Below are 110,121 nucleotides of genomic sequence, written 5' to 3'. Positions count from 1 at the left end.
TAGAACGACAGCACGGCCGAGGTGATCTGCGCGCCGTTCGGCACGGGGCCGCCTTCAGAGTGGAAGATGGCGAACCGCAGCAATGTCGGATACAGCGCGAACTGGTCCTGGAGCTTGACCGTTGTGCCGAAGTTCAAGGTCTTGTGGTACGAGGACAGGTAGGTGTCCCAGACCTGCGACGGCACTGCGCTGCCACGCTGCAGGGTGGCGGTGCCGCCGGTGCCCACTGCCTGCACGGTGATGGCGTTGGCGGCCGTCGATGTCACCGCGCCGGCGTTGTCCCTGGCCACGGCGGTGATGGAACTCGTGCCCAGCGGCGCCGTGGTCCAGGTCAGGGTGTACGGCGCACTGCTCACGGTGCCCAGGCTGGTGCTGCCTGCGAAGAACTCGACGCTGGCGACGGTTCCATCCGGGTCGGATGCCGTGGCCGCCAGGGTGACCGGGTTGCCCACCGTGAACACCGCGCCCGCGACAGGCTGGGTCAGCGCCACCAGTGGCGGCTGGTTGCTCACCACGGCATTGACCGTGATGGACACCGTGCCCGACGTGCGCGATGCGCCGCCGTTGTCGGTGGCCACGGCAGTCAGCGCATAGGTGCCAGGCGCTGCATCCGGCCAGACGATGCCGTACCCCGGTCCGGTGGTGCTCTCCCCGATCTTCGTCCCATTCGCGAAGAACTCCACCCGGACCACTTCGCCGTCGCTGTCCGAGGCGGCGGCGCTCAGCGCAATGCTGGTGCCGACCGTGAAGCTGGCGCCCGGCGCAGGTGAACCCAGGCTCACCGACGGCGCCACGTTGCCCGAAGGCGTTCCGCTACCGGGATTGACCCAGCCACGCGGCTTGTAGATCCAGATGTTGCCTTGCACGGAGTCGGCCAGGCCCATGAAGACGTCCAGGTTGGGGATGTACTTCCACTTGCCCAGAATCCCGAGTGCCACGCCCTCGGTCGGAGCCGCTCCGGTGGGTGGCGTCTGCTTCTCCACCACCCAACCCGCTGCGCCCATGGTTGCCGGCGGCTTGATGCTCCACACCCGGGCATCGGCGCACCACAGCTTGAAGTCGCGTCGGATCGGATCGAAGTCGATGGCGCAGTCGCTCAGCTTGACCGCACCGCTGGCCACCAGCGTGGCAAATTCTCCGGTGGGATCGGTCGGTGTCACCAGCGTGTCCCGCGTGTTGGGACTGAGGGTGTTCAACGGCCAATAGATCAGCCTGTTCTGCTGGTAGGTCGACAGGAAGATCTTGCGATCGGGGTCGTAGGCACAGGTGCTCTTGCCGCCGGAACCGCCGAACCAGTACGTGCCGACCTGACGCCAGGTGTCGGTGGCCGGGTTGGACAGGTCGCCGATCTCGTACCGGTACAGCCGGTTGGCCGTGCGGGCGTACACCACATCCCGGCCGTTCTCCATCGCATACCCAGTGCATCCGTTGACGAACGACTCAACGGGGGGCTTCGATGTGGTCGATGCATTGAGCCAGGATTCGCGGTTGGACCACATGTTGCCGCCGACAACCTCTGGGTACGGCGCGACGCGCTTGACATGCGAGCCGGTGCTGCCGCCGACCTTGTCCGGGTGCGCGCGTGCCGGGTCGAAGAGATACGGGCCGGTGACGCGGGTGGTGGTTGCGGAGGCCGGTGTCAGGTAGTGCGAGCCATTCGGGTCTGCTGCACCACCCAGCACCAGCATGCGGTCCAGGATTGGCAGGAAGATCGTGTTGTCGTAGGTGTGCGCCGAGGCAGGCGCCTTGTCTGCACCGTCGATCGCGTTCCATTGGCCCTGCGGGGTCTGCACCATCTGGCTGGGCAAGGCCGCGCGCTCCCAGCGCTGCGTCGACGCGAACCAGCGGTACACATCGTTGCCACGGTAGTTGGCGTGACCGCCACCATACAGGATCAACGCCGCGCGGTTGGGATCCCAGGCAAAACTGCTCCAGGCCAGGATGATCCTCGACGGCTCGGGGTTGCCAGAACCGAACAGCGGCCGCAGATCAGCCGGGGCCCAGACATCGGCGAAGCGGTTGAGGTTGACCTTCTGCCACTCGCCCTCGGGCATGTTGGCGACGGTGGTCAGGATGTTGGTCAGGTCGGGCGGGGCGCTGGCACTGCCAGCCGCGCCGAGGGACTGCGCACTCTTGCGACCGGATGCCGGTGGTTGCCCCTTGGCTTCGCTGGCGCGGCTGGCCGACGCCTCGATCACCACCGAGAAGCTGCGGGCAACGGTGCGCCCTTGCGCGTCGCGCACGGCGATGCCGACATCGAAACTGCCCCGCGCCGTCGGTTGGCCCGTGATCACGCCCGTCGCCTTGTCCAGCGACAGGCCGGGGGGCAGCGCACCTTCGGACACCGAGAAACTCAACGGCGCACGGCCACCCGCGGTCGCGAGGTCGGCAACGTACGCTTCTCCCTTGAGCCCGATCGGCAACTGCTCGGTGGCGATGGCGGGCAGATCGCTCTCGTTGCGGCCCAACTCGCGCAGTCGCACGGCATCCACGTAAATGGCGCCGCCGCTCTGGCTGTTGAACCGGACGGCGGCGTCACCGGCCGACGCGATGTCGTAGACGCCGATGGAGATCCATTCGCCACCGTTGACGCGCTGGTCCTTGCGGACGGCGCCGGCCTGTCCGGAGGACTGCGCCACCTCGATGTCGATCTGGCCGGCATCGGTCAGGCCCTGCGGCCACCAGACCGACAACTCGTAGCGGCCGGCCCGCGGCACCTTGGCCGTCATGGTCACGGTGCCGACGCCGCGCAGCACCTTCGACGACTTGGCGAGATGGCCATCCACCGACTGGAACTCGCCCAGCCGGGCCACCTGCTTGCTGTCCGCCTGGACGGTGACCTCGCTGGTCTGGTCGGCCGACGCGGCCGTCGTGGCGGCTCCGGCCTGGGATTGGGCGGTTGCCGTGCCGTCGGACTCGCCGCCACCGCAGGCGCTCAGCAAGGTGGCGACTGCGACGACGGTTGCATGGGCGGTCGGCTTCCAGCCGCGTTGCATTGAATCGGAGGTCTTGTCGGGGTGGGATCTCATGTGCAGGAGCGGGCGGTGCCTTGGGTTGAGGCATGAAAGCAGCATTCGTACCGGTCCGCGAATCCTCAATCGCCACAGCCATTTGGGGAGACCGGCTGCGGCACTCCGCGGTTGTTTGTAAGCTTTGCCGACAACCGCTGACGTGTTGCGCTGTGAGGAACACGGTCTGCCGGGCGGATCCCGGGCAGCGCAGGCCTCGGCTTGGCTGCGCGCGACGATCGGTCGAACCGATCGGCCGCGGATGGCACCGCCGCCGCGTTGTGCCGATGGTCAGCTTCTTGTGTGAAATGTGTTTGGTCAGCGGGCGTCCATTCGCGGGGTGGACGCGGAATCGATCCGTGGCTCGCACCGACCGCTGCTCCACAATCGGGCCGAATTCGGGGCAAGCGGACGAGACCTCTGACCAGGTGCCCGTGCAGAGCAAGCCCTGTGTGCGCCATTTGCTGAAACGAGTCCTTCCATGACCGCGCCTCCCGTCATCCTTCTGGAATTCAATGAACTCAGTCCGCAGCTGCTCGACAGGTGGATCGACGCTGGAGACTTGCCCAATTTCAAGCGGCTTCGTGACTCCTCAACCATCTGCGTGACCGAGGCTGACGAGTTGGGCGCACCCAATCTCGAGCCCTGGATTCAGTGGTATTCCTTGCACACCGGCTTGCCCTTCAAGGAGCACGGTGTCTTCCGCCTGTCGGAAGGCGCCAAGCTGACTGACGCCAGCGTCTGGGACATCCTCCTCAACCATGGCATGCGGGTGATGAACTTCTCCAGCATGAATTGCCGAGGATTTGATCAGCCAGGAAGCGTCTTTCTGCCTGATCCGTGGAACGACCAACAAGCGGTTTCGCCAGGCGATCTTGCGCCGTTTGGCGTGTTCCTGAAGAAGGCGATCCAGGAGCAGAGCAACGCCAGATGGGGTGTGGCCGAGCTGGCAGGATTGACGAAATTCCTGTTGGGCCACGGCTTGCGTGCTTCGACGGTCGCTGCTGCCGTCAGTCAGGTTGTCTCCGAGAAGACCTCCAAGGTGCCGGTCAGCTGGAAGCGTGTTCATATTCTTGATCGCATCCTGCTGGATGTGTTTGCGCACTACTACGAGAGGGAGCGACCGCAGTTCGCGACGTTCTTCAGCAACAGCACGGCCCATCTGCAGCACGCTTACTGGCGATACTTGGAGCCCGCCAAGTTTTCCGAGCCAGTCTCGGACACCGACAGCGCTGCCTATGGTGACGCGGTCAAGTACGGCTACCAGGCCATGGATCTGCTGCTGGAGCGGATGTTCGAGATCGCCGGCAAGCGGGGCGCGCGCTTGATGTTCGCCACGGCGCTGAGTCAACAGGCCTACACCGCCTATGAAGGCCGGGGCGGTCGGCACTACTACCGCCCGCACGACGTGGCGTCGTTGCTCCGAAGCATGGGGGTGACCTACCAGGCGATCCAGCCGGTGATGGCGCACCAGTACATCCTGACCTTCGCCGATGCGCAGCAAAAGGCAGAGGCCATGAAGCGCATCGATGAGCCGCATGTCAACGGCAGGCAACTCTTTGACTCCAGCGACGGTCACACCCCGCAAAATCTGATCTTCGGTTCGCAGGTGTATGCCGCCCTGCCGCCTGATCAGATGTTCACGCTGCGGATGAATTCCGAACTGGTTCCTCAGCGCTTCTTTGACCACTTCTACGAGCTCGATGCCACCAAGAGTGGTGGACACCACCCCGACGGTTGTTTCTGGGTGCAGACGGGTGAACATCGCCGGCTGTCCGACAAGGTGTCGATACTGGATGTGGCGCCAACCATCCTGGGGCATTTCGGATTGACTTCCGAGGTCATGCGGGGGCGCCAGTTGCAGCTGAACTGATCGCACCGACAGGAGAGCGCGGGTGGTTGGGTACCCCGGATCGATTTGTTTGCGATCTGGTTCTTCGGGCACCATTTGCTTGACCTCGGCGTCGCACTGACTGGCATGGCGCACGTTGAGTGGCCTTGAACTGCCGCTGCCCATGAACGCAGGTGGACATTCAGGCGTGCAGATGTGCCGGCGCACAATGAATTGGAAAGGGATTTGTCAATGCAACTCTTGCCCTGGCGCGTGAAGAACTTCCTGTCGAACCAGTTCCCGCTGGCCTACCACGTCGCGGTCAACATCGGCCGGGGCGGTGGCAACAGCCCGGAACACTGGGACCGGCGGCTGGCTGAAACCTGGGATGCCGGCGTGCGGGAGTGGCCGAGCAAGACCGATTTGATCGCCGGCATGGTGGCCCCGCAGGCGGCGGTGCTGGATGTGGGCTGTGGCAATGGCGGCATCCTGCGGGGGCTGCAGGCGCGCGGCTTCACCAACCTGCATGGCTTGGAGATTTCCAGCTATGCCGTCAACCGCCTGGAGCAGGAAGGCATCCGGATGCGCCGCGGTGTCCTGCCGGCCATCGATCTGCCGGACCAGACCTTCGATGTGGTCATCGCGTCCCAGGTGCTGGAGCATCTGGTCCGGCGCGGTCTGTTTCTGCGTGAGATCCACCGCGTGCTCAAGCCGGGCGGATCGGCCCTGATCTTTGTGCCGGATGACTGCCTTGGTCCGATCGATGAGCCCGAGCACACGGTGAAGTTCAACGCGGGTTCCCTGCGCCGGCTGCTGGCCTCTGTCTTCGAGGTGCGGCAACTGCGCACCATCAAGGACGACAACCACGCCATGCCCATCCTGTTCGCGGAGATCGTCAAGGCGGCGTGATCGCCACGCAGCGGCAGCAGTCTGCGCTCTAAGCGGGCAGGCGGGCGCGCAGGGCCGCCACGGCCCGGTCGACTTCCGCGCTGATCGGGTGCGAGAACAGGCGAACGCCCAGCACGAAGCCGAGCCCGCTGCCTGTGGCCGCGGCCATCAGGATCCACAGCAACCCGGAGGCGGGCCGCGGTCCGGCGACCAGGACCAGCAAGACCGGCGCCAGGCTCGCGCAGCCGGCCACGCCGGCGCTGCGCCACAGGCCGTCCAGATAGTCAGCCCAACGGAAGTGGATCACGCCGCGTGTGCTGGTCAGCCACACCACCGTGCCCATCGCGGCCGCGACAACCATCAGGCTTCCCGTGGCCAGGATGCCGTACCACGCGCCGATGGCCGCACCCACGACTGTGAGGACGCCGGAGATGACCACCGATCGCAGCAGCACGTTCGCGGCTCCGGAGGCCAGCAGGACCTGGTAGCACAGTGCCGCAGGGGCGGTGGCTGCGAGCCAGAGCGCCAGAACCCGGGTCAGGTCGACCGCGGCATCCCACTGGTCGCCATAGAGCACGCGCATCAACGGGTAGGCCATGCAACCCACGAACGCGGAGAACGACCAGCCCACGGCCAGCATGTACGCGTTGGCGGTCAGGTAGGCGCGCGCCAGATCCCCGCCTTCCCTGTATGCCTTGGCGAACATGCTCAGCGCCACGATGTTGACGGCGTCCGAGACCATGCGCGAGAACATCGCGATCAATGTGTTGGCGCGCGCAAACAGGCCGGCCGAAGTGATCGACTGGATCTTGCCCAGCAGCAGCTCCGGCGCGCCTGCCGTGGCGGTTTCCACCAGACTGGTGGAGGTGAGCTTGGTGCCGAACGACAGCACACGCGGCAGTTCGCGGGTGCCGGGCAGCCAGGGAAACTCCCGCGGCCGGAAGCGCATGGACACCAGTGCGCCCGTGCACGTGGCCGCCAGCGATCCCCATGCCATGCTGATCGGTCCGGCCCCGTACCACGCCAGACCGACCGAGACGATGGCACCGGCCAGGCTGCTGGCGAACCGCATCACGGCCATGGCGTCGTAGCGCATGGTGCGGGTCAGCCAAGCGTAGGTGATGCTGCCGAAGGGCGTCAGCACGAAGCCCAGCGCCAGCACCCAGAAGATCGGCTGCATGCGCGGCTCGCCATAGAAGCGCGAGATCGGCCAGGCAGCCAGGGCGGTGAGAAGGCCCAGACACAGACCCGCGCCGAGTTGCACAGCCCAGACCGCGCGGATGCGGTCGTTCGTCAGATCGCGCTCCTGCACCAGGTACTGTCCGGCGCCCAGATCGCGGATCATGGTGGCAAACGACACCAGCACCATCGTGATCGAGAACAGCCCCATCTCGGTGGGCGTCAGCAGGCGCGCAAGCGCCATGGACGAGCCAATGGCCAGCACCAGACTGGCATAGCGGTCCAGGAAGGAAAAGGCGAGCGACTGGCGGATCGACACGGGTGAGGCTTGTGGTCCTGTGTATCGGACGCAATACGGGACAACAGTATCCGCGCTCGGCCATGAACGCTCCGTGTGCCGGGTGCGGGCAACTGCCGGCACGCTTGCCCAATGGTTCACGACTTCCCCGGCGTTGGGGCGGGCGCCGGCTTCAGAAGCCTGCAGGGCCGGCGCTGCTGTGGCCGACAATGGCTGCTTGGTGTGCTGTCTGCGCACGATCTGCGTCCCACCGATGAATCACTCTGTACCGGACATCGGCCTCTGCCTCGGCTCTCCCCGATTCCAAGATGCGGCCCTGCAATCACTGTCAGCCCAGCAAGGCGCGGCTGCAGCTTGGCGCCAGGCCCTGGCCGCCGATCCGCTGAAGGCACTGCCCGCTGTTGCGGGCGACTTTGCCGTCGGCTTGCGCGACGGCCGCGGCCGCACCGTGCTGGCGGTCGACCGGTTTGCCATGCAGTCGCTGTGTTACCGCGTGGTCGGCGGCGAACTGCGGTATGCAGAGCGAGCCGATGCGCTGGCCGATGGCGACACGCCCGTGGATCCCCAGGCCATCTTCGACTACCTGTACTTCCACGTCATCCCGTCGCCGCGCACCATCTTCCGCGGCATCCACCGGCTGCCTCCGGGCCATGTGGCGGTCTTCGAGGCGGGCCGGCTGGATGTCCGGCCGTACTGGGTTCCCCAGTTCACCGAGCCCGCCCGCGCCGACTACGACAGCCTGCGCGCGAGCTTCCTGCAACTGCTGCAGGACAGTGTGGCCCACCAGCTCGACGGCACGAAGGCAGCCTGCTTCCTGAGCGGCGGAACCGACAGTTCCACCGTCGCCGGCATGATCGGCCGCGTGCGGGGCGAAGCGGCCGACTGCTATTCGATCGGCTTCGAGGCCGAAGGCTACGATGAGATGGCCTTTGCGCGCATCGCTGCCAAACGCTTCGGCTGCCGCCACCACGAGTACTACGTGACGCCCGAGGACCTGGTCCAAGGCATCCCGCAGGTGGCCCGCCACTTCGACCAGCCGTTCGGCAACTCGTCCGTGCTGCCGGCCTATTTCTGCGCCAAGGTGGCCCGGGAGGACGGCGTCACCCGGCTGCTGGCCGGCGATGGCGGCGATGAACTGTTTGGCGGCAACAGCCGCTATGCCAAGCAGCGTGTCTTCTCCTGGTACGACGGTGTCCCGGGTGTGCTGCGCAACGGCCTGCTGGAGCCGGTGCTGGGGCTGCCCGGGGCGGACAAGATCGCCTTGCTGCGCAAGGGCAACAGCTATGTCGAGCAGGCCCGGGTGCCCATGCCGGACCGCTTGCAGATGTACAACCTGCTGCGCCGGTTGGGCCACGAGAACATCTTTGCCGCGGACTTCCTGGCCCGCGTCGACACCGAGGCGCCGCTGGCGCAGCAGCGCGGGGTCTGGGCCGAGGCCGGCACCGACAAGCTGGTGAATCGCATGCTGGCCTACGACTGGCGCTACACCCTGGCGGAAGCCGATCTGCCCAAGGTGCGGGGCAGCACGGCATTGGCCGGCGTCAGCGTCGGTTATCCGATGCTCGACCAGGCGCTGCTCGACTTCTCGCTGGGGCTTCCCGTGGCCTACAAGCTGAAGGGCCTGAAGCTGCGCTGGTTCTTCAAGGAAGCCCTGCGCGGCTTCCTGCCGGACGAGATCATCCACAAGAAGAAGCAGGGTTTCGGCTTGCCGTTCGGTGTCTGGGCGACCAGGCACGCCGGCCTCCGGGCGCTGGCGGCTGATTCGCTGCACAGCCTGTCGGCGCGCGGCATCATCCAGCCGGTGTTCATCCGCCAGCTGATCGACGAGCTCCTACCTGCCCATCCTGGCTACTATGGCGAGATGGTCTGGATCCTCATGATGCTGGAGCAGTGGCTGCAGCAGCATGTGCCTGGCTTCTCGATGGACTCGGCAGCGTGAGCCTGGGCCTGAACATGTTCGGCGGCACACTGGCGTCATGACGGCGATCCTGCAGCCGAAGCCATTGGCATGAGCACTGGAGACATCACCCGGCGGGCGGCGCTGGTCAGTGGCGCCCTGTTGCCGTTGGCCGGCTGCGAGCGTGAGGTGGCGCGCGCGGTGTCGCTGGTCACGGGCGCCGCGCCAGGTGACGCCGCCGCGGCCCACTGCCCGCAGCCCGAAAGCCTGCCTGCATTCAGACCGTCGACGCCGGCAGGTCTGCCGATTCCCACCGTGCCGGCGGGTCTCGTGCCGGCGCGCTACCGGTCTCGACACCACTTCCTGTTCCAGGGCTCCGGGTGGGCGGTGGATCCCGCGCGCATCGCCGGGCTGGCCGATCGCCCTGGCCATGCCGGCCCGAATGAGGCCTATGTCGATCTGTACACCGGCTGGCGCTGGGACCAGGTCGGCGGCGACTGGATCGACCGCCAGTCGGTCCGGCACGGCAGCGCCGCCTGGTCGACCGTGACGACGCAACGGGGCCCCCAACCGCAACCGGTGACCTACGCGATGGATGTCACCGAGGTGGTGCGCCGCGTCCAGTCCGAAGGCCGGTGGTGTGCGTTCAAGCTGGTCTCGCAGCCGGGCCACCGCAAGCTCGGTGGGCGCTGGGGTGATCCTGCCCAGGCGCCCAGGCTGGACGTGCGTCACGAGGACGGTACGCGGGCCGTCCTGACCCTCGTGACCACGGCGGCCTGCGTGGCGTCTGCACCGAGATCGGCCGACAGGGAGGTCCAGCTCCCGGCATTCGTGGAGTTCGAACGGCCGACCAAGCCCGTGCGATCGGCCGTCCTGCAGATCACCTGCACGCACCATGGCAGTGGCGCCGCAGAGATTGCCCTGTTCCTGATCGATCCTCCCTTGAACCAGTCCGCCGTGCGGCAAGGCGTGGCCGCATTGGTCCGCCCGCTGGACGACGGCATCCAGTCGGCGCCCGGTGTCATCGGCGCGCAGCGGCATCTGGATGGGTCGACCATCGACGACTTCGTCTTGCCAGGGATCGTCAACACCTGGGCCTCGCGCGAGTTCGACCCGGCGCTGTGGGGCGGGCCGCCGGACACGACCAAGCTCCCCCACCGCGCCCTGGGCAAGTTCATCACGGCCGCGGGTCCGCGCTGGGGCGAGTTCGTGGACTCCAGCTTTCGCGGCGATGGCTTTCTCCCGCTGGCCAGCGGCCTGGGCGCCATCCGGATGGTGATGAAGCTGGCGCCTGGCGCGCGTTGCGACGGCCAGGTCGTCGGTTACAGCGGCAGTCTGGGCGCCAACGCATCGATCTTCATGCCCGAGCCATTGTTCGGACGCGTGGACCGGATCTTCGTGCGCCACTATGTTCGGCTGGGTTTGCCGGGCGGCAAGCCTTACCTGCGGACGCCGTCCCAGCGGTACCACGTCTACAACGACCCTGGCAATGGCAACCCGAAGCGCGTGGATTGGGCAGGAAAGTGGGGCATCACGCCGAACCACACCACGACCTACGGCGGAGGATCCGGTTCGTCCGGCGGCGGCAATGGCTGGCAGTTGCGGCTGGCCTGGTCGGATTCGGATCTGATGGCCAACGGGCCGAACGAAGGCGGCATCCGCCCGGGGTTCCATCTTTATGACTTCGGACCCGTCCAGCCACGTGGCCACGACTACTCCGGCGACACCGGTGCGAAGGCCATGTTCGGCCAACTGGGCGGGCTTGGCGGCATCCTTTATGCCGGCCAGTGGTATTGCGTCGAAACCGAGTTGAAGCTGAACACGGCCATGGATGCGGCCCCTGGCTACCTGCCAGATGGCGAGTTGCGTGCCTGGGTCGATGGCCGGCTGGTCTTCGAGCGCGTCGGCATGGTGTTTCGCAGCAAGCCGCTCAAGGGTGACCTGCCACCGAAGCCGAGCGAGATGCCGCCATTGCGCGAGCTCGGCGTGCGTGGCCTCTGGCTGAACTGGTTCCACGGCGGCGTCACCCAGGACAGCGTCGAACGTGTCATGTTCTTCACCGGACTGGCCTATGGGACCCAATACATTGGCCCGATGCGACTGTCCGCGTGATGGGTGGCTTCTGCTGGCCATTGGGTTGGGCCCGGACCCTGCACCGCAGACCGGCGGCAGTGTCATGACTGGATCGACGCGTCGACCTGTCCCAGGCCGCCACTACATGTTGTCCTTCAGGCTCAGGAGCTGTCATGCGTGACATTGCGCTGACCGCATTCATTCTGGTCGGGCTGGTCTTCGCCCTGAAACGACCCTGGCTGGGTGTGGTGCTGTGGACCTGGGTCAGCCTGATGACGCCGCACCGGATGACGTTCGGGTTCGCCTACAACCTGCCCTATGCCCAGATCATCGCAGGCGTCTTCGTTCTCAGCCTCTTCGTGGCCCGCGGCAACTACGCGTTGCCCTGGCGCAGCCCCACGATCTTGTTGATCCTCTTTGTGCTGTGGATGGGCCTGACAACGGCCTTTGCCATGTTTCCAGGCGAATCGTTCGATCAGTTCTGGAAGATCATCAAGATCCAGATCTTCACCCTGGCGGCGATGGCGGTCATCCGCACCAAGGAAGAGATTTCGGCGTATGTGGCGGTCAATGCAGCGTCGATCGGGTTTTTTGGAATCAAGGGCGGTCTGTTCACGCTGGTCAGTGGCGGCGGTTCGAGGGTCTGGGGGGCCGGCGGCTTCATCGAGGGCAACAATGAAGTCGGACTGGCAATGATCATGGTCATTCCACTCATCTATTACTTCTTTCTGCAGGCCAAGCGGGCATGGCAGCGCTGGGCCTTGCTTGGTGCGATGCTGTTGACCGGTGTCTCGGTGCTGGGCACCCACTCCCGTGGCGCACTGCTCGGTCTGGCCTGCATGGGCGTGCTGCTGTGGTGGCGCGGCCCGAAGAAGCTGCATTCGGCGCTCGCCATCGCCGTCGTCGCGGGCGTCGCCATTTCCTTCATGCCGGCCTCGTTCACCGAGCGCATGGCCACCATCAAGACGTACGGCGATGACACCTCGGCCGTCAGCAGAATCTATGCGTGGCAGACCGCCATCAACGTGGCCAATGACCGGCCCTTGGGTGCTGGCTATGCGATGTATGTGCAATCGGTGACCGACCGCTACGGTGAAGGACAGGAGTTCGAGGGCCTTCTCGATGCCAAGGTCCTGCAGGCCCGGGCCGCGCACAGCATCTACTTCCAGGTGCTCGGCGAGCACGGCTGGGTTGGTCTGGCGCTGTTCCTGCTGATCTTTCTCGTGACCTGGCGGCTCGCCACGCGGCTCAGGAAGCGCGCTGCCGGGCGTGACGATCTGAAGTGGGTGGTGCAGCTGGCAGGCATGTGCCAGGTGGCGCTGGTCGGCTATGCAGCTGGCGGTGCCTTCCTCAGCCTGGCCTACTTCGATCTGCCCTACAACATCATGGTGATCGTCGTCGTCCTGGACCGCTGGGTGGCCGCCCAGGCAGCGCCTGCACCGCGCCCGCCGGGCATGCAACCGGCGGCATGACCGCCGCGGCGCGGTGGCGCCGCCGGTTCAGCAGCGCGCGCCTGCGGACCGGGTGTTGCGGAGCAGGCGAACGCCAAACCGCCACGCCTGCTGATCCCAGGGCGTGAACCGCGGCAGCTGGTGGAAATCGCTGTCGCGCGCTGACGCACCGGCCGACGTGGAAACGGCTGCCGAAAAACCGCTCTCCCTGACCATCGCCACATGCTGGGGCGCATAGTCCACGCCGGGTTTGCCGTTGGGATAGGCGAACAAGGTGACCGGGCGACCCAGCAGATCCTGCAGGTCTTCCTTGCTGCGCTGGATCTCGTGGCGCGCCTGGTCGTCCGGAATCCGGCTGAGGATCGGGTGCGTGCGGGTGTGGGCGCCGACCTGCATGCCGGCACGCAGCAGTCCGCGCACCTGGTCCGTCTGCATCATCAGGTCATCGGGCAGGGCACCCGGCGCGCAGATGTGCTGGACCCGCTGCACTTGCTGGTGGCGTTCGTCGGCGGGCAGGTACTTGGTGACGCGCAGCGTGGCCATGGCGGCCGCACGGCGTTCAGCCGCGTTGCGCAGGGGCATCGGCGCCAGGCCCACGGGCCCCAGGTCCACGCTGTCGGCCGTGCACCGGCGCAGCGACTCGATGACCGTGTCGTTCCACATGCGGCCGCCATCGAGGAAGGAGGTGGCCACGAAGAATGTGGCCGTCATCCCATGCCGCTGCAGGATGGGAACGGCCCTGGTGGCGTTGTCTGCATAGCCGTCATCGAAGGTGATGGCCATGGCGCGCGCGGGCAGCCGGTCTTCGCGCAGGGCGTCCACCGCTTCATCGAGCGGCATCACCCGGTACCAACGACGCACCCACTGCAGAACCTCGTCGAACCGCCGATCGTCCGCTTCTTCAGGAAACAGGGGGTCCTGCGCTGCCAGCACGCGGTGGAAGATCAGGATCGACAGCCGCGCGCGCGTGCCGCCTGGCGCTGCCAGTTGGGTGATGGACTTGAGGAACATCGGGATCGTGGTGGCCGGCGCGTTCAGGAGCCGGAAGCGGTGCCGGGTCGGCCACTGCGGCGCTTGGCACGGCGGTGGGCGGTGGCCTGGATCAGCAGCAGCAGCAGCAACAGCGTGCCAGCGACCGCCGTGCCCAGCAGACGCCACTTCAGATGCACCGCCTCGTCGCGCAAGCCTGCATTGCTGGGCGTGGGGAACGCCCTGATGCGTGGGTGCACGCCCTCGGCGATGGCGGCCAGTTGCTCCGCCGAGCGGGACACCGGGCTCAGCCACCGCGACGCCGTGGAGTCGTCATAGCGGTAGACCGCATTGCCCCACCACAGGTACCACTGGTCGGCACCCTTGCGGTAGTAGTCGAACAGCGCGGTCTGGTAGCGAAAGCCATCCCGGGCCGGTCCGATGCGGTGGATCGGGACATCGCGGCGACCGGCTGCGATGGCCGCACGGAACTCCAGCGCCGTCAGTGGCCGACCTTGCGCGTCGGTGGCAAAGAAGTTGTTGAACACATCCAGCATGCGCCATTGCCGGCTGGTGCGGTCCCAGATCTCGATCAGGACATGGCCGTGGCCACCATAACCGTCGAAGGAGAACGCCCATTCGCGGGCAAAGATGCCCGCGGTCGCGGCCATGGCCACGAAGGTGCTGGTGAAGTCGGCGCAATAGCCACCTCCGCCCAGGATGGTGTTGTAGGTGCCCACCAGATCGGCGCGGGCAGCGCCACCTTCACCGGCGTGCTTCACCAGATGCGTGGCGATGCGCAGTGACTTGTCCCAATCCGACGCATCGGCAGGCAGCATCAGCGCCCGGGTGGCGTTGCCCAGCGGACCCGCCGGCACCTGCGTGTCGACGGCGAAGCTGGCGGGCACTTGCTCGGGTGTCCAGTTGAAGTCTGCTTCGGTGGCCCGATCGAACAACAGGGCATTGCGCAGGCGCACTGCCTCGCTGGATGACCGCAGGTAGGGCAGCAGAGACCCCACTAGCAGCACCAGCGTCAGTGCCGTTGCCGCCATGGCGCCCCGTGACGCCCACTTCGGTGCGGCCTTGGTCATGGCGGCACCACCACACCGGCCTGCGGCTCGGCGCTGCGGCCCGACGGTGCAACCCGGCTGACCACATAGCGGTACTTTCCGGACGCCTCGGCCGGGATGGCGGGCACCCGTTCGACCCGGATGTCGACCTCTGCGCCCAGCCGTGCCCGGAAGTCGGTCTGGATGCGCCGCTCGGCGGCGGCATCGAAGGCACTGCCCGCCACCACCTGCACGACGGTCTTGTCCAGCGACACCTGCTCGATGCGGAAGCGCTCCACGCCCGGCAGATCCCGCACCGTGTAGATCAAGGCCAGGCCGTGCAGGACGGTGCCGTCACGCGCCACCACGAAGTCGGTGCTGCGGCCCTGCACTTCGGCGAGCACGGGCAGTGTTCGTCCGCAGGCGCAGCCGCTGCCGCCGAGCACGCCGACATCACCGGTGCGGTAGCGCAAGAACGGGAAGTCGCGCGTGGCCAGGTGGGTGACCACGATCTCGCCGGCTTCGCCATGGGCGCAGGGCGTGTTGTCCGGTCGCAGCGTCTCGACGATGATGTCCTCGGCGCTGATGTGCAGCTGCCCGGCCGGGCACTGGTGGGCGATGAAGCCGGCATCGCGGGCGCCGTAGCCGTTGGCCACCGGGCAGCCGAACACCCGCTCGATGGTGGACCGCTGGTGGTCGTAGAGCCGCTCCGACGTGACGAAGGCCACCCGCACGCCCAGATCCCGCATCGACACGCCCCGCTGCTCGGCATGGGCGGCAATCAGCGACAGGCTGGACGGGTACCCGAACAGCATGGCCGGCCGACGTTGCCGGATCTCGCGGACGAACCGGTCCAGGTTGGCCGGCGACATCTCGAACGCGGGCAGCAGGTGGCTGCGCAGGATCCGGTCACGCAACTGCTTGACCCGGTCCTGTGCACCCAGTTCGATCGGGCTGCCCCACACCACCAGTTCGGTGTCGCCGATGTCGACGCCCCACCAGCGCGTGGCGCGCCACTTCGCGGCCACATCATGGCTCTTGCGCGCCTTGCCCATGTGGAAGATCAGCGGCTCGCCCGACGATCCGCCGGTGTTGTACCGCGTCATCGGGCCGTGGTCGTCGGCCATCAGTGCACCGGCCTGCGCCCGCATCTCGGCCTTGCCGTGCACCGGGAGTGCACGCAAGGCATCGACGGACCGCACCTGCGCGGGGTCGAAGCCGTGGTCCTGAAAGAGCGTCCGGAAGTACGGCACATGGCGGCCGATGTCCGTCAGGAACGCGCGCAGGCGCTGCACGCGGTCGTCCTCCAGCCTGTCGGCGGGCCACCACTGGCTGGCTTCCAGCCGCTGGCGCACCGCCACCGAGTCGTGGTGCTTGAGCCGCTCGTGCAGCGGAAACAGCACATGGGCGCACAGCGTCGTGTAGGGCTTCATGCGGGCTCCCGCCGGCGAGCCGCCCGCGCCGCACGCCGGTAGGCGTCCAGCCACAACCGGCGCACGGAGGTCCAGGCATACTGCTGCGCCGCCTGCAGCCCGGCTTCGCGCAGCCGCGCCGACAGGCTGGTGTCGCCGAGCACGCGCAGCGCGGCAGCGGCCATGGCGTCGGCATCGCCGATCGGCACCAGCAGGCCGTCCTTGTCATGGGTGACCAGATCGGGAATGCCGCCTGCATCGGTGCTGACCACCGGCACGCCGCTGGCAAAGGCCTCCAGGATCGAGATCGGCATGTTGTCGACCGTGCTCGGATTGAGCACCAGGTCGGCGTCTGCATAGAGCGCCGGGATGCGGTCGTTGTCGATGCGCCCGCTGAAGCGCACCGCATCTGCCATGCCGAGTTCGGCCGCCAGCGCCTGCAGCGCCGCCAGATCCGGTCCGCTGCCGGCCACCGTCAGCCGCGCGCCAGGCATGGCGCGGCGCACGATGGAAAACGCCCGCAAGGCCGTGGGGCAGTCGTAGATCGGCTCGAGATTGCGGGTGACGATCAGATGCGGCGCACCGTTGACCTGGCGCGGTGCGGCCGGCGCAAAGCGTGACAGGTCGATGATGTTGGGGATGACCTCGGCGTCCAGCCCATGGTGGCGGAACACGCGCAACAGAAAGGCGGACGGCGTGACGCGCAGGGTGGCACCGGCGATCAGGCGCAGCACCTGGCGCGGGGCGCCGCTGAAGAACGCATCGGCATGGCCACCCCGGTAGTTCACGATGGCACTGCATCCCCGCAGGCGGGCGATGACCAGGGCCGGGGCGGCGAACAGATGCCAGGCCCAGCCCGAGTTGGCCAGGACATGCATCACCTGCGCCTGGCCGGCCGCCTGCCACAGTTGCCAGAGGTAGGGCACGAGGCGAAACGCAGCCCGCACCACTGGAATGCCACCCACCCAGGCAGGCTGGTACGGCGCGTTGTTGCGGACCAGGTTGACCGTGACGCCGTCGGCGCGCAGCAGCCGCACCAGTTGCTCGCACTGGTTGGCCATGCCACCCGAGGGTGGCGGCAGTGGGCCCACGATGCACAACCGGGGCGCCGGCAGGTCCATGCCGGACCCCTCTGCCGCGTTCAAGCCGGTGCCGACGGACGGCGCGGATCGGGCCTGCATCTCACCAGCACAGGCCCTGCACCTGCGCGGCGATGGCGGCGCGGTTCGGCAGATTCACGAGATCGAGGACCAGCTGGTCGGGCCGGCACAGCCGGGCCAGCGCGTCGTCGACACGGCCATCGATCAATCCCACCACCAGCACGTCCGATTCGGCGATCACGTCGGCCAGGTCGGCACGCAGCAGCTGCCCGATGTGCGGCAGGTGGGTCTCGACGTAGCGGCGGTTGGCCCCCAGCAGCTGCGCCAGGTGGACCTCGGGGTCGTAGACGCTCAGTTGCAGGCCCTTGCCGATCAGCCGCTCGGCCAGCGTCACCAGCGGGCTTTCGCGCAGGTCGTCGGTGCCCGTCTTGAATGACAGGCCGATGAAGCCGATCTTGCGGCGGCCGCTGGCGAGCACATGCTGGCAGGCCACATCGAGGTGGCGTTCATTGGAGGCCAGGATGGACGACAGCATCGGCAGCTCGACGTCGCGTGTCTTGGCCAGGTAGCTGGTGGCGCGCAGATCCTTGGGCAGGCAGGATCCGCCGAACGCGAAACCCGGCTTGAGGTAGGCGCGCGAGATGTTCAGCTGCGTGTCCTGGCACACCAGGTCCATCACCTCGAAGGGGTCGACGCCCAGTGCGCCGCACAGGCGCGCCGTCTCGTTGGCGAAGGTGATCTTGAGGGCGTGGAAGTTGTTGCAGCAGTACTTCATCATCTCGGCCGAACGCACCGAGGTCCGCAGGAACTTGCACGGCAGGTGGCCGAACAGGGCCTGCAGCATCGCCACCGGATGGTCGTGGTTGGCGCCGACGACCGTGAACGGCGGCTTGTCGTAGTCGCGGATCGACGATCCTTCCCGCAGGAACTCGGGCTGGAAACACAAATGGAAGCCCTCGCCGTCCTTCTTGCCGGACTCGCGCTCGATGATCGGCCGCAGCACATCCTCCACCGTGCCGGGCACCAGCGTCGAGCGGAAGACCACCACGTGCGGGGTGGTCTTGCGGGCGATGGCTCGACCCATGCTCTCGGCCAGTCGCAGCACGGCGGTCTGGTCCTGGCTTCCGTTGGCCGCGGAGGGGGTGCCCACACAGACCAGCGACAGGTCGCTGTCGGCCACCGCCTGTTCGGTGTCGGTCGTCACGCGCATCCGGCCGCCGGTGGCCACTTGCTGCATCAGCTCGACCATGCCTTCCTCGACCACCGGCGTCTTGCCTGCGGCGATGAGTTCGAGCTTGCTGGCATCGATGTCGACGCCGATCACCTGGTGGCCGTCGCGCGACAGGCAGGCCAGCGACACTGCGCCGACGTAGCCGAGACCGAAGATGCTGATGTTCATGGTGTGCGGTGGGAACGGTGAGCCGGCGTGGCGCCAGGCCCGGGCAGCATGAACGATGGCGTGCGCGTCATGCCGTTGACTTCCAAGGGCTCTGGAAGATAGCGATGGCCCGCGAATCCCACAAGGAACTGCGTCACATCGGCAACTCTAGCAGGCGTTTGTTGCGGCATTCCTGGCGCTGCCCGGGCTGCGCCGCATCATCAAGCCGACCGGGACGGCCCCGGATGGGGCGGCGAGACCGCCAGGGTGGGCGCCGAGCCCACGCCCAGCGAGAGGTGGATGAATGGCGGGCCATTGAACAACGCCAGTTGCCAGGGCCCGGCCACGATGAACAAGGCACGTGCCACCGGTGTGGCGCCGAGCCGCGCATGGGCCGCCAGCGATTCGGCGTTGAACTCGGAGATCCGGCTGAACGTCCACTGCACGCCCTCGTCGCGCATGCGTGCCTCGGCGCCCATCCACAGCAGCGCCAGCGTGCGGCCGAGGCGGTACCTCGGTTCCACATAGACGTCGAAGTCCCAGGCCGAAATGCCGGCCTCGCGCATCAGGAAGTGGCAGCGGACCTCGTCTTCCTCGTAGCGTGCGCGCTGCCACCAGACATGGCCGGCGAAGCGCCCCTTCACCTGGGCGGCCAGGCAGCGGGCACCGTTGGCGTAGCGCGCCGCGATCACCGCTTGCGGCCGCGGGAAGTCCTCTCGCCAGGGATGGCTGGCGTCCACGTCCTCGAGCACGGTGCTGCCGCTGCTGCGCACGCCCGAGGCGCTGGCCAGCCCCAGGGGTTGGGCCACGACCATGTACTTCACCAGCCGCACCCGCCCGCCCGAGGCGCGGTCCAGCAGCCTGTTCAGGATGTAGAGCAGCCCGTTGGTCAGCCCGAGCTGCCGCAGGGTCAGGCGCAGGCTGGCCCATGCGCCGGCCAGTGACCGGGCACTCACGGCCTGCCGACGCGGTTGAGCAGCGCCGCCAGTTCGGCCGTGCGCGCTGACCGGGAGGCCGCCGCCGTGGCTGCCTGGTCGGCCAGGCACCCCTGGAAGCCGCGCAGCAGCAGACCGTCCATCACGGCTGCGATCTCCTCGGTCGAATCCAGGCGTGCAACGGTGGAGAGGCCGGCGCCGCGCAGCACGCCCCAGGTGTCGCCATCAGGATCGGTCAAGGTCACGATGGGTCGGCCGGCGCGCAGGTACTCGTAGACCTTGGCCGGCACCTGCTCGTTGCAGTTGCTGGCCTGCATCACGAGCAGCGCGTCGGCGCGCAGCATCTCCGCCAGGGCGTCCGCATAGGGAACCGGGGGCAGCAGCTCGACCATGTCCTCGACGCCATGCTTCGCGGCCAAGGTGCGCAGCAGGTCATCGGCCATCGCCGCGCGGAACCGGATGCGCAGCCTGCTGCCGTCGATGCCGCGCAGGCGCAGCCGGCCCAGGGCCTCGATCAACTGGGTCGGGTCGCGTTCAGACGGGTAGACGATGCCGCTGTGCAGCAGGGTGAGGCAGCCTGGGTTCAGGGCTGTGCGGTCCTGGAGGGTCGCCTCGGCCCGCGCGAAGGTGGATTCGTCGTAACCGTTCTCCAGCACCAGCATGCGGTCTGCGCGCGCGGCATAGCGTTCCCGGTAGGTGCGGGCCGCGCTGGGCGTGGTGAAGCAGCAGGCGCTGGCGTGGGCGGCGGTGGCGGCTTCGATGCGCTGGAACGCGGCCCAGACCTTCGGATCGCTGGGATAGCCGTCCTGCGCCATCGGGTCGCGGAAGTCAGCCACCCAGGGCAGCCCGGTCCGCTGGTGCAGCGCCAGGCCGATGGCATGGCTGGTGGCCAGCGGGTAGGTGGTCCAGAGGACATCGGGGCGGTGGGTCCGCACCAGGTCGAGGCCTTGCCGGATGGCGTCCCACTTCCAGCTCATCCAGCGGTCTGGCCGCGCCAGCGCCGCCAGGTACCTGCCGCCCAAGGCGAGGTGGCGCGCCGTGTCCAGCGCCTGGGCGCGCCGGACCACCGTGCCTTCGGGCACCTCGGCCAGCAGGTCCGGGCTGGTGCGCTCGTAGGCCCTGGGATGGGCAGTGACCACCAGGGGCTGCCAGCCGTGGTCGGGCAGTTGCTGCACGAACCGCAGGGTGCGTTGGATGCCGCTGCTGCCCGCCAGCGGCGGAAAGTGGAACGCGACCATCAGAACACGCTTCATGTTCGTGCGCCATCGCTCGGGAGTGGGGAGGCCAGCCCGGACAGCCAGGCGATCGTGCGGGCTTCGACGGCCCGCTTCGCATCCGGGTCGGAGAAGGTGTGGTCGGCGTCAGCCAGGTCTTCGCGGGTCACCGCGCGGCGGGTCAACGCGCCGTTCCAGGCCGGCGACGTGTGCACGGTCTCCAGGAACTCCTTGGCGGTGTAGTCGTCTCCGCTGAGCAGCAGCAGCAGGGGGACGTCACTGTCGCGCCATGCGCGCGCCATCCGGTCCTGGAAGGACAGGGCGGCATCGCCCGCGTGTGCGCCGCTGCGCCGCGCGGCGCGCAGGTTGCCCAGCAGTCCGCGCAGCGCGTCCCAGGCCACGCCACCGGACAGCAGCTTGCGCCAGAACGCCGGCTGCCGCAGCCGCTGCAGGTAGTAGTGGCGCACATGGGTGCGGGCCAGGCTCTGCGCGGACCGGGTCCATGGGTTCAGCAGGCACATGCCGCCCACGCGCCGGTCGCGCCGCGCATGCCAGTACAGCAGCGCGGCCGAGGCCCCGTCGCACAAGCCCCACAGCACCACCTGGCGCAGGCCGGGGATCTGCGCGTACAGCAGGTCCAGTGCCAGCGCGATGTCGTCGTCGAGAGACTCGAAGCCTTGCGCCTCGCCAGCGCTGTCGCCCATGCCGCCATGGTCGAAGCGCAGCACGGCATGCCCGGCGTCGGCAATCGCACGCGCCAGGCTGACGAATTGGCGGTGGCTGCCGATGCGGTACTGCGGGCCGCCCACGATGACCAGGACGGCGGTGTCGCTGGGCTGCGCCGGGCGGCTCAGGATGCCGACCAACGGGCGATCGGGCGGGCCGAAGACGTGCGGGATGTCCTCGCTCATGCCGCACCTGCCGGGGTGGGGCCGCAGACGGCCCGGCTGGTCGCTTCCAGCAGCAGCGGCGCCAGTTCAATCTCCGTGGTCTGCCAGAAGGCGGGCCCCGGCACGGTGGCGTGCTGCACGGGCAGGCCCTGCGTGCGCAGCGCGTCGATCAACTGCAGGACGGGCGGCGGCGGACTGGCATCCGGCCGGCTGTCGGTGTCCAGCCAGACCACCCGCTGGGCGGCCAGCGGCGCTGCGAGGCGGGCCTCGCCCAAGCCCTGTGCCAAGGCGGCGCCCAGCCGATAACCTGCGACGTCGACATGGCGGCCGGCGCCGAGTTCGGCCTTGAGGTCCAGTTTCGCGCCGCCGCGCAGCATCTCCGCGGCCGTGCGGATGCGCAGGAACTGTGCAAGGTGCGCCCGGCCCTGCAGCACCGGCGACCACCACAGGTGGGCCGGCCGCTGTGGCAGGCGTGCCGCGGCCTCTGCCGCCAGCAGGCAGCCCGCACGCACCCCCCACAGCCACAACTGCGAATCCGGCCACCGCTGATGCAGCCAGCCCGCTGCGGCAACGACGTCGTCGACCCAGGCTTGCCAGGTTGCCGACGCGAACTCGCCGCTGCTGTCTCCGCAGCCCGCCAGATCCAGCACGAGGACGGCGCAGTCGGCACCCGCCAGCGCCCTGGCCTGCAGCGCCGCCATGCGGCGCACCTTGTTCAGTTCTTCGGCAAACGGCGCCACGAACAGCACCGCCGATCGGACGGTCCGGTCGGCCGGTGCGTGCAGCAGCGCGAAGCGCTTGCCGCCATCAGCAACAGGAATGAACAACGCCTGCACGACGACCCTTGGATTCGATGCACGACCTGTCGTGCGCGCGCGGCCGGGACGGGCCGAGTGACCAGCGGCGACTCAAGCGCCGAGCTTGTCCTGGACGAACGCAGCAAGAGACCCGAACGTGGCAAAGGTCTCGCCATCGATGTCGTCGTCGTCCACCACGATGCCGAAGCGCTCTTCCATCGCCGTGATCAGGGTCACCACCGCCATCGAATCGAGTTCCGGGATGGATCCGAGCAGCGGCGTCTCGGCAACGAAGCCCGACGCACGCCCACCCAGGCTCAACACCTCGTTGAGCAGGCTGGAAAGTTCCTTGGGGATGTCCATGTCGTGGTTTGCGCTGAATTCGGGGAGTGCGACAGATTCTAGGCGTCACCATCTTTCAGCGGGCCACGCTGGCGGCCTGCGGACAGGCGGTGCGTGAACTATGCCGGCAGGCCCTGGCTGACGTGCATCGGTGGCGTGCGGATGCAGAGGGGCCGCGTGCCATACTTTCCCGTTGCTGCTAAACCGCATTTGCAATGGCCTCATTCCACGCCCGCGAGTCCTCACTGTTGCCTGAGCTGGTCTGGCGCGCAGCCGACCGGGCGCCTGGCGATGTCGCCCTGGTCTTCGCCGATGTGGAATCGGACCATGCCACCCTGGCAGGTGCGGTACGCGCCTTCGCTGCGGGATTGATGGCATTGGGCCTGCAGCGCGCCGAGCGGGTCGGCATCTACCTGGAGAAGCGGCCCGAGACCGTGATCGCCAGCTTCGGCGCCCCGGCCGCGGGTGGCGTGTTCGTGCCGCTGAACCCGCTGCTCAAGGCAGAGCAGGTTGCATTCATCCTGCGTGACTGCGATGTCCGTGTGCTGGTGACGTCGCCCGACAGGCTGGCCATGCTGGCCGACGTGCTGAAGGACTGCCCGTCACTGCGCCAGGTCGTCGTGACAGGCGACGCACCAGCCGCGGCGGGTGCTGCGCATGTTGCGGTGCTGGGCTGGGCGGATCTGCTGGCCCAGCCGGACCGCGCCGGCCACCGCGTCATCGACACCGACCTCTGCGCCATCCTCTACACCAGCGGCTCCACCGGCCGTCCGAAGGGCGTGGTGCTGAGCCACCGCAACATGGTCGCCGGCGCGAAGAGCGTGGCCAGCTACCTCGACAACCGGCCAACCGACACCCTGCTGGCGGCGCTGCCGCTCAGCTTCGACGCCGGCTTCAGCCAGCTGACCACCGCCTTCCACGTCGGTGCCAGGGTGGTGTTGCTGAACTACCTGCTGCCGCGGGATGTGCTCAAGGCCATGGTCAAGCACCGGGTCACCGGACTCACGGCCGTGCCGCCGCTGTACATCCAGCTGACCCAGATGGATTGGCCGGCCGAGATCGACCAGCACCTGCGCTACTTCGCGAACACCGGCGGGCGCATGCCGCGCGAGACATTGAATGCGCTGCGGCAGCGTGCGCCGTCGGCCAAGCCCTTCCTGATGTACGGCCTGACCGAGGCGTTCCGGTCCACCTACCTGCCACCCGACGAGGTCGACCGCCGGCCCGACTCCATCGGCAAGGCCATCCCCAACGCCGAGATCCTGGTGCTGCGCGAAGACGGCACCGAGTGCGGCCCCGATGAGCCCGGCGAACTGGTGCACCGCGGCGCCCTGGTCGGCCAGGGTTACTGGAACGACGCCGAGAAGACCGCCGAGCGCTACAAGTTGCTGCCGGCCGGCGTGGGCGGGCGCGAGCCGGGCCTGCAGTTGCCCGAGTACGCGGTGTACTCGGGCGACACGGTGCGCAAGGATGCCGAAGGCTTCCTGTACTTCATCGGCCGGCGTGACGAGATGATGAAGACCTCCGGCTACCGCGTCAGCCCGACCGAGGTGGAAGAGGTGCTGTACGCCACGCGGATGCTGGGCGAGTGCGCTGCCTTCGGGGTCGACCATCCGGCGCTGGGCCAGGCCATCCAGGTGATCGCCACGCCGCCGACCGGCGCTGACACGGTCGACGTGCCGGCGCTGCTGGCCATCTGCAAGCAGTCCATGCCCGCCTACATGGTGCCCCACGGCGTGCATGTGGTGCCCGGCCCGCTGCCGCGCAATCCGAACGGCAAGATCGACCGCAAGCTGCTGGCCACGCAGTGGCTGGAGCGGCAGTGATCGCTGGCAGGTCGATCCCCGCGGTCCTGGACGACCTCGCCGCGCTGGCCCGCCGCGCCGGCCAGGTGGTGATGGCCGTCTATGCAACCGACTTCGCGGTGCGCGGCAAGGGCGACGCCTCGCCCGTGACCGCCGCCGATGAGCAGGCCGAGGCGGTCATCCTGGCCGGACTGGCGCAACTGGCGCCGGACATTCCGGTGGTGGCCGAGGAATCGGTGGCCGCCGGCCGCACGCCTGACGTGTCAGCCGGCCGGTTCTGGCTGGTCGACCCGCTGGACGGCACGCGGGAGTTCATCTCGCGCAACGGCGAGTTCACCGTCAACATTGCGCTGATCGACCAGGGCCGGCCGGTGGCCGGCGTGGTGCTGGCACCGGCCGTGGGCGGCCCTGCAGGTCGGCTGTTTGCCGGTGCGGCAGGCTCCGGCGCCTGGGTGGAGGACAGCCAGGGACGCCGACCGATCCACTGCCGAGCGGTGCCGGCCGACGGCCTGACCGTCGTGGCCAGCCGTTCGCATGGCGATGCGGCGGCGCTGGACGCCTTCCTGGCCGGCCGGCGCGTGGCCCAGCTGACCAATGCCGGCTCGTCGCTGAAGCTGTGCCTGCTGGCCGAAGGCGCGGCCGACCTGTACCCGCGCCATGGCCGCACCATGGAGTGGGACATTGCCGCCGGCCATGCCGTGCTGGCTGCTGCGGGTGGCGAGGTGTGGCGCATCGATGGCAGTGCGCCGCTGGCCTACGGCAAATCGGGTTTCGAGAATCCGCACTTCTACGCGGCGGGCCCCGGCGCGGTCACACCCTGAAGTAGTCGCGGTACCACGCGACGAAGCGGCCCACGCCGTCGTCAATCGAGGTCGCCGGCTTGAAGCCCGTCCAGGCCTCCAGGGCCGACACGTCGGCGTAGGTGGCCGGCACATCGCCCGGCTGGATGTCCATCAGCACCTTCTGGGCTGTCTTGCCGGTGTGGCGCTCGATGGCGGCGATGAAGTCCATCAGCGGTACCGGGTCGTGGTTGCCGATGTTGAACACCCGGTAGGGCGCCCAGCTGCTGGCGGTGTCGGCAGCGGCCTTGTCGTAGCTGGCATCGGGCTGGGGCGGGCGGTCCAGCGTGTGCACCACGCCGGCGGCGATGTCGTCGATGTAGGTGAAGTCGCGCACCATCTTGCCGTGGTTGAACACCTGGATCGGCTCGCCCGCCAGGATGGCGCGGGTGAACAGGAACAGCGCCATGTCCGGTCGGCCCCAGGGGCCGTAGACGGTGAAGAAGCGCAGGCCCGTCGTCGGCAGGTTGAACAGATGGCTGTAGGTGTGCGCCATCAGCTCGTTGGCCTTCTTGCTGGCCGCGTACAGGCTCACCGGGTGGTCGACGCCGTGGTGCTCGGAGAACGGCATGGCCGTGTTGCCGCCGTAGACGCTGCTGCTGGACGCGTACACCAGATGCTGGACGCCATGGTGGCGGCAGCCCTCCAGGATGTTCATGAAGCCGACGATGTTGCTGTCGATGTAGGCATGCGGGTCGACCAGCGAGTGCCGCACGCCGGCCTGCGCCGCCAGGTGCACCACGCGGTCGAACTTCTCGGCGGCGAACAGTGCCGGGATGGCGCTGCGGTTCTCCACATCGGCCTGCACGAAGCGGAAGCCGGCGTCATCGGTCAGCCGGGCCAGCCGGTCGCGCTTGAGCTGGGGGTCGTAATAGGCGTTCAGGTTGTCCAGGCCGACCACGGTGTCGCCACGGTCCAGCAGGATGCGGGCGACATGGGAGCCGATGAAGCCGGCTGCGCCGGTGAGCAGGATGTGCATGGATCGGGGCGGGAGAGAGGGGCAGCGCCAGGCCCGCGCGCGGGGCCGCATTGTTGCCGCTCGCCGCTGGTGCCAGCCAACCCGGTGCGGCGAAACCGTGGCAATCGGCACGTTGGCGGTGGAGCGGTCACGTTGGCTACACGGCTGGCAGGCAGAATCGACTGCTGTTGTCCGCAGGTGGATGGGAGCTTGCACGCATGAAGATCACTGTGATGGGTGCGGGGTATGTGGGGCTGGTCACGGGGGCCTGTCTGGCGGAGATGGGCAACCACGTGGTCTGCCTGGATGTGGACCCGCGCAAGATCGACATGCTCAAGCGCGGTGAAGTGCCCATCCGTGAGCCCGGCCTGGATGCTGCGATCGCCCGCAACGCGGCTGCTGGCCGGCTGCAGTTCACCACCGATGTCGCTGCGGCCGTGGGCCACGGGACATTGCAGTTCATCGGCGTGGGCACGCCGCCGGACGAGGACGGCTCGGCCGATCTGCAGTATGTGCTGGCCGCCGCCGAGAACATCGGCCGCCACATGACCGACTACAAGGTGGTGGTCGACAAGAGCACCGTGCCGGTGGGCACGGCCGACAAGGTGCGCGCCCGCATCGCCCAGGTGCTGGACGAGCGCGGCCTGGACCTGACCTACGCGGTGGTCAGCAATCCCGAGTTCCTGAAGGAGGGGGCGGCCGTCGACGACTTCATGCGGCCCGATCGCATCATCATCGGCTGCGACGACGAGCGTGCCAGCTTGCTGATGCGTGCCGTCTACGCACCCTTCATGCGCAACAAGGACAAGCTGGTGGTGATGGATGTGCGCAGCGCCGAGCTGACCAAGTACGCCGCCAATGCCATGCTGGCAACCCGCATCAGCTTCATGAACGAGCTGGCGATGCTGGCCGAGCGCGTGGGCGCCGACATCGAGTGGGTGCGCAGGGGCATCGGCTCAGACCAGCGCATCGGTTCGCACTTCCTGTACGCCGGCACCGGCTATGGCGGTTCCTGCTTTCCCAAGGATGTGAAGGCGCTGATCCGCACCGGCCAGGAGCAGGGCCTGCAGCTGGGCGTGCTGCAGGCGGTGCAACAGGCCAACGAACGCCAGAAGCAGGTGCTGGTGCAGCGCGTGCTGGCCCGCTTTGGCGAGGACCTCACCGGCCGCACCTTTGCCGTCTGGGGCCTGGCCTTCAAGCCCGACACCGACGACATGCGCGAGGCGCCCAGCCGGGTGTTGATCACCGAGCTCACCCGCCGTGGTGCCGCCATCCAGGCCTATGACCCGGTGGCCATGCCCGAGGCCCGCCGGGTGCTGGCCGGCACACCGCGGCTGCAGTTCGTCGAGCACCAGAGTGCCGCGCTGGAAGGTGCCGATGCGCTGCTGATCGTCACCGAGTGGAAGGAATTCCGCACGCCCGACTTCGACCAGATCAAGGCCACGCTGAGGCAGCCGCTGATCCTGGACGGGCGCAACCTGTACGAGCCGGCGCTGATGCGCGCGTTCGGTATCGACTACATCGGCGTGGGCCGTGCGGCCGCTGCGCTGTGAACCTCTGCAAAACCATGACCGACACCACCCTTTCCACCGCCGCCGAGACTGCCGCAACCGCACCCGCACCGCGCAAGCCGCCCGAGCATGCGCCGATGCAGCAGTTCGCCCAGCGTGACGGCCAGCTGGTGGTCGGCGGCGAACTGCTGACCACGCTGGCTGCCCGCGTCGGCCAGACACCGTTCTATGCCTACGACCGCGGCCTGCTGCGCCAGCGGGTGGCGCAGCTGCGCGCGGTGCTGCCGGCGGCGGTGAAGCTGCACTACGCGATGAAGGCCAACCCGATGCCGGCGGTCGTCGGCCTGATGGCCGGGCTGGTCGACGGCATCGACGTGGCCTCGGCCGGCGAGCTGAAGGTGGCGCTGGATGCCGGCGCCCACCCGGCCGAGATCAGCTTCGCCGGCCCCGGCAAGCGCGACCCGGAGCTGCGCCAGGCGGTGGCGTCGCGGGTGCTGGTCAATGTGGAGAGCCTGCGTGAGCTGGCCGTGCTGGGTGCCGCCTCGCGTGAGCTGGGTCTGCCGGCGCGGGTGGCCGTGCGCGTCAACCCCGACTTCGAGCTCAAGGGCTCGGGCATGAAGATGGGCGGCGGGCCCAAGCAGTTCGGCATCGATGTCGAGCAGTTGCCCGAGGTGTTTGCCCGCATCGCCGCCGAGGGCCTGCAGTTCGAGGGCTTCCATCTGTTCGCCGGTTCGCAGAACCTGCGGGCCGAGGCCATCTGCGAGGCGCAGACCAAGAGCTACGAGCTGGCGCTGCGGCTGGCGGCGCTGGCGCCGGCGCCGGTGCGCTTCCTCAACCTGGGCGGCGGCTTCGGCATTCCGTACTTCCCTGGCGAGCAGCCGCTGGACCTGGCACCCATCGGCGCCAACCTGGCCGCGCTGTGTGCCCGCGCCGCGCAGGACATGCCGCAGGCCGGCATCGTCATCGAGCTGGGCCGCTATTTCGTCGGCGAGGCCGGGGTGTACGTCACCCGCATCGTCGACCGCAAGGTCTCGCGCGGCCAGATTTACCTGGTGACCGACGGCGGGCTCAACCACCACCTGTCGGCATCGGGCAACTTCGGCCAGGTGGTGCGCAAGAACTACCCGGTCACCATCGGCAACAAGGCCGCGTCGGCCGAGCGGGAGGTGGCGTCGGTCGTCGGTCCGCTGTGCACGCCGCTGGACCTGCTGGCTGACCGCATGCTGCTGCCGGTGGCCGAGGTGGGTGACCTGGCGGTGGTCTACCAGTCGGGCGCCTATGGCGCCAGCAGCAGTCCGCAGAACTTCCTCGGCCATCCGCACTGCGTCGAAGTGCTGGTCTGAGCCGGGCCGGCGCCGGCCTCCCGGGTTTGCGGGCTGGCGCCGCGCCGCCGCGGTCCGCAGAATCCGTGTATCGGAATGTTTCCGACCCGCGCCGGTGTCCGTCCGGCCCCTGCCCGCCGCGCCATGCCTGCCTTGTCCCTGTTGTCTGTCCTCTGGCGTGCGCCGCTGCGTACCTGCCTCGGGTGGCTGCTGACGGCCATCTGGGCGCTGGGGGCGCAGGCGGCGGTGGTGCAGCCGTCGGTCGATCTGCTGCAGGCAGGCGGTGGCCTGCCGGTGCCGGCGGCGTCGACCCTGGAGCGGGCGCTCACTGTCGACACCAACACCAGCCAGCGCAACCTGGATCTGCTGCTGGATGCCCGCCGTGCCGGTGACAGCGCCGGCCAGGCGCCGTTGCGCACCGGCGAGATCCCGCAGAACGGGCGAGCCCTGCCTGTCGCAGAACCACGCGGCATCCTGGTGCCACTGGGCCTGCAAGGCCAGGACAGCGTGATCGCACCAGGTGCGACTGAACGCCGGGAGTGGCTGAACACGTCGCCGTCCGGCCGCGGCTCCGACATGCCGAGCCATGCCTACGCCGGCGCAGGCGCTGGCGGCGGTCAAACGGAGGGCCAGTCCGGCAGGGCCGACCGGGTGCGCACGCCAGGTGACACCGGGGAACTGGGCGAGCTGGTGACCGACACGGTGCAGTTCCTGCGCGAACACCGCTTCTGGCTGCTGGGTGGGCTGGTGTTGCTGGTCCTGTCGGCGGCCTCGCTGCAGGCCATCGCACGGCGCCGCTAGGCGCGCGGTCGCCGGGGCTTCGGGCCGGCCCGGACAGCGGGCGCCGCGCCTTGCCGCTACCATCGCCTGGAAAGTGTTTTCTCCAGGAGACCGTGCATGATTCCCTTGAAGCTCACCGTCAACGGCCAGGCCGTTGCCGCCGACGTGGCGCCGTCCACCCTGCTGATCGACCTGCTGCGCGGGCCACTGGCGCTCACCGGCACCCACGCCGGCTGCGACACCGCCCAGTGCGGCGCCTGCACCGTGCTGGTCAATGGTGAGTCGGTCAAGAGCTGCAGCCTGCTGGCCGTGCAGGCCCAGGGCGCGACCGTCACCACCGTCGAGGGCCTGGCCCAGGATGCGCAGTTGCACCCGTTGCAGCAGGCCTTCATGGACTGCCACGGCCTGCAGTGCGGCTTCTGCACCCCCGGCATGCTGATGACCAGCGCCTGCCTGCTGGCCAAGAACCCCAAGCCGACCGACGCCGAAGTGCAGCACGCGCTGGAAGGCAACCTGTGCCGCTGCACCGGGTACGTCAAGATCGTGGCCGCCGTGCAGCAAGCCGCCACCACCATGGCAGGAGCCACCGCATGAACGCACCGATGGAAGCCCGCATGTTCGGCAGCGGCAAGACCGTCCGCCGCATCGAAGACCCGGCCCTGGTCACCGGCCAGGGCCGCTACACCGACGACGAAACCCTGCCCGGGCAGACCCACCTGGTCTTCCTGCGCAGCCCGTACGCCCATGCCGACATCACCGGCATCGACACCAGCGCCGCCCTGGCCATGCCGGGCGTGGTGGCCGTCTACACCGGCGCCGACCTGGCGGCCGCCGGCGTCAAGCCGATGGCCGGCGTGCCCTTCCCCCGGCCCGACGGCAAGCCCGGCGCCACCGCGCCGCGCCGCGCCCTGGCCCACGGCCGGGTGCGCTTCGTCGGCGAGGCGGTGGCGGCGGTGGTGGCCGACAGCGTCGACCAGGCGCGCGCTGCGGCCGATGCCATCCAGGTCGACTACAACGAGCTGCCGGCCGTGGTGAATGCCTTCGATGCGATGGCGCCCGGCGCCCCGGCACTGTGTGACGACGCGCCCGACAACATCGCCGCCGGCATGGCGCACGGCAACGTGGCCGCCACGGCCGCCGCGTTTGCCGCGGCAGCGCACACCGTGTCGGTGGACGTGGACAACCAGCGCCTGGCGCCCAGCCCGATCGAGCCGCGTGCCGTGTCGGCCCGGGTGCCGGCCGACGGCCCCGACGCCGGCCGCCTGGTGGTGCGCCTGTCCAGCCAGATGCCCACTGCCGTGCGCGGCGGCTTGGCCGATGCCATCCCCGGCCTGACGCCCGAAGGCGTGCGGGTGCTGGTGGGCGACGTGGGCGGCGGCTTCGGCATGAAGACCGGCATCTACCCCGAGGACATCGCCATCGGCTATGCCGCCTGGACGCTGAAGCGCCCGGTGAAGTGGCGCGCCGACCGCATCGATGAATTCCTGGGCGCGGTGCACGGCCGCGACGTGGTCAGCCGGGCCGAACTGGCGCTGGACGCCAACGGCAAGGCGCTGGCGCTGCGCGTCAAGGGTTATGCCAACGTGGGTGCCTACGGCACCGCCACCGGCATCGCCATCCAGGTGCTGATCGGCCCCTGGGTGTCGACCAGCATCTACGACATCCCGGTCATCGACGAGCAGTTCGTCGCGGTGCTGACCAACACCACGCCCACCGGCGCCTACCGGGGTGCCGGCCGGCCCGAGGCCATCTACCTGATCGAGCGGCTGATGGACGCGGCCGCCCGCAAGCTGAAGATGGACCCGGCCGCGCTGCGCCGCCAGAACATGATCCGCCCGGAGCAGATGCCCTACACCAACCCGATGGGCCAGGTGTATGACAGCGGCGCGTTCCCGCAGATCCTCGACCAGGGCCTGGCCCTGGCCGACTGGGACGGCTTTGCCGCCCGCCGGGCGCAGAGCGAGGCCGCCGGCAAGCGGCGCGGCCGCGGCATCGCCACCTTCCTGGAATGGACCGGCGGCAATGCGCTGGTCGAATCGGTGACCGTGAACATCACCGCCGATGGCTTCATCGAGCTGGGCAGCGCCACCCAGGCCATGGGCCAGGGCATCGCCACCAGCTATGCCCAGCTGGCGGTGGATGTGTTCGGCGTGCCGATCGACCGCATCCGCGTGCTGCAGGGCGACACCGACCGGGCCAACGGCTTCGGCAGCGCCGGCTCGCGCTCGCTGTTCACCGGCGGCTCGGCCGTCAGCGCGGCATCGAAGAAGACGGTGGACGAGGCCAAGGCCCTGGCTGCCGAAGCCCTGGAAGCACCGGCTGCCGACATCGAGTACCTGGCGGGCCGCTTCAACGTGGCCGGCACCGACCTGGGCATCGGCCTGTTCGAGCTGGCCGCGCGCCAGGTGGGTGGGCGCATCACCGCCACCGACAGCGCCACCGCTGCCGGCCCCACCTGGCCCAACGGCTGCCATGTGTGCGAGGTGGAACTCGACCCCGCCACCGGCGAGGTGGCCGTGGTGGCCTATGCCTCGGTCAACGACATCGGCCGCGTGGTGAGCCCCACCATCGTCGAAGGCCAGATCGAAGGCGGCGCAGTGCAGGGCATCGGCCAGGCGCTGTGCGAGCGGGTGGCCTATGACCGCGAGACCGGCCAGCTGCAGAGCGCCAGCTTCATGGACTACGCCATGCCGCACGCCGACGGCTTCCTCGGCTTCAAGACCCAGTTCGACACCAGCATCCCGTGCAAGACCAACGCCCTGGGCGTGAAGGGCGTGGGTGAACTGGGCACCATCGGCGCCACGCCGGCGGTGGTCAACGCGGTGATCGACGCGCTGGACCACGCCGGCCTGGGCGCGGCGGCCGAGGCCATCCAGATGCCGGTGACGGCGGAACGGGTGTGGCGGGCGCTGAACCTGAAGCAGTTCGATCCGTCGCCGTACCGGGCCTGACGCGGTCTGCTCCCGAGAAGGCGCCTGCGGGCGCCTTTTTTTGTTGCCTGGACCTCAGGCGGCCCGCAGGCAGTCGACGATCTGCAGCCGCGCCGCCCGCCAGGCGGGGATGAAGCCGCCCACCACCCCCATCGCCAGCGCAAAGGCCAGCGCCTGCCCCGCGATGGTGGGCGTCAGCACGAAGCGGAAGGCCAGTTCGGCGAAGGTCTGGAAGTTGGTGGTCGACACATCCACCGCCTGCATCGCGCTGGCCGCGGCCAGGCCCAGCACACCGCCGATGGCCGACAGCAGCAGGCTCTCCACGAGGAACGCCGCCAGCACCGCACCGCGGCGAAAGCCCAGCGCCCGCAGCGTGCCGATCTCGCCGGTGCGCTGCGCCACGGCGGCGAACATGGTGATCATCGCGCCCACCACCGCGCCGATCGAGAAGATCACCGCCAGGCTCAGCCCCAGGATGTTGATGAAGGTGGCCAGTGCCTCGCTCTGCTCGGCATAGAAGCGGATCTCGGGCTTGGCCTCCAGCTTCAGCCGCGGGTCGGCGTCGATGCGCTCCTTCACGCTGTCGTACAGGCTGGCATCGGCCAGGCGGAAGACGACGATGGAGAACACCGTGCGGCGGAAGGCCTGGGCCATCTGCTCGGCGTCGCCCCAGATCTCGGAATCGAAGCCGCTGCGGCCCGAGTCGTGGCGGCCGACGATCAGCCAGTCGCGCCCGGCAAAGCGCAGGCTGGCGCCGACGTCCACGCCGGCAAAGCCGTCGGCGGTGCTGCGGCCGACCACGATCTCGCTGGTGCCGGGGCGGAACATGCGGCCCTCGACGATGCGCACGCCCGGCCGCAGCTGCAGGCCGGTCTCGGAGGTGCCGCGCACCGTCACGTTGCTCGGCTTGCCGTTGCTGCGCTTGGGCAGGTTGATCAGCACCACAGGCTCTGCACTGAGCAGCGGACGGCCCAGCGCATCGGTGGCGATGCCGGGCAGGGTGGACAGGATGGCCGCCTGGCCACGCTCGATGGCGCTGTTGATCTCGGCACCGGCACCCTGGCGCAGCACCATCACGTTGTCGGCCTGGCCGGTGGCCACCAGGGTGCTGCGGATGCCCTCGCTCATCATCAGCACGGTGGCGAAGACATAGACCACCAGCGCCATGCCGCCGGCCGTCAGCAGCGTGGTGACACGCCGCACCCACAGGTTGCGGGCGATGTAGGCCAGTGGCACTGCTTTCATCGGCGGGTCATCCGACGTGGCGCAGGCCGTTGACGATGTCGATGCGCCCCATGCGCCAGGCCGGCCAGGCCGCGGCGACGAGGCCGACGATGAGGGCAGCCACCAACTGCAGCGCCATCGTCAGCGCCGACACCTGGAAGATCGGGAACAGCGTGCCCGCCGCACTGCGGAAGGCGGCTGCCAGCGGCCAGGTCAGCAGCAGCCCGGCCACGCCGCCGATCGCGGCAATGAGCAGGCTTTCGCCCAGCAGCAGCCGCACCACGAAGCCGGGTGGAAAGCCCAGCGCCTTCAGCGTGGCGTATTCGGCAAGGCGCTCGCGGGCGGTCATGGTCATGGTGTTGGCCATCACCGCCATGATGATGACCACGATGATCAGGCTCACCGCCTGCACCGCCACCAGGATGGCCTCGCTCATCGACACGAAGCTGAGCTGGAACGCCGCCTCGGTCTCGGTCATGGTCTCGGCCAGCGAGTTGGCGAACTGCTTGTCGATGCGCTGGCCCACCGCGGCGGCGTTGTTCGGGTCGTCGATGCCGACGATGTAGACGCCCACCACGTCGCCGCGGCCCTTGAAGCGCTGGCGGATGCTCTCGTTGATGTAGGCCCAGTGCATCAGCAGCTGGCTCTCGTCGGTCTTGGCGTCGGCGCCGTCCCAGATGCCGCGCAGCGTGAAGGTCCAGGTGCCGGGGTAGATGGTGCCGCGCAGCGGGATCTGGTCGCCCACCTTCCAGCCGAACTTGTCCGCCAGCTTGCGGCCGACCAGCACGCCCTGCCGGTCGCGCAGGAAGGCGTTGCGCTCGGCGTCGGGGATCTTGTACTCGGGGTACAGCGGCAGGTAGGTGGCCGGGTCGACCGCGAACTGCGGAAAGAAGTTGCGCTCGGTGATGTACACGCCGCCGAACCAGTTCGACCAGCTGACCTGGCGCACGCCCTCCAGCCCGCGCAGGCGCTGCGCATAGTTCAGCGGCAGCGGAAAGGTCAGCGAGATGTTGCTGCGCACGATCAGCCTTGTGCTGCTGCTGCCCTCGACGCCGGCATACCAGGCGTCGACGATGGTGCGCAGCAGGCCGAAGGCGCAGATCGCCACCACCAGGCCCAGCACCGTCAGGCCGGTGCGCAGCTTGTGGCGGAAGGCGTTCTTCAGCAGCAGCTTCAGCAAAAACACGTCATGCCGGCTGGTCGTTCACCAGCACGCCCTTTTCCAGGTGGACGATGCGCCCCGCGCGGGCCGCGGCCTTGGGGTCGTGCGTCACCATCACGATGGTTTTGCCCAGCTGCTGCACCAGCGCGTCCAGCAGAGCCAGCACCTCTTCACCGGTGGTGCGGTCGAGGTCGCCGGTGGGCTCGTCGGCCACGATGAGCGCCGGGTCGGTCACCAGCGCGCGGGCGATGGCCACCCGCTGCTGCTGGCCGCCCGACAGCTCGTTGGGGTAGTGGTCGGCGCGGTCGTTCAGGCCGACCAGGTTCAGCACCTGGGCCACGCGCTGGTGGCGCTCGCGGGCCGACAGGCCGGTCAGCAGCAGCGGCAGCTCCACGTTGTCGAAGGCGCTCAGCACCGGCAGCAGGTTGTAGAACTGGAAGATGAAGCCGACGTTGGCGGCGCGCCAGTCGGCCAGCGCGCCTTCGCCCAGCCGGGCGATGTCGGTGCCGGCGATCTGAATGCGGCCGCTGCTGGGCTTGTCGATGCCGGCGATCAGGTTCAGCAGCGTGCTCTTGCCCGAGCCGCTGGGGCCCATCAGCGCGACGAATTCACCCTGCATCACGTCGAGCTCGATGTCCAGCAGCACCGGGATGGCCTGGCCGCCGCGCACATAGCCCTTGCTGAGGTGGCTGATGCGGATGAGGGGTGTCATTTGGCGGTGACCGTCACCTGCGCGCCGGCCGCCAGCTTGGCATCGGGCGCCAGCACCACCCGCTCGCCGGATTTCAGCGTGCCGCCGGTCACTTCCTGCAGGTCGCCGATCGGGCGGCCCAGGGTGACGGGCACCTGCTCCACCGTGTCGCCGCTCAGGCGAAAGACCACCGGCTTGCCATCCCGCTGCACCACCGCCTTGGGGTTCAGCGCGATCACCGGCTTCTGGTCCTCGGCGGTGGCCGGGCGCGACAGGAAGCTGACCTTGGCGCTCATCTCCGGCAGGATGCGCGGGTCCAGCGCCTCGAAGCGGATCTTGGTCATCACCGTGGCCTTGGCCCGGTCGACCGTGGGCACGATGCGCGACACATTGCCGCGCCAGCGCTGGTCGGGCAGGGCATCCAGCGTGATCTCGACCGGCTGCTCCGGCTTGATCCTGGCCACATTGCTCTCGCTGACGTCGGCCTCCACCTCCAGCGTGCGCAGGTCGGCCATGGTCACCACCGCGCCCGAGGTGCCGCTGGCGCTGGAGAACGGCGTGATCATGTCGCCCACGTTGGCGTTCTTCACCAGCACCACGCCGTCGAAGGGTGCGCGGATCTCGGTGTTGGCCTGGTTCACCTGCTGCACCCGCACCTGGGCCTGGCTTTGGGCGATGGCGGCCTGGGCGGTGGCCACCGCCGCCTGCTGGGTGGCCAGCGCCGAGCGGGCCACCGCCAGCCGCCGCACTGCCGCATCCACCGCCTGGGCCGAGATGAAGCCCTGGCCCTGCAGGGCCTGCTGGCGCTGCAGTTCCACCTCGGCATTGGCCAGCTCGGCGCGGGCCTGGCCCAGTGCCGCCTCGGCCTGGGCGCGGGCGGCCTGGGCCTGGGCCACACCGGCCTGGGTGGCGCCGATGGCCGCCTGCACATCGCTGGCGTCCAGCCGGCCGATCAGGTCACCCTGTTTCACCAGACTGCCTTCGCGCACGTTCAGCTCCACCAGCCGGCCGGTGCCTTTGCTGGCCACGGCCGCGCGGCGCTGCGCCACCACGTAACCCGAGGCGGTGAGCTCGGCGTACTGCTGCGACGGGTAGGCCGCCAGCACCGCGGTGGTCTGCACCGCCGTCTTGCGCGGCATCAGCGCCAGCGCGGCGGCGCCGGCCACCACCAGCGCTGCCAAGACCCAGGGCCAGCGCCGGCGGCGGCGCTGCAGCGGTGCGGCGCTGCGGTCGATGCGCAGCGCGGCCAGGCCGGGCGGTGCGGTGGCGGGGGATGCGGAGGCAGCGGGCGCGTCGGCCATGGAAGCAGCGGGCGGAATGCCGGATCAGGGGATCCTGAGCATGCCACGGCCGTCCGGGCGGCCTGGTGCCCAAGGTCAAGGACGCGGTGTCAGGGGCGGCGCCACAGCACCTTGCGGGCGAAACCGCTCCAGGGTGCACCGCTGCGCAGCGCGGCGGTCAGCGCCGGGCCGTCCTCGACCCAGGTGCCGCCCAGTGCGGTGATGCCGCGGTCGAACAGCGGCTGCGGCAGGCAGCCGGCACCGGGGCCGACCATGGCCACCGCCCGGGCGCCGCGGCAGTGGGCCAGCATGGCATCCAGGCTGTCGTTCAGCAGCACGGTGCTGGTCACCAGCACCTGCGGGCAGGCCTGCAGCGCGGCCGGGTCCAGCGTGACCTCGAAGCCCGGGTGGGCGCCGGCCAGGTCGGCGCGCAGTTCCACCACCGTCAGCCGGGCGCCGGTGCCGGCGATCTGCCGCACCAGCGGCGGGAAGAAGCCGACCATGCCGATGCGCTCACCCGCGGTGGGTACCAGGCCGCCGATGGAATCGGTGGCGGTGGGCGGCACGGTGCCGGCCTGGTCCAGCAGGTGGCGGCTGAGCGCATTCACCGCGGCAAAGCCCAGGGTGCGCTCGGCGCCGTGGCCGTCGCGCCACAGGCGGGCCAGGGCCAGCGCGTCGCGGCCCACCAGGCGGGCGCCGTCCAGGCCGGCCAGCGCGGCCAGGGTGTCGTCCAGCAGCACATAGCTCAGGCCGATGGCGCCGCTGTCCAACTCCACCGCGGCGAATTCGCCGGCCTTGGTGCCCGTCCAGGGCACCGGCGGCAGGTGGATGGCCCGCACGCGCGGCGCCGGGCCGGCGCCCAGGCCGGTGGTGATGGCGCCCAGCAAGGCATCGGCGACGGAGGCGGTGTTGCGCATCGCGGCATCATGCCCGCCCTGGCGGGGCCTTGAAACCGGCTGCACAGCCCCAAGCTGCCCGGCGCAGGGCGCCAGCAGGCGCCGCCCGCCCCCTTGTCGAACAACACCGAGACCGCTCCATGACCAAGCAAACCCACGCCTTCCAGGCCGAAGTCAAGCAGATCCTGCACCTCGTCACCCACTCGCTGTACAGCAACAAGGAGATCTTCCTGCGTGAGTTGGTCAGCAACGCCAGCGACGCCTGCGACAAGCTGCGCTTCGAGGCGCTGGACAACAACGCGCTGTACGAGGACCAGCCCAACCTGGAAGTGCGGGTGCTGTTCGACGCCGAGGCCAAGACCATCACCATCCGCGACAACGGCATCGGCATGAGCGCCGAGGAAGCCGCTGCCCACCTGGGTACCATTGCCAAGAGCGGCACGCGTGAATTCATGGCCAAGCTCGAAGGCGACCAGAAGAAGGACGCCAACCTGATCGGCCAGTTCGGCGTGGGCTTCTACAGCGGCTTCATCGTGGCCGACCGCATCACCGTGGAAACCCGCCGCGCCGGCGCGCCGGAAACCGAGGGCGTGCGCTGGAGCAGCGAGGGCACCGGCGAGTACGAGCTGGAGACCATCACCCGCGCCACCCGCGGCACCGATGTCATCCTGCACCTGCGCGATGAGGAAACCGAGTTCCTCAGCACCTGGAAGCTGAAGTCCATCATCAGCAAGTACTCCGACCACATCTCCCTGCCCATCCTGATGCAGAAGGAAGAGTGGGACCAGGAGACCAGCAAGCAGGTCAAGCAGGACGACTGGGAGACGGTGAACAAGGCGGCGGCGCTGTGGGCCCGCAGCAAGAGCGACATCACCGACACCGAGTACCAGGATTTCTACAAGCAGATCAGCTACGACCAGGAAGCGCCGCTGGCCTACACCCACAACCGGGTGGAAGGCCGCAGCGAGTACACCCAGCTGCTCTACATCCCGAAGAAGGCGCCGTTCGACCTGTGGAACCGCGACAAGCGCGGCGGCGTGAAGCTGTACGTCAAGCGCGTCTTCATCATGGACGACGCCGAGGCGCTGATGCCGGTGTACCTGCGTTTCGTCAAGGGCGTGATCGACTCGGCCGACCTGCCGCTGAACGTCAGCCGCGAGCTGCTGCAGGAAAGCCGCGACGTGAAGGCCATCCGCGAAGGCAGCACCAAGCGCGTGCTGGGCATGCTGGAGAGCCTGGCCGACAGCGAGAGCGCCGACGACAAGGCCAAGTACCTGGCGTTCTGGACGGAGTTCGGCGCGGTGCTGAAGGAAGGCATCGGCGAAGACTTCGCCAACCGCGAGCGCCTGGCCAAGCTGTTCCGCTTCGCCAGCACGCAGGCGGATGAAGGCGTGTCCTTCGCCGACTATGTGGCGCGCATGAAGGACTGCCAGGACAAGATCTACGTCATCGCCGCCGACAGCCTTGCCGCCGCCAAGGCCAGCCCGCAGCTGGAGATCTTCAAGAAGAAGGGCATCGAGGTGCTGCTGCTGGTCGACCGTGTCGACGAGTGGATGCTGAGCCACCTGTACGAGTTCGAAGGCAAGGAACTGCAGAGCGTGGCCAAGGGCGCGGTCGACCTCGACAAGCTGCTCGACGACGACGAGAAGAAGGCCGCCGAAGCGGTGGCCGAAGGTTTCAAGCCGACGCTGGACAAGCTGAAGGACGTGTTGAAGGACCGCGCCAAGGACGTGCGCGTGACCACCCGCCTGGTCGATTCACCCGCCTGTCTGGTGGTGGACGAGGGCGACATGAGCGGCCACCTGGCCCGCATGCTGAAGCAGGCCGGCCAGTCGGCGCCCAAGAGCCAGCCGATCCTGGAAGTGAACGCCGAGCATGCGCTGGTGAAGAAGCTGGCGACCGACGACGCCCGCTTTGACGACCTGGCCAACATCCTGTTCGACCAGGCCCTGCTGGCCGAAGGCGGCCAGCTCGATGACCCGGCGGCCTACGTCGCCCGGGTCACCAAGCTGCTGGCGGCCTGAGGCTCAGTCGGCGAGTGACAGATCGAGCGGTGGTTCCGCCATCGCTTCAGTTTGCTCCCGCAGCTGCACCGTCTGCTGGCTCCAGTAGTTCGGCGTGCCGAACCAGGGGAAGGCCGCCGGAAACGCCGGGTCGGTCCAGCGCTCGGCCAGCCAGGCGCTGTGGTGCACCATGCGCAGCGTGCGCAGCGGCTCGATCAGCGCGATCTCCCGGGCATCGAAGTCGCGGATCTGCCGGTAGCCCTGCAGCACGGTGGCCAGCTGGCCGGCCATGGCCGCGCGGCTGCCTGACAGCAGCATCCACAGGTCCTGCACCGCGGGGCCGGTGACGGCATCGTCCAGGTCGACGATGTGCGGGCCGTGGCCTGCTGCATCCTCGTCACGCCACAGGATGTTGCCCGGGTGGCAGTCGCCGTGCAGGCGGATCGGCGTGAACGGCACGGCGGCGAAGGCTGCGTCCACCAGCGCCAGCGCCTGCTCGCAGGCGGCCTGCCACGCCGGCAGCTGCGCCGGGCCGATGCAGTCCAGCGCCAGCAGCCGGGCCAGGGCCTGGTGGCCGAAGGTCTGCACGTCCAGCCGCCGTCGGTGCAGGAACGGCTGCTGCGCGCCCACCGCATGCAGCCGGGCGATGAAGCGGCCCAGCCAGCGCAGCGTGTCGGGCTGGTCCAGCTCGGGGCCATGGCCGGCGCGGCGCGGATACACCGCCAGGCGGAAGGGCTGCCCGCCCAGCGTGGCATGGGCCAGCGTGGCTTCCGCACCGGTTGGCAGCGGCAACGGCGCCACCACCGGCACCTCGGCGGCCTGCAGGTTGGCGGCGAAGGCATGCTCCTCGGCAATCTGCGCATCGCTCCAGCGGGCCGGGCGGTAGAACTTGGCCACCACCGCGCCGCCGTCCTCCAGCATCACCTGGAAGACGCGGTTCTCGTAGCTGTTGAGCTGCAGCAGCCGGCCGTCACCGCGCACGCCCACCGCATCCAGTGCATCCAGCACCGCCTGCGGCGTGAGCTGGTCGAACGGGTGGCCGCCGTCTGCGGGCGCCGCAGCGTCAGTGCTGGATCGGCTGTTGCCGGGGTGGTGCGGGGTCATCCACCACCATACCAGCCGGGGCCAGGTCGGCATCGGCCCGCGCCGGGCCTGGATCGCGCAGCTCGCCGTGGCCGGAATCCAGCTCGCGCCGCGAGCCGGACGAGAAGAAGGAATCGTGGAAGCTCATCGAGTCCTGCCACAGCGTGCTGCGCTCGCGCCGGCGCGACAGGCCGGCCGTGCCCGGCGTCGCCCCCGGCATCGATGACGTGCCCTGCGCCGGCTGCGGCCCGCGCGAGGCATTGCTGCCCATCGGCACCAGCAGCTGCAGCTCGGGGATGGACGGCAGGTGGTCGGCCGGGCAGCGCAGGTAGCGCACGCGGCAGGCCGCCAGCACCGCCTGCTTGATGCGGGTGGACCGCCCCGGCGGGCCGCCGCGGTCGTAGCTCAGGTCGATCGCGGCCAGCACCCGGCCGTTGGCGCTGCACACCGCGAAGGTGACATGGTTGGCGCCCAGCATGTCGAACCAGTAGCGCACCGCCTTCGGATCGGCCGGCTGGCAGAAGCGCACCAGCGGCAACTTGGCCAGCACGATGTGGTGGGGCAGGGCATCGCGCAGCTGGCGGTAGACGCGGCGCTCGTCGGCGGTGAACACCGGCCGCGGCAGCAGGTCCCATTCCACCGGCAAGGGTGGCGGCCCGGCCGGCCGCCGCAGGGCCTGCAACAGCCACAGCACCGCCAGCGTGGCCAGCACGGCCAGCGCGGCGGTGGCGATGAACCAGGGAAGGTACTGCTGCATGGGGCCGGCTGGCGAGGGGGTGGCGGTTGCCCGGGTCGAGGTTACAGCCCGTTGCAAAACGTGAAAAAAAGGTCAAAGCGATATTACATTGGCCACGCCCTGCACTTGGTGTCCGCAGGCACGCAACCCGGGGGGACCCCGATCTGGCCCGTGCCGGTGCTCAACGCGGCCACAGCGCCCACACCTGCAGCGGCTGCTTCATGCGGCCGGCCTGCTGCTCAGCCTGTTCGCCGACACCCCAGAAGTAGTCGATGCGCACCGCGCCCTGGATGGCGGTGCCGGTGTCCTGCGCCATCACCAGCCGGCGCAGCGGCGTGGCCGACAGCGGCTCGGTGGTGCTGATCCACAGCGGCGTGCCGTAGGGCACGGCCTGCGGATCCACCGCCACCGAGCGGCCGGCTGTCAGCGGCACGCCCTGGGCACCGCGCGGGCCGGCGCCGTCGTCGGGCAGCGGTTCTTCCCTGAAGAACACCACCCGCGGGTTGGCCCACAGCATCTGCTGCAGCCGCGCCGGACCGGCCCGCTCGCCCCACTGGCGGATGGCGGGCCAGCTGGCAGCGTCGGGGCGCAGCTCGCCCTGGTCGATCAGCCAGCGGCCCACCGAGCGGTAGGGCTGGTCGTTGTGGCCGGCGAAGGCCAGGCGCACCGTCTGCACCCGGCCGTCGGGCTCGGTGATGCGCAGCCGGCCCGAGCCCTGGATCTGCAGCACCAGCGCATCCAGCGGGCTGGGCACCCAGGCGATCACCTGGCCGCGCAGTGCGGCCTGGGCGGCCGGCAGGGTGTCGATCTGCTGGCGGGTGTACCAGGGCTTGCGCTGGGCCAGATCGGCCGGCGGGCGGTGCAGCGGCACCGCAAAGCCGGGCTGCGGCGTGCGGGTGGCGGCCACCAGCGGCTCGAAGTAGCCGGTGGCCAGGCCGTCGGCGCTGCCCTCCAGCGATTCCAGCCGGTAGGGCTGCAGCTCGCGCTGCAGGAACTGCCAGGCGAAGGTGTCGTCCGGCGGCTGGAAGGCCAACGCGCGGGCGCAGACCTCGGCCCAGCCCGGTGCCGGCCGGGCGCAGCCGGCGCGCAGGGCCGGCCACAGCTCACGCGGGCGCTCGTCGGCCAGACCGGGCAGGGCAGACCAGTCCACCGGCACCCAGCGGGCGCGCGGGCGCAGCAGGGTCGTGGCGGCGGTGGGTGGCTCGGGCAGCGCGGCCGGTGCCGCCGGGGGTGGCGCGGCAGGCGCCGGCACCGGGGCGGGCGGCAGCGGCGGCGCCACCGCGCAGCCGGCCAGCACCAGGGCCAGCAAGGCCAGCGGGGCCAAGGGGAACACGGCGGCCCGGGATAATCCTGGCATGTGGCTGTTACTTCTGGAAGCGCTGGGGGCCGGGCTGATCCTGGTCGGGATCGTCTGGTGGACGATGTTCTCCGGCCGGCGCGGCGGCGAGCGCCGCGACGATCCGCCCGACGATCCGCCGGCGCGCTGAGCCGCCGTGCTCATCGCAGCAGGCCGGCGGCCGCCAGCCGGTCGCGGGCGCGGTCGGCGCTGCCGCGCGGCACCCGGCCAGTGAGCGCCAGGGCCGCGCCGCTGGCGGCCATGCCGGCAAACAGGCGGCGCACCGCATCGGCGTCCACCGCGTCCATGCGGGCCAGCCAGTCGGCGCGGTCGCGCAGCCGGCCCAGCAGCAGGGCATCGAGCGCAGCCTCTTCCAGCCGGCGGCCGGTTCGTTCCAGCCCGCGCAGGCGGCGCACGCGGATCTGGTTCCTGGCGCGTTCCAGGTCCTGCGCCGTGATCCGTTCGGCCTGCTCGGCCAGCAGCGCGCCCAGCGCCGTCAGCGCCTCGTCCAGCTGGGCCGGGCTGGTGCTGGCCTCGATGATGAACTGGCCGCCGCTGTCGATCAGGTCGGCCGAGCAGGCGGCGTAGTAGACCAGGCCGCGCTGCTCGCGCAGCTGGTCCATCAGCGGCGAGCTCATGCCCTCGCCCAGCAGGGCGGCGGCCAGCGCGGCGGTGGGGTCGTCGGCCTGCATGGCCGGCACCGGGAAGCCCAGCACCAGGTGGGTCTGGCTGCTGCCGGCCATGGCGCGCTGCTTGATGCCGCCGTGCCAGGCCGGTGCGGTCAGCCGGTTGGGCTGGCCGGCGGGCATGCTGCCGAAGGCGGCTTCGGCCTCGCGCAGCAGCGTGTCCGCATCCAGCGGCCCGGCCACCGCCACCACCAGGTTGGCGCCGGTGTAGTGCTGCGCCACGTGGTCGACCAGATCGGCGCGGCGGAAGCGCTCGATGTTGGCGCGGGTGCCGATCACCGGCTGGGCCAGCGCATGCGTGCCCCAGGCGGCGCGGTCGAACAGCTTGAAGGCGGTGGACATCGGATCGTCCTCGTCTTCGGTGAACTCGTGCAGCAGCACCGAGCGCTCGCGTTCGAACTCGGCTTCTGGGAAGGTGGCATGGCGCACGATGTCGGCCAGCATGCGCAGCAGCCGCGGCGCATGGTCGGCCAGGCCGCGCATGTGGAAGGCGGTGTGGTCCTTGTCGGTGTGGGCATTGACCTCGGCGCCCAGGCGCTCGGCATCCAGGTTGATCTGCCGTGCATCCCGCGTGGCCGTGCCCTTGAAGGCCATGTGCTCGATGACATGGCCGATGCCGTTGCGGCGGCTGCGTTCATGCCCGCTGCCGCAGCGCACGAAGATGCTGGCGCTGCAGGTCTGCAGCTGCGGCAGGTCGAGCAGCACCACCTGCACGCCGTTGGCCAGGGTGTGCAGGCTGGCGGTTCCGGCGCTCATGCCGTGCGGTCCGGCAGCAGGAAACTGCGCGGCGATTGCTTCAGCCGCTGCCAGATGGCGCCGTACAGGCGCCGCCGGTCGGCCAGGGTGATGCCGCGCGAGCGCAGCGCCACCTTCAGGGCCAGCCAGAAGCTGACGCCCAGGTTCAGCGTGCCGGTGGCCACCAGGCCGCCCACGCACCACCAGAAGGCCGGCGTGGCCAGGGTCTGCCAGCCCAGCGTGCTGGCGGCCGCGGCCAGCTGGCCGGTGCCCAGGGTGACGTGGCGCACGTCCAGCGGGATGCCGACAAAGGCCAGCAGCGCCGGCACCAGGCCCAGCAGCAGGCCCAGCGAGACATTGGCCGCCAGGCCCGAGATGTTGCTGCGCCACCAGAGCGACCAGCGTTGCGCCCGGCTGGCGCCCAGCCGCGCCACGATGCCGGGGTGGTGGGCCAGCGCGCTGTCGAGCCGGTGGTAGACGAACCAGTTCTCCACCCAGCCGGCGATCAGGCTGCTGGCGAACAGCAGCACGCCGGTGAAGGCGGCGAACAGCGCGGTGGGGCCCAGCAGCGTCAGCGAATGCAGCACGTAGTGCGCATCCTTCTCGCTGACCAGCGGCGCGCCGACCAGCCACCAGGCGGCCCACTGCACCAGCAGCACCACCGGGATGACCGCCAGGATGTTGCCGGCGATGCCGGCGATCTGCGAGCGCACCAGGTGCGTCACCTCGTCGACGAAGCCGCTGATGGCCTGCGCCTCGCGCCCGGCCTGGTCGCCCGCCTCGCCGTCGGCACCACTGGCGGCGAGGTGCAGCGCGCCCAGCTTCTCGGCCATGGCCGGCGCGGTCATCGCCGGCTGCTTGGTGGCCACCGTCCAGTGCAGCAGGTGCACGATCAGGAAGCTGATGGCGTAGTTCATGCCCGCGCCGAAGCCGGCCCAGAACGGCGCCAGGCCCAGCGCCATGATCGCGAACTTGGCGAAGGTGGTGCCGCCGATGATGGCGCCGCCGCCCAGCGCGGCGCGCAGCATGGCGCGGTATTCGCTGCGGTTGCGGGTGATGTAGTGTTCGCCGGTCTCGGCATGGCGCTCGGCCACCTTGCGCGCCATCAGCGAGTACTGCCGGCCCAGCAGCGCACGCAGGCTGCGGCGCTGCCGCGCCAGCTGCACCAGGTCCACCAGCAGCTGCTGCAGCTCACGCTGCGGCTGGTCGGACAGCAGCAGGTCCAGCAGGGCCTCCAGCCGGTCGCAGCGGGCGGTCAGCTGCTCGATCTCGAAGACGATGTTCACCGAGACGCCGTGGGCCTCCAGGTGGTCGGTCACGCTGGCGGCGGCGGCGCGGCAGCGCTGCAGCAGCGCGCGCAGGTAGGTGGCATGGCGTGCGGTGGCCGGCTGGTCGCCCGCCACCAGGGCGTCGACCAGCGCCTCGCTCACCCGCACCAGTTGCTCGAACGGCCGGTCGGCCAGCAGGTCAGGCCCCATGCGCCGGCGCAGCGCCGGGGCAAAGGCGGCGGCGCGGATCGCGCTGATCAGCCAGGTGCTGGCCTGCAGCAGGGGCGCGCGCCAGTCGTCCACGCTGCCGGCGGCGGCGGTCTGGCTGTCGCCACCGCGGGCGGCGCTCAGCAGCGTGGCCAGCCGGGCCAGGGTGGTGGCGTCGATCGCGGCCAGCCAGGCGGCGTCGGCATCGTCGCGGAACAGCAGCTGGAACAGCGCCGCGCCGTCGTCGGTGTCGGGCGTGCCGGGCAGGAAGCGCAGCGCCAGGCGCTCGCCGATCTCGCCGCCGAGGTCGCGCCGGGCGGTGAAGCCGAAGTCCGCCAGCAGGGCGGCCAGATCGGTCTCGCGCCAGAAGCGGCCCAGCAGGGCCTGGATGCGCGCCCGCGGCTCGGGGTTGCGCTCCAGCATGTTCAGCAGGTGCTTCAGGCGCAGCACCGGCTTCGGGGTTTTGCCGCTGTCGGCCTCGCCCCCGGTCTGGCCGTGGCGCAGCCATTCGAGCAGGCGCACCAGCCACAGGTGGCGTTCGGGGCGGCTGGCCTTGGGGTCGGCGGCGTTGAGCAGCGCCGTCAGGTCCCAGGTGGTGGTCTTCATGCGGCAGGACGCCGCAGGTGCGCAAGCGCCCGCATCAATGCAGCGCGGCCGTGTCGGCCAGGGCGAATTCGGGCACCGGGCTGTCGAACCACTGCGCGTCTTCGGTGATGCAGACGAAGGCGCCCTGCATCGAGCCCTGCGGCGTGGCGATCTGCGCCCAGCTGGTGTATTCGAACTGCTCACCGGGCTTGAGCAGGGGCTGGTGGCCCACCACGCCCAGGCCGCGCACTTCCTGCACGCCGCCGCGGTGGTCGCTGATCCGCCAGTGGCGCGCCACCAGCTGCGCCGCCACATCCCCGGTGTTGCGGATGGTGACGGTGTAGGCGAAGCCGTAGAGCTGCTGTGCGGCGTCGGTCTGCTCGGGCAGCGGCCGCACGGCCACGGAGGAGGTGAAGCGGGGTTGGGCCATGCGGCGCATTCTAGGAAGCAAGTGAAAATCCGCGCCATCCCATCCACTGGCCTGCCATGTCCCGCACCTTCCGCATCGCCCCCAGCCTGCTCTCGGCCGACTTCGCCCGGTTGGGCGACGAGGTCAAGACCGTCGTCGCCGCCGGCGCCGACTGGATCCACTTCGACGTGATGGACAACCATTACGTGCCCAACCTCACCTTCGGCCCGATGGTCTGCCAGGCGCTGCGCCCGCATGCAGTGCGTGCCGACGGCAGCCGCGTGCCGATCGACGTGCACCTGATGGTGCAGCCGGTGGATGCGCTGGCCCAGGCCTTTGCCCAGGCGGGCGCCGACCTGATCAGCTTCCACCCCGATGCCAGCGCCCATGTCGACCGCACGCTGCAGCTGATCAAGGCTGCCGGCTGCCAGGCCGGCCTGGTGTTCAACCCGGCCACGCCGGTGGACGTGCTGGAGTGGGTGATCGACAAGGTCGACCTGGTGCTGGTGATGAGCGTGAACCCGGGCTTCGGCGGCCAGAGCTTCATCCCGTCGGCGCTGCGCAAGGTGGAGAAGCTGCGCCGCCTCATCGAGGCCTCGGGCCGCGACATCCGGCTGGAAGTGGATGGCGGCATCAAGACCGACAACATCCGCGCCGTGGCCGATGCCGGCGCCGACACCTTCGTGGCTGGCAGCGCCATCTTCGGCCAGCCCGACTACAAGGCGGTGATCGACGCGATGCGGCGGCAGCTGGCGGCCTGAGCGGCCGACCTTGCACATCTTTGGTGCGCGGCCCCGTGCACGATTTTTGCCACACGCAGCGGCATGAGCTTGCCGCCGTCCGCCACACCATCACCGATCCAGGCCTACCTGGACACCCTGCACCGTGAGTTCAGCGGCCTGACCGCTGGCGAGGTGGCCACCTACATCCCCGAGCTGGCCAAGGTGGCGCCCGACGGCTTCGGCATCGTGCTGGCCACGGTCGACGGCCAGGTCTACGAGGTCGGCGATGCCCGGCACGCCTTCTCCATCCAGTCGGTGTCCAAGCCCTTCGTCTACGGCATCGCGCTGGAGGACAACGGCCGCGCGCGGGTCGAGCAGGCCATCGGCATGGAGCCCACCGGCGACCCGTTCAATGCCATCAGCCTGGAGCCGGGCACCGGCCGGCCGCTGAACCCGATGATCAATGCCGGCGCCATCGCCGCCGCGGCGCTGGTGGCCGGCACCACCGAGGCCGCGCGGCTGGCGCGGGTGCTGGACGCGCTGTCGGCCTTTGCCGGCCGGCCGCTGGACATCGACCAGGCGATCTTCGAATCCGAGCGCGACACCGGCCACCGCAACCGCGCCATCGGCCACATGCTGCGCAACTACGGCATCGTCGATGGGGACCCCGAGCCGGCGCTGGGCCTGTACTTCCGCCAGTGTGCGGTGCGGGTGGACTGCCGCGATCTGGCGCTGATGGCCGCCACCCTGGCCAACGGCGGCGTCCATCCGGCCACCGGCCAGCGCGCCGTGCGCAGCGAGTTCATCGAGCCGATGCTGAGCCTGATGACCACCTGCGGCATGTACGACTACTCCGGTTCCTGGGTCTACAACGTCGGCCTGCCGGCCAAGAGCGGCGTGGGCGGCGGCATCATCGCGGTCTTGCCGGGGCAGCTGGGCATCGGCGTGTACTCGCCCCGGCTGGACGAGCGTGGCAACAGCGCCCGTGGCGTGGCGGTGTGCCGGCGCATCTCGGCCGACCTGGGGCTGCACTTCCTGCAGCCGCCGCGGCCGTCGGTGGCCACGGTGCGGGCGCGCTACACGCTGCAGAGCGTGCGCTCCAAGCGACGCCGCACGGCGGCCGAGGGCCGCCAGCTCGATGCCCTGGGGCCGCAGGCCGAGGTCTTCGAGCTGCAGGGCGACCTGCGCTTCGCCACGCTGGAGCCGGTGCTGCGGGCGGTGGTGGCCGGCGCGGCGCAGATCACGGTGCTGGACTTCAAGCGTGTCGGCCATGTCGACGGCGGCGCGGCGCGCATGCTGGCCGGCCTGGCCAGCCGCTGCGCGGCCCTGGGCCACCAGCTGGTGCTGAGCCGCGTGCGCCGTGGCGAACTGCTGGCCGGGCTGGACGCGATGCTGGCGCCGCAGGCCATCCCGGTGGTCAGCTTCCAGCCCGCGCTGGACGCCGCGCTGGAGTGGTGCGAGCGCCGCCTGCTCGCCCGCCCGGCCGACCGCGGCGCATTGCCGGTGGTGTTGCCGCTGGCCGACAGCCGTCTTTGCCGTGGTCTGACGGCCGACGAGGTCGGCCAGCTGCAGGCCCAGCTGCACCGCAGCCAGCATGAATCGGGTGCGCTGATCGTGCAGCGTGGCGATCCGGCCGATGCCATCTACCTGCTGGCCGCCGGCGAAGTGAGCGTGATCGTCGATCTGCCCGGCGGCGGCCACAAGCGCCTGTCGACGCTGTCGGCCGGCATGGTGTTCGGCGAATCGGCCCTGATCGCCGGCGGCCAGCGTTCGGCCGATGTGCGGGCCGACACTGCGGTGGACTGCTGGTCCCTGCGCGCCGAGGTCTTCGAGCGGCTGAAACTGGAACAGCCTCGCCTGGCCATCACCCTGCTGCACAACCTGCTGAGCAGCGCCAGCGAGACCATCGGACGGCTGACGGCGGAGGTGGCTGCGCTGGAGGGTTAGGGCCGCTTGGGGCTCGTTGCGTTCGTTTTCTTGGAGCGATCGCGCCGGGACGGGTGGGCCTGTTTTGCTCCATGTCCCCCGTCCTACACGCCGCAAGCGGCGCATAGGACTCCTCCTGCACTTCCGCAAAACAGGCCCACCCGCCCCGACGCTCCACCACCACCGAGGCCGGCGCCGCGTGCGGAAGTGGTGGTTGGACGAGGACGTGTGAACCCGCAGGTGGTCTGGGGGAGAGGTGGGAAGGGGCGGGAATGGGTCGGAACGGCTGGGATGGCCCGCAAAATCAATGACTTAGCGGGATCTGGCCCGAAAACGGGTGCAACAGTTCGCCGACACATGGTTTGAGGGATCGGCCGGCAAGGTTGGCGCATGGTTTGCGGGCCCTTCAATCTACCCTCTTCACCGGGGAGAACGGGCCGCAAGGCAGGTTGGAAGGCGCCGAAGTGTTGCGCTCCGAAGTGTTGCAGAAGTGGAGCGCGAAGTGTTGCGCCGTTCTGCAGCCCTTTCTGGCCCGCTCCTCCTATGAAGACCCGGGCCAAGCCCTGACCAGGCCGAAAAGCCGAACTGGCGCGCGAAGTGTTGCGCTGCGCAACACTTCCAGCCGGAAAGCCGACCCACCAGAACGGCCCAGGCGCCTCGATCGTCCACCCGCCGGTACCAGCGCCCCAACCAGAAGGGAAAAGGGCCTGCAGGGCCTGAAATCCGGCCGACTGCAGGCCCCGGTCGGGGCGGTGCTGGCTGATCAGGCGGCGACGGCCTCGGCGTTGACCTGCTCGTTGATGACGTGGCCGAGCAGGTAGGGCAAGCCGCGCGGAATGCCGGTGCGCAGACTGGTCGCGCGGCCGATCTTCCAGGCCATGAACCGGCTGGTGGTGCGCTCGATCGCGCCGGCCAGGTCGCCGCCTTCGCCCAGCTGGTTGAGCAGCTCGTCGGCAAAGTGCCGGCCGTGGCGGCTGTCCAGGAAGGTGGCTGCTGCCTCCGCGTCTTCGCCCGTGGCGGCGCTGATCGAGGCCACCGCCAGCGGCCAGGCGGCCGCGGCGCGGTCGGTCATCGTGCCCCAGAAGCCCCAGCCTTCGTTGCGGGTGGTGGGGGTGGCTGCTTGCGTCATGGCGGTGGTCCTGGTGGTGGGTTGCGACGCCTCCAGCGTCGCTCTGCCTGCACCAGAAGTGAAGCAGTTCTGCAGGTGCCAGACCACCCCAGTCGGAAACCATCACCAGTTGCGGATGATCAGCTCACCGGTGGCCTTGCGATCGCCCGGGTTGGCCGCCACCGTGTAGGTGATGGACACCCGCTGCATCGTTAGCCCGGCAAAGGCCTGCCGCATCTCCGGCACGTCGTTCACCGTCACCAGCGCCTTGCCCTTCATCGACCGCATCAGCTCCGCCATGCGGTCGTACTGCTGAAGGCCGAAGTCCACGCCGTAGCCCTCGGTCCCCCAGTAGGGCGGGTCCATGAAGAACATGGTGTGCGCCCGGTCGTACCGAGCCACGCACACGTCCCAGGGCTGGTGCTCGACGAACACGCCGTTCAGGCGCAGGTGCACGTCGCTCAGATCCTCCTCCAGCCGCAGCAGGTTCAGCCTGGCCGGCGCCGTGGTGGCGGTGCCGAAGGTCCTGCCCTGCACCTTGCCGCCGAAGCCCAGCTTCTGCAGGTAGAAGAACCGGGCGGCCTTCTGGATGTCGGTCAGCGTGTCGGGCTGGCTGAGCTTGGCCCACTCGTAGAGCTGGCGGCTGCTCAACGCCCACTTGAACTGCCGGACGAACTCCTCGAGGTGGTGCTGCACCACCCGGTAGAGGTTGACCAGGTCGCCGTTGATGTCGTTGAGCACCTCGACCTTGCAGCGGTGCTCTCTGAAAAAGAACAGGGCTGCCGCGCCGCAGAAGGGCTCGACGTAGCAGCTGTGCTCGTGGTCAGCGAGCAGGGGAAGAAGACGGTCTGCGAGGCGGCGCTTGCCACCTATCCACGGGATGAGAGGTTGGGCCATTGCGGTTCATCATTCGCCCTGCCGTCGCGACGGTGTCAGGGCCTTGGCTGATCCGCACTCACGCTGCGGGGAGGCGGCCGGTGCGGGTGCTCCAACACCCTCACCGGTCGCCCTGTTCTACGGTTCAGGGTTGGGCGCCGGCCTCCTGCTGATGCTGTGGCGTTGCAGCACGGTCAGCCGCTCCACCGTGAGTTGAAGAAGCGCGCGCCGGCCGACACCATCTCGGTGTTGTCGGCCTCGCTGGCCCCCAGGAATGGGCGGGCCGGGATGGTCACCTGCTGGCGCAGCAAGAACTGCGTGATGCCCTTCTCGTCGACCAGGATGAACTGGCCCTTGAGCGTCTGCGCCACGTGCAGGCCCTGCATGTTGCGCGGGCTGCCGGCGGCGCGGGCCGCTGGCGTCACCGGGATGGAGAGGAACGGACCTTTCTTGGCCCTGATGACGCCACCGAACTGATGGACCGCCGCGTACAGCACGTTGGTGCCCACCGCCACGCTGGTGTTCGTGGCCTCGGTGGTGATGCTGTTGCGCAGGCGCCGCGTCAGGCTCAGGGTCTGGCCGCCCTCGGTCTTGGCGCGGAAGCTCTTCTCCCACGCCTTGCCATCTGGCCCGGTTGTCGACCTGAACCGCAGCTGCGCGCCGGTCCTCAGCACCCGGCCGATGTTCTGCATCAGGGGCAGCATCTGCCCGCCCAGCGGCAGCGCCAGGCGCACCCGATCGAGCGCGGCCTTCACCCGCGCGTCGTCGATCTTGACTGTCACATCACCGGCCATCGCGGAACTCCTTCTGCTTCGTGGCCAGCTGCTCGCGCAGCAGCTCCACCCGGCTTGAACCCGGCGCGTAGGCCCAGCCCGGGCCCACGCCCTTGGGCACCTGCTCAACCTCACCGGTGCGGGGGTTGGTGTACTCGCGCATCTGCATGGGCGGGGCACTGTCGGGCTCGGCCTTGCCCATGCCGGCCGCCTGGTCGGCGCTGAGCTGGATCACCCCGCACCGGCAGCCCCAGTCGTTGGGCGGGTAGTGGGTCTGCCACCACGGGTCATCGGCACGCAGCACCAGGCCGTCCCAGGCGGCGTGCTCGGGGCGGGTGTTGGCGTCGTTGACCGCGTCGTACATGAGGTACGGCGCGTCGGTCTTCGTCTGCTGGATCTGCGCCCAGTGGCCGGCGGCGTAGGCCGTCTGCATGTTGGTCTCGAAGATCACGCGCAGGCGGCGCGGGCTGCCCAGCTGCACGGTGCGGGTTTCGCCGGTGACCGGGTCGGTCATGTCGGCCTTGCCCCACCAGCCGGCCTCCAGCAAGCGCGGCTTCAGCTCGTCGCGGAACTGATCCAGCGTCTGGCCACTGGCGATCGCCTTGTCGACGGCGGCGCGCACGTCCTTCAGCAGATCCACCTGCATCATCTTGGCCACGGTGAAGGCCTCGTCGTGCTGGTACTGCCAGACGTCCTGCCATGCGAAGCCGGTGGCGTATCCCTTGCCGCGGAAGAACTCCAGGGCCTTGCGTGGCTCCAGGTCGAAGCGGGCTTCAGCTGCCATTGCCCCACCTTCGATCCAGCCTGGTCCATGCGCGCAGGATGGGTGAGCGACCCTGCCGCTTCGCCTCGCGCGCAGCCTCCACGATCACCACCACCTCCAGCGTGCGCAGCAGGGCGAGCCGTGCAACATGCACGATGCAGATCCACACGCCAAGCACAGCCAGCGTCGTCGCGCCCCAGATGAAGGCAGGGAAGACCCACTGGAACGCATCGAACCAGAAGAGCAGCCAGGCTGAGTTGGTCTCGAACATCAGGCTGCCACGCCCACGGCGCGCTCGTAGTTGGCTGGCCAGCGGTCGATGTGCGGTTTGCCAGGGCGCCACACCCGCAGGTACAGCGCCCACGCGCCTGCCTCGTCTCCCAGCTCGGGCAGTCGGCGCGGGTCGGTGAACAGCAGCAGGCGGGCGGCGGCAGCGGCCAGCGCGTCATCGGTGGCCAGCGCCGACCACAGCGCGGCTGGCGTCGGCTGCACACCCCGGGCAGCGCAGACGCTGTGCATCCAGTAGCGGCTGGCGCTGTGGCGCAGCACGCCAGCGCAGCCACCGCCACGCTCGAATTGCCACAGGCCACGCGCTGGCCCCTGCCCGCCGCCGTCCACGATCTGGACCCGGGCGGTCAGGCCGCTCTCCTGCAGGCCGATGGCCAGCAGCATGATGCGGGCGGGCTCGCTGTCCATCGCGGCTGGCAGCTGGGCCAGGCCCTGATAGATGGCGGTCAATGCGCTTGCAGGGATGGTCATGCTTCACCTCTCATGGCCGCGTCGATCGCCTCGTCAGTGAACTCTGTCAGCCGGCACACGCTGGGCAGCATCAGCGGATGCTCAGGGTGGCCGCTGGCGGTGATGCGTAAGCACATCAGCGGCTTGCCAGCGCGGCGCAGCTACGGCAGCACCTCCTGCACTCTCGCTTCAGCACGCGCGTGGCCTGCTTGGGCGCCCCAGGCCAGGCAAATGGCCGCCGCGTTTGAAGCGGCCTCCGCGATCTGGGTGTCGTTGTGCGGACCTACCGGCCACCCGGCCTGCTTGAGCGCGGCCGGCTTGGGCGTTCGGAAGGCGAACAGGTTCACCACCTCGAAGGCCGGGAATCCGTGCGCATGCGCAAAGGCAATGCACCGGCGGATGGTCGGATCGTCCTTCTTGTCATCCGCAGTGCTGGGGTTGAGCATGACGAACAGCAACGGCTGACCGGCGCCCCAGCGACGGCCGAGCACATAGCGGAATCGCTTGCACTCGCTGACGATCGCAAGGCGGCCAGTGACGACGGGTTGTGTGCTCATGCTGGCCTCACCTGTGACGATGGGATCAGCCGCCCAGGACGTACTGCAGCATGGCCTTGGCCTGCGGCGCCGACATGAGGTTGGTGCCGGTGCGCCCTGGCTGGCCAGGCGTGCCGTCCGGGTACACGTCGGCCGGCACTGGCCAGGTCAGAAAGCGGCCCACCTGCTCATCGGTTGGCCCAGCCAGCCGGTTCTTGAGGGCGTAGCCCATCAACGGCCACATCTTGTTGATGGCATTCGCCCTGGCAATCTTGCGACCCATCTCGGCGTCGAAGTTCTCGGGGCTGGCACAGGCCGATTCGCCGGTAACCGTGAAGCCGTTGCGCAGGATGAGTACGCAGAAGGTCAGCAGATCCAGCTCGTCGGGGATCTCCGCAGCGCGAAGCTGCACCTTGTCGCCGAGCTGCTTGCCCTGTGCGTCGGCGACGGCCAGCACGCCAACCACTCCATCACCAGCGGTGAAGTAGTGCTCGCTGACGATGTTGGCTTCAAGGTCGGCTGGCGTGATGCGTGGAGCGGTCAGGCCCTTGGCCTGGATCTCAGTCTCGATCTGTGCGTCGTTCATCAGGTCCTCGTGCGTCGTTTCACCAGGTCGGCCAGCTTCTGGCCCCAGGTCTTCTTCGGCGCCAGCCCGCGCCCCATGACATTGGCTGCGAAGGCGGCTTGAGCGAATCGCTGCACCACCTCCGGGTCGGGCTTCGCGTCCAGCAGCGTCGTCAGCCGCTCGCGGAACTGCACCAGGTCGCCGCCGCTGGCCTCGGCCAGCGCCAGCACGTCTTCCACCGGCTTGCGCACCAGCGCCTGCCACTCGGCCGCCAGCGCTTCGGCGCCGTCGCTGATGGCCTGCTGCCGGGCCTTGTTGAATGCCCGCTGCGCGCCGGCCTTGCCCAGCGGCACGCCATCTGCAAAGGCGGCATCGGCCGGGTCAGCGGCCGGGTCCTCCGCGGTGTCGCCCATCGGCTGCACGGCGGCCGGGTCGGCACCAGGGTCGGTGCCCGGGGCGGCGCCAGGCAGCAGCATCTGCGGCATGGGCGCCGGGGCCTTCTTCACCCAGCCGTCGCCATAGGTCTCCAGCATGTAGGCCTCGGTCGGCTCCCAGCCCATCTCGGTGATGGTCTTGTCGCGCTGGGCGCGCTTGGCCAGGTCCTCGGGCTCTTCAAAGCAGTGCTCCAGCCGCGGCAGGCCGGCGCCGGGCAGGTTGTACTCGACGATCCAGCGCACCAGGCTGTCGCTCAGCGTCTCGTCGAGCTCGTCGCCATCGTCCTTGGCCACCTCCAGCCGCACATCGTTCTGCACGCCGGCCTGGTTGCTGCCCAGGCCAGCCGCGGCGGCGGTGGTGCTCATGGTCTCGCCGAGCACGGCCTTGCTGATCTGCTCGTCCATGTAGCGGACCAGCTTCTCGTAGGTGTCCACACTGCCGGTGCGGCTGGCCTCCAGCAGTTCGATCACCATGCCGTCGGGCACGATCACGCCTGCATCCTGCGCGATCGCGCTCAGCGCCTGCAGCAGCTTGGCCTGGCTGGCCTTGTCGCTGCCGTTGGGGTACTTGCCCACCGCCGTCGGGCTGCCGAACTTGTCGGCGAAGGTCAGCCAGAAAGTGATGCCGTTGCGCTTGAAGAACACCGGCCAGAACAGCATGCCGCCCAGGCCCGTGCCGTAGGGGCTGTCGTCGTCGGCCCCGCGGCGGTGCACGATGAACTTGCGCGGCGGCATGGCCTCGCCCATCACCATGTTCTCGCGCGTCAGCAGCCGCAGCTCGTCGTCGATGCCGAAGACGAAGCGCCGCGCATCGCGCGCCATCACCCGGGCCGGCAGCACGTAGCCGTCGCGCACCTCCCACAGCACCTCGGCCACCGAGTAGCCCTTGAGCGTGGCCTCCAGCAGGCGCTTGCACAGGTGGTTGAAGCGCAGGTGCTTCAGCGCCTTCTCCACCAGCTCGGCCGCCTGCTTGTCGATCGCGCTCTCGCTGGCGGGCTCCACCTTCCAGGGCCGGCTGGTCACTGCCAGCTTGCGCTTGGCCAGCACGGCGCCGGCATGGGCGTCGCGCTTGAGCTCGTCGTAGATCTTCAGGCCCTTGCCGCCGCCACGGCTCTTGAGCGTGTCGTCCTCGTTGAGCTGCAGGATGCCGCCGTAGAACACCCGGTGGATGTCCCGCTTGATGCTGGCGATCTCCTGCAGGATGGGCTGGCCGTTCTGGTCCAGGATGGTGGCCATGTGTCAGGCTCCGGTCATGCGCTGTAGAGGTAGCTGCGGCGCAGCGCGCGGGTGTCACCGTCGAGCCAGCCATCCATGCCGCTGGATGCGCGCTGCACGCCCAGCGCTTCGAACTCCATCGGCGTCACCTCGGCGCGGGTTGCCGCATCGGCCAGCAGCAGCGCCACGCCGGCATCGCCGTGGCGCTTGTTGCCGTCGGCATCCTTGGTGCGCTTGTCCGGGATGCGAGGCACGCCCCGCACCACCTCGAAGGCCCGCAGATCGCCCATCACGTCGGCATCGCGCGGCAGCTCGATGGTGCCGTCTTCGAAGGCGGCCTTGAAGGGCGCGGTGTTCTCCCGGTACCAGGTCTCGCTGAGCATCACCTGCTCGATGCGGGCGGCGCCGTAGCGCTGCATGGCCACCTCGGCCATGTACTGGCCGTTGCCGCGGGCGTCGAACTTGCCGTGCATGAAGCGCGGCAGCCGGTCGATGATGAAGAACGCCACCTGCTCTTGCTGCTTGAAGGGCACGTTGCGCAGCTCCACCATGAAGGGCACGCGCCGCACCAGCTGCTGGGTGAGCTGCACCGGCACGTCCACCGTCAGGTCACCGCTGCGGCCGAAGTCGCTGCCGAAGAAGCTCTGCAGCGCTGGATCCAACCTGGCCAGCAGCGGCGCAAGGTGCTCGTCGATCCAGTCCTGGCAGTCGGCCTTGCGGATGTGGTCAGGCAGCGTGTCGAAGCCGGGCTTGCACTCCCAGCGCAGCACCGGCAGGTCGGCCGACATGCGGCTTTCGATCAGGGCGCGGCTCAGCCAGGCCCCGCCGCTGTTGGCGGGGATGCAGTCCAGTTCCTCGGCTGCACCGGCGCCGTAGAAGGCATACACGCCGGCCACCCAGGCGTCTTCCTCCGCCTGTGTCCAGGGCTTGCCCAGGCGCAGGCACACGCGGCGATACAGGCCCTCGGCCACCGCCTGGCGGAACGGGATGTCATGCACCGTGCCCTTGCGCCGGCCGGCCTCGATGTCGACGGCCAGGACCGTGAAGGGGTTCTCCACGCCGTTGAGCGTGGAGATGACGTGCACCGCACCACCCCAGATCAGCATGGCCATCGCGGCCTTGAGCAGCTCGTCGAGCTTCTCGTGGAAGCCGGCCTCGTCGATCACGATCACGCCTTGCCGGCCGCGCAGGTTGCTGGGCCGGCTGCTCAGCGCCACGATGCGGAAGCCCGAGCCCGGGAACCGGATCGTGAAAGTCTTGATGTTCTTCTCGTCTTCCTCGTCGCCCCAGAAGCCCTCTTCGATCTCGCCCGCGGCCTTGTTGAACACCCGGGCCCACATGGCGGCGGCCTGGATGTATTCCACCGTCATGTCCTGGTTGTAGGCGATGTAGTAGACGTTCTGGCCGCCGGCCGATCGGTCGCTGGCGGCAGTCAGCACGTTGTCGGCCGCCTCGGCCCAGGTCAAGCCGGTTCGACGGCTCTTGCGCGCCACCTTGAAGGGGCTTCGATCCGCCACCCAGCGCTGCTGGTATGGCAGCAGCACGGCCGGCGCTTCAACGCCGGCCGTGTTGGGCAGATCGAGGGGGACGGTGGTCACTCGCCTTCGTCCGGGCAGTTGCCGCACTCGACGTCGTCGCCCATGTCGCACATGCAGCACTTGTCCGAGTAGCAGTGCGGGCACTCGCGCACTTCTTGCGTCTCGCCTGGCTTGTTCTTCAGGCGCTCGGCGGCAGTCGAACCGCAACCGCCGCAATCGCCGTCTGGCATGTCGGCCGCCGTCACTGCGCGATGCCCAGGATGGCGCGGCGGAGCTCTGCCGCCGAGTCGGCGGACAGCCCGCCGGTCTTGGTGAGCTTGTCGACCTGCTCGGCCGCGGCCTTGGCACGCTCCGCCACCTCGCGCATGAACTGCTGCTGCGCGATGCTGGCCCGCACCAGCGGCGCCATCGCCTTGGCGATCTTGGCGATGTCGACCGAGTCGGGGTCGATCTCGTCCATGTCGCGCAGCAGGCCGAACAGGCGCTGCTGCAGCATCTGCATGGTGGCGCGGGCCATCGCGTCGGTGTCGTCGGGCGCGGCGGCCACCAGGGCGCGGGCTTCCTGGGTGCTACGCTGCAGTTCGGCCAGGCGGCGCTCCATCGCGCTGCCGTAGCGGTGGATGCTGCTCTTGCCCACCTCGTAGCCCTGCTGCCGCAGCCAGTCCTCCAGCTCCACATAGCCCTGGAATCCGCCGCTGATTAGCCGCTGGTCCAGCTCCGCCCGCGTGGCCTCGGGCAGGGTCAGGATCTTGCTGCGCTCGCCCATTGCATGCGCCTGGGTCAGGCGATCGCCGGCCGGGCAATGCCCGGCTCACAGTCGATCGTGTACTCGACCAGGTCGACGCCCAGGCGGTTCAGCTCGCAGTGCCAGCGGCCATCGGGGCGCTTGTCGATGGTGATCAGCTGCCGGTCGTGCAGGTAGTCCAGCTCGCGGCGGATCTCCTGCTCGGTGGCGTCGTGGTAGTTGGCCTGCATCACGCTCAGCAGCACCGTGGTGCCGCAGCCGGCGGGCCGGCTCACGTTCAGCGCCACCAGCAGATACCAGCGGATGCTCTCGCGGCGCACGCGCTGCATGGTCATGGCGACGTCGGGGGTGCTCATGCTTGGTGGTCCTTCTGGGGGTTGGCCTTGGCCGCCTGGGCATAGATCTCGCGCACTGAGTTCTGCATGAGCAGCGTCGCGTGATCGATCTTGGTCATGATCGTGGCGATGGCCTGGTTGTAGTCCTCGCGCCGCACGTAGTCGCGCGGCAGCTCAGCCTTCAGGCCCATCAGGTCGCGCTCGATGCGCCGCATGTCATCGCCCTGGCCCTCGATCATTCGGCTCTGGGCCTTGATCAGGTCGGTGACGGCGGTGAACTTGTCGGCCAGGTGGTCCTGGCTGCCCTTGATGAGCAACTGCGCGATTGCCCAGAACGCGCCGATCACCGTGGCGATGATGATGAACAGCTGGTATGCCTCAAGCTGGATGGTCATTTGGTGCCGTAGCCTTTCTCGATTCGGGCCTGGCACTCCACGCAGAGGCTCACGCCTGGCAGCAGGCGCCGCCGGTCATCAGGGATGGGCTCGCCGCAATGCGCGCCCTCGCAGTACTCGGCGCTCAACACCCGCCAGCGCGCCTGGTCGGCCAGCGCGCCGGCCTGCAACGCACCCTTCAGCCGCTGTGCAGCGAGCGAGTGGCGCAGCAGCATGGCGGTCTCGTCGTTGGCGCGGTCGGCGATGTCGCTCATGCGGCAGGCCCCGGGCCGTCCTTGTCCATGCGCTGGGCCAGCAGCGCATCCTTCTCGCGGCTGCCCCGGCTGCTGCCGAACTCGAACTGGAAGGCATCGCGCAGGCAGGCGCCGGCAATGCCGGCCACGGTGCTGATGACGCCGACCACCTCGCCGGGGATCTCCTTGCGCCAGACGGTCAGCACGCCCAGGCAGGCGATCAGCACCGCCACGGCGCCGATGGCCAGCACGTTGGCGCGGGTGTCGCTCTGCTGGGCCATGCTCAGCCCCGGGCGGCGCGGCGGGCGCGCACCTTGTTGCGCCTGGCCGCAGCCTTGCGCGCGTGCTGGCGCACGCTGTCACCGGGCCGGGGGTAGCCCGGCGGGCGCCACGTACCGCGGCCGGCCCGCAGCCAGGCGGCCCGCTCGATGGCAGCCGCCTGGCGGCTGTTGCCCTGCATGTCGGCCACGCGCTTGGCCTGGATGCTCTCGCTGGCGCTGGTGGCCGATGCCCCCCTTTCGGGGGGGGTGGCCAGTGCCATCGCTGCCATCGCGCCGGTGGCCGCCAGTGCGGCTCTGAAGAGTCCGGTCCGCCGAGAGGTGTTGCGCATCATGCTGGCATGGTGGCCAGCAGCGGCGCCGCGGTCATTTCGCGGATGCGAAAAGCACAAGGCCCGCCGAAGCGGGCCCTGCGGTTCAGCCTGGCGACCGGCGGCCTACTGCTTGGCCGGCGGATCCTGCTGGGCGAACATGTCACCCTGCACGCGCGCCGCATGCTCGCGCCGCGCCACCGCGATCACCCGGTATGCCTGCTGCAGGCAGATGCCATAGCGCCGGGCCAGCGCCGCGTAGTTGTTGCCGGTGAACTCGTTCCACATCCGCTCGCGCCTGCGTCTCTGTCGCATCGTCTCGCCCTTGGCCCAGTACAGCGGGCTGCCGCCGAAGTGCTCGCGCACCGCCTCGGCGGTGGCCTCGGCCACCGCGGCGGCGCGGTCGGGCTCGATGTCGATGCCGATCAGCTGGCGCTCCACAACGGAGGCCAGCTCGCGGATCAGCTCAGGATAGTCGGGGTCTTGGGTGATGGGCGGTTCAAGCCCATCGAGCGTGGCTTGCGATGTCATGACAGAGGGTCCCTTATGCGGTTTCTGCACACCCCGGCTGGTCTTGGCCAGTGCTTGGGGGTGCACTGGGGAAGATGCCAGAAGTTGCAATTCGTTGCAGTGCGTCCGGCTCGGCCCTGCAAGGGTTTACAGCCCGCGACTGCGGGGTTGCCGTCAGCCTGTCTGCCAGCCTGCGGCGCAGGGCCTCCAGCTGGGCCCGCCGCTCGGGCGTGAGCGGCGGCGGCCTGTAGGCCAGCACCGGCTCGGCCGGCAGCGCCGGCAGGTGGTCCAGCAGCTGCTTGGGCGCCGGCCACCGGTCCACCGCGCCGGCCAGGCTGACGAAGGCCGGGTGCAGGCGCGCCGAGTCGCGCTCGGCGTCCCACCGGTGACAGCGGCACAGCACCTCGATCCACCCCTGTGCGGTGAGGGGTAGCACCTCGCCGGCCGGGCTGCCTGGCAGCGCCAGGCTGTAGAGCAGCTGCACGCCGTCGATCACGGCGTTGCGCAGCCAGCGGTCATCCTCTGCGGTGGTGGTGGCGGCGGTCATCCTTTCATGCCCTCCAGCGCCACCAGCGCCTGGCCGGCCTGGCTGCGCGGCAGGCGAGCGGTGGGCGCGGCGTTGGCCAGCGCAGCCTGCACCACCGTGCCGGCCTCGTGGCGGGCCTGGGCACTCTCCAGGCAGCGCTTCAGGTAGTTGTGGTTGCCCAGCGGCTTCCAGCCCGGCTGGGCGCGCTTCTCGTCCAGGCCGCGGGCCGCCTCCACCAGGCCGAGCACCAGCGTCTCGGCCGGCACGGGCAGCAGGCCCACCACCTCGCGCATCAGCCGCAGCGCGCGGCCCCAGCCCAGCTGCTGCTTGGCCGGGCGGAAGTAGCCGATGTAGTGCATCAGCGGCAGGCTCAGATCGGGCTGCATGCCGGCCAGCATCGCCATCACCTCGCGCCCGGCTTCGTGCTGCAGGGCGCTCTCGATGGGGAAGGTGGCGTGGCACACGGGGCAGTTCAGTTGCATCACGATGGCTCCTTCTGGGTGCACCCGTCGAGCTCGTCCATCAGGGCCTTGCGCTTCATCTCCAGCATGGCCACAGCCACTTCGGTGCAATCGACCAGGCGGATGTCTTGGCAGGTGCTGCTGATGCGACGGCGGAAGGCTTTGCCGGTGGGGAAGGTCGGCGAGTAGTACGAGTACTTCTTCTCGGCCATCTGGCGGTGCTGCTTGGCGCTGTACACCCTCTTGGCCAAGGCCAGGTCCTTCGCGCTGTACATGGCGCGCTGGTGCATGTTCAAGAAGCGGTGCTCGTTGCGGCTGGGCTCGGGGCGCAGCCATTCGCCGCGCCAGAAGCCGTCGATGAAAACCATCACCTCGAAGCGCAGCGGCTTGGTCTGCCGCACCTCGGCCACCACCTTGGTGGTGCCATCGCACAGCAGCTCAGCGCGGCCGTGCGGAAAGGACAGCGACTTCTCCACCGCCGCCCACTGATCAGGCGTGAGCTTCATGCCTGTCCTTTCAGGTTGGGGAAGACTTCCTGCGCGATGCGCTTGGCCTGGCGCCGCTGGTCGTACACCAGCGCGGCGATCAGCTTCTGCAGATCGGCGCTGGTGGCGAACTCGATCGCGTCGACCTTGAACATGCGCTTGCACATGCCGTTGGCGTAGTCCCACCCGCGGCCCGAGTCGGCGAGCAGCGCCTCCACCTTCTTGATCTGCTCGGCCTTGCTGGCCGGCGGGCGCGCTGGCCGGCCGGGATAGGTCTGCCCCGGCTTGGCCAGGCCGCGGGCCTGCATCAGCTGGCGCAGGTGGGCCACCACGCGGGCGCGGCCGGCGTGGTCCAGGTCACCAGCGCTGCGCACGCGGCCGTGGGTCCACAGCATCTGGCGGTACTCGCTCTCCGGGTTCTTGTCGCTGGTGTCCATGCCCAGCTTGCCGGCGGCGATGTGGATCTCGGCCAGGTCGTTCTTGCGGGGCCGCACCTGGCGTGCTGCGGGGAATGCCATCACGCCTCCCGCTGGGTGATCTGCCAGACCGAGCACGTCGGCCGCTGGCCCTTGGCCTGCAGGTCGCGCGCCGTCAGCGTACCCGGCTGCAGCGCCAGCGCCACGGTCAGCTTGTCGACCAGACGCTCGATCGCCATCGCCGCGCTGCTGGTGCTGCTGGCCCGCTGGCCGCCCACGGTCTGGGTGGTGTAGGCGCCGCCGATGCCGGACACCTTCACGTTGAGGGGGAATTGAACCGGCTTCATTGCTTCACTCCACCGGCCTTGGCCAGCGCCTCGATCGACGCTAGGTGCTCTCGCAAATGCCGCTTCGGGCTCTTCCAGGCCACCCATCCGGCCAGCAGCTCGAGCGCGTTGAGTAGCGCGCCGCGCACCTGGTCAACCGACACATCGGCCGGCGCGATCGCCAGGCCATCGATCGGGCCTTTCGGGTCGGCCCAATGCGTCACGTCGGTGATGAGGCCGCCGTGGGCGCAGTCAATCCAGGCGCCTCGCTCGTCATCCCAGTGCGCTGTTAACAGCGCGTCCTGGGTCGACCAGACGTTCACTGTCAACTCGGCGTCGGGCTTGCTGGCGCTGGCGTCATGCCACTGCAACAGCTCGAAGTACTTGGATGCGCTCATGAGGTGCCCCCAGCCCGCACAGGCTCGCTGCCCAGCGCGCCTTCCTGCGGAAACAGCAGCAGCTCGCTGGTCGCGAAGTCGGTGTGGATCAGCTGCTCGCGGATCAGCGCGGTGGTGCCGGCGCTGAAGACCTGGGCGGCGCCGGTGTCGTCGACCAGCACCAGCTCGCCGGTGTTCAGCACGCCCGCGCGCAGGGGCTGCTGCTGCGCCGGCTTGCTGGCCCACGCCACCAGGCCGGCCCAGGCCGAGTAGATGAAGGCGCCGCCGCTCATGCTGCAACCGCCGAGGCGGCCTCCTGCTCGAACGGTGTGATGCTGAAGTCTTCGAGCCCGGTGACGATCTCGATGCCGCTCACGCTGTCCAGCTTCACGGCCTCGGCCAGCAGCTCGGCGCGCTGCGGGTCGGCGCTGGGCGCGCCCTTGGTGGCGTTGTGGGCGGCCAGGATGGCGTCCTTGTCGATCTCCTCCTTGGTGCGCAGGTAGCGGCTCAGGCCCAGGGCCTTCAGCGTCTTCATCACCATGTCGGCCTTGGTGATCTTCACGCTGGGCGGGCGCTGGCGCCAGTTCACCTCGCCGGTGATCAGGTTGGCGAACTTCACCTTGTTGCCGTCGGTGATCTCGGCGCGGTTCGCCTCGCACCAGGTCTGCACGCCGGCCGCCAGGCGCTTGACGTCGCCGCTCAGGCGATCGAGCTCGGGCTGGTGCTTCGCGGTGATCGCCGCGATCGCGTCGTTCATGTCGGCGGTGATGCGGGTGATCTGGCGCTGCAGATCACCGATGGTGCGGATGTCGGCAGCCACCGCGTCGCGGGTCTGCGGTGCGGCGGCGGCGGCGGTCTTCAGGCGCTTGGTGGCCATGTGGGTTCTCCTGGTGATGGAAAGCGGGTCAGGCGGGGCGGCGGGCCGCGGCGGCGATCGCGCGCTCGGCCTCCGTCTGGGCGGCGGCGGCCTGGTGCAGCTGCATGGCGTCCAGGCGGCTGGCGAACTCGCGCAGGCCCCATGCGGCACCAGCCCAGCAGCACGGGTGGCGCGTCAGCAAGCTGCCGTAGGCGCTGAGCAGGGCATCGAGCAGCACGCCATGCGGGTGGCCTGTGGACTGCGCGGCGCCGATCAGGCCTTGCGCCAGGTCGGTAACCGCCTCAACGTGCCGTGGGCTGGGCTGCTCGCCCGGGGGGATGATGGGATCGGGCATGGTGGCCTTTCAGGTCTGCAGGTGGAGCTGGCCGAGCAGGTCGGGCAGCGGTTGGCGGCGCAGCTGCGCCTCGATGCGCAGGCTGTGCAGCGCCCGGCTGCGCAGGAAGGCGCAGCACGCCTCCAGCTCCCCGGCCGTCTCGGCGATGTAGTAGCCGGTGGCGGGTGTGCCGCAGATGGCGATGCCCTCCTCCCGGGCCTCGCTGATCAGCGTGCGCAACATGCGCTCGCTGGTGCAGCAGGCGGCGGCCAGCCTGGCCGCGCTGATGCCCTTGGCCGCGCCGGTGTGCTGGGCGGCCAGGCGCTGCAGCAGCAGGGCCTTGGCGGCCTCGGGTGACACGTAGGGCATGGGGATCGGGATGTCGGTCATCGGCGGCCTCGTCTCGGGGTCAGGGCTGCGACAGCGGCGGGCGGTGCGGTACCAGGGCATCGCCGCGGCGGGACAGCACGGCCTGGTGGGCCTGCGCGCCGGGGCGGATGTAGGGGCCGTCTGCAGGCGCCAGCAGGCCACCACGCAGCAGGATGGGAGCCGCGCCCGCAGCCGGCTGCGGCCTGGGCGTCAGCAGGCCCTTGGGGTCTTGCACGGGCTGCTGGGCCAGCTGCAGGGCCTGGTCGCGCACCACCACGCCGGGTGCAGCGCCGGCAGGCGGCGGCACCAGCATCTGGCTGCCGGGCAGCAAGGGCGGGCGCTGGCCAGCGCTGGGCTCGCGGGTGGCCGCTGCCCTGGCCTTGTCTAGCGCCTGCTGCCGGGCGGCCTTGGCCTCGGCGCGGGCAGCGGCGGTGGCTGCCCGGGCAGCTTCGCGCTTGGCCTTGCGGGCCTGCGCCTGGTCGGTCGCTGCCCTGGCCAGGGCAGCGCGTCGCGCGGCGACGCGCTCTTCACGCTCGGCCGCCTGAATTGCAGCGATGCGCTGCACCTTCTGGGCGGTCTGCTCGGCCAGCACGCGCAGCTCGGCCTGTGTGGGCATGCTGCGGATGGCATCCAGCCGCTCGGGCGTCAGGCCCCAGCGCTTGGGCTTGTGGCCGGGCAGTTCCACCAGGTGGCCACCGGCGATGGCGCCGTGGATGCGCGCCCCCACCGCGTTGTGGCTGCACTGGATGATGGCGCGCACGGTGATGTGGTCGACGTAGCCGCGCACCCAGGCCACGGCCACGATCTGCGGGAGAACGCTGTTGCGAGGGGCGCGCATGGCTCAGCCCTGAAGATCGGTTTGCTGGCAGGCGGCCTGGGCGCGTTGCTGCCTGTACTGGCGCCACAGGTGCCGCGTGGCGTGGCCCATGCCCTGCAGGCAGTCAGCCAGCAGTAGCCAGTTGCACACCGCGATGGCGTGCAGCGCGGTGCGCAGCGTGTGGTTGCGGGTGTAGATGACGCGGGTGTTGCTCTGGGTGCGCATGGTTCAAGCCTCCTGGGCTGGGGTGGTGGTGGCCTGGCGGCCACCGGCGTTGAAGTGCGGGCACGGGCCCGCGGCGGTGAAGCGGCCCTGGCCGCGGCAGGCGTACCAGGCGGTGGCGTGCTGCGGGTTGCCGATGCCGGTGCCGCCCTTGCCGGGCCGGCGCTCCTGCACGTCCTGGCAGACCTTGGTGGACACCTCGCCCATCACCGGGCAGGTGCACTGCGCGCCCATCAGCGCGCCGCGCACGCGGCGCTCGATGCGCTGGGTGCTGGCCGCGTAGTTGCCGCTGAGCACCTGGCTGACGGTGGTGTCACCCACGCCGATGCGGCGCGCTGCGGCGGCCTGGGTGGTGCGGGCGCACTCGGCGCGCAGTGCGCCGATCCAGTTGCCCGCTTCACCCGGCGCAGCGGCCGAGCTGGGGGCGCTGTCGCGCAGGGCGCGCAGCAGGTTGTCGGGCTTGGCCACGTAGGTGCCTTTCAAGACGCGGTTGATGGCGGCGATGGAGAAGCCGATCCGGGCGGCCACCTCCTGCTGGGTGCCTGAGCGGCATTCGTCGGCCAGGCGGGTGAGCAGCTCGGCGCGCTCGGCCGCCGGCAGCGGCGCGCTGCGGATGGGCGGGTTGCGCGGGGTCACGCGATCACCTTCGCGTTGGCCAGGCCGATGGCGCGACCGGCGGGTGTCAGGTCGCCACGCTCGTCGACCAGGTCGCGATTTCGCAGGGCCTTCAGTACCGCGGCGCGGGCACCGGTGTTCTCCGGGTCGGGCAGCGCACCCTCGGGCCGGCGGCCTGCCGCGGCCAGCGCCAGCCAGCGCACCGAGGCCGGCTTCAGCGGGGACAGCTTCGGCTCCGGCGGCGCATCAGGCGGCATCAGCACGCCACCGTCGCCCCACACGTCCTGCGTGTTCGGGTCGTACATGGTCAGGCTGCCCTTGCGGGTGATCGGCGCCACCGGACCGGTGTTGCGGCGCAGGCTGTAGGTGTCGTAGCTGCCGGGCACGCCAGACATCCGCCGTGCCACGCGCTCCACGTAGCCGCAGCGGCGCAGCCGGCCCAGGTAGTGGCGGGCGGTGCGGTGCGCCAGCAGCGGGCAGGTGGTGAGCAGCTGCGGCAGCGTGAAGCGCCGCAGGATCCGCATCGCCTGCCAGGCCTGCTGCTGGCCGGGCTGAAACTGGCTGCGCTTGACGCAGCCCTTGACGCCTGCCATGTCAGACCCCGCGTTGGCCGATGAACAGCTTGCGCGCGCCCCACTGCTCGGCGTCAATCGCGGCCCAACCGTTGGCGCGGGCCAGCTGCTCGATGCGGGCCAGGCCCACCACCATCAGGCCCACGCTGCCGCCCGCCTCCTGGTGCAGCCGCTGCAGCAGCTCGTCGTCGACCTGCACCTCGCAGGTGGCGCGGGCGATGTCGCGGGCATCGGCCAGGTCGCTGCGAAGGAACTCCACCCAGTGGCTGATGCGCCGGGCCAGCTGCGGGCGGGCGTTCAGTCGCTTCTCGATGCCCTCCATGCCCACCATCACCACCGGCACGCCGCTCAGGTCATGGATGTCGCGCAGCGTCTCGATCATGTCGCCGTCCTTCAGCAGGTAGTCGGCCTCGTCGACGAACAGCGGGCGGTTGCTCTCCTGCAGCGCGGTGACGATGTGGTCGACCATGTCGGCGTTGCGCCCCATGCCGGCGGCCTGCAGCTCGGCCATGATCTTTCGGAGCATGGTGTTGGGCGTCCAGGTGCGCATGGCGCGCACGTAGACGCCCTCGGTGCGGTTGACCAGCCAGGTGATGGCGGTGGTCTTGCCGGCGCCGGTGTAGCCGTGGACCAGGGCCATGCCCGGGATGCCGGCACTGCGGCCGGCCAGCTCTTCATAGGCCACCTGCAGGGCGGCGACTGACTTGGTGATAGCGAGGTTGTTTCGCATACGATCGGCTTTCGAAGGGGCTTTGCTTGGACGCTGCGCCCCGGGTTAAACAGCCCCGCTCTGGCCTTCACTGCCAGTGCGGGGTTCTTCTTTCATGGCCTCGGCCTGCTCGGCCACCATGTCGTTCATGCGGCGGTAGCTGGCGGGCTGCTCGGCCTTGAAGGCGGCCAGGAACTGGCGCTCCTCGTCGCCCAGCTCACGCACCAGGGCCTGGCCCAGCAGCCACTGCACGCGCTGGGCGCGGCTCTCGAAGCGCGGCGCCGCCACCAGGCCGCCAGCGCGCGCCAGGCGGGCTGCGGCCAGCTGGTTGGGGGTGCCGGCCGGCACGTTGGCCGCCTCGGCCTGCTGGCGCGCGACGATGCGGGCCTGCGCCTGCTCGATGCCGACCAGGTCGGCGGTGCTGCGGGCCGGCGCCAGCGCCGCACGGGCAGCATCGGCCGCGGCATCCAGGCCGGGGCTGCTGTGCGCAGGTGCCGGGCGCGCCGGCAGGCTGGCCAGCTTGCCGGCCGCCGCGGCGCGGCTGCGCAGGATCTCGCCCACCACCTGGTCGGTGCCGACCTTCTTGGCGGCGGCCCGCAGGGCGCGGCGCTCGTCCTGCACGCGCTTCGTCTGCATGGCCTTGGCCTGCACCGCCACGTCATGCCGGCTGATGCCGGTGCGCTCGGGCGCCCGGGCCAGGCAGATGAAGCGCATGTCGTCGCCGCCGAAGACGTGCAGCGTTCCCAGGTCGCCCTGCAGCGCGTCGTAGCGCACGTACACCTCGCGGCCCACCCAGGCTTCCAGCTCTGGCGCGATGAAGTGGGTGTCATCCAGGCGGATGCCCTTCTTGCCCACGGTGCGCCGGCCGTTGTTGCCCGGGGCCTCGGCCAGCAGCACGTCCAGCGCGTGCTCGTCGTCGATGCGGCGTACCTCGGCGGTGTTGCGGGCCAGCGCCTCGAAGGGGGTGATGCCACCCAGGCCCTCGTGCGGGTTGTGCAGGTAGACCGACTGGATCCACTCGTCGCAGAAGGTCTGCAGCTCGGCGCTGCTCATCTGCAGCTCGACCACCTCGCCGCGCTTCATCAGCCGGTCGGCAAAGCTCTTGCGGGCCTCGATCGCGCTGCGCTCGGCCACGTCATGCCCGATGAAGCCAGGGCACAGCTCGACCAGGTCGCGCGTGAAGGTGCCGAAGAACCGCTCGATGTGCGGCTTGTGCCAGGGCTGGAACGGCGGGCACAGTTCCTGGATGTCCTGCCCCACCGGGCTGAGGGCGGTGAAGACGCGGGTGATGTGGTGGCTGGTGTAGTCGCTGCCGTTGTCGGTCTTGACCCGCTGGGGCACGCCCAGGTCCAGCAGCATCCGGCGGATGAGCGCAGCCACCGCGGTGGCCTTGCTGGTCTTGCTGACCACCAGGCGGGGCGTGCGGGTGCCCACGTCGATGCCGCCCACCAGGGTGTGGCGGCCGTCGGTCAGCATCAGGTCGGCCGGGCTGCTGTCCAGCTCCCACAGCTGGCCGAGCTGGTCGATGCCCTCGCTCTTGCTGCCGAAGGCCACCATCTGGGTGTTCTTCCAGGCGTCGGGGTTGGCCAGGGCCAGCAGCGTGCCGGCGTTGGCGCTGCGCCAGGTGTCCATCCACCGTTCCAGGCTGCGCAGGCTGGGCAGCACCGCCCGCACCGGGCTGGATGCGCCTGCGAACCGGGCTTGCAGGCCCTGCAAGACCTGGGTGGCGCGGGCGTGCGGGTAGGTGACCAGCATCGCCTGGATGAACTCTTGCAGCGCCGGCTGGCTGTCGATGCGGCCGGAGCCGGCGCGGTTGCCGTAGCTGCCGGCCAGCGCGGTGATGCCGTGCTTCTTGATCAGCGCCTGCCAGCGCTCGATGCTGCTGTCGCTGGTGCTGGGCACCTCGGCGCGCACGGCCTCGGGTACCTGGATGGCGCCGTCGTTGTAGGCCAGGGCGAAGGCCAGCCGCGCCTGGTGCGCCGGCAGGCCGCTGGCGCGGGTGTAGCTTTCGCAGGCGCGCACAACGGCCAGGCGGGCATCCATGCGGGCCTGGGCGGCCGGGGCCAGCTCGGCCGCCTGGCGCAGGCTGGCCTGCTGCCTGGCCTGGGCCGCGCGCTGCTGCAGGCCGCCGCGCAGTGCCAGGCGGGCGCCTTCCACCTGGCCGGCGGTGGCCACCTGGGCGCGGGCAGCCTCGGGGTCGGTGCCCGGCACCAGGGTAGCCGGCTGGCGCCAGGCCAGCGCGGCGCGCGCCTCGGGCGGCAGCTTGTCGACGCTGTAGAGGCGCCGCGTGCCGCCGCGGCCGGGCTGCTCCTGGAAGGCCCAGGCCTCGCGCTCCGCGCGGCGGATGACGGTGGACTTGGGAACGCCCATCACCTGGGCGATCTGGGCGGCGGTGGCGTGGGCGGCGGTCATGCGGCCCGTGCCTCCGTTGCGGCGTTGGCGGCCGGCTGGTGATCGGTGATGACGCCTTCCTTTAGGCCGAGAAGCACGGCGACGCGGTGCGCCTCCCCCCGATAGCCCTTGGCCTTGCCGCTCAGCAGGTCGCGCACGGTCTGGTCGTGCGCCTGCAGCTGGCGAGCCAGAGCAGCGATCGAGACGCCCCGGCGGCGGAGGTCCTTCCTTACATCTTTGGGTGTACGTGTCGCGGAGGTCATCTGCTAGCCTTGGGGCTCAAGCGAAATCAAGCGAATTCATGCAAGCGAACTCGAGCGAACTCAAGCGAAGCCTGCAAGGGGAGAATTCGCTCGCCACGCGAATTCGCTGGTTGTTGGCGCAACACGGGCTGCAGCAGAAGCAGCTGGCCGAGGTGATGGGCGTTGGCGTGGACCGGGTGAAGACCCTGGTGCTCGGCAGGGCCGTGCGGCTGCGGGCCGAGGAGATCTCGCGGCTTGAGGCGGCCTATGGATTGCCACGGGCGTGGCTGGTCGACGGGACAGGCCCGCCACCGCCCGGCTATGTGCCGCCGCCTCCCGATGGCGATGGCCCCAAAGCGTCGGGGCCTACGGCATTGCTGGCGGCTGAGGACCCTCCGCGCTGGCAGGCGCCGCCAAACTCGGCGACTGATGCGCAGCTGCTGCAGCAGGTGGTCGACGCAACTGCCGCAGCGCTCGCGGCGCGAGGGTTGCAGCTGCCGCCGCACCGGCGGCTGCGGCTGTACTGGGGCGTCTACGAGCTGAGCATCGATGCTGGCCAGGTCAATCGACGTGCAATATCGACTCTGATCCAGGCTATCGAGGACCCCGGGTGAACAAAAGCGAAGCTGCGCCTCAGGCGAATTTTTGAGTGGTGGTCGCTACCCTGGCCGCGGCGGCCGACATTTAAAGCCGCCTGCGCCATGTGCGAGGCCTTTGCGGCGCTCTTCCGGGTGCGGCGGGCGGGTGAAATCTGCAAAGGAGGGCTGATGCATGTGGAAGATGCTGTTTGCCGGGCTGGTGGCGGCTGCGGTTTCGACGGTGGCTCCGGCGCAGGCCGCAGCGCCGAATGCGGCGACGGCTGAAGCTCGGCCGGATGTCCAGCAGCAGCGCCTGGCGCTGATCCAGTCGCTGATCGGCGCCGGGGTGCTGGACCGGATCGAGCGACCACGCGACATTGCCCGTGTCTGGGTACGCCCCCGCTTCTACGCGGCCGACTTCAGCGAGAAGCGCAAGATCGTCGGCGTGGTGCACGCCTACTTCGCTCAGCTTCACCCGGGAACCGACTACGTTGCGGTGTACGACGCGACCAGCGGCAAGCGGGTGGGCCGGTTCTCGGTCCAGGCCGGCGGCCTGGTGATGGACTAACCAACCATGAAGACTGACCGCGTTGGCTCGGGGGCCGATCTCAAGGCGTTGATCGGGGCCTTGTGCACGGCTGAAGTCGATGTGGCCCACGACTTTCCCCAGTGCACCAAGCTGGAGAAGCGCGGGATGCTCGCCATGCGGCTTCATCAGCTCTACGGCTGGATCGCGCTTCGATTCCCGGGCGCCTCGAGCGAGGCCGTGGGCTACCGCATGATCAAACACGCTTGGTGGATCGCCGGCCTGGTGCTGCAGCGCGACCGGAAGGCGGAAGTGAAGGTGGCCATCAGTGCGGCAACATGGCAGGCCGTGCTGGACGGATGCGAGGCGCCGCCTGAGCTGCAGTCCTACGCGGCGCAAGTTGGAGCATTGAAGGATGAGGCCGCAGTCGAGGCGTTTGCTGCAGAGGTCTGGCGCCGCCTTGGGCTCAGCGAGAAGTCGCGCTTGAAGCCCTGATCAAAGCCTAGAATCCAGCGAAGACGGCCCGCCAACACGCGGGCCTTCTGCTTTTCGCACGCGCGAATAGAGCGCAACGCCAGCCCCGCCGACAGTGCGGGCTGTGACGACGAAACCCACCCCCACCGGCGCCGCCCCGGCGCTGCTCGACCAGGTCGAGATCTTCCGCCCAGGCCGGCACGTGGCCATGAGCGGCCAGGTGATCGAGTTCACCGCGGCCGACGTGGAGGCCATCGCCACCGCCTATGACCCCGCGGTGCACGAGGCGCCCCACGTGGTGGGCCACCCCACCACCGACGGCCCGGCCTACGGCTGGGTGCGGGCGCTGGGCGTCAACGCGGCCGGGCGCCTTTGCGTCACCAGCAGCCGCCAGGTCGAGCCCCAGTTCGCCGAGCTGGTGGGCGCCGGCCGTTTCAAGAAGCGCAGCGCCAGCTTCTACCCGCCGGGCCACCCGGGCAACCCCAAGCCCGAGGGCTACTACCTCAAGCACGTGGGCTGGCTGGGCGCCACGCCCCCGGCCGTCAAGGGCCTGGCCGACAACTTCGCCGCGCCTGAAGAAGGGCTGGTCGAGTTCGCCGGCTGGGACGACGAAGTCAACGCCGGCCTCTGGCGCCGCATGCGCGAGTGGTTCATCGGCCAGTTCGGCGCCGATACCGCCGACAAGGTGATCCCCGCCTGGGACGTCGACACCCTGCAGCGCGAGGCCATGCGCCCCGAGCCCGAACTGATCCCCGCCCCCAACCCCACCACGGCCTATGCCGAAGGAGCCCCCGCAGTGACCACTGCCACCACGGCCGCCGACCAGGCGGCAATCACGGCCCGCCAGGCCGAACTGGACGCCCGCGAGGCGGCCCTGCAGAGCCGGGAGGCCGCCCAGGCCGCCCTGGTCAAGCAGGCCCGCAGCGCCGGCATTGCCGCCTTCTGCGATGGCCTGGTGCAGCAGGGCCGCCTGCTGCCTGCCGAGCGGGCCCGCATCGTGGCCTTCATGGAGGGCCTGCCCGACGACGCCGAGGTGATCGAGTTCGCCGATGGCGACCCGGCCAAGCCGGTGAAGTCGCCCGCCCTGGAGGTGTTCCAGGCCTTCCTGAAGGGCCTGCCGCCGCGCGTCGAGTTCAGCGAGCTGGCCCACACCGATCGCACCGGCGCCACCGTCGACCTGGCCGACGGCAACGCCATCGCCAAGGCCGCGCTCGAGTTCGTCGAGGCCGAGGCCAAGGCCGGCCGCACCGTCGCCATCGACGCGGCGGTCCAGCACGTCATCACCACCCAGCGCAAGGAAGCCTGACCCACCATGAGCAACAAGCAACGTTTCGAGAGCTACCGCGCCGAGGTGGCCGTGGCCGCCTACCTGATCGTGCGCTACGGCAGCGCCGATGGCGCCGCCACGCTGGCCACCGCCGCCACCGATGCCCTGATCGGCGCGGCCGACGGCCTGGACAAGGCCATCGGCGAGCTGGTCGACGTGCACATCGGCGAGATCGGCGAGGTGCGCCTCGGCGGCACGGTGACCCGCGGCGCCGCGCTGACCGCCAACGCCAGCAGCAAGGCGATCAGCACCACCACCACCGGCAACCGGATCATCGGCTACGCCGAGCAGAGCGGCGCGGCCGACGACGTGATCCGCTACCGCGTGTCCCCGGGCACGCTGTAACCCCAGCCCGAAGCACCTTCAAAGGACTGACCCCACATCATGGCCAAGACCCCGTTCGTCATCGTTCCCGAGCTCACCGCCATCGCGGTGGCCTACCGCCAAGGCGGCCTCATCGCAGACCAGGTGCTGCCCTACGTGCCCGTGGCCACGCAGGAGTTCCGCTACAAGAAGTTCAGCCTGGGCGACGACTTCAGCGTGCCCGCCACCCTGGTGGGCCGCAAGGGCGCACCGCAGCAGATCGAGTTCGGCGAGACCGAGGTGACCGACAGCGTGCAGGACCACGGCCTGGACGTGCCGGTGCCCAACGCCGACCAGGAAGCCTTCGAGCGTGCCCGTGCGGCCGGCAACGCGGCGGGCACTGACCCGACCATGCGCGCCACCAGCCAGGGCATGCAGCTGATGCTGACGGCCCGCGAGAAGCGCGTGGCCGACCTGGTGTTCAACCTGAGCAGCTACGGCACGCCCAACAAGCAGACCCTCAGCGGCACCGGCCAGTGGAGCGACTACACCAACAGCAACCCGCAGACGGCCATCAGCCAGGCGCTGGACAGCATGATCATGCGGCCCAACATCGCGGTCTTCGGCCGAAGCGTGTGGACGGCGCTGAGCCAGCACCCGAAGCTGTGCGCGGCCGTCTACAAGAACGGCACCACGGCCGGCAGCATCAGCCGCCAGGCGTTCGCCGACCTGTTCGAGCTGGAGGAGGTGCTGGTGGGCGACGGCTGGATCAACACCGCCGCGAAGGGCCAGGCGCCCACCATGACCCGGCTGTGGGGCAAGGGCGCGGCCTTCCTGCACCGCAACATGAACGCCGACACCGACTTCGGCATCACCTTCGGCTTCACCGCCCGCTTCGGCAACCGCATCGGTGGCTACGTGGAAGACCCGGACATGGGCATCCGCGGCGGCAAGCGGGTGCGCTCGGCCGAGTCGGTGAAGGAACTGCTCACCGCCAACGACCTGGGCTACTACTTCGCCGCGGCGGTGGCCTGACGGCAAGGTGCAGGAGACAGCGATGGCAACGAACCGCAACCCCGCATCGGCCGAACAGGCCAAGACCGCCACCTACAACGTCATCAGCCCGCTCACCCACGGCGTGCTGGTGAAGGACAAGCCGGTGGAGACCCGCTACGAGATCGGCGACCAGGTCGATCTCACCGAGGCCGAGGCAGCCCCGCTGCTGGGCCACACCGTCCAGCCCGTGAAGGGCTGACGCGAGATACCCCCCCCAGAGAGGGCAGTGAGGCCGGGGCGGCGTCGTGGCCGCCCCTGCGGAGCCCGAGCACGACTCAATCGCGTTGCCTCACGCCGGGGCTCAGAGCGCGAGGATGGTGTTGGCTGAAGCCCCGGCACCCAACAACAGCGCAAGGCCAGCACATGCCCATCCAGATCGGCGCCAAGGGCGCAAGCATCCCCGGCTACAACTTTCCTCCCCACGCATACATTGACTGGCTGAGCCCAGCACAAGAGGCGCTCGCCAAGCAGGGTGGGGATGCGTTCGATGTGCCTGCACGGATGTTGAAGCCTTCTTCAGTCCCGCTCGTGGAGGCCTTGGTCGCGGATGGTGGCATTGCGACCTTGCCTGCGGAAAGCCGCGATCAGCTGGCATCCCGGCGACCCGTCACTGCGGTGGGCACATTCGCCGGCACCGGCGCCGCGCTGACCATCACGGTCGGCTTCGTCCCCGACTTCCTGGTCATCAAGGATGTGTCAGGTGGCACTCGCCTAATGTGGGTCGCTCGCAATGGCACCTGGATGGGCCGTCACTACCCGATGACCGCCGAGGCAGCGCAGAACGATGGGCCGATCATCAATAGCGATGGCACCATCACCATCGGAGTGTTTGCTGCCATCAACACCAACGCGGCCCAATACGAGTGGTTTGCGTACCGCGACAACGGTGTCGGCGACCTGCTGATCTGCGATCACAGCGGCAATGACCAGCCCACTCGTACGTTGCGCTACGCCACCGGAGCGAAGCTGAAGGCGGCGCTGTTCAAGCGGGACAACGTGGCCTTCCCAGTCATTGCTCTGGCGGGCTATCCGGGAACTCGGGCGGATGGCAGTTTGTCCACCGACGTGACCATCAACTCCGACGGAACCATCACCACTGGCCAGGGCGCGGACATCAACATCTGGTCTGCTGATGCCGGCGAGGCTTGCACTTTCCTGGGCTTTGCGGACGGCGCGCGATCCATCTATGTCACGCGATACATGGGCACTGGCGCGAGCAAGGTTCTGCAGACCCCGTTCGATGAGATCGAGGCCGCGTTCATCTTCCCGCGTGGAGCATCGGGCAAAGCCGGAGCCTTCTGGACTTCGCGGCTTGCTGCTGGCACCACCCTGTCCACCATCAACGAGACGGCGGCAGCGGTCGGCGCCCAAGCCGTCACCGGCGTCACCGGCGGCCGATTGACGGTCGGGACGGACGCTCGCTGCAACGCCAACGGTGTCGCATACACGTTGATCGCATTCCGCAAGGCCCGTCAGGCGCCCGGGCTGGCCTCTGGTCAGAACTACCGCCCCCTTCGGTCCACCAAGCACATGACCATGCCGGCTGGCGCCTTCATCAACTGCGGTACCAGCGACTCACTTCGGATCAGCGGGGCAATCACGCTGGAATGGTGGGGATCGCACTATCTGACTTCAGCGGTGTCTATGCCTGGCAGCGGGGCCAATGACGATGTCAACTCGCAATGCCCGCTGATGTGGCGATCCAACGGGGCGGACGGCGTTGCGGGAAGTGTGTCGTTCGGATTGGCAGTCATCAGGCCTGTCGCGTCCTCTGGCATTGCCGCTCCCTTGTGGGTGGCGGTGACGGACCTGTTTGATCTGCCGGTGGCCAACAACATCCAGGTGGACAACAACCAGCCGTGGCAGACCGGGGTACCGATCATCCCGCGCACGATGCAGCATTTGCTGGTGACGCACGATGGTGCAGGACTGTGGCGGGTCTACCTCAACGGCCAGCTCGTCAAGGAGCGCGACCGGAACCTGCAACAAGCGGCACCTGCCCGCCCGAACATCTCAGGTGGCGCGGGCCACACCATGTGCTTCGGTGCTCGAAAGCGGACTGGGACGCCAGCCATGACCAACTTTCAGACGACGCTGTACGGCGGCAGGGTGTACGCGCGTGAACTCTCGGTCGCGGAGGCGCGGAACAACTACAACGCGCTGTTCAGCGACAACGCCGCCACTCCTACCCCCGACTTCACCGAGGAATGGCTGGCAGCCAATGCCGCCAGCGGTGCGTTGCTGCCAGCCACGGTCAACAGCGCCAACAACGGGGTGGCTTCAAGCGCGGCTGTGTTGCTTGAAGGAGTCTGATGACATTACTGGCCGCTCCCGGCCTGCTGACCTCTTACCCCCAACTCAATTGACCTCAACACCTCGTGAGCAATTTGCCGCATGGTGTGGAGTTCGACGTCCGGGACGCGAGACATGGATGCGCGAGCGCCCGAAAAAACTCGGAAGGGACCTTCGCGTTGCATCTCCGCTATGTCCTCGCTGATTTCCGCGTCGACATGCGCCCCTCCTAGCTCGTTTCGTAGCGAAGTCACAAGCCCCATTCGATTCATGAGCTGCCCGTCAGATTTTGGAATCACAGGCTCCGCCCACCAATCATCAAATGACAAGAAGCGGTTCATCGGTACTGAGTCGAGATTGGCATGAAAGCTAACAGAGCCGCTAGGCGAATGCTCCCAGTAAACAAGGCGCGGGCCAATGAAGATGGTCTTGGGCTCCAAAGGTGGGCAAGAGCTGATGAACTGCAGGCCAGGCATGAGTCCCACCTGATGAAGAAGAGACTTGTAGTTTCGACCTTTCTCAAGCACCAGCTTCACAACCTCGTTGGCCATGCGTTTTGCCTCGGAAACATGCCCCTCGTCGAAGTCCCTGCATGAGCGCGCAAGAAAGCCCATCTGCTCATGCAGCTGCTGCCAGCGTTCGCTGTCTGAAGTCGGTACCTTGTTCTTTGCTGCCATTTCTTGCGCTCCCAAGTTGATCAGCCATTCTCGACCTGACTCGTGAATCAAACCATACCCCAATGGTGAGGACGTATGCCCTACTGCACCCAGGCCAACCTCGTCGACCGCTTCGGCCAGGTCGAGCTGATCCAGCTCACCAACCCGACCGACCCGGCCGCCGTCACCGTCAACGCCACGCGCGTCGACGATGGCATTGCCGACATCGACGCGCTGATCGACGCCAAGCTGCAGGCCCGCTACACGCTGCCCCTGGCCGCAGTGCCGCGCGTGCTGCGCAACATCGCCTGCGACCTGGTGCGCGCCCGGCTGTACGAGGACCGCATCACCGACCACGTGGCCAAGCGCGAGACGGCCGCCCTGAAGCTGCTCGACGAGATCGCGCAGGGCAAGCTCCAGCTGGGCCTGGACGACGCCGGCCAGGCAGCGCCCAGCAGCGACGGCCCGCAGTTCACCGCGGGCGCCCGCGTCTTCAGCTCTAAGCTGCTCGGGGACTACGCATGACCGTCGCCACCACCGAGGCCGCCGTGCTGGCCAAGGTGCGCTCCGTGTTCGGCAACCGGGTGCGCACTGTGGGCGTGCTGCCCGGCGAGTTCAGCGACGAGCTGCTGCGCTCCATGCTGACCCTGGCGCCGTTCGTGCTGCTGCACTTCAACGGCGGGACGAACCCGCGGCCTGGCGCGCAGACGGCCGGAATCAACGCCCAGTGGGAGGTTTACGTCGGCACCGCGCATGCCAGCGGCCCCGATGCGCGCCGGCTGGGCGATGCCCTGCAGATCGGCACCTACGAGATGCTGCAGCTGGTCTGCGCCAACCTGCACAACCTGGACGCCGGTGACGACGGCAGCCTGCAGCTGCAGCGCGTGGAGAACCTGTTCACCGGCGCTGTCGACCGGCAGGGCCTCACGGTGTACGGGGCCATCTTCTCGCAGCCGATGCAGTTCGACCTGACGCTGCCGCAGGGCCTGGACGACTTCGAGACCTTCCACGCGCAGTACGACGTGCCGCCCCACAGCACGCTGACCGACCACCAGGCCTGGCTGGCCGCCAACTACGCCACCAGCCGGCCTGATGCGCAAGACACCGTGCAGCTGCCCGTGCAGCCCTGACCAACCCCCACAGGAGCCATTGCATGCCCGACACCACCGTCACCATCAGGCCGGCCGCCGGCCTGGTGGTGCGAGACCCCGCCACCCGCGCGCCGCTGGCGACCGAGGGCGAGCTGAAGACGCTCGACACCTACTGGAGCCGCCGCCTGCTCGATGGTGATGTGCACCTGGTGGCCGATGCGGCCGCCACGACCCAACCCGCGGCCAAGGCCGCTTTGAAGGCACCTCAAGGGAGCGCCCAATGACCCTCAGCTTCAACGCCATCCCGATCAACATCCGCACGCCTGGCCAGTACATCGAGTTCGACAACTCGCGTGCCCTGCGCGGCCTGCCGGCCATCGAGCACAAGATCCTGGTGCTGGGCCAGCGCCTGACCACCGGCACGGTGGCGGCCGGTGTGCCCACGCGCATCCTGACTGCGGCGCAGGCCGAGGAGTACTTCGGTCGCGGCTCCATGCTGGCGGCCATGCTGGGCGCCCTGAAGGCCGCCAACACCTACACAGAGTGCTGGGCCGTGGCGCTGGACGACAACGGCGCGGGCGTGGCGGCCACCGGCACCATCACCCTGGCAGGCAGCCCCACCAAGTCGGGCACGCTCAACTGCTACATCGGCGGCAAGGTGGTGCAGATCGCGGTGGCCAGCGGCGCCACCGCCAGCGCGCTGGCCACGGCGCTGGGCGCGGCGATCATGGCCGACTCAACGCTGCCGGTGACGGCCACCGTGCTGGGCGCGGTGGTGACGCTGACCGCCCGCCACAAGGGGGAGGCGGCCAACGGCCTGGACGTGCGGTTCAGCTACTTCAGCGGCGAGCGCACTCCCGATGGCCTGACCACCACCGTGGTGCCCCTGGGCAGCGGAACCAGCAACCCCGACGTGCAAGCGGCCATCACCGCCATCGGCGACGAGCAGTACCACACCGTGGTGATGCCCTACACCGACAGCAGCAACCTGGGCAAGCTGGAGACGCTGCTGGCCACCCGCTTTGGCCCGATGGTGCAGAAGGAAGGCCACGCCTTTGCCGCGGCGGCCGGCAGCCACGCCACCATCACCACGCTGGGCGGCGCGCGCAACAGCCCGCACCTCACCATCATGGGCGCCGGTAAGAGCCCCACGCCCACCTGGGTGTGGGCCGCGGTGGCGGCGGCCGTCGATGCCTACGAGCCCGACCCCGCCCGGCCGCGCCAGACGCTGGTGCTGCCCGGCGTGCTGGCCCCGGCGATCGCCGACCGCTGGACGCGCGACGAGCGCAACCTGGCGCTGTTCGACGGCATCAGTACCACGGTGGTGGATGCGGGCGGCCAGGTGCTGATCGAGCGGTTGATCACCACCTACCAGACCAATGCCTTCGGCGTGGCCGACACCAGCTACCTGGACGTGGAGACAGTGCGCACCATCGCCTACCTGCGCTACACCGTGCGGGCGCGCATCGCGCAGAAGTTCCCGCGGCACAAGCTGGCCGACGACGGCACGCTGTACGGCCCCGGCCAGGCGGTGGTGACGCCCAAGGTGATCCGCGACGAGCTGGTGGCGCTGTTCATGGACTGGATGGACGCCGGCCTGGCCGAGGGCCTGGAGCAGTTCAAGACCGACCTGCTGGTGCAGCGCGCCTCGGGCGACCCGAACCGGGTGGACGCGATCATCCCGCCCGACGTCGTCAACCAGTTCCGCGTGTTCGCGGCGCAGGTGCAGTTCCGCCTGTAGGCCCTTGCTTTAGCGCACGCGAAAGGACACAGATGACGATCCAAGTGACGATCAGGCACGCTGATGAAGGCAGTGCCGCCACCCTGAAGGTGACGGTGGTCACCGTGGGCAACCCCGAGGCCAGCGAGCAGGTGATCCAGCTCACCGGCGGGCAGGAGGCCACGGTGCATGTGCACAAGGGCCAGTTCGTGATGGTCGACGAGAAGGGAGCCTGACATGGGCAAGGTGCATTCGCAGGCATACATCAAGACCGACGGCAAGCTGCTGCAGACGCTGGATGGTGCCAAGCTGGACAAGGGCGGTGTGGAGCGATCGCCGGTGATGGGCTCGACCGGCCTGCATGGCTACAGCGAGGTGAAGAAGCCCGGCATGCTGACCTGCGAGATCTCGTTGGCCCAGGGCACCAGCCTGGCCGAGATCGAGAAGATCACCGACGCCACCGTCACCTACGAGGCCGACACCGGCCAGACCTACGTGATCCGCCACGCCTTCGTCACCAAGACCCTGACGGTGCAGGCCGGCGAGGGCGGCAAGGTGGCGGTGGAGTTCTGCGGCGATCCGGCCGAGGAGATGCTCTCGTGAGCGCGCCCATCCCGCACCCGCTGAAGCACCCGGTGGAGCTGAAGCGCGCCGATGGCAGCGTGATCGAGACCATCAGCGAACTGCAGCTGCACCGCCTGAAGGGCGGCGATGCGCGCAAGGTGCTGAATCTGCGTGAGAAGGGCGCGGGCGACTTCATCGCCGCGCTGCTGTGCGCCAGCGCGCGCATTCCGCCCAGCACCTTCGATCAGCTGGACGCCGAGGACATCGTGGCCGCGGCGGAGGTGGCGGGCGGTTTTTTGGGGGTTGCCCCAGCAATCTCGAAGACGTGATTGCCGACGTGGCCTTCACGCTGCACCAGCCCATCCCGGTGCTGGAAGCGATGGAGGTGGATGAGCTGATGGCCTGGCACCGCCAGGCCATTCGCATCAACAAGCTGATCAACGAGGCCCCGAAGTGAGCAACCTGCGCCTGCAATTCGTGATCGATGCGGTAGACCGCGCGACCGCGAATGTCACGCGCATCACCAAGTCGATCGACAAGCTCTCGGAGCCGGCGCGTCGTGTGCGCGCATCGCTGAACAACCTTCTCGACGCCAGCCGCATGGATCGCGTGCGTGATGCGATCGGCGAGCTGGGCGGCCGCCTGCAGGCCGTCCAGGCCTGGGGCCGTGGTGTGGTTGCAGTTGGTGCGGCAGTTGCCATCGCAGCCGGCGGTGCCGGCTTTGCGCTGAAGAGCAACATCGACGCGGTCGACGCCATGCTCGACCAGGCCAAGAAGCTGAACATCCCCATCGAGATGTATCAGCGGCTCGGTTACGCGGCTCAGATGAACGGCAGCAACAGTCAAGAGATGGGCCAGGCGCTGCAGTTCATCAGCCAGAACATGGTGGAGGCCATCAACGGCAGCAAGGAAACCGCGCTGTGGTTCGCCCGCGTCGGCATCAGCATGGATGCGCTGCGCAAGATGAACGCGGTGCAGGTGATGGAGGCAATCGCCGACCGGTTTGCCGCGGTGGGTGATGCTGGCCAGAACGCTGAGAAGAAGATCGCGCTGATGCGTGCGCTGATGGGCCGCAGCGGTGCTGAACTGAAGCAGACGCTGGACCTCGGTTCGGCAGGGCTGCGCAAGTTCTACGCTGAAGCCGACGCGCTGGGTGGTGTGGTGTCTGTTGAAGTCGCCGAGGCGATGGGCGACTTCAACGACAACTGGGACCGCATGCGCTTCAGCATGACTGGCGCGGTGTCGGCGATCGCCTCAGCCGCGCTGCCGGTGCTCAACGACCTGGTGCAGCGCATCACGAACTGGACCGTTGCAAACAGAGCCCTGATCGCAACGCGCCTGGCCGAGTATGTCGAGCAGATCGTGCCGCGGCTGCCGGCGATCGCCACCTCGCTGGCGCAGATCGGCGGCGCGCTGGTCACCGTCATCGGCCTGGCCGATCGCTTCGCTCAGGCGCTGGGCGGCTGGGAGACGGTGTTTGCCATCGTCACCGGGGTGATCCTGGGCCAGGGCCTGTTCGCGCTGTCGATGCTGGTGCCTGCCATCTACGCAGTTGGTGTGGCGCTGATGGCCACGCCCTTTGGCTGGTTTGCTGCTGGCGTGGCCGGGCTGGCTGCCGGTGCGGCACTGGTCTACTCGAAGTGGGAGCCGATCAAGACCTTCTTCTCCGAGCTCTGGGCCAGCATCATCAACGGTCTGAACCGTCTGGACAGCATGATGCCCAGTTGGCTGCCGCGCGTGCCCCAGATCGGCGCTGCCGGCGCCGCCGCAGCGCCTGCAGCGCCGGTGCCCGGCTCGGCTGTGGGTGCAGCTGCGCCCAGCGCGATCGCGCAGCGCGGCGGGCCCTTCAAGGCCGAGGTGGGCGGCACGCTGAAGATCGAGTTCGACGGCAACGGCCAGCCGCGTGTTCGCGAGCTGCGCAAGGCGCCGGGCAGCGTGCTCGACTTCGACGTGTACAGCGGCCAGGTGATGGCGGGCTCATGACCTGGCGTGACCAGCTCCAGGCGGCATCGTTCCGCGGTGTGCCGTTCTTTGTGGACAGCCACGAGGCGGTGTTGGGCCGCCGCGGCCAGGTGCACGAGTTCCCGCAGCGGGACACGCCCTATGTCGAAGACCTGGGCCGCAGAGCACGGGTTTTCACGGTCGAAGCCTTCGTGCTGGGCGGCGACTATATGCAGACCCGGAACCGGCTGCTGCAGGCGATCGAGCAGCCAGGCCCGGGTGCGCTGGTGCACCCGTACATGGGCGAGGTGCGCGCGTCGCTGGTCGACTGCAAGCTGCGCGAGGCCACGGCCGAAGGCGGCATGGCGCGGATCACCATGCAGTTCGTGGAGGCGGGCACGGCGCGTTTCCCAACGGCCAGCGTCAGCACCTCGGCGGCTGTGACGGCCTCGGCCGACTTCGCTGCGCAGGCGGTTCAAAGCAACTTCGAGCGGCGCTATGCAGTGGCCGGCAAGCCGGCCTTTGTGGCCGAGGCCAGTGGCAACGTCTTCACATCGGCGCTGGGTGGCATGCAAGGCGCGCTGTCCAAGGTGCGCGGTGCTGCAGACCAGGTGGCCAAGCTGCAGCGCATGGTCGACAGCTACAAGCGCGACCTGACCACGCTGATCTACGTGCCGGCCAGCGCAGCCCAGGCGCTGGTGGGCAGCATCCGCCAGCTGGTGCGCAGCGTGGCTACGGCGCCGCGCGATGCGCTGAGCCTGGCACGTGCGCTCTACCGCTTCGGCAGCCTGCTGCCGCCGGTGGCTCCCAACACGACCAGCCGGCGTGCCCAGGCAGTGGCCCAGGCCGAGATGGTGCGCCTGGTGCGGGTGGTGGCCGCGGCCGAGGGCGCCCGTGCTGCGACAGGCGTGGTGTGGGAGAGCTACCAGGACGCGGTGACCGCGCGCAACGACCTGGTCGACACGCTCGACGAGGTGATGTTGTCGGCCGACCTGGCCGACGAGGTGTACCAGGCCCTGCACGCATTGCGGACTGCAGTGGTGCGTGACGTTGCCGCCCGCGGCGCTGATCTGGCCCGGCTAGTGACCTGGACTCCGCAAGGCACCGTGCCTTCGCTGGCGCTTGCGCAGCAGCTGTATGCCAACGCGCTGCGGGAGCCTGAGCTGCTGCAACGCAATGGGGTGCGCCATCCGCTGTTCGTCGCTGGCGGCGTGCCGCTGGAGGTGCTGGCAGATGGTTGAGAGTCAGATCGATCTGCTGGCTGGTGGCCGCAGTCATGCGGGCTGGCAAAGCGTGCAGGTTCGGCTGGGCATGGATCAGTGCGCTGGCGGGTTCCGCTTGATGGTGAGCGAGCGGTGGATCGGCCAAGATCTGGACTGGGCGATCCCTGCGGGCGAGCGGTGCGAGCTGCTGATCGGCGGCGAGACCGTCATCACCGGCTGGGTTGATGAGACGCGGCTGAGCATGGACGCCGGCAGCCACCAGGTCGAGCTGAGCGGACGTGACGCTACTGGCGACCTGGTCGACTGCAGTGCCGTGCGCAAGGCGGGACAGTGGCGGGGCCTGCGCATCGAGCAGATCGCGACCGAACTGGCCGCGCCGTTCGGTGTTGCGGTGCGTGCGGATGTGGACACCGGCAAGCCACTGCCGAGCTTTGCGCTGCAGGAGGGCGAGACGGCATTCGAAGCGATCGAGCGTGCAGCACGCATCCGCGCGCTGCTGCTGGTGAGCGACGGCCGCGGCGGGCTTCTCATCACACGCGCAGGCACGCAGCGCGTGCCAACCCCGCTGGTGCTGGGCGAGAACATCCTGCAGGCGCGGGTAGGCCTGGACATGCGGGACCGGTTCAGCAGCTACATCGTCAAGGGCCAGGCGCCGGGCAATGACTTCTTCAGTGGGCCCAGCGCGTCGCAGATCAAGGCCCTCGCCAGCGACACCGGCGTGAAGCGGTACCGGCCGCTCATCATCACCAATGACGCGCCCGATCTGGCTGCCACGCTCACGCAACGCGCCGAGTGGGAAGCCAACGTTCGGGCCGCGCGGTCGCTGGACGTCGAGCTCACGGTGCAGGGATGGCGGCACGCCGGAGGTCTGTGGCGGCCCAACACGCTGGTGTCCGTGATTGCCACGGCATTGCGGCTGGATGCCGATCTTCTGGTCACCAACGTTCTGTACTCGCTGGATGATCAAGGCACCACCACCGCCTTGCGCCTCACGCGGCCCGACGCATACACGGCGCTGCCGCTGAAAGCGGCTGCAGTTGGCTCAGCAGGATTCTGGACGCTGCCGGCAAAGGATGGGCGATGAGCGGCGCGCTTCAACGTGCGATGCGGCCAATGCTGCAGCGCCTGCAGCTGATGATCGGCCGCGCGGTGGTGCTGCTGGTGAACGACGGCAGCAAGCTGCAGGGCCTGCAGGTTAGCCTGCTCGCCGACGAGGTGCGCGACCAGGTCGAGCGCTTCCAGAACTACGGCTTCACCAGCCACCCGCTGCCGGGCGCTGAGGCCGTGGCGGCCAGCGTGGCCGGCAACCGGGACCACGTACTGGTGATCGCGGTGGACGATCGCCGGTACCGGCTGACCGCGCTGCAACAGGGCGAGGTGGCGATCTACACCGACGAGGGCGACAAGATCGTGATCAAGCGAGGCGGCACCATCGAAGTGACGGCGGCGACCAAGGTGGTGCTGGACACGCCGCTGGTGCAGTGCACGGGCGACGTGACGGTGGCCGGCACGGTGACGGCCGGCGTGGATGTGGTGGCCGACGGCATCAGCCTGGTGGGCCACCGCCACGGCGGTGTGGACACCGGCGTGGGCAACACCGGGGTGCCTGTATGAGCGACCTGCGGACCGTATGGCGCGACCTGGGTGGCGACTGGCTGGTGGCCGGCCCGTCCCTGGCAGAAGACGACGGGCTGGAGACCGCCGTGGTGCTGAGCCTGTTCACCGACCGCGTCGCGGCCGAGGGCGACACCGCGGTGGAGCCCACTGCCCGCCGTGGCTGGTGGGGCGACGCTTACCCCGAGGTGGCTGGTGACCAGATCGGCAGCAGGCTGTGGCAGCTGGCCCGTGAGAAGCAGCTGCCCGCTGTGCTGGCACGCGCTGAGCTGTATGCCCGCGAGGCCCTGCAGTGGCTGGTGGACGATGGTGTGGCCAGCAGCGTTACGGTGCAGGCCGAGGTGGTGCGCCAGGGCGTGCTGGGCCTGCTGGTCACCATCACGCGCAGCGCGACGCCGGTGATCCGATTCCGCTTCGAAACCTTCTGGAAGGGGGCTTGAATGCCTTTCTCACGCCCATCGCAAGCTGACCTGATCGACCGCGCGGCGGCCGACATCGAGGCCGGCCTGCCTGGCACCGATGCGCGGCTGCGCCGCAGCAACCTGGCCGTGCTGGCCCGCATGCATGCCGGCGGGGTGCACGGCCTCTATGGCTACCTGGACTGGCTGGCGCAGCAGCTGCTGGTGGACACGGCCGAGACGATCTTCCTGGACCGGCACGCCGGCATTTGGGGTGTGCTGCGGGTGCCGGCCGCCTTCGCCTCGGGCCCGGTGGCGGTGACAGGCACCAGCGGTGTGGTAGTGCCCACGGGCACCCAGATGCTGCGCAGTGACGGAGCAGCCTTTGTTTCGACGGTCGATGTGACGCTGGCATCGGGCACGGCTTCGGTGCCGGTGGCTGCGGTCGAGTCGGGGGCAGCTGGTAACGCGCTGGCCGGCACGCAGATGAGCTTTGTGCAACCGCTGGCCGGTGTGGCCAGCGTGGCGGCCGTTGGCGCCGGCGGCCTGGTGGGCGGCGCAGACCGCGAGACCGACGACGCCCTGCGGGCGCGTGTACTGGCCCGCATCCAGCAAGCGCCGATGGGTGGTGCGCAGGCCGACTACGTGGCCTGGGCGCTGCAGGTGCCGGGCGTGACGCGCGCCTGGTGCTACCCGCTCGAGGGCGGCCCCGGCACGGTGACCGTGCGCTTCGTGCGCGACGGCGACGCCAGCCTGATTCCAGACAGCGGCGAGGTGGCAGCCGTGCAGGCCTACATCGACGATCGCCGCCCGGTGTGCGCGCAGGTGACGGTGGCGGCGCCAACCGCGCTGCCGCTCGACATGGCCATCACGCTAACCCCGAACACGCTGGCGGTGCGCAATGCCGTCACGGCCGAGCTGGCCGACGTGCTGCAGCGCGAGGCCTACCCCGGCGGCACCATTCTGCTGAGCCACCTGCGCGAGGCGATCAGCGTGGCGGCCGGCGAGACCAACAGCGTGCTGACCACGCCGACTGCGGACGTGGCGCACAGCGCTGGCCAGATGCCGGTGCTGGGCACCATCACCTGGAGTTGATGCGATGGCCGTGGTGCGCAGGCTGACGGAGGGCGACGGCGCGCAGCTGCTGGAAGACCCAGTGCTGCAGAAGCTGACCGTGTCCGTGCGGCGCGATGTGGTGGCCTACATCGCCGACCTGCTGGACACCACCCGGCCCGATCGCGCGGCCGGGTTGCTGGGCTTCAACATCGCGATCAACTACCCGCCGGGCACCGTAGGCGCCCGGCTGAAGGCAATCCTCACCGGCATTGGTGAGGGCCAGCCCTGGGCCGATGTGGACGCGCTGGTGGCCGAGCTCGAGGGCCGGCTGGGTGAGACTGCCCTGGACCCGTCGATCGTGGCGCTGCTTGAGCTGATCGACCAGCCGGGCACGGGCCTGCTGGCGCGCGTGGATGACCTGCAGGCTGCCTATGGCGACACGGTGGCCGCCGCTGCCAGTGCTAGCGCCGCAGCCGATGCAGCTGCCGATGCGGCCACGGCAGCGGCTGACGCGCTGATGGCCAGCAATGCCGCCGCCGTGAGCGCTGGTGACGCGCTGGAGAGCGTGACGCTGACCCAGGATGCCAAGCTGGCCGCGGAGACGGCAGCTGGCGCTGCCAGCGCCAGCGCGACCACGGCAGCCACGTCGGCCAGCAGCGCGGCAGGATCGGCCAGCACTGCCAGCACCCAGGCCGGCCTTGCCGCGGCATCAGCAAGCACGGCGTCTGGCGCCGCGGTAGCGGCCGTCGAGTCTGCTCAGTCGGCCAGCACCTCCGCAACGGCAGCCGGCTCAGCGGCAACGGCAGCAAACAGCGCCAGGCTGTCAGCCGAGACGGCGGCGGGCTCAGCGAGCACTGGCGCATCCAGCGCCGCCAGCTCGGCCACATCTGCCGCTGGCTCGGCGAGCACGGCCAGCACAAAGGCGACTGAGGCTGCCACGGCGGCTGCAGCTGGGGCCGGCTCGGCCAGTGCTGCCAGCACCTCGGCATCCAATGCATCCGCCTCTGCCACCCAGGCGGCCAACAGTGCCAGCGCTGCCAACAGCGCCAGGCTGTCGGCAGAAACTGCTGCCAGCAATGCAGCGGTGAGTGCGGGCAATGCAGCCACCTCGAGCAGTGACGCTGCCTCAGCTGCAGCAAGCGCCAGCACCTCTGCGAGCGCCGCAGCTACCTCGGCGAGCAATGCGCTGGGCAGTGCGAACGCCGCGGCGACTTCGGCCAGCAATGCTTCCACCGCGGCGACCGCCGCCAGCACCTCGGCCAATGCGGCAAGCGCGTCAGCCAACACAGCGGCCACCAGGGCGAGTGAGGCTGCCACCTTTCGGAACGAGGCGGCGAGCTCCAGCTCATCGGCGAGCAGCAGCGCGGCGACTGCTACCTCTCAAGCGGGTGTGGCGGCATCGGCAGCTGGTTCGGCGGGTTCGTCAGCGTCGGCGGCTTCGAACTCGGCCGCCAGTGCCAGTGCCTCGGCATCGAACGCGGCTGGATCAGCCAGTGCAGCGGCATCCCACTACAGCGCGACGGTTGCAGCGACAGGCGAGCTGACCGCAGAAGTCGAGAGCCTGTCTCAAGCCATTGCCGGCCCCAACGGGGTGACCGCACAGCAAGTGCTGAAGGTCAGCGCAACGCGCAGTGACGGCAAGAAGGTGTTCGGTGCCATTGGCTTGGCGGCCACCGCGCCGAACGATGCCACGGGCGGGCAGAGCGAGATCATCCTGCAGGCCGACAGGCTGCTGTTTGTGCCGCCCGGCAACCCGAACGCGGCGCCAGCGCAGCTGTTGGATGTGGCCGTGGTCGACGGGGTGACAACGCTGGCAGTGCCGGCTGCCCGCATCGGCGACCTGACCGTCGGTACCGCGAAGATCGGCAACCTGGCGGTCATCACCGAGAAGCTGGCGAACAACGCCGCCACCGTGACGTCGAGCGTGGTGCTTGCCAGCAATGCTGGGTTCACCCAAGGCGGGCTGGTGCCCATCATGGCCATGTCGATCACCACCGGCGGCGCGCCGTTGCTGATCCTGTGCGAGGCCACCTTCTTTGCGGACATCGACACGGACTCGGTGTCGATCGCGATCTTCGCGGGCTCCTCACAGGTCTACGTCAGGGAGGGCCCCATCTCGCAGAACGGCATTCTCAGCACCGGGCTCTTTGCGGTCTACCTGGGCAGCACGTCGTCCTCTGGTCCGGTCACGATCACGATGTCGGCCACCTGCAATGGTGCGCCCTGCACGATGTTGGCCACCGGTGGACGCACCTTCATGTGGGCGTTGGGAGCGAAGAAGTGATCCGCGTTGCAGCATGCGATCAGGCGGGTGTGGTGCGCTTCGTCATCGACAGCGTCGACGGCGAGCTGCCATCGATGCCAGGGGTCAGCTTCGTCGAGGTGGAGCCTGACTTCAACGGCGACGGGCTGCAGCTGGTCGATGGGCAGTTCGTCCCGCGGCTGGATGCCGACCAGGTGGCTCAAGAAGCGGCCGAGCGCCTGGTGCTCCACAAGCGCCGAAACCAGCTGCTGGCGAGCGACTGGACGCAGCTGCCGAACGCGCCCCTGGCCGCTGAGCAACGGGCAGCCTGGGAGACGTACCGGCAGGCGCTGCGCGACATCACGGACCAGCCTGGCTACCCGTTGTCGATCGACTGGCCGTTGAAGCCTGGCAATGCTGGATGACTACCTCTACCTGGTCGCGCCATCCGGGGCCTACCTGGTGTGGCGTGACGCCTACCTGATCTGGGAGACCTCGATGCTGCAGCAGCTGCGCCAGCAATACGGCCTGGTGCAACACACCCAGGATGAGTACCGCGATGCGCTGGCGGGCCTGCTGCCAACGGGCGCTGCCTGGCCGCGCGATCCGGCATCTGCCCTGCTGCAGCTGGTGCGCAGCTTCGCTGCCGAGCTGGAGCGGCTGGACATGCGGGCTGCACAGCTGCTGGCCGAAACCGACCCGGCGACCACCACGGAGCTTCTGCCCGACTGGGAGCGCGTGGTCGGCTTGCCTGATCCGTGCGTCACCACGGGCCAGACGGTGGCCGAGCGGCGCCAGGCGCTTGAAGGGCGGCTCACCAGTGTGGGAGGGCAGTCGAGGCGGTTCTTCATCGAGCTGGCGGCGCGCCTGGGCTACAGCATCACCATCGATGAGTTCGCATCAGCCGCTGCGGCCACGGCTGCGGGGATTTCGTTCACCGGCGACGGCTGGGCGCACACCTGGCGCGTGAACATCCCGACGACTGTGGCAGTGACACCTTTCCGCGTGGGTGCCGGGGCGGTGGGGGAGCCGCTGCGGGTGTGGAGCAACGAGGTGATCGAGTGCCAGTTCAACCGGTACAAGCCCGCCCACACCCGCGTTCTGTTTGCCTACGCGGCCTGATCCAGGCTGCACTGAAGGGGGATTGACCATGCATCGAATTGACGGGCCGGCAGCGGCGCCTGGTGGGTACTTCACCGAGGGCGACCCGTCGGTTGGGACGCCGGCAACCGTGGTGACCGACGACTGGATGAACGCGGTTCAGGCGGAGATCGAGGCGGTGGCTACCTCGGCCGGCGCGGCGCTGAACAAGGCCGACAACACACAGATGCTGACGGCGATCCGCTCGTTGATCGCCGCCTCGATTCCGGCCGGCGCCGTGCAGGCGTTTGCCCGCGCGAGTGCACCGACCGGGTGGTTGGTTTGCGACGGGGCGACGATCAGCCGCACCGCCTACCCGGTGTTGTTCGCTGCGATCGGGGTGGTGTTCGGTGCTGGCGACGGCAGCACGACGTTTCGCCTGCCCGATCTGCGGGGCGAGTTCATCCGCGGCTTGGACGGCGGGCGTGGAGTGGACGCCGGCCGCGCGCTGGGGTCTTCGCAGGCACAGCAGGTGCAGCATCACAAGCACGTGGTGCCCCAGGGTGAGAACGGTCAGGCCCTGTTCGGGACGACGGCGACCAGCCTCTACAACGGCATCGGCGCCAGCGACACCAACAACCCGCGGCCCCACACGAACGACGGTTCGGACTACGACGGCCCGGTGAACGCCGCGGGAGTGGTAGGTTCGGAAACCAGGCCGCGGAACGTGGCGCTGCTGTACTGCATCAAGACCTGAGGCGCACCAGGGCGGTGCGAATGCGACACTTGGTCTGGGGCATCAAACCATTTGACGTGATGCCTCAAACCATGTGGCGCGTTACAGGACGTCGGGTACCTGGCCGACGGAAGTAGAGGCGGAGTCCTATGCGCCGCTTGCGGCGTGTAGGACGGGGGACATGGAGTCGGCCAGGTACCCGGCGGCCTCGGCCTCGCGCCGAAGATGGCAAGTCGGCAACTTCCGCTTCGAGTCCAGAGCAGCCCGACCCGCTCAGCGTCCGATCGTCACCACGATCTTCCCCGTCACCTCGCGCCGCGCCATCGCCGTCAGCGCCTCCTTGGCCTGCGACAGCGGGAATCGCGCGCCGATCGACGGCCGCAGCACGCCGGTCTCGGCCAGGCGGTGCACCGCGGCCAGGTGTTCGGCATGGTGGGCCGGGAAGTGGCGGCCGTACTCGCCGGCGCGCACGCCCACCACGCTGAAGCCCTTGATCAGCGGCCGGTTGCTGTCAATGCTGGCGATGCGGCCGCTGGCGAAGCCCAGCACCAGCAGCCGGCCGCCGAAGGCGGTGCAGCGGGCGCTCTCGTCGAACACATCGCCACCCACCGGGTCGGCCACCACATCGGCGCCGCGACCGCCGGTGGCCTCCAGCACCGCCGCGCGGAAGCCGCTGGACGGCAGCACCTGCACGCCCAGTGGCACCAGTTCGGCCAGGCGCTCGGGCTGGGTGGCGGTGGCGATCACCTGGGCGCCCAGGTGCAGACCGATCTGCACGCAGGCCTGGCCCACGCCGCCACGCGCGCCGTGCACCAGCAGCGTCTCGCCACGCTGCAGCCGGCCGATGCGGGCCAGCGCCACCCAGGCGGTCAGGCCGGTCACCATCACCGCGGCGGCGGCGTCCAGCGGCATGCCGGCCGGCAGGGCGCGCAGGCTGGCGCCGGGCACCACCACCTGCTCGGCCAGCAGGCCGTGCTTGCCGCCCAGGCCGACGCGGTCGCCCGGCGTCCAGCCGCTGTCGGGCCCGGCTTCGACCACCACGCCGGTGCCTTCCATGCCCGGGATGTAGGGCACCGGCGGCTTGAACTGGTACAGGCCGCGGGTCATCAGCAGATCGGGGAAGTTCAGCGCCACCGCCGCCATCGCCACCCGCACATCGGCCGGGCCCATGGGCGGCAGCGGCCAGCGGCGCAACTGCAGGCTGGCCAGGTCGTCGGCCAGGTGCTCGCAGACCAGGGCCAGGGTGTCGGTGGGTGCAGGCATGCGCGGGTGCTCCAGGGTTGGCGCAGGATTCTGGAAGTGCCGCCACGCCGGCCGGGTCACCCAGGCGACCCCGGGCGACTGACGTGCCGCTGTCAGGTGCCGGGGTACATTCGCCGGCTGGCCATGTCCGACACCCCCACCCCCCTGACCCCACATGCCGCCCCGGCCCCCGCGCCGCGCCCGGCCCCGCATCCGCTGCCCAACGCACGCCATGTGGCGCGCCTGCCGCCGGGCACGCCGCTCGACGGCCTGCACCGCATCCGCCAGGCCGCCTACCAGTTGCCGCAGGTGGTGGCCGCGCACGACATGCCCGCCGACCTGGTGGCCGAGCACGCGCCCGACGCCGATGCCCGCATGGACGCCCTGGGCCTGCTGCTGCTGCAGAAGGGCGTGCCGGGCCAGCGCCCCAGCCGCTGGCTGGCGCCGTCGCTGATCACCACCGCGCTGCAGCACCTGGATGCCGTGGGCACCGGCCCCAAGCTGCGCGGGCTGATGACCGAGCGCAGCGGTGTGCTGGAAGCCCTGGGCATCAGCCGCGCCGGCCCCGACAGCTGGGAGCGCCAGGCCACCCACATGGTCCACCTGGCCCAGCATGGCTGGCGGGTGCCGGTGGTCTTCCTCACGCCGCTGGACGCCGCGCCGGTGTGGCGCTTCTTCCGCGACGGCGACAAGGCCGCCCTGCTGCTGGCCCTGCGCGATGTGCCCGACTACCCCCACGCCACCGCGCTGCAGGCCGCGCTGGACACCCTGGTGGAGCAGGCCGGCCACATCAACCCCGGCCGGATCGACAGCCTGCTGCCCGGCCTGACCGCCGAGTGCAGCACGCCACAGCCGCTGGAGGGCCTGCGCGCCGCCTGCACCCGCGCGCTCGACCGCTGGGCCAACCGCGTCAACGAGCTCGACACGCTGGACGACCTGAGCAGCGAGCTGGCCTTCCAGGGCTACCCCGACAGCTTCAAGACCGCCCGCCGGGCCAACCGCACGGTGACGCTGTTCGTCGGCCCGCCCAACAGCGGCAAGACCCACCAGGCCTTCGAGCGCCTGGCCACCTGCGAGCGCGGCGTCTACCTGGCGCCGCTGCGCCTGCTGGCGCTGGAAGGGCGCGATCGGCTGATGGCCCGCGGCGTGCCCTGCAGCCTGCGCACCGGCGAGGAAAGCGCGCCGGTCGAGGGCGCCCGCGTCGTCAGCAGCACCATCGAGATGATGGGCACCGGCGACCTGATCGACGTGGCGGTGATCGACGAAGCCCAGATGATCTTCGACCCCAGCCGCGGCTGGGCCTGGACGCAGGCCATCGTCGGCGCACCGGCCAAGGAACTGCTGATCATCTGCAGCGCGTATGCCGTGCCCGCCATCGAGAACCTGCTGGGCCTGTGCGGCGAGCGCTGCACCGTGCGCCACTTCGAGCGCAAGCAGCAGGTGCAGCTGCTGCCGGCGGCCGTGCCCATCGCCAGCCTGAAGCTGGGCGACGCGGTGGTGGCCTTCAGCCGCAAGGATGTGCTGATGCTGCGCGACCAGGTCTCGGACAACGGCAAGTCGGTCAGCGTGATCTACGGTGCCCTGCCGCCGGAGGTGCGCCGCCGCGAGGCCGAGCGCTTCGCCACCGGCCAGACCGAGGTGCTGGTGGCGACGGACGCCATCGGCATGGGCCTGAACCTGCCGATCCGCCGGGTGCTGTTCTCCACGCTGACCAAGTTCGACGGCGAGGGCGACCGCACCCTGGACGAGAGCGAGGTGCACCAGATCGCCGGCCGCGCCGGCCGCTACGGCATCCATGAAGAAGGCTTTGCCGGCGTGCTGGCCGAGGCCGAGCCCAGCGCCGGCCGCACGCTGCGGGAACTGCTGGCGCTGCAGCCGCGGGCGCCGCGGCACTTCAAGGCGCCGGTGGCACCGAACTGGTGGCACATCGAGACCATCGCCGGCAAGCTGGGCAAGCGCAAGCTGCGCGAGGTGCTGGGCGTGTTCGTCGAGCAGCTGACGCTGGACAACGCCCACTTCGCAGTGGCCGAGCTGGCGCAGATGCTGGAGATCGCTGGCCACCTGGACGAACGCGCCGCGCCGCTGAGCCTGCGCGAACGCTTCCTCTACGCCCAGGCGCCAGTGGACACCCGCACCGATCAATTGATGCAGCAGTTCCTGGGCTGGACCGAGCGCCATGCCTGGGACGGCCAGGCCGGCGAGCCCGGCTTCCTGCACGAGGTCAGCGAGAACAGCCGGCTCGACCGCATGGAGCAGGTGCTGCGCGCCTGCACCCTGTGGCTGTGGCTGGACCAGCGCTTTCCCAATGTGTTCGGCTACGTGGACGAGGTGCAGGCCCAGCGTGAACGGCTGAACGACGGCATCGCCAGCCAGCTGCGGGCGCGCCGGCCGCTGTGGCAGGCGCGCGGTGGCCGGCCGGGCGGCGGGCCACGCGGGCGACGGCGCTAGTCGGTGCCGTCCGGCGGCGGCGTGTCGTCGTCGCCGTCTGCGTCGGCCGGTGCATCGGCCTGCGGGCCGCTCACCCGCTGCACGATGGCGCCGAACACGCTCAGCCCGTCGCGGCCGGTCATCTCCAGCCGCACGGTGTCGCCGATCGCCAGGTACGGCGTGGCCGGCGCGCCCAGCTCCACCGCCTCCACCGCCCGCCGCTCGACGATGCAGCCGAAGCCCTTGGCCGCATCCTGGTTGCTGACCGTGCCCGAGCCGATGATGCTGCCCGCCCGCACGTTGCGCGTCTTCGCCAGGTGGGCGATCAGTTCACCGAAGTGGAACTGCATCTCCGGCCCGGCGTCGTTCAGCCCCACCTTGCGGCCGTTGACGCTGGACTGCAGCGTCCCGTGCACCCGGCCGTGCTGCCAGGCCTCGCCCAGCTCGTCGGGCGTGACGGCCACCGGGCCGAAGGCGGTGGCCGGCTTGCTCTGCACGAAACCGAAGCCCTTGGCCAGCTCGGCCGGCACCAGCTCGCGCAGGCTCCAGTCATTGGCCAGCAGCAGCAGGCGGATGCCGTCCAGGCCCTGGGCCGCATCGGCGCCCATGGCCACGTCGCCGGTGATGACCGCCAGCTCGGCCTCGAAGTCGATGCCCCAGCTGGGGCTGCCGAACCAGGCGTCGTCGCAGGGGCCGAGGAAGTCGTCGCTGCCGCCCTGGTACATCAACGGGTCGGTGGTGGCCGATGGCGGCAGCGTGGCGCCGCGCGCGCGCCGCACCCGCTCCAGGTGCGGCAGGTAGGCCGAGCCGTCGGCCCACTGGTAGGCGCGCGGCAGCGGCGCCATGCACTGGCGTGGCTCGAAGGCGAAGGCATGCCGCGCCTTGCCCTGGTTCAGGGTGACGTACAGATCCTGCAGCTGCGGCGACAGGAAGTTCCAGTCGTCCAGCACCTGCTGCAGCCGGGTGGCGATGCCGGTGGCGTAATGGGCCGTGCTCAGGTCGCGCGAGACGACGACCAGCTGGCCGTCGCGCGAGCCGTCTCGGTAGGTGGCGAGTTTCATCGGGGTGGGGGAGGGCTGGAAGCGACCGGCGGCCGCGCGGTGGCAGCATTGTCCGATGGCCACGCCCAGCGCCTCTGCAGGCTTGCTGCACGCCGCCCCGCGCGGGCCGCGGCGACCCGGCCGCTGGCGGTCGGCGCTGCTGCTGGCCCTGGCAGTGGCCGGCTGGCATGCCTGGTTGGTGGACCGGCTGGCGCCACCGGCCGCGCCGGTCGGCCCGCCCCGGCCTGGGCTGGTGCAGCTGCGCAGCCTGCCGCCGGCCGGCGCACTGCCGGCAGGTGTCGGCTCGACCACGCCGGCCGTTCCGGCATCGCCGCGACCAGCACCGTTGTTGCCACCTGCGTCCCCGCCCGCTCCGCCTGCCGCCCCGGGCCTGGTGGCCGCGGACGCACCGCCGGTGGCTGTCCCACCCGACCGGGCGCCCATGCCGGATGCCGGGCTGCCCATGGCTGCGGAGGCCGCCATCGACACCGAGGCCGACGGCGAAGCCGGCCCCGCCGGCCTGCCGCCGCCGCTGTACCCCACCCAGCTGCCGCCCCCCACGCAGCTGCGCTACGCACTGCTGCACAACGGCCAGGCTGGCGACGCATGGTTGACCTGGCAGCACGACGGCCAGCGCTACCAGCTCACGCTGCAGGCGCAGACGGCGGCCGGTGTGCCGCTGCTGCAGCAGGCCAGCGCCGGTCTGCTGGAGTCCCACGGCCTGGCGCCCGACCGCTTCACCGACCGCCGCCGCCAGGGCCGCACGCAGGCCGCCAACTTCCGGCGCGACACCGGCCAGATCAGCTACTCCGGCCCGCCGCAGCAGCACCCGGCCTGGCCCGGTGCGCAGGACCGGCTGAGCTGGCTGGCGCAGCTGGTGGCGGTGCTGGCGGCCACCGGCAGCCCGCCGCCCGAGGCGGTGACGCTGTTCGTCACCGATGCCCGCGGCCAGGCCGGCCTGTGGCAGTTGCAGCGCCAGCCCGACGAGCTGCTCAGCACGCCTGGCGGCGCCTGGCCGGCGCAGCGCTGGTTGCGCGAGCCGCCGCGGCCCGAAGGCCTGCGCATCGAGGTCTGGCTGCCGGCGGACCCCGCCGGCCCTGCAGGCGCCTGGCCGCTGCGCCTGCGCCTGCTGGTGCCGCGCTCGGGCCACCAACTGGAACTGCTGCGTGCCACGCCGCCTTGAAACCGCCGGCCGCGCCCGCACCTCTTGAGACCAGGAGACCCCATGCAGACCCTCTACAACTCCGACAGTTTCGTGGTCGTGTCCTTCGACCTGCCCGGCGGCGACGATGCCGCGCCCCGCCTGCAGCGCGGCGGGTTCGAGATCGTCGACAAGCTCGCGCGCAAGGAGATCTTCATCGAAGGCGCGCTGGCCGAGCACTTCAAGCAGGGCGTGCAGGCCCTGGTGGACGGCCAGGCGCCAGGCGATGCCGATGCGCTGCACGCGCTGATCGACGACTACATCGCCGGCTACACCGCGCTGGCCCAGCAGCCCGTCGTGCTGCACTGAGCCGGGTAACCGGCAGGCGGGTGGGCTGCCGCGGTGCTCAAGTCGGCCGTGCAGCGGCCGAGATCACCGCATGCCGTCCTGGTTGACCCCCGATCACCTGCCTGGCTGGGCCGTGCCTGCCTTGCTGCTGGTGATGGCCGGCCTGGCGCTGGCGCTGGGCGTGCTGCTGTGGCAGCGCGGCCTGCTGCTGCGCAGTCTGGCGCGCCAGCGCGGCGCGCGCACCGGCGCCGCCGCCGTGCGCGGCCTGCTGGCCGGCGACCGGGTGGCGCAGGCGCTGGATGCCGCCGTCGACCGCTGCGACCGCGAGGCCGGCACGCTGTGCCTGCTGCTGATCAACCTCGACCACCTGCAGGCCGTCAACGACGGCTACGGCCACCTGCAGGCCGATCTGCTGATCGCCGAAGCCGCGGGCCGCCTGCAGCAGCTGGCCGGGCCCGATGCCCAGCTGGCCCGCCTGGGCGGGGTGGAGTTTCTGCTGATGGTGCACACCGATCTGGCGGACGCCTGCGACCTGGCCGACACCGTCTGCCAGGCGCTGGCCCGGCCCTACCCCGTGGCCGGACGTGCCGATGTGACGCTCAGCTGCAGCATCGGCCTGGCCGCCTACCCCGCCCACGGCGCGCGTCCGCGCCTGGTCGGCCATGCCGCGGTGGCCATGCGCCAGGTGCAGCATGCCGGCGGCGGCGACTACATGGTGTTCGACCCGAAGATGGCGGTCGACCAGCGCGAGCAGGCCGAGCTGCTGGCCGACCTGCGCCAGGCGGTGGTGCGCGGCCAGCTGGAACTGGTCTACCAGCCGAAGGTGGACGCACGCAGCCTGCAGATCACCGCCGCCGAGGCGCTGCTGCGCTGGCACCACCCGAAGCGCGGCATGGTCAGCCCGGCTTTGTTCATCCCGCTGGCCGAGCGCCACGGGCTGATCGGCGCCATCGGCAACTGGGTGATCGACGACGCGACCCGCCAGGCCGCGGCCTGGCGGGCGCTGGGCCTGCGCATGCGGGTGGCCATCAACATCTCGGCCTACCAGATGCGGCAGGACGACCTGGTCGACCGGCTGGAGGCAGCGCTGGCGCGCCACAACCTGCAGCCCGGGCGCTTCACCTGCGAGATCACCGAATCGGTGGCGATGGAGGACACGCAGGTCACCCAGCGCAGCTTCGAGCGCCTGCGCCGCGCCGGCCTGCATGTGTCGATCGACGACTTCGGCGTCGGCCAGGCCAGCCTGAGCTACCTGCGCCGCCTGCCGGCGGCCGAGCTGAAGATCGATGCCTCGTTCGTGCAAGACCTGGGCACCAGCGACGATGCCCGCGCCATCGTCGATGCGGTGGTCAAGCTGGCCCATGCCCTGGGCCTGCGGGTGGTGGCCGAAGGCGTGGAGACCGCGCGCCAGCGCGATCTGCTGGTGCAGCTGGGCTGCGACGAGCTGCAGGGCTTCCTGTTCGCCAAGCCGATGCATGCCGCCCAGCTGGCGGTGTGGGCCCAGCTGGCCGACGAGCGCCCGCCGCCGCAGGCGGTGGACTTCCGCGACTCGCTGTTCCTGGACACCCAGCCGGCGGAGGCCTGACGCCCGCACGCCGCAGAGGCGACTTCTACAATCGGCCGATGTCCCGACACACCTACACCCGCGCCGCCGGCCTGCCGGCCCTGCTGCAGCGGCGCATCGCCATCATCGACGGTGCCATGGGCACGATGATCCAGCGCTACAAGCTGACCGAGGCCGACTTCCGCGGTGCGCGCTTTGCCGACCATGGCAAGGACCTGAAGGGCAACAACGACCTGCTGCAGCTGACCCGGCCCGACGTGATCCGCGAGATCCACGACCAGTACCTGGCCGCCGGCGCCGACCTGGTCGAGACCAATACCTTCGGCGCCACCAGCATCGCGCAGGAAGACTACGGCCTGGCCCACATCGCCCGCGAGCTGAACGTGGAAGCCGCCCGCCTGGCCCGCGCCGCCTGCGACGCCGCCAGCACGCCCGACCACCCGCGTTACGTGGCCGGCGCCCTGGGCCCGACGCCGCGCACCGCCAGCATCAGCCCCGACGTGAACGACCCGGGTGCGCGCAACGTCAGCTTCGACGAACTGCGCGCCGCCTACTTCGAGCAGGCCAGCGGCCTGCTCGAAGGCGGTGCCGACCTGTTCCTGGTGGAGACCATCTTCGACACGCTGAACGCCAAGGCGGCGATCTTCGCGCTCGACGAGCTGATGGAGCAGACCGGCGAGCGCCTGCCGGTGATCATCAGCGGCACCGTCACCGATGCCTCCGGCCGCATCCTCAGCGGCCAGACCGTGCCCGCCTTCTGGCACAGCGTGCGGCACGCGCGGCCGCTGGCCGTGGGCCTGAACTGCGCGCTGGGCGCCGCGGTGATGCGGCCCTACATCGAGGAACTGGCCAAGGTGGCCGGCGACACCTTCATCAGCTGCTACCCGAACGCCGGCCTGCCGAATCCGATGAGCGAGACCGGCTTCGACGAGACACCGGAGGTGACCGGCCGCATGCTGGCCGAGTTCGCCCAGGCCGGCTTCGTCAACATCGTCGGCGGCTGCTGCGGCACCACGCCCGAGCACATCGCCGAGATCGCCCGCCGCGTGGGCAGCTACCGGCCGCGCAGCAAGGCCGATCCGCTGTTCAGCGGGCTGCTGGCCGCCTGAGCGGTGTGATGTCACGCCCCGCGGTGCGGCACACGCCGCGGGCGGGGCGGCACCCGTAGAATGCGGGTCTCCCCGAGGAGCGTTGCGACGGCGGTTCAGCCCTGAACCTGCTGCCAGGCTCGGGGCGGTGCCGGTGTCCATCGGTGCCTGGCAACGGCGCTCACCCACCGCCTGCTGCAGGCGCGCCGGGTGAGCCGGGCGCCACAGTGGGCCTGCTGCCTGAACTGCCCATGACCGACGCCACCCAGCCCAGCCCTGTCACCCCGCCGCCGATGCGCCTGGCCGGCCTGGAGCCGGTGACCATCGGTGCCGGCAACCTGTTCGTCAACATCGGCGAGCGCACCAACGTCACCGGCAGCAAGGCCTTCGCCCGGATGATCCTGGAAGGCCGCTATGAAGACGCGCTGAGCGTGGCCCGCCAGCAGGTGGAGAACGGCGCGCAGATCATCGACGTCAACATGGACGAGGCCATGCTCGACAGCGTGGCGGCGATGGAGCGCTTCCTCAAGCTGATCGCCAGCGAGCCCGAGATCGCGCGGGTGCCGATCATGGTCGACAGCTCGAAGTGGAGCGTGATCGAGACGGGCCTGAAGTGCCTGCAGGGCAAGGGCATCGTCAACAGCATCAGCCTGAAGGAAGGCGAGGCCGAGTTCCGCCGCCAGGCCACGCTGCTGCGGCGCTATGGCGCAGCCACCGTGGTGATGGCCTTCGACGAGCAGGGCCAGGCCGACACCTTCGAACGCAAGATCCAGATCTGCGAGCGCGCCTACCGGCTGCTGGTCGACGAGATCGGCTTCCCGGCCGAGGACATCATCTTCGACCCGAACATCTTCGCGATCGCCACCGGCATCGAGGAACACGCCAACTACGCGGTCGACTTCATCAACGCCACCCGCTGGATCAAGCAACACCTGCCGGGCGCCAAGGTGTCGGGCGGCGTCAGCAACGTGAGCTTCAGCTTCCGCGGCAACGAGCCGGTGCGCGAGGCGATCCACACCGTGTTCCTGTACCACGCCATCCGCGCCGGGCTGGACATGGGCATCGTCAACGCCGGCATGGTGGGCGTGTACGACGACATCCCGGCCGACCTGCGCGAGCGGGTGGAAGACGTGGTGCTGAACCGCCGGCCCGACAGCACCGAGCGCCTGCTGGAGGTGGCCGAGAACGTCAAGGGCGCGGCCAAGGACGACACCCAGCGCCTGGCCTGGCGCGCCGGCACGGTGGATGAGCGCCTGAGCCATGCCCTGGTGCACGGCATCACCGACTTCATCACCGAAGACACCGAGGCCTGCTGGCAGCGCATCGCCGCCGCCGGCGGCCGGCCGCTGCATGTGATCGAAGGCCCGCTGATGGCCGGCATGAACGTGGTGGGCGACCTGTTCGGCCAGGGCAAGATGTTCCTGCCCCAGGTGGTCAAGAGCGCCCGGGTGATGAAGCAGGCGGTGGCCCACCTGCTGCCCTACATCGAGGCCGAGAAGAAGCTGCTGCAGGACGCCGGCGGCGATGTGAAGCCCAAGGGCAAGATCGTCATCGCCACGGTCAAGGGCGACGTGCACGACATCGGCAAGAACATCGTCACCGTCGTCCTGCAGTGCAACAACTTCGAGGTGGTGAACATGGGCGTGATGGTGCCCTGCCAGGACATCCTGGCCAAGGCACGCGTCGAGGGCGCCGACATCATCGGCCTCTCCGGCCTGATCACGCCCAGCCTGGAAGAGATGCAGCATGTCGCCGCCGAGATGCAGCGCGACGACTGGTTCCGCATGAAGAAGATCCCGCTGCTGATCGGCGGCGCCACCTGCAGCCGGGTGCACACCGCGGTGAAGATCGCGCCGCACTACGAAGGCCCGGTGGTCTACGTGCCCGACGCCAGCCGCAGCGTGGGCGTGTGCAGCGACCTGCTGAGCGACGAGCGCGCGGCCAAGTTCATCGACGAGCTGAAGACCGACTACGACAAGGTGCGCGCCCTGCACGCCAGCAAGAAGGCCACGCCGCTGGTGACGCTGGCCGCCGCCCGCGCCAACAAGACGCCGATCGCCTGGGCCGGCTACACCCCGCCCCAGCCCAAGTTCACCGGCCGCCGTGTCTTCAAGAACTTCGACCTGGCCGAGCTGGCCGGCTGCATCGACTGGGCGCCGTTCTTCCAGACCTGGGACCTGGCCGGCAAATTCCCCGACATCCTGAAGGACGAGGTGGTGGGCGCCGAGGCGGTGCGGGTGTTCTCCGACGGCAAGCGCCTGCTGCAGCGCGCCATCGACGGCCGCTGGCTGCAGGCCAACGGCGTGGTCGGTTTCTGGCCGGCCAACACGGTGGACGACGACACCATCGCCATCTACACCGACGACAGCCGCACCGAGGTGCTGCTGCACTGGCGCCCGCTGCGGCTGCAGACCGAGCGACCGGTGATCGACGGCGTGAAGCGCCCCAACCGCAGCCTGGCCGACTTCATCGCGCCGCGGGCCGATGCCGGTGGAAAGGATGACTGGATCGGCCTGTTCGCCGTCACCGCCGGCCTGGGCATCGACAAGAAGGTCGCCCAGTTCGAGGCCGACCACGACGACTACCAGGCCATCATGCTCAAGGCCCTGGCCGACCGCCTGGCCGAGGCCTTCGCCGAGCGCCTGCACCAGCGGGTGCGCACCGACCTGTGGGGCTACGCCCCCGACGAGGCGCTGAGCAACGAGCAGCTGATCGCCGAAGCCTACCGCGGCATCCGCCCGGCGCCGGGCTACCCCGCCTGCCCCGACCACAGCGTCAAGCGGGCGATGTTCGACGCCCTGCAGGCGGCCGACATCGGCATGGGCCTGACCGAGAGCCTGGCGATGACGCCGGCTGCCAGCGTCAGCGGCTTTTATTTGGCCCACCCGGAAGCCACCTACTTCAACGTCGGCCGCATCGGCGAGGACCAGGTCGAGGCCTGGGCCCATGCCGAGGCCATCGACGCCAGCCTGGCGCGGCGGCTGCTGGCGCCCGTGCTGGGCTGATCTGCCGGGGTGCGGGCACCGCAGGGCGCCCATTTTGCGCTTGTCGGCATATTTATCATTTCGTCAAGCCCCAAGGCGCTGGTTGACGCTGCTTCACCAGCGATTAACGTGTCAGCAACGTGAGGTGCGGGGCAGAGGTTGGACTTCGGAGGTGGCTGCATCAGCCCCGGCGGGGGATGGCAGGGCCGGCACCTGACGGCCCGTTCGGGTGGCCCAAGGCACCCGGCACCCACTTCCGAGGATCACCATGCAGTACACACTTCCGCACACCGCCGCCAGCGCGCCCCGCCCGTGGCGACTGGCCACGCTGATCGCGGCGCTGGCCACCGCCGCCAGCCTGGCCCAGGCCCAGAACGCACCCAGCCCGCCGTCGTCGCTGGCCTTGGCCAGCCGGCCCGAGCCGTCCAACCTGGGTGACTTCGTCGCCAACAAGGCCGCCGCCATCGCACTGGGCAAGGCCCTGTTCTGGGACGGCCGGCTGGGCAGCGACGGCCGCACCGGCTGCGCCTCTTGCCACTTCCATGCCGGCGCCGACACCCGCAGCAAGAACCAGCTGTCGCCGGGCCCCAACAAGTCCAGTTTCGCCTTCGCCGGCCCGAACTACCAGTTCAAGCCGAGCGACTTCCCGCTGCACCAGTTCGCCAACCCCGACGACCGCCATTCCGCCGTGGTGCGCAGCCTGGGCGCGGTGGTCAGTTCGCAGGGCGTGTTCCGCGAGCAGCACGCCAACATCGTGCGGGGGCAGGCGGACGATGCACGCCAGGTGGTCTACGACCCGGTGTTCCATGTCGGCACCAGCAACACCCGCCGGGTGGAGCCGCGCAACACGCCCAGCGTGATCAATGCCGTGTTCAACCTGCGCAATTTCTGGGACGGCCGGGCGCAGACGGTGTTCAACGGCGTCAATCCCTGGGGCAAGCGTGACACCGGCGCCAAGGTGTTCCGCAGCAGCCTGTCCTGGAACCCGCTGAACCTGCCCAACCCCAGCTTCGGCACCAGCATCACGCTGCAGGATTCCAGCCTGGCCTCGCAGGCCTCGGGCCCGCCGCTGAGCGACTTCGAGATGAGCGCCGCCGGCCGCACCTTCCCCGAGCTGGGCCGCAAGATGTATTCGCTGCGCCCCTTGGCCGGCCAGGCGGTGGCTGCCGACGACAGCGTGCTGGCCAGCCTGCGCCATGCCAGCGGCGATGGCCTGGCACCCGCCAGCTATGCCGACATGGTGCGCACCGCCTTCAAGCCGGTGTGGTGGAACGCCAATGTCGGCGTGACCGTGGCCGGCAAGCCCTACCAGCAGATCGAGGCCAACTTCAGCCTGTTCTTCAGCCTGGCGCTGCAGCTCTACCAGGCCACGCTGGTGTCCGACCAGACGCCGTTCGACAAGTACCTGGAGGGCAACACCGCCGCGCTGACGGTGGAGCAGCAGCAGGGCTTCGCGGTGTTCATGGGCAAGGGCAAGTGCATCAACTGCCACGGCGGCGCCGCACTGACGAATGCCAGCATCCACCGCAAGTTCGTCACCGGCCGCATGAGCAACATGCCCATGGGCAACGGCGCCAGCGCGGTCTATGACGAGGGCTTCTACAACATCGGTGTCACCCGCACGTCCGATGACATCGGCCTGGGCGGCCGCGACCCGTACAACAACCCGCTGTCGTTCAGCGGCCTGGCCAAGGAGCGCAGCCTGCTGTTCGCCACCTACGAACTGGACCTGGCCAACGTGGCCGTCTCGCCCTGGACCCGCATCGCGGTCAACGGCGCATTCAAGACGCCGGGCCTGCGCAACGTGGCGCTCACCGCGCCGTACTTCCACAACGGTGGTGCCGCCACGCTGGAGCAGGTGGTCGAGTTCTACAACCGCGGTGGCAACTTCGCGATGGAGAACATCGCCGACCTGGATGCGGACATCCAGCCGCTGGGGCTCACCGCCACCGAGAAGGCCTCGCTGGTGGCCTTCATGAAGGCGCTGACCGACGAGCGTGTGCGCCGCCATGCCGCGCCATTCGACCATCCGCAGCTCACGCTGACCAACGGCCACCCCGGCGACACCACCAGCACCACCGGCGACACCGCCGGCCGCGCGCTCGACAGCCTGCTGGTGCTGCCGGCGGTGGGGCGCAGCGGCTACCCGGCCGCCGCCATCCCGGTGCCGTTCCTGGGCCTGAACTAGGCCCTGCCGCGGCGGGCGGTGGCGTGACAATGCAGCGCATGTCACCCCCCGCCCGCAGCGTGGCGCTGCTGCTCAACATCGCGCATGCCCTGGACCACCTCTTCCTGCTGATCTTCGCCACCGCGGTGGCGGCCATCGCGGCAGACTTCGGCTTCAGCCGCTGGGAAGACCTGATGCCCTACGGCGTCGGCGCCTTCCTGATGTTCGGCCTGGGCTCGCTGCCCGCCGGCAAGCTGGGCGACAGCTGGGGCCGGCGGCCGATGATGCTGGTGTTCTTCTTCGGCATGGGCGCCTCGGCCCTGCTGGCCGCGGCCACCCAGAACGCCTGGCAGCTGGCCGCCGCGCTGACGCTGCTGGGCGCGTTCTCGGCCATCTACCACCCGGTGGGCATCCCGATGCTGGTGCAGGGCGCCAAGAAGCCGGGCGCCACCATCGGCATCAATGGCCTGAGCGGCAACCTGGGCATCGCCGCGGCGGCGCTGGCCACCGGCTTCCTGGTGCACCTGGCGGGCTGGCGGGCCGCCTTTGCCGTGCCGGGCCTGCTGTGCATCGCCCTGGGCCTGCTGTTCGCCCGCGTCGTGCCAGCCGAGGCGCAGCCGCCGTCACGCCGCAAGACGGCCAGCGCCATCGCCCTGGCGCCGGGCCAGCTGGCAAGGGTGCTGGTGGTGATGACGGTGGCCTCGGCCACCGCCGGGCTGCTGTTCAACCTCACCACCAACGGCAATGCCCAGTTGCTGACCGAGCGGCTGGGTGGCCTGGTGAACGACCCGGCCACCATCGGCCTGCTGCTGGCCGGCGTGTATGCGCTGGCCAGCCTGTCGCAGGTGGTGGTGGGCCGGCTGCTCGACCGGGTGCCGCTCAAGCGGCTGCAACTGGGCATCGTGCTGTGCCAGGCGCCCTTGCTGGCGCTGGCCAGCCAGGCCCAGGGCTGGTGGCTGTATGCGGCGCTGCTGGGGGTGATGGTGCTGATCTTCGGCGCCATCCCGTTCACCGATGCGGTGATCGTGCGTTATGTCGACGACCACATGCGCAGCCGCGTGGCCGGGCTGCGGCTGACGCTGAGCCTGGGCTTCAGCTCGCTGGCGGTGTGGGCGCTCGGGCCGGTGGTCAAGGCCGCCGGCTTTGGCACGCTGTTCCTGTGGATGGCCGGCATCTCGCTGTGCACCGCTGCGGCGCTGCTGGCCATGCCGGGCGAGCCGCGCCGCGCGGCGGCCGCCTGATCGACTGGGGTGCCTCAGGCGCCGGGCAGGGCACGCCGGTACTGCATCGCCTCGCCCAGGTGCGCCACGGTGATGGCATCGGCGCCCGCCAGGTCGGCGATGGTGCGGGCCACCTTCAGCGCCCGGTGCACGCCACGGCCTGACCAGCCCAGCCGGGCCGCCGCCTGCTGCAGGAAGCGGCTGGCGGCGGCGTCCAGCGGCGCATGGCGGTCCAGCGCTGCCGCGTCCAGGTGGGCATTGGCACAGCCCTGGCGCGCCTGCTGGCGGGCGTGGGCAGCGGCCACGCGCGCGGCCACGGCGGCCGTGGCTTCCCCTTCGGGCTGGGCCAGCAGGGCCTCGGGCGGCACGGCGGCCACCTCCACCTGCAGGTCGATGCGGTCGAGCAGCGGGCCCGACAGCTTGCCCTGGTAGCGCGCCACCTGCTCGGGCGTGCAGCGGCAGGCACGCCCGGCCACCTGCGCCCCCAGCCAGCCGCAGGGGCAGGGGTTCATCGCCGCCACCAGCTGGAACTCGGCCGGGAACTGCGCCGACCGCGCGGCGCGGGCGATGGTGATGCGTCGGGTCTCCAGCGGCTCGCGCAGGGCTTCCAGCGCGGCCCGGGGAAATTCGGGCAGTTCGTCCAGGAACAGCAGGCCGCCATGGGCCAGCGAGATCTCGCCCGGCCGCGGCGGCGAGCCGCCGCCCACCAGCGCCACCGCGCTGGCCGAATGGTGCGGCGCCCGCAGTGGCCGCTGCCGCCAGCTGGCGGGGTCGAAGCCGCCTGGCGCCAGGCCGGCCAGGGCCGCGCTGGCCAGGGCCTCGTCGTCGCCCATCGGCGGCAGCAGGCCGGCCAGGCGCTGGGCCAGCATGCTCTTGCCGCTGCCGGGCGGGCCGACCATCAGCAGCGCATGAAAACCCGCGGCGGCCACTTCCAGCGCCCGCTTGGCGGCGGCCTGGCCCCGCACGTCACGCAGGTCGGGCGCTGCCGGGCCGGCGGCATCGGGCGGCGGCAGGGTGGGCGGCAGGGCTTCGGCGGCGTCGCCCGGCAGCAGCGCGCGCACCACGGTCAGCAGGTCGGGTGCACCGCACACGCGCACCTGGCGGGCGCGCGCGGCCTCGGCCGCACTGGCCTGGGGCAGTACCAGGGTGACGGGCGGCGCATCGCCGGCCGCGTCGCGCTGCACCGCCAGGGCCAGCGCCAGTGCGCCGCGCACCGGGCGCAGGGCGCCGGCCAGGCTCAGCTCGCCGGCGAATTCGCAGGCCGCCAGACGGGCGGCGTCCAGCTGGCCGTCGGCGGCCAGGATGCCCAGCGCGATGGGCAGATCGAAGCGGCCGCTTTCCTTGGGCAGATCGGCCGGTGCCAGGTTGACGGTGATGCGCTTGTTGTGCGGAAAGGCAAAACCCGAGTTGGTCAGCGCCGCGCGCACCCGCTCGCGGGATTCCTTGACCTCGGTGTCGGCCAGTCCCACCAGGGTGAAGCTGGGCAGGCCGTTGGCCAGGTGCACCTCCACCTGCACCGGCGGCGCCGCCAGGCCATCCAGCGCACGGCTCTTGATCACTGCCAGGGACATCGCAGCCATCCTTCCTGGCGTTGCATTGTGCGCGTGGATCTGCAACCGGCCGGTCCGCACCAAATGCGTGCATTTGGTGGCGGCGCCTGCTGTTGGTGCGCATCCATGCCGCGGCTTGGTGTGCCCTTGTGCCGCTTGTCACCGGCTTGGGGCGCTTTCACCGGGGGAACCCGCAGGTGGCATGGAAGCTGCAGAGATTGCATCGAAAGCGATCCCTCATCCCACCTCTGGAGAACTGACCCATGAAAAAAACACTGCTGGCTGTTGCGGCCACCCTGGCTGCCTCTGCATTCCCCACCGTCGCCTCGGCCCAGCTGTCGTTCAACGTCGGCGCCACCACGGACTACCGCTACCGCGGCGTGTCACAGTCGCGCCTGAAGCCGGCTGTCTCCGCCGGTGCCGACTACGCGGCCGGCGCGTTCTACGTGGGTGCCTGGGCGTCCTCGATCAAGTGGGTCAAGGACGGCGGCGGCGACGGCAACATGGAGCTGGACCTGTACGGCGGCTACAAGGGTGAGCTGGCCAAGGACGTCGGCTTCGACGTCGGCATCCTGGCCTATGTCTACCCCGGCAATGACCTGCCCACCAGCGCCAACACCACCGAGCTGTACGGCGCCATCACCTTCGGCCCCGCCACGCTGAAGTACTCGCACAGCGTGACCAACCTGTTCGGCTTTGCCGACAGCAAGAACAGCGGCTACCTCGACCTGACGGCCACCTTCCCGGTGGGTCCGGTGTCGGTCACCCCGCACATCGGCTACCAGAAGGTCCGTGGCACCGGCAACGATCCGTTCTCGTACACCGACTACTCGCTGACCGTGGGCTACGAGGCCATGCCCGGTCTCACGCTGACGGCCGCCGTGGTCGGCACCGACAACAAGCAGTACGTGTCGCCGGCCGGCAAGAACCTGGGCAAGTCGGCCCTGGTCCTCGGCGTCAAGTACGGCTTCTGACCCCCCATCGAAAGGGAGCTAACCATGAAGATGGTGACCGCGATCGTCAAGCCGTTCAAGCTGGACGAAGTGCGTGAGGCCCTCAGCGCCATCGGCGTGCAGGGCATCACGGTGACCGAGGTCAAGGGCTTCGGTCGCCAGAAGGGCCACACCGAGCTGTACCGCGGCGCCGAGTACGTGGTCGACTTCCTGCCCAAGGTGAAGATCGAGGCCGCGGTGGACGACAGCATCGTCGACCGGGTGATCGAGGCCATCGAGGGATCGGCCCGCACCGGCAAGATCGGCGACGGCAAGATCTTCGTCTCCACCCTGGAGCAGGTGGTCCGCATCCGCACCGGCGAGACCGGCAAGGACGCCCTCTGACCTGACCTGTCGCGCCGGCTGGCCCCGCCCGCGGCTGCCGCCGCCGGGCAGCCGCGTGCCCCCTACGAGCCCACAAGAATCCGCAAGGAAAGAATCCACCATGAGAAAGCTCCTCGCTTCCCTCGCCCTGGGCCTCGCCGTCCTGGGCTTTGCGGGCGGCGCGATGGCGCAGGACGCCGCCGCGTCCGCGCCCGCCGCCACTGCATCGGCCACCGCCGATGCCGCCTCTGCGGCGGCGCCGGCCGCTGCGCCCGCGCCCG

General features: G+C 69.7%; 114 protein-coding genes, 1 pseudogene and 1 riboswitch (1 of these 116 only partly in view). Of the genes and pseudogenes, 52 read left to right on the top strand and 63 right to left on the bottom strand.

What is annotated here, in order from left to right; all coding sequences use genetic code 11:
• Window positions 1-3,029: the 5' portion of an Ig-like domain-containing protein gene (locus tag FFT10_RS17420; RefSeq protein ID WP_137734133.1), read on the bottom strand. It extends 361 nt beyond the left edge of the window; only the first 3,029 of its 3,390 coding nucleotides appear in the window; the start codon lies at window positions 3,027-3,029; its stop codon lies beyond the left edge, outside the window.
• Between the two features lie 460 nt (window positions 3,030-3,489).
• On the opposite strand from FFT10_RS17420, the gene FFT10_RS17415 reads away from it, so the two are divergent.
• Both FFT10_RS17415 and FFT10_RS17410 read left to right on the top strand, forming a co-directional pair.
• Window positions 3,490-4,881: an alkaline phosphatase family protein gene (locus tag FFT10_RS17415; RefSeq protein ID WP_137734132.1), complete on the top strand. Its 1,392-nt coding sequence runs from the start codon at window positions 3,490-3,492 to the stop codon at window positions 4,879-4,881.
• 210 nt (window positions 4,882-5,091) lie between these two features.
• The gene (locus FFT10_RS17410; protein WP_137734131.1) at window positions 5,092-5,748 is read left to right on the top strand and encodes a class I SAM-dependent methyltransferase; all 657 of its coding nucleotides are present in this window, start codon (window positions 5,092-5,094) and stop codon (window positions 5,746-5,748) included.
• A 28-nt stretch (window positions 5,749-5,776) separates the two neighbouring features.
• On the opposite strand, the gene FFT10_RS17405 is transcribed toward FFT10_RS17410, so the two are convergent.
• Window positions 5,777-7,225, bottom strand: a complete 1,449-nt coding sequence (locus FFT10_RS17405; protein ID WP_137734130.1) for a lipopolysaccharide biosynthesis protein — start codon at window positions 7,223-7,225, stop codon at window positions 5,777-5,779.
• A gap of 73 nt (window positions 7,226-7,298) precedes the next feature.
• On the opposite strand from FFT10_RS17405, the gene FFT10_RS17400 reads away from it, so the two are divergent.
• From FFT10_RS17400 to FFT10_RS17390, 3 genes are all read left to right on the top strand, one after another.
• Window positions 7,299-9,143 carry an asparagine synthetase B family protein gene (locus FFT10_RS17400; protein WP_228027160.1) on the top strand — a complete coding sequence of 615 codons (1,845 nt, stop codon included), beginning with the start codon at window positions 7,299-7,301 and terminating at the stop codon, window positions 9,141-9,143.
• A gap of 69 nt (window positions 9,144-9,212) precedes the next feature.
• The gene (locus FFT10_RS17395) at window positions 9,213-11,213 is read left to right on the top strand and encodes a hypothetical protein (protein ID WP_137734129.1); all 2,001 of its coding nucleotides are present in this window, start codon (window positions 9,213-9,215) and stop codon (window positions 11,211-11,213) included.
• 134 nt (window positions 11,214-11,347) lie between these two features.
• Window positions 11,348-12,646: a putative O-glycosylation ligase, exosortase A system-associated gene (locus tag FFT10_RS17390; protein ID WP_137734128.1), complete on the top strand. Its 1,299-nt coding sequence runs from the start codon at window positions 11,348-11,350 to the stop codon at window positions 12,644-12,646.
• Window positions 12,647-12,673: 27 nt separating this feature from the next.
• Here the strand turns inward: FFT10_RS17390 and FFT10_RS17385 are convergent, their stop codons facing one another.
• The 10 genes from FFT10_RS17385 to FFT10_RS17340 form a co-directional block, all read right to left on the bottom strand.
• Window positions 12,674-13,636, bottom strand: coding sequence for a polysaccharide deacetylase family protein (locus FFT10_RS17385; protein ID WP_137734127.1), 963 nt, complete (start codon window positions 13,634-13,636; stop codon window positions 12,674-12,676).
• A gap of 23 nt (window positions 13,637-13,659) precedes the next feature.
• Complete coding sequence (locus FFT10_RS17380) at window positions 13,660-14,685, bottom strand: transglutaminase domain-containing protein (RefSeq protein ID WP_137734126.1); 1,026 nt, start codon at window positions 14,683-14,685, stop codon at window positions 13,660-13,662.
• Window positions 14,682-16,076, bottom strand: a complete 1,395-nt coding sequence (locus FFT10_RS17375) for a phenylacetate--CoA ligase family protein (RefSeq protein ID WP_137734125.1) — start codon at window positions 16,074-16,076, stop codon at window positions 14,682-14,684. The genes FFT10_RS17380 and FFT10_RS17375 overlap by 4 nt, the downstream gene beginning before the upstream one ends.
• On the bottom strand, window positions 16,073-17,176 hold the full coding sequence (locus FFT10_RS17370; RefSeq protein ID WP_137734246.1) for a glycosyltransferase family 4 protein: 1,104 nt from the start codon (window positions 17,174-17,176) through the stop codon (window positions 16,073-16,075). Before FFT10_RS17370 ends, FFT10_RS17375 begins: the two co-directional genes overlap by 4 nt.
• Before the next feature lie 61 nt (window positions 17,177-17,237).
• Window positions 17,238-18,554 (bottom strand): nucleotide sugar dehydrogenase, encoded by a 1,317-nt coding sequence (locus tag FFT10_RS17365; protein WP_137734124.1) that lies wholly within the window; start codon window positions 18,552-18,554, stop codon window positions 17,238-17,240.
• A 200-nt stretch (window positions 18,555-18,754) separates the two neighbouring features.
• Complete coding sequence (locus FFT10_RS17360; RefSeq protein WP_137734123.1) at window positions 18,755-19,489, bottom strand: GNAT family N-acetyltransferase; 735 nt, start codon at window positions 19,487-19,489, stop codon at window positions 18,755-18,757.
• On the bottom strand, window positions 19,486-20,721 hold the full coding sequence (locus FFT10_RS17355; protein ID WP_137734122.1) for a glycosyltransferase: 1,236 nt from the start codon (window positions 20,719-20,721) through the stop codon (window positions 19,486-19,488). The genes FFT10_RS17360 and FFT10_RS17355 overlap by 4 nt, the downstream gene beginning before the upstream one ends.
• Complete coding sequence (locus FFT10_RS17350; protein ID WP_137734121.1) at window positions 20,718-21,593, bottom strand: hydrolase 1, exosortase A system-associated; 876 nt, start codon at window positions 21,591-21,593, stop codon at window positions 20,718-20,720. Before FFT10_RS17350 ends, FFT10_RS17355 begins: the two co-directional genes overlap by 4 nt.
• Window positions 21,590-22,408, bottom strand: coding sequence for a hydrolase 2, exosortase A system-associated (locus FFT10_RS17345; RefSeq protein WP_137734120.1), 819 nt, complete (start codon window positions 22,406-22,408; stop codon window positions 21,590-21,592). Before FFT10_RS17345 ends, FFT10_RS17350 begins: the two co-directional genes overlap by 4 nt.
• A 72-nt stretch (window positions 22,409-22,480) precedes the next feature.
• The gene (locus FFT10_RS17340; protein WP_137734119.1) at window positions 22,481-22,732 is read right to left on the bottom strand and encodes a phosphopantetheine-binding protein; all 252 of its coding nucleotides are present in this window, start codon (window positions 22,730-22,732) and stop codon (window positions 22,481-22,483) included.
• A 194-nt stretch (window positions 22,733-22,926) separates the two neighbouring features.
• Here FFT10_RS17340 and FFT10_RS17335 point away from each other — a divergent pair, with 194 nt between their 5' ends.
• Both FFT10_RS17335 and cysQ read left to right on the top strand, forming a co-directional pair.
• Entirely contained in the window at window positions 22,927-24,537 is a 1,611-nt protein-coding gene (locus FFT10_RS17335; RefSeq protein ID WP_137734118.1) for an acyl-CoA ligase (AMP-forming), exosortase A system-associated, read from the top strand.
• On the top strand, window positions 24,534-25,337 hold the full coding sequence (gene cysQ / locus FFT10_RS17330) for a 3'(2'),5'-bisphosphate nucleotidase CysQ (RefSeq protein WP_137734117.1): 804 nt from the start codon (window positions 24,534-24,536) through the stop codon (window positions 25,335-25,337). The genes FFT10_RS17335 and cysQ overlap by 4 nt, the downstream gene beginning before the upstream one ends.
• Here cysQ and FFT10_RS17325 read toward each other — a convergent pair.
• On the bottom strand, window positions 25,327-26,334 hold the full coding sequence (locus FFT10_RS17325; RefSeq protein WP_137734116.1) for an NAD-dependent epimerase: 1,008 nt from the start codon (window positions 26,332-26,334) through the stop codon (window positions 25,327-25,329). The genes cysQ and FFT10_RS17325 overlap by 11 nt on opposite strands.
• 197 nt (window positions 26,335-26,531) lie before the next feature.
• On the opposite strand from FFT10_RS17325, the gene FFT10_RS17320 reads away from it, so the two are divergent.
• The 5 genes from FFT10_RS17320 to FFT10_RS17300 all read left to right on the top strand — a co-directional run bounded on the left by FFT10_RS17320 (window position 26,532) and on the right by FFT10_RS17300 (window position 32,877).
• Window positions 26,532-27,866 carry a UDP-glucose dehydrogenase family protein gene (locus FFT10_RS17320; RefSeq protein ID WP_137734115.1) on the top strand — a complete coding sequence of 445 codons (1,335 nt, stop codon included), beginning with the start codon at window positions 26,532-26,534 and terminating at the stop codon, window positions 27,864-27,866.
• A 14-nt stretch (window positions 27,867-27,880) separates the two neighbouring features.
• Complete coding sequence (locus FFT10_RS17315) at window positions 27,881-29,167, top strand: pyridoxal-dependent decarboxylase, exosortase A system-associated (protein WP_137734114.1); 1,287 nt, start codon at window positions 27,881-27,883, stop codon at window positions 29,165-29,167.
• 123 nt (window positions 29,168-29,290) lie between these two features.
• Window positions 29,291-29,947, top strand: a complete 657-nt coding sequence (locus tag FFT10_RS17310; RefSeq protein ID WP_137734113.1) for a hypothetical protein — start codon at window positions 29,291-29,293, stop codon at window positions 29,945-29,947.
• 96 nt (window positions 29,948-30,043) lie between these two features.
• Window positions 30,044-30,520 (top strand): (2Fe-2S)-binding protein, encoded by a 477-nt coding sequence (locus tag FFT10_RS17305; RefSeq protein ID WP_137734112.1) that lies wholly within the window; start codon window positions 30,044-30,046, stop codon window positions 30,518-30,520.
• Entirely contained in the window at window positions 30,517-32,877 is a 2,361-nt protein-coding gene (locus FFT10_RS17300) for a xanthine dehydrogenase family protein molybdopterin-binding subunit (protein ID WP_137734111.1), read from the top strand. Before FFT10_RS17305 ends, FFT10_RS17300 begins: the two co-directional genes overlap by 4 nt.
• A gap of 54 nt (window positions 32,878-32,931) precedes the next feature.
• On the opposite strand, the gene FFT10_RS17295 is transcribed toward FFT10_RS17300, so the two are convergent.
• The 5 genes from FFT10_RS17295 to FFT10_RS17275 all read right to left on the bottom strand — a co-directional run bounded on the left by FFT10_RS17295 (window position 32,932) and on the right by FFT10_RS17275 (window position 38,130).
• The gene (locus FFT10_RS17295) at window positions 32,932-34,101 is read right to left on the bottom strand and encodes an ABC transporter permease (protein ID WP_137734110.1); all 1,170 of its coding nucleotides are present in this window, start codon (window positions 34,099-34,101) and stop codon (window positions 32,932-32,934) included.
• Window positions 34,102-34,108: 7 nt separating this feature from the next.
• Window positions 34,109-35,266 (bottom strand): ABC transporter permease, encoded by a 1,158-nt coding sequence (locus tag FFT10_RS17290; RefSeq protein ID WP_137734109.1) that lies wholly within the window; start codon window positions 35,264-35,266, stop codon window positions 34,109-34,111.
• A gap of 1 nt (window position 35,267) precedes the next feature.
• Window positions 35,268-35,954: an ABC transporter ATP-binding protein gene (locus tag FFT10_RS17285; RefSeq protein ID WP_137734108.1), complete on the bottom strand. Its 687-nt coding sequence runs from the start codon at window positions 35,952-35,954 to the stop codon at window positions 35,268-35,270.
• The gene (locus FFT10_RS17280) at window positions 35,951-37,234 is read right to left on the bottom strand and encodes an efflux RND transporter periplasmic adaptor subunit (protein ID WP_137734107.1); all 1,284 of its coding nucleotides are present in this window, start codon (window positions 37,232-37,234) and stop codon (window positions 35,951-35,953) included. The genes FFT10_RS17285 and FFT10_RS17280 overlap by 4 nt, the downstream gene beginning before the upstream one ends.
• A gap of 89 nt (window positions 37,235-37,323) precedes the next feature.
• Complete coding sequence (locus tag FFT10_RS17275) at window positions 37,324-38,130, bottom strand: Rossmann-like domain-containing protein (protein ID WP_137734106.1); 807 nt, start codon at window positions 38,128-38,130, stop codon at window positions 37,324-37,326.
• A 119-nt stretch (window positions 38,131-38,249) separates the two neighbouring features.
• Between FFT10_RS17275 and htpG the strand changes: the two genes are divergently transcribed.
• Window positions 38,250-40,133, top strand: a complete 1,884-nt coding sequence (gene htpG, locus FFT10_RS17270) for a molecular chaperone HtpG (protein ID WP_137734105.1) — start codon at window positions 38,250-38,252, stop codon at window positions 40,131-40,133.
• A gap of 3 nt (window positions 40,134-40,136) precedes the next feature.
• On the opposite strand, the gene FFT10_RS17265 is transcribed toward htpG, so the two are convergent.
• From FFT10_RS17265 to mltA, 3 genes are all read right to left on the bottom strand, one after another.
• Window positions 40,137-41,216 carry a serine/threonine protein kinase gene (locus FFT10_RS17265; RefSeq protein ID WP_137734104.1) on the bottom strand — a complete coding sequence of 360 codons (1,080 nt, stop codon included), beginning with the start codon at window positions 41,214-41,216 and terminating at the stop codon, window positions 40,137-40,139.
• Window positions 41,176-41,952, bottom strand: a complete 777-nt coding sequence (locus FFT10_RS17260) for a DUF2726 domain-containing protein (RefSeq protein ID WP_137734103.1) — start codon at window positions 41,950-41,952, stop codon at window positions 41,176-41,178. The genes FFT10_RS17265 and FFT10_RS17260 overlap by 41 nt, the downstream gene beginning before the upstream one ends.
• 160 nt (window positions 41,953-42,112) lie before the next feature.
• Entirely contained in the window at window positions 42,113-43,264 is a 1,152-nt protein-coding gene (gene mltA / locus FFT10_RS17255) for a murein transglycosylase A (protein WP_228027159.1), read from the bottom strand.
• A gap of 22 nt (window positions 43,265-43,286) precedes the next feature.
• Here mltA and FFT10_RS28590 point away from each other — a divergent pair, with 22 nt between their 5' ends.
• Window positions 43,287-43,418 (top strand): hypothetical protein, encoded by a 132-nt coding sequence (locus tag FFT10_RS28590; RefSeq protein WP_265575348.1) that lies wholly within the window; start codon window positions 43,287-43,289, stop codon window positions 43,416-43,418.
• A 10-nt stretch (window positions 43,419-43,428) separates the two neighbouring features.
• Here the strand turns inward: FFT10_RS28590 and FFT10_RS17250 are convergent, their stop codons facing one another.
• Genes FFT10_RS17250 through apaG form a run of 3 tightly spaced genes read right to left on the bottom strand, consistent with a single transcriptional unit; the run spans window position 43,429 to window position 47,178 of the window.
• On the bottom strand, window positions 43,429-44,709 hold the full coding sequence (locus FFT10_RS17250) for a M16 family metallopeptidase (RefSeq protein ID WP_137734101.1): 1,281 nt from the start codon (window positions 44,707-44,709) through the stop codon (window positions 43,429-43,431).
• The gene (gene tlpB / locus FFT10_RS17245; RefSeq protein ID WP_137734100.1) at window positions 44,706-46,769 is read right to left on the bottom strand and encodes a transporter-like protein TlpB; all 2,064 of its coding nucleotides are present in this window, start codon (window positions 46,767-46,769) and stop codon (window positions 44,706-44,708) included. Before tlpB ends, FFT10_RS17250 begins: the two co-directional genes overlap by 4 nt.
• Before the next feature lie 34 nt (window positions 46,770-46,803).
• Entirely contained in the window at window positions 46,804-47,178 is a 375-nt protein-coding gene (gene apaG, locus FFT10_RS17240; RefSeq protein ID WP_137734099.1) for a Co2+/Mg2+ efflux facilitator ApaG/CorD, read from the bottom strand.
• Between the two features lie 56 nt (window positions 47,179-47,234).
• Here apaG and rpe point away from each other — a divergent pair, with 56 nt between their 5' ends.
• Both rpe and glsA read left to right on the top strand, forming a co-directional pair.
• Window positions 47,235-47,918 (top strand): ribulose-phosphate 3-epimerase, encoded by a 684-nt coding sequence (rpe, locus tag FFT10_RS17235; RefSeq protein ID WP_137734098.1) that lies wholly within the window; start codon window positions 47,235-47,237, stop codon window positions 47,916-47,918.
• Between the two features lie 63 nt (window positions 47,919-47,981).
• On the top strand, window positions 47,982-49,826 hold the full coding sequence (gene glsA, locus FFT10_RS17230; RefSeq protein ID WP_137734097.1) for a glutaminase A: 1,845 nt from the start codon (window positions 47,982-47,984) through the stop codon (window positions 49,824-49,826).
• A 742-nt stretch (window positions 49,827-50,568) separates the two neighbouring features.
• Here glsA and FFT10_RS17225 read toward each other — a convergent pair.
• The 35 genes and pseudogenes from FFT10_RS17225 to FFT10_RS17060 form a co-directional block, all read right to left on the bottom strand.
• Window positions 50,569-50,934: a hypothetical protein gene (locus FFT10_RS17225; RefSeq protein WP_137734096.1), complete on the bottom strand. Its 366-nt coding sequence runs from the start codon at window positions 50,932-50,934 to the stop codon at window positions 50,569-50,571.
• A gap of 102 nt (window positions 50,935-51,036) precedes the next feature.
• The gene (locus FFT10_RS17220; protein ID WP_137734095.1) at window positions 51,037-51,810 is read right to left on the bottom strand and encodes a DNA adenine methylase; all 774 of its coding nucleotides are present in this window, start codon (window positions 51,808-51,810) and stop codon (window positions 51,037-51,039) included.
• Window positions 51,811-51,983: 173 nt separating this feature from the next.
• A complete protein-coding gene (locus FFT10_RS17215) occupies window positions 51,984-52,583 on the bottom strand; it encodes a phage virion morphogenesis protein (protein ID WP_137734094.1) in 600 nt (199 codons plus the stop codon).
• Complete coding sequence (locus FFT10_RS17210) at window positions 52,573-53,346, bottom strand: phage head morphogenesis protein (RefSeq protein WP_137734093.1); 774 nt, start codon at window positions 53,344-53,346, stop codon at window positions 52,573-52,575. The genes FFT10_RS17215 and FFT10_RS17210 overlap by 11 nt, the downstream gene beginning before the upstream one ends.
• Entirely contained in the window at window positions 53,336-53,596 is a 261-nt protein-coding gene (locus tag FFT10_RS17205) for a hypothetical protein (protein ID WP_137734092.1), read from the bottom strand. Before FFT10_RS17205 ends, FFT10_RS17210 begins: the two co-directional genes overlap by 11 nt.
• Window positions 53,596-54,084 (bottom strand): hypothetical protein, encoded by a 489-nt coding sequence (locus tag FFT10_RS17200; RefSeq protein WP_137734091.1) that lies wholly within the window; start codon window positions 54,082-54,084, stop codon window positions 53,596-53,598. The genes FFT10_RS17205 and FFT10_RS17200 overlap by 1 nt, the downstream gene beginning before the upstream one ends.
• A 140-nt stretch (window positions 54,085-54,224) precedes the next feature.
• Window positions 54,225-54,620: a DUF1643 domain-containing protein gene (locus FFT10_RS17195; protein WP_137734090.1), complete on the bottom strand. Its 396-nt coding sequence runs from the start codon at window positions 54,618-54,620 to the stop codon at window positions 54,225-54,227.
• A 184-nt stretch (window positions 54,621-54,804) separates the two neighbouring features.
• Window positions 54,805-55,185 (bottom strand): annotated as a pseudogene (locus tag FFT10_RS17190) (Gp49 family protein); the annotation flags it as partial.
• Window positions 55,185-56,834 carry a DUF935 domain-containing protein gene (locus FFT10_RS17185; RefSeq protein ID WP_137734088.1) on the bottom strand — a complete coding sequence of 550 codons (1,650 nt, stop codon included), beginning with the start codon at window positions 56,832-56,834 and terminating at the stop codon, window positions 55,185-55,187. The gene FFT10_RS17185 and the pseudogene FFT10_RS17190, both read right to left, overlap by 1 nt.
• 14 nt (window positions 56,835-56,848) lie before the next feature.
• Entirely contained in the window at window positions 56,849-58,411 is a 1,563-nt protein-coding gene (locus FFT10_RS17180) for a hypothetical protein (protein WP_137734087.1), read from the bottom strand.
• On the bottom strand, window positions 58,408-58,581 hold the full coding sequence (locus FFT10_RS27960; protein WP_162854862.1) for a hypothetical protein: 174 nt from the start codon (window positions 58,579-58,581) through the stop codon (window positions 58,408-58,410). The genes FFT10_RS17180 and FFT10_RS27960 overlap by 4 nt, the downstream gene beginning before the upstream one ends.
• A gap of 11 nt (window positions 58,582-58,592) precedes the next feature.
• Entirely contained in the window at window positions 58,593-59,117 is a 525-nt protein-coding gene (locus tag FFT10_RS17170; protein ID WP_137734085.1) for a DUF3486 family protein, read from the bottom strand.
• 14 nt (window positions 59,118-59,131) lie between these two features.
• Window positions 59,132-59,452, bottom strand: a complete 321-nt coding sequence (locus FFT10_RS17165) for a hypothetical protein (protein WP_228027158.1) — start codon at window positions 59,450-59,452, stop codon at window positions 59,132-59,134.
• Entirely contained in the window at window positions 59,449-59,826 is a 378-nt protein-coding gene (locus FFT10_RS17160) for a hypothetical protein (RefSeq protein ID WP_137734084.1), read from the bottom strand. The genes FFT10_RS17165 and FFT10_RS17160 overlap by 4 nt, the downstream gene beginning before the upstream one ends.
• On the bottom strand, window positions 59,823-60,080 hold the full coding sequence (locus FFT10_RS17155) for a TraR/DksA C4-type zinc finger protein (RefSeq protein WP_137734083.1): 258 nt from the start codon (window positions 60,078-60,080) through the stop codon (window positions 59,823-59,825). The genes FFT10_RS17160 and FFT10_RS17155 overlap by 4 nt, the downstream gene beginning before the upstream one ends.
• Window positions 60,077-60,340, bottom strand: a complete 264-nt coding sequence (locus FFT10_RS17150) for a hypothetical protein (RefSeq protein WP_137734082.1) — start codon at window positions 60,338-60,340, stop codon at window positions 60,077-60,079. The genes FFT10_RS17155 and FFT10_RS17150 overlap by 4 nt, the downstream gene beginning before the upstream one ends.
• 2 nt (window positions 60,341-60,342) lie before the next feature.
• Window positions 60,343-60,600, bottom strand: coding sequence for a hypothetical protein (locus tag FFT10_RS17145; RefSeq protein ID WP_137734081.1), 258 nt, complete (start codon window positions 60,598-60,600; stop codon window positions 60,343-60,345).
• Window positions 60,601-60,774: 174 nt separating this feature from the next.
• Window positions 60,775-61,179 carry a Mor transcription activator family protein gene (locus tag FFT10_RS17140; RefSeq protein ID WP_137734080.1) on the bottom strand — a complete coding sequence of 135 codons (405 nt, stop codon included), beginning with the start codon at window positions 61,177-61,179 and terminating at the stop codon, window positions 60,775-60,777.
• A gap of 13 nt (window positions 61,180-61,192) precedes the next feature.
• Window positions 61,193-61,705: a hypothetical protein gene (locus tag FFT10_RS27670; protein WP_154694090.1), complete on the bottom strand. Its 513-nt coding sequence runs from the start codon at window positions 61,703-61,705 to the stop codon at window positions 61,193-61,195.
• Complete coding sequence (locus FFT10_RS17135; RefSeq protein ID WP_137734079.1) at window positions 61,702-62,166, bottom strand: HI_1489 N-terminal domain-containing protein; 465 nt, start codon at window positions 62,164-62,166, stop codon at window positions 61,702-61,704. Before FFT10_RS17135 ends, FFT10_RS27670 begins: the two co-directional genes overlap by 4 nt.
• Window positions 62,166-62,651 (bottom strand): hypothetical protein, encoded by a 486-nt coding sequence (locus FFT10_RS17130; RefSeq protein ID WP_137734078.1) that lies wholly within the window; start codon window positions 62,649-62,651, stop codon window positions 62,166-62,168. The genes FFT10_RS17135 and FFT10_RS17130 overlap by 1 nt, the downstream gene beginning before the upstream one ends.
• Window positions 62,648-63,148, bottom strand: coding sequence for a regulatory protein GemA (locus FFT10_RS17125; protein ID WP_137734077.1), 501 nt, complete (start codon window positions 63,146-63,148; stop codon window positions 62,648-62,650). The genes FFT10_RS17130 and FFT10_RS17125 overlap by 4 nt, the downstream gene beginning before the upstream one ends.
• Window positions 63,148-63,393, bottom strand: a complete 246-nt coding sequence (locus FFT10_RS17120; protein ID WP_137734076.1) for a hypothetical protein — start codon at window positions 63,391-63,393, stop codon at window positions 63,148-63,150. Before FFT10_RS17120 ends, FFT10_RS17125 begins: the two co-directional genes overlap by 1 nt.
• On the bottom strand, window positions 63,390-63,770 hold the full coding sequence (locus FFT10_RS17115; protein ID WP_137734075.1) for a hypothetical protein: 381 nt from the start codon (window positions 63,768-63,770) through the stop codon (window positions 63,390-63,392). Before FFT10_RS17115 ends, FFT10_RS17120 begins: the two co-directional genes overlap by 4 nt.
• Window positions 63,767-64,042: a hypothetical protein gene (locus FFT10_RS17110; protein ID WP_137734074.1), complete on the bottom strand. Its 276-nt coding sequence runs from the start codon at window positions 64,040-64,042 to the stop codon at window positions 63,767-63,769. The genes FFT10_RS17115 and FFT10_RS17110 overlap by 4 nt, the downstream gene beginning before the upstream one ends.
• A complete protein-coding gene (locus FFT10_RS17105) occupies window positions 64,039-64,626 on the bottom strand; it encodes a host-nuclease inhibitor Gam family protein (RefSeq protein WP_137734073.1) in 588 nt (195 codons plus the stop codon). The genes FFT10_RS17110 and FFT10_RS17105 overlap by 4 nt, the downstream gene beginning before the upstream one ends.
• Before the next feature lie 28 nt (window positions 64,627-64,654).
• Window positions 64,655-64,960 carry a hypothetical protein gene (locus FFT10_RS17100; protein ID WP_137734072.1) on the bottom strand — a complete coding sequence of 102 codons (306 nt, stop codon included), beginning with the start codon at window positions 64,958-64,960 and terminating at the stop codon, window positions 64,655-64,657.
• A 9-nt stretch (window positions 64,961-64,969) separates the two neighbouring features.
• Window positions 64,970-65,329 (bottom strand): hypothetical protein, encoded by a 360-nt coding sequence (locus tag FFT10_RS17095; RefSeq protein ID WP_228027157.1) that lies wholly within the window; start codon window positions 65,327-65,329, stop codon window positions 64,970-64,972.
• Between the two features lie 19 nt (window positions 65,330-65,348).
• Window positions 65,349-66,146: a hypothetical protein gene (locus FFT10_RS17090; protein WP_137734071.1), complete on the bottom strand. Its 798-nt coding sequence runs from the start codon at window positions 66,144-66,146 to the stop codon at window positions 65,349-65,351.
• Between the two features lie 3 nt (window positions 66,147-66,149).
• Entirely contained in the window at window positions 66,150-66,350 is a 201-nt protein-coding gene (locus tag FFT10_RS17085; protein ID WP_137734070.1) for a hypothetical protein, read from the bottom strand.
• A gap of 3 nt (window positions 66,351-66,353) precedes the next feature.
• Complete coding sequence (locus FFT10_RS17080; RefSeq protein ID WP_137734069.1) at window positions 66,354-66,983, bottom strand: ParB/RepB/Spo0J family partition protein; 630 nt, start codon at window positions 66,981-66,983, stop codon at window positions 66,354-66,356.
• The gene (locus FFT10_RS17075) at window positions 66,980-67,555 is read right to left on the bottom strand and encodes a hypothetical protein (protein WP_137734068.1); all 576 of its coding nucleotides are present in this window, start codon (window positions 67,553-67,555) and stop codon (window positions 66,980-66,982) included. The genes FFT10_RS17080 and FFT10_RS17075 overlap by 4 nt, the downstream gene beginning before the upstream one ends.
• Window position 67,556: 1 nt before the next feature.
• On the bottom strand, window positions 67,557-68,264 hold the full coding sequence (locus FFT10_RS17070) for an AAA family ATPase (protein ID WP_137734067.1): 708 nt from the start codon (window positions 68,262-68,264) through the stop codon (window positions 67,557-67,559).
• 45 nt (window positions 68,265-68,309) lie between these two features.
• Entirely contained in the window at window positions 68,310-70,655 is a 2,346-nt protein-coding gene (locus tag FFT10_RS17065) for a Mu transposase C-terminal domain-containing protein (RefSeq protein ID WP_137734066.1), read from the bottom strand.
• Window positions 70,652-70,897 (bottom strand): helix-turn-helix domain-containing protein, encoded by a 246-nt coding sequence (locus tag FFT10_RS17060; protein WP_137734065.1) that lies wholly within the window; start codon window positions 70,895-70,897, stop codon window positions 70,652-70,654. Before FFT10_RS17060 ends, FFT10_RS17065 begins: the two co-directional genes overlap by 4 nt.
• 38 nt (window positions 70,898-70,935) lie before the next feature.
• Here FFT10_RS17060 and FFT10_RS17055 point away from each other — a divergent pair, with 38 nt between their 5' ends.
• From FFT10_RS17055 to FFT10_RS17020, 8 genes are all read left to right on the top strand, one after another.
• On the top strand, window positions 70,936-71,490 hold the full coding sequence (locus tag FFT10_RS17055; RefSeq protein WP_137734064.1) for a helix-turn-helix domain-containing protein: 555 nt from the start codon (window positions 70,936-70,938) through the stop codon (window positions 71,488-71,490).
• Window positions 71,491-71,647: 157 nt separating this feature from the next.
• Window positions 71,648-72,022 (top strand): hypothetical protein, encoded by a 375-nt coding sequence (locus FFT10_RS17050; protein WP_137734063.1) that lies wholly within the window; start codon window positions 71,648-71,650, stop codon window positions 72,020-72,022.
• A gap of 6 nt (window positions 72,023-72,028) precedes the next feature.
• On the top strand, window positions 72,029-72,475 hold the full coding sequence (locus FFT10_RS17045; protein WP_137734062.1) for a hypothetical protein: 447 nt from the start codon (window positions 72,029-72,031) through the stop codon (window positions 72,473-72,475).
• A gap of 103 nt (window positions 72,476-72,578) precedes the next feature.
• Entirely contained in the window at window positions 72,579-73,760 is a 1,182-nt protein-coding gene (locus tag FFT10_RS17040; RefSeq protein WP_137734061.1) for a peptidase, read from the top strand.
• A 6-nt stretch (window positions 73,761-73,766) separates the two neighbouring features.
• On the top strand, window positions 73,767-74,126 hold the full coding sequence (locus FFT10_RS17035) for a DUF2190 family protein (RefSeq protein WP_137734060.1): 360 nt from the start codon (window positions 73,767-73,769) through the stop codon (window positions 74,124-74,126).
• A 39-nt stretch (window positions 74,127-74,165) separates the two neighbouring features.
• Window positions 74,166-75,119 carry a major capsid protein gene (locus FFT10_RS17030; protein ID WP_137734059.1) on the top strand — a complete coding sequence of 318 codons (954 nt, stop codon included), beginning with the start codon at window positions 74,166-74,168 and terminating at the stop codon, window positions 75,117-75,119.
• Between the two features lie 22 nt (window positions 75,120-75,141).
• Window positions 75,142-75,339 (top strand): hypothetical protein, encoded by a 198-nt coding sequence (locus tag FFT10_RS17025; protein ID WP_137734058.1) that lies wholly within the window; start codon window positions 75,142-75,144, stop codon window positions 75,337-75,339.
• Window positions 75,340-75,503: 164 nt separating this feature from the next.
• Complete coding sequence (locus FFT10_RS17020) at window positions 75,504-77,453, top strand: hypothetical protein (RefSeq protein ID WP_137734057.1); 1,950 nt, start codon at window positions 75,504-75,506, stop codon at window positions 77,451-77,453.
• Between the two features lie 5 nt (window positions 77,454-77,458).
• On the opposite strand, the gene FFT10_RS17015 is transcribed toward FFT10_RS17020, so the two are convergent.
• Complete coding sequence (locus FFT10_RS17015; RefSeq protein ID WP_137734056.1) at window positions 77,459-78,109, bottom strand: hypothetical protein; 651 nt, start codon at window positions 78,107-78,109, stop codon at window positions 77,459-77,461.
• A gap of 75 nt (window positions 78,110-78,184) precedes the next feature.
• Here FFT10_RS17015 and FFT10_RS17010 point away from each other — a divergent pair, with 75 nt between their 5' ends.
• From FFT10_RS17010 to FFT10_RS16930, 18 genes are all read left to right on the top strand, one after another.
• Window positions 78,185-78,613: a gp436 family protein gene (locus tag FFT10_RS17010; RefSeq protein WP_137734055.1), complete on the top strand. Its 429-nt coding sequence runs from the start codon at window positions 78,185-78,187 to the stop codon at window positions 78,611-78,613.
• On the top strand, window positions 78,610-79,218 hold the full coding sequence (locus tag FFT10_RS17005) for a phage protein Gp37 (RefSeq protein ID WP_137734054.1): 609 nt from the start codon (window positions 78,610-78,612) through the stop codon (window positions 79,216-79,218). The genes FFT10_RS17010 and FFT10_RS17005 overlap by 4 nt, the downstream gene beginning before the upstream one ends.
• 23 nt (window positions 79,219-79,241) lie before the next feature.
• Window positions 79,242-79,463 (top strand): DUF2635 domain-containing protein, encoded by a 222-nt coding sequence (locus tag FFT10_RS17000; protein WP_137734053.1) that lies wholly within the window; start codon window positions 79,242-79,244, stop codon window positions 79,461-79,463.
• Window positions 79,460-80,920 carry a phage tail sheath subtilisin-like domain-containing protein gene (locus tag FFT10_RS16995; protein WP_137734052.1) on the top strand — a complete coding sequence of 487 codons (1,461 nt, stop codon included), beginning with the start codon at window positions 79,460-79,462 and terminating at the stop codon, window positions 80,918-80,920. The genes FFT10_RS17000 and FFT10_RS16995 overlap by 4 nt, the downstream gene beginning before the upstream one ends.
• 44 nt (window positions 80,921-80,964) lie before the next feature.
• Window positions 80,965-81,135 (top strand): hypothetical protein, encoded by a 171-nt coding sequence (locus tag FFT10_RS27665; protein WP_154694089.1) that lies wholly within the window; start codon window positions 80,965-80,967, stop codon window positions 81,133-81,135.
• A gap of 1 nt (window position 81,136) precedes the next feature.
• Window positions 81,137-81,502: a phage tail tube protein gene (locus FFT10_RS16990; protein WP_137734051.1), complete on the top strand. Its 366-nt coding sequence runs from the start codon at window positions 81,137-81,139 to the stop codon at window positions 81,500-81,502.
• The gene (locus FFT10_RS16985; RefSeq protein ID WP_162520829.1) at window positions 81,499-81,792 is read left to right on the top strand and encodes a phage tail assembly protein; all 294 of its coding nucleotides are present in this window, start codon (window positions 81,499-81,501) and stop codon (window positions 81,790-81,792) included. The genes FFT10_RS16990 and FFT10_RS16985 overlap by 4 nt, the downstream gene beginning before the upstream one ends.
• A complete protein-coding gene (locus FFT10_RS16980) occupies window positions 81,789-81,920 on the top strand; it encodes a GpE family phage tail protein (protein WP_228027156.1) in 132 nt (43 codons plus the stop codon). Before FFT10_RS16985 ends, FFT10_RS16980 begins: the two co-directional genes overlap by 4 nt.
• Window positions 81,917-83,446 (top strand): phage tail tape measure protein, encoded by a 1,530-nt coding sequence (locus FFT10_RS16975; protein ID WP_137734049.1) that lies wholly within the window; start codon window positions 81,917-81,919, stop codon window positions 83,444-83,446. The genes FFT10_RS16980 and FFT10_RS16975 overlap by 4 nt, the downstream gene beginning before the upstream one ends.
• The gene (locus FFT10_RS16970; RefSeq protein WP_137734048.1) at window positions 83,443-84,645 is read left to right on the top strand and encodes a DNA circularization protein; all 1,203 of its coding nucleotides are present in this window, start codon (window positions 83,443-83,445) and stop codon (window positions 84,643-84,645) included. Before FFT10_RS16975 ends, FFT10_RS16970 begins: the two co-directional genes overlap by 4 nt.
• On the top strand, window positions 84,638-85,711 hold the full coding sequence (locus FFT10_RS16965; RefSeq protein ID WP_162520828.1) for a phage baseplate assembly protein: 1,074 nt from the start codon (window positions 84,638-84,640) through the stop codon (window positions 85,709-85,711). The genes FFT10_RS16970 and FFT10_RS16965 overlap by 8 nt, the downstream gene beginning before the upstream one ends.
• Window positions 85,708-86,241 (top strand): phage baseplate assembly protein V, encoded by a 534-nt coding sequence (locus FFT10_RS16960; RefSeq protein ID WP_228027155.1) that lies wholly within the window; start codon window positions 85,708-85,710, stop codon window positions 86,239-86,241. The genes FFT10_RS16965 and FFT10_RS16960 overlap by 4 nt, the downstream gene beginning before the upstream one ends.
• Window positions 86,238-86,681 carry a phage GP46 family protein gene (locus FFT10_RS16955; RefSeq protein ID WP_137734046.1) on the top strand — a complete coding sequence of 148 codons (444 nt, stop codon included), beginning with the start codon at window positions 86,238-86,240 and terminating at the stop codon, window positions 86,679-86,681. The genes FFT10_RS16960 and FFT10_RS16955 overlap by 4 nt, the downstream gene beginning before the upstream one ends.
• Window positions 86,682-87,734: a baseplate J/gp47 family protein gene (locus FFT10_RS16950; RefSeq protein ID WP_137734045.1), complete on the top strand. Its 1,053-nt coding sequence runs from the start codon at window positions 86,682-86,684 to the stop codon at window positions 87,732-87,734.
• A 4-nt stretch (window positions 87,735-87,738) separates the two neighbouring features.
• A complete protein-coding gene (locus tag FFT10_RS16945; protein ID WP_137734044.1) occupies window positions 87,739-89,979 on the top strand; it encodes a hypothetical protein in 2,241 nt (746 codons plus the stop codon).
• Window positions 89,980-90,011: 32 nt separating this feature from the next.
• Window positions 90,012-90,362: a tail fiber assembly protein gene (locus tag FFT10_RS16940; RefSeq protein WP_137734043.1), complete on the top strand. Its 351-nt coding sequence runs from the start codon at window positions 90,012-90,014 to the stop codon at window positions 90,360-90,362.
• Between the two features lie 73 nt (window positions 90,363-90,435).
• On the top strand, window positions 90,436-91,059 hold the full coding sequence (locus FFT10_RS16935) for a YmfQ family protein (RefSeq protein WP_162520827.1): 624 nt from the start codon (window positions 90,436-90,438) through the stop codon (window positions 91,057-91,059).
• A gap of 28 nt (window positions 91,060-91,087) precedes the next feature.
• A complete protein-coding gene (locus FFT10_RS16930; protein ID WP_137734041.1) occupies window positions 91,088-91,774 on the top strand; it encodes a tail fiber protein in 687 nt (228 codons plus the stop codon).
• A 252-nt stretch (window positions 91,775-92,026) separates the two neighbouring features.
• On the opposite strand, the gene FFT10_RS16925 is transcribed toward FFT10_RS16930, so the two are convergent.
• Window positions 92,027-93,016 carry an NADPH:quinone oxidoreductase family protein gene (locus FFT10_RS16925; RefSeq protein WP_137734040.1) on the bottom strand — a complete coding sequence of 330 codons (990 nt, stop codon included), beginning with the start codon at window positions 93,014-93,016 and terminating at the stop codon, window positions 92,027-92,029.
• Between the two features lie 123 nt (window positions 93,017-93,139).
• On the opposite strand from FFT10_RS16925, the gene FFT10_RS16920 reads away from it, so the two are divergent.
• A complete protein-coding gene (locus tag FFT10_RS16920) occupies window positions 93,140-95,443 on the top strand; it encodes a helicase-related protein (protein ID WP_137734039.1) in 2,304 nt (767 codons plus the stop codon).
• Here the strand turns inward: FFT10_RS16920 and FFT10_RS16915 are convergent.
• Window positions 95,440-96,483: a fumarylacetoacetate hydrolase family protein gene (locus FFT10_RS16915; protein ID WP_137734038.1), complete on the bottom strand. Its 1,044-nt coding sequence runs from the start codon at window positions 96,481-96,483 to the stop codon at window positions 95,440-95,442. The two genes, FFT10_RS16920 and FFT10_RS16915, sit on opposite strands and share 4 nt — an antisense overlap.
• Before the next feature lie 55 nt (window positions 96,484-96,538).
• Here FFT10_RS16915 and FFT10_RS16910 point away from each other — a divergent pair, with 55 nt between their 5' ends.
• The 7 genes from FFT10_RS16910 (at window position 96,539) to FFT10_RS16880 (ending at window position 106,995) form a co-directional block, all read left to right on the top strand.
• A complete protein-coding gene (locus FFT10_RS16910; protein ID WP_137734037.1) occupies window positions 96,539-97,645 on the top strand; it encodes a DUF3108 domain-containing protein in 1,107 nt (368 codons plus the stop codon).
• Window positions 97,646-97,687: 42 nt separating this feature from the next.
• Window positions 97,688-97,972 carry a BTH_I0359 family protein gene (locus FFT10_RS16905; protein ID WP_137734036.1) on the top strand — a complete coding sequence of 95 codons (285 nt, stop codon included), beginning with the start codon at window positions 97,688-97,690 and terminating at the stop codon, window positions 97,970-97,972.
• A gap of 112 nt (window positions 97,973-98,084) precedes the next feature.
• Window positions 98,085-99,536 carry a putative bifunctional diguanylate cyclase/phosphodiesterase gene (locus tag FFT10_RS16900; RefSeq protein WP_162520826.1) on the top strand — a complete coding sequence of 484 codons (1,452 nt, stop codon included), beginning with the start codon at window positions 98,085-98,087 and terminating at the stop codon, window positions 99,534-99,536.
• Window positions 99,537-99,574: 38 nt separating this feature from the next.
• Window positions 99,575-100,624: a homocysteine S-methyltransferase family protein gene (locus tag FFT10_RS16895; RefSeq protein ID WP_137734034.1), complete on the top strand. Its 1,050-nt coding sequence runs from the start codon at window positions 99,575-99,577 to the stop codon at window positions 100,622-100,624.
• Between the two features lie 68 nt (window positions 100,625-100,692).
• Window positions 100,693-100,793: riboswitch (S-adenosyl-L-homocysteine riboswitch) on the top strand.
• Window positions 100,794-100,854: 61 nt separating this feature from the next.
• Window positions 100,855-103,608, top strand: coding sequence for a methionine synthase (metH, locus tag FFT10_RS16890; RefSeq protein WP_137734033.1), 2,754 nt, complete (start codon window positions 100,855-100,857; stop codon window positions 103,606-103,608).
• Window positions 103,609-103,855: 247 nt separating this feature from the next.
• Window positions 103,856-105,775, top strand: coding sequence for a cytochrome-c peroxidase (locus FFT10_RS16885; protein WP_137734032.1), 1,920 nt, complete (start codon window positions 103,856-103,858; stop codon window positions 105,773-105,775).
• A 38-nt stretch (window positions 105,776-105,813) separates the two neighbouring features.
• Window positions 105,814-106,995, top strand: a complete 1,182-nt coding sequence (locus FFT10_RS16880; protein WP_228027154.1) for an MFS transporter — start codon at window positions 105,814-105,816, stop codon at window positions 106,993-106,995.
• A gap of 14 nt (window positions 106,996-107,009) precedes the next feature.
• On the opposite strand, the gene FFT10_RS16875 is transcribed toward FFT10_RS16880, so the two are convergent.
• Window positions 107,010-108,545 carry a YifB family Mg chelatase-like AAA ATPase gene (locus FFT10_RS16875; protein ID WP_137734030.1) on the bottom strand — a complete coding sequence of 512 codons (1,536 nt, stop codon included), beginning with the start codon at window positions 108,543-108,545 and terminating at the stop codon, window positions 107,010-107,012.
• 242 nt (window positions 108,546-108,787) lie between these two features.
• Here FFT10_RS16875 and FFT10_RS16870 point away from each other — a divergent pair, with 242 nt between their 5' ends.
• Window positions 108,788-109,498 (top strand): TorF family putative porin, encoded by a 711-nt coding sequence (locus tag FFT10_RS16870; protein ID WP_137734029.1) that lies wholly within the window; start codon window positions 108,788-108,790, stop codon window positions 109,496-109,498.
• A 24-nt stretch (window positions 109,499-109,522) separates the two neighbouring features.
• Window positions 109,523-109,861, top strand: coding sequence for a P-II family nitrogen regulator (locus FFT10_RS16865; RefSeq protein WP_137734028.1), 339 nt, complete (start codon window positions 109,523-109,525; stop codon window positions 109,859-109,861).
• The last annotated feature ends 260 nt before the right edge of the window (window positions 109,862-110,121 follow it).

The sequence above is a fragment of the Pseudaquabacterium pictum genome (genome assembly GCF_005403045.1).
In the GTDB taxonomy this organism is placed as follows: Bacteria; Pseudomonadota; Gammaproteobacteria; order Burkholderiales; family Burkholderiaceae_C; genus Pseudaquabacterium; species Pseudaquabacterium pictum.
The sequence above is the reverse complement of the archived record's forward strand: the minus strand, read 5'-3'. Positions and strand labels throughout refer to the sequence as shown.

Coding starts and splice junctions, on each gene's coding strand:
- FFT10_RS16965 (WP_162520828.1), top strand. CDS start 84,638: ATGGTTGAGAGTCAGATCGATCTGCTGGCTGGTGGCCGCAGTCATGCG.
- FFT10_RS17095 (WP_228027157.1), bottom strand. CDS start 65,329: ATGACCGACATCCCGATCCCCATGCCCTACGTGTCACCCGAGGCCGCC.
- FFT10_RS17295 (WP_137734110.1), bottom strand. CDS start 34,101: ATGAAAGCAGTGCCACTGGCCTACATCGCCCGCAACCTGTGGGTGCGG.
- FFT10_RS17250 (WP_137734101.1), bottom strand. CDS start 44,709: ATGAGCGCCGGAACCGCCAGCCTGCACACCCTGGCCAACGGCGTGCAG.
- FFT10_RS17350 (WP_137734121.1), bottom strand. CDS start 21,593: ATGAGCGAGGACATCCCGCACGTCTTCGGCCCGCCCGATCGCCCGTTG.
- FFT10_RS17105 (WP_137734073.1), bottom strand. CDS start 64,626: ATGGCCACCAAGCGCCTGAAGACCGCCGCCGCCGCCGCACCGCAGACC.
- FFT10_RS17335 (WP_137734118.1), top strand. CDS start 22,927: ATGGCCTCATTCCACGCCCGCGAGTCCTCACTGTTGCCTGAGCTGGTC.
- FFT10_RS17115 (WP_137734075.1), bottom strand. CDS start 63,770: ATGAGCGCATCCAAGTACTTCGAGCTGTTGCAGTGGCATGACGCCAGC.
- FFT10_RS17200 (WP_137734091.1), bottom strand. CDS start 54,084: ATGACCATCCCTGCAAGCGCATTGACCGCCATCTATCAGGGCCTGGCC.
- FFT10_RS17165 (WP_228027158.1), bottom strand. CDS start 59,452: ATGAGCACCCCCGACGTCGCCATGACCATGCAGCGCGTGCGCCGCGAG.
- FFT10_RS17395 (WP_137734129.1), top strand. CDS start 9,213: ATGAGCACTGGAGACATCACCCGGCGGGCGGCGCTGGTCAGTGGCGCC.
- FFT10_RS17120 (WP_137734076.1), bottom strand. CDS start 63,393: ATGAAGCCGGTTCAATTCCCCCTCAACGTGAAGGTGTCCGGCATCGGC.
- FFT10_RS16930 (WP_137734041.1), top strand. CDS start 91,088: ATGCATCGAATTGACGGGCCGGCAGCGGCGCCTGGTGGGTACTTCACC.
- FFT10_RS28590 (WP_265575348.1), top strand. CDS start 43,287: ATGTGGCTGTTACTTCTGGAAGCGCTGGGGGCCGGGCTGATCCTGGTC.
- FFT10_RS17135 (WP_137734079.1), bottom strand. CDS start 62,166: ATGCAACTGAACTGCCCCGTGTGCCACGCCACCTTCCCCATCGAGAGC.
- FFT10_RS17225 (WP_137734096.1), bottom strand. CDS start 50,934: ATGACGCAAGCAGCCACCCCCACCACCCGCAACGAAGGCTGGGGCTTC.
- FFT10_RS17050 (WP_137734063.1), top strand. CDS start 71,648: ATGTGGAAGATGCTGTTTGCCGGGCTGGTGGCGGCTGCGGTTTCGACG.
- FFT10_RS17110 (WP_137734074.1), bottom strand. CDS start 64,042: ATGAGCGGCGGCGCCTTCATCTACTCGGCCTGGGCCGGCCTGGTGGCG.
- FFT10_RS16990 (WP_137734051.1), top strand. CDS start 81,137: ATGGGCAAGGTGCATTCGCAGGCATACATCAAGACCGACGGCAAGCTG.
- FFT10_RS17150 (WP_137734082.1), bottom strand. CDS start 60,340: ATGGCCCAGCAGAGCGACACCCGCGCCAACGTGCTGGCCATCGGCGCC.
- FFT10_RS16865 (WP_137734028.1), top strand. CDS start 109,523: ATGAAGATGGTGACCGCGATCGTCAAGCCGTTCAAGCTGGACGAAGTG.
- FFT10_RS16915 (WP_137734038.1), bottom strand. CDS start 96,483: ATGAAACTCGCCACCTACCGAGACGGCTCGCGCGACGGCCAGCTGGTC.
- FFT10_RS16960 (WP_228027155.1), top strand. CDS start 85,708: ATGAGCGGCGCGCTTCAACGTGCGATGCGGCCAATGCTGCAGCGCCTG.
- FFT10_RS17375 (WP_137734125.1), bottom strand. CDS start 16,076: ATGAAGCCCTACACGACGCTGTGCGCCCATGTGCTGTTTCCGCTGCAC.
- FFT10_RS17365 (WP_137734124.1), bottom strand. CDS start 18,554: ATGAACATCAGCATCTTCGGTCTCGGCTACGTCGGCGCAGTGTCGCTG.
- FFT10_RS16880 (WP_228027154.1), top strand. CDS start 105,814: ATGTCACCCCCCGCCCGCAGCGTGGCGCTGCTGCTCAACATCGCGCAT.
- FFT10_RS16935 (WP_162520827.1), top strand. CDS start 90,436: ATGCTGCAGCAGCTGCGCCAGCAATACGGCCTGGTGCAACACACCCAG.
- FFT10_RS16950 (WP_137734045.1), top strand. CDS start 86,682: ATGCCTTTCTCACGCCCATCGCAAGCTGACCTGATCGACCGCGCGGCG.
- FFT10_RS17265 (WP_137734104.1), bottom strand. CDS start 41,216: ATGACCCCGCACCACCCCGGCAACAGCCGATCCAGCACTGACGCTGCG.
- FFT10_RS17370 (WP_137734246.1), bottom strand. CDS start 17,176: ATGGACCTGCCGGCGCCCCGGTTGTGCATCGTGGGCCCACTGCCGCCA.
- FFT10_RS17315 (WP_137734114.1), top strand. CDS start 27,881: ATGACCGACACCACCCTTTCCACCGCCGCCGAGACTGCCGCAACCGCA.
- FFT10_RS17410 (WP_137734131.1), top strand. CDS start 5,092: ATGCAACTCTTGCCCTGGCGCGTGAAGAACTTCCTGTCGAACCAGTTC.
- FFT10_RS17020 (WP_137734057.1), top strand. CDS start 75,504: ATGCCCATCCAGATCGGCGCCAAGGGCGCAAGCATCCCCGGCTACAAC.
- FFT10_RS17055 (WP_137734064.1), top strand. CDS start 70,936: ATGCAAGCGAACTCGAGCGAACTCAAGCGAAGCCTGCAAGGGGAGAAT.
- FFT10_RS17090 (WP_137734071.1), bottom strand. CDS start 66,146: ATGCGCGCCCCTCGCAACAGCGTTCTCCCGCAGATCGTGGCCGTGGCC.
- FFT10_RS17285 (WP_137734108.1), bottom strand. CDS start 35,954: ATGACACCCCTCATCCGCATCAGCCACCTCAGCAAGGGCTATGTGCGC.
- rpe (WP_137734098.1), top strand. CDS start 47,235: ATGTCCCGCACCTTCCGCATCGCCCCCAGCCTGCTCTCGGCCGACTTC.
- FFT10_RS17065 (WP_137734066.1), bottom strand. CDS start 70,655: ATGACCGCCGCCCACGCCACCGCCGCCCAGATCGCCCAGGTGATGGGC.
- FFT10_RS17155 (WP_137734083.1), bottom strand. CDS start 60,080: ATGAGCGACATCGCCGACCGCGCCAACGACGAGACCGCCATGCTGCTG.
- FFT10_RS17355 (WP_137734122.1), bottom strand. CDS start 20,721: ATGAAGCGTGTTCTGATGGTCGCGTTCCACTTTCCGCCGCTGGCGGGC.
- FFT10_RS17305 (WP_137734112.1), top strand. CDS start 30,044: ATGATTCCCTTGAAGCTCACCGTCAACGGCCAGGCCGTTGCCGCCGAC.
- FFT10_RS16875 (WP_137734030.1), bottom strand. CDS start 108,545: ATGTCCCTGGCAGTGATCAAGAGCCGTGCGCTGGATGGCCTGGCGGCG.
- FFT10_RS16945 (WP_137734044.1), top strand. CDS start 87,739: ATGGCCGTGGTGCGCAGGCTGACGGAGGGCGACGGCGCGCAGCTGCTG.
- FFT10_RS27960 (WP_162854862.1), bottom strand. CDS start 58,581: ATGCCAGACGGCGATTGCGGCGGTTGCGGTTCGACTGCCGCCGAGCGC.
- htpG (WP_137734105.1), top strand. CDS start 38,250: ATGACCAAGCAAACCCACGCCTTCCAGGCCGAAGTCAAGCAGATCCTG.
- FFT10_RS17205 (WP_137734092.1), bottom strand. CDS start 53,596: ATGTTCGAGACCAACTCAGCCTGGCTGCTCTTCTGGTTCGATGCGTTC.
- FFT10_RS17210 (WP_137734093.1), bottom strand. CDS start 53,346: ATGGCAGCTGAAGCCCGCTTCGACCTGGAGCCACGCAAGGCCCTGGAG.
- FFT10_RS16925 (WP_137734040.1), bottom strand. CDS start 93,016: ATGCCTGCACCCACCGACACCCTGGCCCTGGTCTGCGAGCACCTGGCC.
- FFT10_RS17125 (WP_137734077.1), bottom strand. CDS start 63,148: ATGGCATTCCCCGCAGCACGCCAGGTGCGGCCCCGCAAGAACGACCTG.
- FFT10_RS17060 (WP_137734065.1), bottom strand. CDS start 70,897: ATGACCTCCGCGACACGTACACCCAAAGATGTAAGGAAGGACCTCCGC.
- FFT10_RS16885 (WP_137734032.1), top strand. CDS start 103,856: ATGCAGTACACACTTCCGCACACCGCCGCCAGCGCGCCCCGCCCGTGG.
- FFT10_RS17170 (WP_137734085.1), bottom strand. CDS start 59,117: ATGGGCGAGCGCAGCAAGATCCTGACCCTGCCCGAGGCCACGCGGGCG.
- FFT10_RS17300 (WP_137734111.1), top strand. CDS start 30,517: ATGAACGCACCGATGGAAGCCCGCATGTTCGGCAGCGGCAAGACCGTC.
- FFT10_RS17340 (WP_137734119.1), bottom strand. CDS start 22,732: ATGGACATCCCCAAGGAACTTTCCAGCCTGCTCAACGAGGTGTTGAGC.
- FFT10_RS17320 (WP_137734115.1), top strand. CDS start 26,532: ATGAAGATCACTGTGATGGGTGCGGGGTATGTGGGGCTGGTCACGGGG.
- FFT10_RS16955 (WP_137734046.1), top strand. CDS start 86,238: ATGAGCGACCTGCGGACCGTATGGCGCGACCTGGGTGGCGACTGGCTG.
- FFT10_RS17195 (WP_137734090.1), bottom strand. CDS start 54,620: ATGAGCACACAACCCGTCGTCACTGGCCGCCTTGCGATCGTCAGCGAG.
- FFT10_RS17215 (WP_137734094.1), bottom strand. CDS start 52,583: ATGGCCGGTGATGTGACAGTCAAGATCGACGACGCGCGGGTGAAGGCC.
- FFT10_RS17085 (WP_137734070.1), bottom strand. CDS start 66,350: ATGCGCACCCAGAGCAACACCCGCGTCATCTACACCCGCAACCACACG.
- FFT10_RS16995 (WP_137734052.1), top strand. CDS start 79,460: ATGACCCTCAGCTTCAACGCCATCCCGATCAACATCCGCACGCCTGGC.
- FFT10_RS17005 (WP_137734054.1), top strand. CDS start 78,610: ATGACCGTCGCCACCACCGAGGCCGCCGTGCTGGCCAAGGTGCGCTCC.
- FFT10_RS17415 (WP_137734132.1), top strand. CDS start 3,490: ATGACCGCGCCTCCCGTCATCCTTCTGGAATTCAATGAACTCAGTCCG.
- FFT10_RS17015 (WP_137734056.1), bottom strand. CDS start 78,109: ATGGCAGCAAAGAACAAGGTACCGACTTCAGACAGCGAACGCTGGCAG.
- metH (WP_137734033.1), top strand. CDS start 100,855: ATGACCGACGCCACCCAGCCCAGCCCTGTCACCCCGCCGCCGATGCGC.
- FFT10_RS17390 (WP_137734128.1), top strand. CDS start 11,348: ATGCGTGACATTGCGCTGACCGCATTCATTCTGGTCGGGCTGGTCTTC.
- FFT10_RS17130 (WP_137734078.1), bottom strand. CDS start 62,651: ATGAAGCTCACGCCTGATCAGTGGGCGGCGGTGGAGAAGTCGCTGTCC.
- FFT10_RS27670 (WP_154694090.1), bottom strand. CDS start 61,705: ATGACCGCCGCCACCACCACCGCAGAGGATGACCGCTGGCTGCGCAAC.
- FFT10_RS17035 (WP_137734060.1), top strand. CDS start 73,767: ATGAGCAACAAGCAACGTTTCGAGAGCTACCGCGCCGAGGTGGCCGTG.
- FFT10_RS17030 (WP_137734059.1), top strand. CDS start 74,166: ATGGCCAAGACCCCGTTCGTCATCGTTCCCGAGCTCACCGCCATCGCG.
- FFT10_RS17185 (WP_137734088.1), bottom strand. CDS start 56,834: ATGGCCACCATCCTGGACCAGAACGGCCAGCCCATCCTGCAGGAGATC.
- FFT10_RS16970 (WP_137734048.1), top strand. CDS start 83,443: ATGACCTGGCGTGACCAGCTCCAGGCGGCATCGTTCCGCGGTGTGCCG.
- tlpB (WP_137734100.1), bottom strand. CDS start 46,769: ATGAAGACCACCACCTGGGACCTGACGGCGCTGCTCAACGCCGCCGAC.
- FFT10_RS17010 (WP_137734055.1), top strand. CDS start 78,185: ATGCCCTACTGCACCCAGGCCAACCTCGTCGACCGCTTCGGCCAGGTC.
- FFT10_RS17310 (WP_137734113.1), top strand. CDS start 29,291: ATGCCTGCCTTGTCCCTGTTGTCTGTCCTCTGGCGTGCGCCGCTGCGT.
- FFT10_RS17070 (WP_137734067.1), bottom strand. CDS start 68,264: ATGCGAAACAACCTCGCTATCACCAAGTCAGTCGCCGCCCTGCAGGTG.
- FFT10_RS16870 (WP_137734029.1), top strand. CDS start 108,788: ATGAAAAAAACACTGCTGGCTGTTGCGGCCACCCTGGCTGCCTCTGCA.
- apaG (WP_137734099.1), bottom strand. CDS start 47,178: ATGGCCCAACCCCGCTTCACCTCCTCCGTGGCCGTGCGGCCGCTGCCC.
- FFT10_RS17000 (WP_137734053.1), top strand. CDS start 79,242: ATGCCCGACACCACCGTCACCATCAGGCCGGCCGCCGGCCTGGTGGTG.
- FFT10_RS16905 (WP_137734036.1), top strand. CDS start 97,688: ATGCAGACCCTCTACAACTCCGACAGTTTCGTGGTCGTGTCCTTCGAC.
- FFT10_RS16910 (WP_137734037.1), top strand. CDS start 96,539: ATGGCCACGCCCAGCGCCTCTGCAGGCTTGCTGCACGCCGCCCCGCGC.
- FFT10_RS17380 (WP_137734126.1), bottom strand. CDS start 14,685: ATGACCAAGGCCGCACCGAAGTGGGCGTCACGGGGCGCCATGGCGGCA.
- FFT10_RS17145 (WP_137734081.1), bottom strand. CDS start 60,600: ATGGCACTGGCCACCCCCCCCGAAAGGGGGGCATCGGCCACCAGCGCC.
- FFT10_RS17275 (WP_137734106.1), bottom strand. CDS start 38,130: ATGCGCAACACCGCCTCCGTCGCCGATGCCTTGCTGGGCGCCATCACC.
- glsA (WP_137734097.1), top strand. CDS start 47,982: ATGAGCTTGCCGCCGTCCGCCACACCATCACCGATCCAGGCCTACCTG.
- FFT10_RS17220 (WP_137734095.1), bottom strand. CDS start 51,810: ATGGCCCAACCTCTCATCCCGTGGATAGGTGGCAAGCGCCGCCTCGCA.
- FFT10_RS17260 (WP_137734103.1), bottom strand. CDS start 41,952: ATGCAGCAGTACCTTCCCTGGTTCATCGCCACCGCCGCGCTGGCCGTG.
- FFT10_RS17160 (WP_137734084.1), bottom strand. CDS start 59,826: ATGACCATCCAGCTTGAGGCATACCAGCTGTTCATCATCATCGCCACG.
- FFT10_RS17325 (WP_137734116.1), bottom strand. CDS start 26,334: ATGCACATCCTGCTCACCGGCGCAGCCGGCTTCATCGGCTCCCATGTC.
- FFT10_RS17025 (WP_137734058.1), top strand. CDS start 75,142: ATGGCAACGAACCGCAACCCCGCATCGGCCGAACAGGCCAAGACCGCC.
- FFT10_RS16920 (WP_137734039.1), top strand. CDS start 93,140: ATGTCCGACACCCCCACCCCCCTGACCCCACATGCCGCCCCGGCCCCC.
- FFT10_RS17280 (WP_137734107.1), bottom strand. CDS start 37,234: ATGGCCGACGCGCCCGCTGCCTCCGCATCCCCCGCCACCGCACCGCCC.
- FFT10_RS17100 (WP_137734072.1), bottom strand. CDS start 64,960: ATGCCCGATCCCATCATCCCCCCGGGCGAGCAGCCCAGCCCACGGCAC.
- FFT10_RS17045 (WP_137734062.1), top strand. CDS start 72,029: ATGAAGACTGACCGCGTTGGCTCGGGGGCCGATCTCAAGGCGTTGATC.
- FFT10_RS17075 (WP_137734068.1), bottom strand. CDS start 67,555: ATGGCAGGCGTCAAGGGCTGCGTCAAGCGCAGCCAGTTTCAGCCCGGC.
- FFT10_RS17385 (WP_137734127.1), bottom strand. CDS start 13,636: ATGTTCCTCAAGTCCATCACCCAACTGGCAGCGCCAGGCGGCACGCGC.
- FFT10_RS16895 (WP_137734034.1), top strand. CDS start 99,575: ATGTCCCGACACACCTACACCCGCGCCGCCGGCCTGCCGGCCCTGCTG.
- FFT10_RS17140 (WP_137734080.1), bottom strand. CDS start 61,179: ATGACATCGCAAGCCACGCTCGATGGGCTTGAACCGCCCATCACCCAA.